Here is a 106,994-nt window from a genome sequence, read left to right on the forward strand (position 1 = left end):
GGCGGTCGTCGCATGGGCGGCGGCGTCATCGGCGCGGGGGCAGGAGGGCCGGTGGGCACACATGGCGCACCTCCACAGGGGTGGAGCGACCCGGACGGTCCGTGTGCACCGACCGTGCCCGGGCCGCGCATGCGGCGGAACCGCCCGCCGGGAAACGTGACGGCCCCCGGACGGTCCCGGGACGTTCTCCCGGCGGCCGGGGCCGACTCGCCACCGAAGGGGTGACGATGACTGGCTCCGGACCCCCGCGCCGGGTACTGGTGGAATCCCTCATTCCGCTCATTTCGGGAGGTTCCCCATGTCCGTACGCCCCGTCCTCGGCGCCGCGGCCGGTTCCGCGCTGCTGTTGCTCGGCCTCACCGCGGCGGCCCCCGCGCCCGCGTCGGCCGCCCCCGCCGCATCCGCGCCCGCATCCGCGCCCGCATCGGTCGCCCCCGCGGAGTCCGTGACGGTGGACGGGGAGGGCCGGATGGCCGACGGCTCCGTCACCCTCTCCGGTACTTACCGCTGCCTCGGCGGCGTCGGACCGGTCTTCGTCAGCTCCTCGGTCAGCCGGCCCTCGTCCGACGTCCGCTACTCCGTCGGCGGCACCCGCGCGGTGTGCGACGGCAAGGAGCACCGCTGGCAGAACAGCGGGACCGTGCCGGCCGGTGCCCTCGAGGCGGGCCGGGCCCACGTCGAGGCCGCCCTCTTCGAGCTGCGCCCGGGCGGCCTGCTGCTGCTGCCCGTCTTCCACGCCGTCGAGCGCCGGGGCATCACCCTGGTCCAGGGCTGACCCGGGCGGCCCCGCTCACAGCTCACCGCCGGGCCAGTCCAGCAGGCGGGCGCCGATCACCGCCGTCTGGAGCACGTAACGGTGGGAGGGGTCCGACGGGTCGGCGCCGGTGAGCTTGCGGATGCGCTCCAGGCGGTAGGTCAGCGCGCGCACGCTCAGCGAGAGCCGCCGGGCCGCCTCCGCGGCGACGCAGCCGGAGTCGAAGTACGCGGTGAGCGTGTCCAGCAGGGGCGCGGCGCCGCCGCGGGCCGTGGTCAGCGGTCCCAGGGTGTTGCGCACCAGGTCGGCCATGGCCTGGCGGTCGCGTGCCAGTACGGGATAGACGAGCAGGTCGGAGGCGTGCAGCACCGGATCGTCGAACCCCAGCCGCTCGGCCATCTCCAGTGAGCTGAGCGCCTCCTCGTAGGACTGGACGACACCGCCGGGACCCGGCTGCGGGCGGCCGATGGCGACCTGGCCGCCGTCGGTGGCGGCGTGTGCCTGCTTGGCGAAGTACGTGAGCACCTCCCTCTGGTGCCCGGGCGCGATGCACAGCAGCCGTCCGTCCTTGGTGGTGAGCAGGATGCTGCGGTCACCGAACCGGGAGATCAGGGCGCGCTCCACCTGCTGCGGCACCGGATCGCCCTCGTCGTAGGCGGCCACGCCCTGGGCGACGGCGACCGCGTGCTCGTGGGACAGCCGCAGCCCGAAGCGCTCGGCGCGTTCCGCCAGCCGCCCCAGGTCGCTGCGGCCGTAGAGCAGGTCGTCGATGAACTCCCTTCGTGTCGCCTCCTCCTGACGCACCGCCATCCGCTGCGCCCGCTCGTACCCCTCGGCGAACGCGTCCACGACCTGCTGTACGGCCGAGAGTGCCCCGTCGGCCGAGTCCGCCCCGCGCGGCCACGCCCCGCGGGCGCCGGACAGGTGCGCGCTGACGAGGGAGCGCAGACCGAAGCCCGCCTCCGCGGCCCGTTCCCCCAGGGCCCGCCGGGAGGTGATCTCGTCCCGGGTGAGGCGCCTGCCGGTGGCCGCGACCTCGGCCAGAATGCGGGCATAACCTTCCAGGTACTGCTCCGGGATCTCCCGTTCGGTCATGTCTTTCCCCTGGTTCCTGACGCTTCCCTGATGCGTCGGTTGTGCCGCACCGGCATCAAGACCCTAATGAATATTGCCGGGTTCCGGCAATGCGCGAGAGCGTCCCGAGCGGGCAGCATGGGCTGCGGGGAGCACCGCGGATGGTTCCGGTGCCGGGCACCGGCAGGCGCCCGGCACCGGCACCCGGAGGGGAGCGGTGTCACCCCCTCGACGTGAACGGTGGGCAGGGGGCGTACCGGGTGCGGACGGACACCGTCCGCACCCGGGGCGGAACCGCGGCGCCGACCGCGCCGTCCCCTCCTCCACCGGACCCTCGTCCGCCTCGCCAACGAGGCGCCGTTCCACCCGACTTCTGCCCGCATTCCAGCCCAGGAGGACGTGTCCCATGGATGCCGCCACCGTGGGCATCGCCGTACTCGTCGGCGTCGCCCTGCTGTTCGTGCTCATCGGCCTGCTCGTCGTCTCGAAACTGTTCCGCAAGGTGGAGCAGGGCAAGGCGCTGATCGTCTCCAAGGTCCGCAGGGTCGACGTGACCTTCACCGGGTCGGTCGTGCTGCCGGTGCTGCACAAGGCCGAGGTGATGGACATCTCGGTGAAGACCATCGAGATCACCCGGGCCGGCAAGGAGGGCCTGATCTGCCGGGACAACATCCGGGCGGACATCCGCATCACCTTCTTCGTCAAGGTCAACAAGACCGTCGACGACGTCATCAAGGTCGCCCAGGCCGTCGGCACCGCGCGGGCCAGCGACCGCAACACGCTCCAGGAGCTGTTCCACGCCAAGTTCTCCGAGGCGCTGAAGACCGTCGGCAAGCAGATGGACTTCACCGACCTCTACACCAAGCGCGAGGAACTGCGGTACCGCATCATCGAGGTCATCGGGGTCGACCTCAGCGGCTACCACCTCGAGGACGCCGCGATCGACTACCTGGAGCAGACGCCGCTGGCCCAGCTCGACCCGGGCAACGTCCTCGACGCGCAGGGCATCCGCAAGATCACCGAGCTGACGGCCGTGGAGCACGTCCACACCAACGAGGCGCAGCGCAACGAGCAGAAGGAGATCACCCGGCAGGACGTCGACGCGCGCGAGGCGATCCTGGAGCTGGAGCGCCGGCAGGCCGACGCCGAGATCAAGCAGAGGCGCGAGATCGAGACCGTACGGGCCCGCGAGGAGGCCGAGACCGCGCGGGTGGTGGAGGAGGAGCGGCTGCGCGCACAGAGCGCCTTCCTGCGCACCGAGGAGCAGCTCGGCGTGCAGCGCGAGAACCAGGCCCGCGAGGTGGCCGTCGCCGCCAAGAACCGCGAGCGGGTGATCGCCGTGGAGAGCGAGCGCATCGAGAAGGACCGCCTCCTCGAGGTCATCGCCCGCGAGCGGGAGACCCAGCTGACCAGGATCGCCGCCGACAAGGAGGTCGAGGCGGAGAAGCGGGAGATCGCCGAGGTCGTCCGGGAGCGGGTCGCGGTGGACCGTACGGTCGCCGAGCAGGAGGAGTCCATCAAGAAGCTGCGGGCCGTCGAGGAGGCCGAGCGGCAGCGCCAGGCGGTGATCATCGCCGCGGAGGCCGAGGCGCAGGAGCAGCTGGTCAAGGACATCAAGGCCGCGGAGGCCGCCGAGCAGGCCGCCACGCACCGCGCTGCCGAGGAACTCACCCTCGCCGAGGCCCGGTTGAAGACCGCAGACCTCGACGCACGGGCCAAGCTGCGGCTGGCCGAGGGCGTCCAGGCGGAGTCCGCGGCCGAGGGGCTGGCCCTCGTCCAGGTCCGCGACAAGGAGGCCGAGGTCATCGAGAAGGCGGGCCGCGCCGAGGCCGAGGCCACCCAGGCCCGGCTGCGCGCGGAGGCCGAGGGGGCACGGGCCCAGGCGCTCGCCGACGCGGAGGCCATCAGCGGCAGGCTCCGTGCGGAGGCGGCCGGCCTCACCGAGAAGGCGGCGGCGATGGCCGCCCTCGACGAGGCGTCCCGCGGCCACGAGGAGTACCGGCTGCGGCTGGAGGCCGAGAAGGACATCCGGCTCGCCGGACTGGAGGTGCAGCGGCAGGTCGCCGAGGCGCAGGCCACGGTCCTCGCCACCGGACTGGAGAACGCGGACATCAACATCGTCGGCGGGGAGTCGGTGTTCCTCGACCGCCTCGTCTCCTCGATCGCGCTCGGCAAGGGCGTGGACGGCTTCGTCCAGCACTCCGAGACCGCGCAGGCCCTCGCCGGGCCGTGGCTGGACGGCTCCGCGAGCTTCACCGACGACCTGAGCCGCCTCCTGGGCTCCGTCTCCACCGCCGACGTGCAGAACCTCACGGTCTCCGCGCTGCTGATGCGCCTGATGCAGCAGGGCGGTGAGAACACCGGACGGTTCAAGGAACTGATCGAGAAAGCCGGTGAGCTGGGCCTGTCGGACACACCGCTGGCCGTGTCGAACGGCCGTGCCAGGGCCTGACCACCCTCCGGTCGGGAGCCGCCGCACAGGGGACGGCGGCCCCCGACCGCACCATCCGAGAGGCAGCCATGACCACCGGCACCCACGAGCCCGTGAACCCGGCCCCGAGCGAGACGCCGGGCCCGGGCGCCCACGGAACCAGCACCGCTTCCGGCCGTTCCGGGGCCGGCGCCCGCCGCGGTGCGCCCGGAGCGGGCGGGGCCGGGCCGGCGGCCGACGGCGGCGCCTACCAGGTGCTGCGCGACCGCCTCGCCACCCAGGCAGCCGAACTCGCCCGCCGCGCCCAGGCGTTGAACCACCGCCGGGCCGAGGAGTTCGGCGCCCCCGAACTGCGCCTCACCGGCACCGAGCGGCTGCGCACCGACCGCACCGCCGTGCCCCGCGACATCGTCGCCGTCGGCGACGTGCTGCTCTTCGGCTACGACACCCGGCCCCGCCCGGAGGCCGACACCACGGTCGGCGACGTCCTCGCCCCGCACGACCGCGACCTGGGCCGCCTCCCCGACGACGCCGTCCCCGGGCTCCTCGACGACCCCGGCTTCGTCCGCGAGTTCGCCGCCCTGCACCGCTACTACCGCCAGGCGCGCCTGCTGCGGCTGCGCCGGGTCGACGGCAGGCTGCTCGCCGTCTTCCAGACGGGCGAGAAGGCCGGCGACATCCGCGTCCTGCGCTGGGCGATCCCGGAGGACGGCCGCTCGGCGGTCTTCCTGGACGCGCGCGGCGACCGCGACCACGCCCGCATCCCGCCCGCCGACGTCGACTGGACGCCCACCACCCGCGAGGACCACGTCCTCGGCCGTCACCCCCACGTCTCCGTCCAGGGCGAGGTGTTCGTCGACACCCTCGGCGGCACCCTCACCGTCAAGACCGAGAACGACACCGACACCCCCGACGGCGTCCACAGCGAACCGGTCGACGAGCCCCTGCAGTCCCTCGCCGACGCCGAGATCGCCCACGCCCGCGTCGGCCCCCTGATCCTGCTGCGGATCCTCCCCTACAAGGAGACCGTCCACCGCCACCTGGTCTTCAACACCCTCACCCGCTCCGTCGTCCGCCTCGACGGCATCGGACAGGGATGCCGCCGCCTCCCCGACGACCAGGGCATCGTCTTCCCCGGCGGCTACTGCCTGGCCGCCGGCCCCCACAAGACGTACGAACTCGACACCAGCGGCATGGAGTTCGCACACGAGGTGCGCTCCCCGTACGGCGAGGACGTGCTGTACGCCTTCCACGCGCCCGGACGCGGACGCGCGCTGCTGCTGTCGTACAACCTCATCCGCGAGGCGGTCGCCACCCCGATGGCCTGCCACGGCTGGGCGCTGTTCGACGACGGGCTCCTCGCCCTGCTGCGCCCCGACGGCGACGATCCCGCCCGCGTCCACCCCGTGCAGCTGTGGCACTCGCCCTACGTCTCCGACACCCACGCCGCCGCACAGCCCGTCGGCGAGGGCCCGCTGGCCCGCGTCGGCAACGCCGACCTGGTGCGCGGCGTATCCGACTGCCTGTCCCTGGCCCGCTCCGTCGCCGAGACCACCCCCACCACCGAGGTGTACACGGCCCTGGTGGCCGCCTGTGTGCGCGCCCTGGACACCCACCACTGGCTGGGTGACACCGGACTGGGCGACCTGCGCACGCCGTTGGAGCAGATGCGGGCCACCTCCGACCAGGTGCTGGCCGAGTTCGAGACCGTACGCGACCTCACCGGGCGGGCCGCCGACGCGCTCGACGAGGCGGCGGACCGGATCGCCTCGGTGGTGCGCCGGCTGCGCGGCGAGCAGCCCCGCGAGGCCGCCGCCTGGGTCACCGGACTGACCGAACTCCGCCACGCCCAGGGCCGTCTGCTGACCCTGAAGGAGATGCGGTACGCGGACCGGGCCCGCATCGACGCGCTCGCCGAGGGGGCCGAGGCCGACCTCGCCTCCTTCGGGCAGCGCGCGATCGCCTTCCTGGCCCGCGAGGACGCCTTCGCCGCCCACCACGCGGACGTCGAACGGCTGGTCGCCGACGCGGAAGCGGTCACCACCACCGCCGAGGCCGCCCCGGTCGCCGCCCGCCTGGACGAACTCGCCGACGGACTGGGCACGGTGACCGAGGTGGTCACCGGGCTCGACATCGCCGACGCCACCGTCCGCACGGCCGTCCTGGAGCGGATCGCCGAGGCGACGGGCGGGGTCAACCGCGCCCGCGCCACCCTCGAGGCCCGCCGCCGGTCCCTCCTCGACCGGGAGACGCGCGCCGGTTTCACCGCCGAACTCGCCCTGCTCGGCCAGACGGTCACCGGCGCCCTCGCGGCGGCGCACACCCCGGAGGCCTGCGACGAGCAGCTGACCCGGGTGCTGGCGCAACTGGAGTCCCTGGAATCCCGGTTCGCCGAGTTCGACGACGTCCTCGGTGAGCTCGCCGACCGGCGCACCGAGATCCACGAGGCGTTCTCCGCCCGCAAACAGAGCCTCTCCGACGCCCGCGCCCGCCGCGCCGAACAGCTCGCCTCCGCCGCCGACCGCGTCCTGGAGACGGTCGCCCGGCGCTGTGCCGCGCTCCCCGACGCGGACGCGGTCAGCACCTACTTCGCCTCCGACCCGCTCGTCGCCAAGGTCCGCCGCACCGCCGGCGAACTGCGCGGACTCGGCGACCGGGTCCGGGCGGAGGAGCTCGAGGGCCGGCTGCGCTCCGCCCGGCAGGAGGCCGCCCGTGCCCTGCGCGACCGCACCGACCTCTACGCGGACGGCGGACGCGCCATCCGCCTGGGCGGCCACCGGTTCGCCGTCTCCACCCAGCCGCTCGACCTCACCGTCGTCCCGCACGGCGACGGTCTCGCGCTCGCCCTCACCGGCACCGACTACCGCGCCCCCGTCACCGACCCCGCGCTTCTCGCCGACCGCCCGCTCTGGAACCGGCACCTGCCGTCCGAGTCGCCCGAGGTCTACCGCGCCGAACACCTCGCCGCCCGTCTGCTGCACGAGAACGGCTCCGCCGCCCTGACCGGCGCCGACGACCTCGCCGCCCTGGTCCGCCGGGCCGCAGAGGAGGCGTACGACGAGGGGTACGAACGGGGCGTCCACGACCACGACGCCACCGCGATCCTCACCGCCGTCCTGCCCCTGTACGACGGCGCGGGCCTGCTGCGCCACGAACCCGCCGCCCGCGCCCACGCCCTGCTGTACTGGGCGCACGGCACCACGGACGGGGAACGCGCCGACCTCACCCGCCGCGCCCGCTCCCTGGCCCGCGTCCGGGACGCCTTCGGGCCCCCGCCCGCCCTCGGCGCGCTGCAAACGGAGCTCGCCGGGGCCGTACGCGACTGGGACGCCGCCGCCCCCGTCCGCCCGGAGGCCTGCGCCGCGTACCTCTTCGACGAACTGACCAGCGGCCCCGACGGATTCGTCATCGGCGCCCGCATCCGCACGCTCCTGGACACCTTCCGCCGCGAGGTCACCACCGAGGCCTACGACGACGACCTCCCCGCCCTCACCGACCTCCCCGCCCGCCGCCAGCTGGTCGAGGCCTGGCTGACCGCGTACGCCGCGTCCACCGGGGAACGGCTGACCGCCGGCGACCTCGCGGAGGCGGTGGCAGCCGAACTCTGCCCCGACGTCCCCCGCCACACGTGCGACGCACCCCTGACCGTCACGGTGGAGGGCCTGCTCGGCACCCACCCCCGGATCACCGACCGCCGCCTCCCCCTCCGCCTGGACGAATTCCTCGCCCGCACCGAGGAGTTCAGGGAGCGCCACGTACCGGCCTTCCGCGCCTTCCAGCGCCGCCGCACCGCCCTGGTGACCGCCGAGCGCACCCGGCTGCGCCTGGACGACCACCGGCCGCGCGTGATGTCGTCGTTCGTCCGCAACCGTCTGGTCGACGAGGTCTACCTCCCGCTGGTCGGCGACAGCCTCGCCAAGCAGCTCGGCACCACGGGGGAGTCGGGCCGCACCGGCGCCGGCGGCCTGCTGCTGCTGGTCTCCCCGCCCGGCTACGGCAAGACGACCCTCATGGAGTACGTCGCCGACCGCCTGGGCCTGGTCCTGGTGAAGGTCAGCGGCCCCGCGCTCGGCCACGCGGTCACCTCGCTCGACCCGGCCGAGGCGCCGAACGCCACCGCCCGCCAGGAGATCGAGAAGATCAACTTCGCGCTGGCCGCCGGCAACAACACCCTCCTTTACCTCGACGACATCCAGCACACCTCGCCCGGACTGCTGCAGAAGTTCATCCCGCTGTGCGACGCCACGCGCCGGATGGAGGGCGTGTGGGAGGGCGAGCCGCGCACCTACGACCTGCGCGGGAAACGGTTCGCCGTCTGCATGGCCGGCAACCCCTACACCGAGTCCGGCGAGACCTTCCGGGTCCCCGACATGCTGGCCAACCGCGCCGACGTGTGGAACCTCGGCGACGTCCTCACCGGCAAGGAGGACGTCTTCGCGCTCAGCTTCGTGGAGAACGCCCTCACCGCCAACCCGGTGCTCGCCCCGCTCGCCGGCCGCGACCGCGCCGACCTGGACCTGCTGATCCGCCTCGCCGAGAACGACCCCACCGCCCGCGCCGACCGCCTCGTCCACCCCTACGCCCCCACCGAACTGGACCGCGTCCTTGCGGTGCTGCGCCACCTGCTCACCGCCCGCCGCACGGTCCTCGCCGTCAACGCCGCCTACATCGCCTCCGCCGCCCAGTCCGACGAGGCCCGCACCGAGCCGCCGTTCCGGCTCCAGGGCTCCTACCGCAACATGAACAAGATCGCCCAGCGGATCCAGCCCGTCATGAACGCCGCCGAGCTGTCCGCCGTCATCGACGACCACTACACGGCCGAGGCCCAGACCCTCACCACCGGAGCCGAGGCGAGCCTGCTCAAACTCGCCGAACTGCGCGGCACCCTCACCCCCGACCAGGCGGTCCGCTGGACCGGGCTGAAGGCGGCCCACGTCCGCACCGTGGCCCTGGGCGGCCCCGACGAGGACGCCCTGGCCCGCGCGGTCGCCGCCCTTTCCCTCCTCGGCGACCGCATCGCCGCCGTCGAGTCGGCCATCACCCGGGCCACCGACCTACGACAGCTCACGGCCGACCCGGGGGACAGGGCCTGAGGCCGCCGCGGTCGGCCCCTCACAGCACCTGCAGCGCCGCCAGCTCCTCCGGCGTACGCGGATTGGCGGCGCCGCCCGCCAGCAGCCCCCGGGCCCGCAGCAGCCTCCCGACCGCCACTCCCCACGGCAGCCGCAGCCCCGCCGTCGTGAGGAGGTCCGTGCGGGCCAGCATGTCGGCCGCGGGTCCGGTGTGCGCGCCGGACGGGGTGAGCAGGGCCGCGTCATCGGCCCAGCGCAGGGCCAGGTCCACGTCGTGGGTGGCCATGACGACCGTCGTACCGTTCTCGCGCAGGCCGTCGAGGGTCGCCAGAAGGCGTTCCTGGCCGTCGGGGTCCAGGCCCGCCGTCGGTTCGTCGAGGACCAGGACACGGGGCCGCATCGCGACCGCGCCCGCGATCGCCGTCCGCTTGCGCTGCCCGTAGGACAGCAGGTGTGTGGGACGGTCGGCGAGGGCGGCGATGTCCAGCGCGGCCAGCGCCTCCGCCACCCGGGCGCGCACCTCCGCGTCGGGCAGGCCGAGGTTCAGCGGGCCGAAGGACACGTCCTGTCCGACGGACGCGGCGAACAACTGGTCGTCGGGGTCCTGCACCACCAGCTGCACGGTGGTGCGCAGCGCCGTCAGGCCCTTGCGGTGGTAGCGGACCGGTCGCCCCTCGACGGTCAACTCGCCTCCGTCCGGACGCAGTCCCCCGCTCAGCAGCCGCATCAGCGTCGTCTTGCCGCTGCCGTTGCGTCCCAGCAGCGCCAGCGCGCGCCCCTCGCGCACCTCGAAGTCCAGGCCGCTGAGCACGGGCGGGCCGTCCTCGTACGCGAACGACGCGCCCCGCAGGGCCACCAGGACGGTCCCGCTCACGACAACGGCCTTTCCAGTAGGAGGGCGAGGGCGGCCAGCGCCGCCAGCAGCGCCACGCTCAGCGCCGTGAACCGGACGGAGACGCGGACTTCGGGCACCAGCACGCGCAGGGTGCCGTCGTAGCCGCGCCCGGCGAGCCCGGCCTGCAGCCGCGCCGCCCGGTCGAAGGACCGGACGAACGCGGTCGCGCCGAGCCCGCCCAGCGAACGCCACGCCGCCGCCCGGGTGGTGTGCCCGAGCCGGGCCGCCTGCGCCTCCCGGACGCGGCGCACCGAGTCCAGCAGCAGGAAGCTCATCCGGTACGTCACCAGCGCCACGTCCACGAGCGGGGCCGGTACCCCGGCCCGCACCAGGCGCGGCAGCAGGTCGGACATCGGTGTGGTGAAGGCGAACAGCAGGACGCCCAGCGAGGCCGCCGACGTGCGCAGCAGCACCTCCCCGGCGCGTGGCGGCCCGTCCTCGGCCCAGGACACGAACCCGCCCGGCCCGCCCACCCGCACCAGCAGCGTCAGCGCTCCGGTGACGCAGAAACCCAGCGGCACCCGGTACGCCCGCCACAGCCGCCGGCCCGGCACCCCGGCCGGGCCGAGCAGCACCGCGAGCGCCGTCACCAGTACCAGGGCGGCGCCCGGCCACGGCGGCAGCGAGATCGCCAGCACGGTGAGGCCCAGTCCCAGCACCGCCTTGTCCACGGGATGACGGCGGCGCCAGCGGCTGCTGTGCGCCGCCGCGTCGATCGGCAGCACGTGGTGTCAGTCCCGCCGCCGGGGCGCGGCCCCGCCGCCCGGACCGGGGCCGGCCCCGGTCCGGAATCCGTCACCGGCCGCGGGGCCGTCGCCGTCCTGTGCGGTGGCCGGTCCGCCGACGGCGTCCCGTCCCGTCGCGCCGCCCGGCCGGCTGTCGGCAGTGGCGGCGTCCGCACCGGCACCCGGTCCCGGGCCGGTCTCCGCCGCGGCGAGCGCCCGCGCCTCCCCCTGCCGCCGCCCGCGCCGCACCCCGAAGCAGTACCCGAGGACGCCCGCGCCGAGCGCGGCCTGGAGGGCGAACAGTGCCGACTCGATCTCGCCGGACGGCGGTTCGTACAGCGGCGAGAACCAGGGCTCGTAGTCCGGGTCGATCTCGGTGATCGCGGTCTCCGCCTCGGCGTCCGCGCCCGCGAACGGCTCCTCCTTGTGGTCGCCGAGCCCGAACACCAGCGGGATCACGGCGAGCGCGGCCACGAGCACCAGCAGCAGCGTGTTGATCCTGGCGTTGCGGCTCATCGGGCCGCCTCCGCCGAGTCCGCCGCCTCCGCCGGGTTCGCGGTCCCCCGTCCGGCCACCGAGGCGACCAGCACCCCGAGCCGCGTCAGCTCCGCCTTGCCCGACTGCACCAGCATGCGCATCACCAGCACGGTCAGCAGCCCCTCGCTCACCGCGAGCGGGATCTGCGTCACGGCGAAGACGGAGCCGAACTTGCCCAGCGCTCCCAGGAACCCGCTGCCGGGGTCGGGGAAGGCGAGCGCCAGCTGCACGCTCGTCACGCAGTACGTCGACAGGTCGGCGACGAACGCGCCGAAGAACACCGCCACCATCAGCGGCACGTCGCAGCGGCGCAGCAGCCGGTAGACCCCGTACCCGGCCCAGGGGCCGACGACCGCCATCGAGAAGACGTTGGCGCCCAGGGTGGTCAGCCCGCCGTGGGCGAGCAGCAGCGCCTGGAACAGCAGGGTGATGGTGCCCAGCACCGCCATCACCGGCGGCCGGAACAGGATTGCGCCCAGACCCGTGCCGGTGGGGTGGGAGCAACTCCCGGTGACCGACGGCAGTTTCAGCGCGGACAGCACGAACGTGAACGCTCCCGACGCGCCCAGCAGCAGTGTGCTCTCGGGATGTTCCCTGACGTCACGGACGAGCGACCGGGCTCCGTGGACGAGGAACGGCGCCGACGCGACGCCCCAGGCGGCCGCGTGCGCCGGAGGCAGGAAACCCTCGGCGATGTGCATGGCTCAGCAGACCCTCTCCAGCACCTCGTGGATGGTTGACGCGCCTTGGCCGGTCTCCTGGCTGACGGGTACCACCGTCCGTGCCCCGCCTTCCCGGGCCCCGAGGGACCCAGTGGCCGTCCGTGAGGACTGGAGCCGGACTTCCCGATCACAGTGGCGAGGGCCGCACCGGTATCGCACCGATTTCCCGTCACCAAGGCGTGGTGACAGTAGTGCCCGTTCCGGTCCGGTGACAAGCGGCCGTCGGGGGCGCGCGGACGGCGCCCGGCGGCTCGCGACCGGGCGCACACCTGCGTGCCCGACAGGAGCGGAGCTTCCCGCAAAGGCGGGGAGTGAGGGGCCGCCGTTCTGGGCAGCACCTTGCTGCAATTAATATGCAACAACGGTTTCCGGGCAACATGGAGTGAGGTTCGATGACGACCCGACGAATACGGGGGGCCGCCGCCGCGGTCGCGATGGCCGGTGCGGTCGCCGCCTGCTCGGCGCCGGGCGACGGCGGCGCGGGCGGCGGGGCGTCCGCCGACTCCGTCGTGATCGGGGTCCCGTCCGAACCGGACACCCTCAGCCCCCTGCTCGGCTACGGCAAGGACGGCAACTCCAAGATCTTCGACGGGCTCCTCGCCCGCGGCGCGGACATGGAGCTGAAGCCCGCGCTGGCGAAGGCCCTCCCCGAGGTCACCGACGGCGGCCGTACCTATACGTACACCCTGCGCGACGGCGTGAAGTTCAGCGACGGCGAGCCGCTGACCGCCGACGACGTGGTCTTCACGTACGAGACCGTGCTGGACGACAGGACCAACAACACCGCCAGGAGCGAACTGGACGCGATCAAAGAGGTCGAGGCGGACGGCGACGACAAGGTCGTCTTCACCCTCGACTACCCCTACGCGGCCTTCGCCGCCCGCACGGTGCTGCCCGTCGTCCCCGAGCACGTCGCGGGCGGGCAGGACCCCAACACCGGCTCCTTCAACACGAAGCCGGTCGGCACCGGACCGTACGTCCTCACCGACTGGAGCAAGGGCGAGAAGCTCACCTTCAAGGCCAATCCGCACTACTGGGGCGGCGCCCCGGAGGTGGAGAAGCTCACCATGGCGATCATCGCCGACGACGACGTCCGCGCCACCCGGCTGCGCTCGGGCGACCTCGACGGCGCGACCCTCCCGCCCAACCTCGCCGCCACCTTCAAGAGCGACGACGGCAAGAAGACGTACCGGGCGACGTCGTACGACTTCCGCGCCGTCACCCTCCCCACCGGCAACCCGGTCGCCGGCGACACCGCGATCCGCCGCGCCCTGGACCTCGCCGTGGACCGCGAGGCCATGGTCGACAAGATCCTCGACGGCGCCGGCCGCCCCGCCTACGGCCCGCTGCCCGTCGACGACCCCTGGTACGCCAAGGGCATCGACCGCCCCCAGGACCTCGACGAGGCCGGGAGCATCCTCGACGAGGCCGGCTGGAGGACCGGTGAGGACGGCATCCGCGCCAAGGACGGCCGCCCCGCCCGCTTCACCCTCTACTACCCCTCCGGCGACAAGGTCCGCCAGGACCACGCCCTCGCCTACGCCTCCGACGCCAAGAAGGCCGGCATCGACGTCCAGGTGGAGAGCGCCACCTGGGAGGTCATCGAACCCCGGATGAAGCACGACGCCGTCCTCGCCGGCTTCGGCAGCACCGGCGATCCCGACTTCGGCCTCTACACGCTCCTGCACTCCTCGCTCGCCGGCGACGGCTTCAACAACATGGCCCTCTACGACAACCCGGCCGTCGACGAGGCCCTCGACACCGGCCGCCGCGGCCAGGACCCCGAGGACCGCAAGGACGCCTACGACACCCTCCAGCGCGAACTGGTGAAGGACCCCGGCTACACCTTCCTCACCCACATCGACCACATGTACGTCCTCGCCGACCGCTGGAAGGACCTGACCACCCAGGTCGAACCGCACGAGCACGGCTTCGCCAGCGGCCCCTGGTGGAACGTCGAGGACTGGCAGCCCAAGGCATGACGACCCTCCCCTGGGGAGAGATGACCCGGCTCACGGCACGGCGGGCCCTGTCCGCCGTGCCCGTGCTGCTCGTCGTCACCTTCGGCGTGTTCGCCGTCGCCGCCGCCTCCCCCTTCGACCCCGTCAAGGCGTACGCCGGCACCGCCGCGCTCGGCGCCGACCAGGAGACTTTGGACCGGCTGCGGGAGAACCTCGGCGTGGACCGGCCCTTCACCGTCCGCTGGTGGGACTGGCTGACCTCCGCGCTCGGCGGTGACCTCGGGCAGTCCAGCGTCATGCGCCAGCCCGTGGCCGAGGTGATCGGCGAACGCATGGTCTGGTCGGCCCTGCTGTGCGCCGTCGCGTTCGCCCTCGCCGTCCTGCTCGGCACCGTGCTCGGCGTCCTCGCCGCCCGCCGCCCCGGCTCGCTCCTCGACCGTACGGTCACCTCCCTCGCGTACGCCCTGGAGGCCGCCCCGGTCTTCTGGACCGCCCTGCTCGCCGTCTGGCTGTTCGCCCTCGAGCTGGGCGTCCTGCCGGCCGGCGGTCTCACCGACACGGGCAGCGACCGGGTCACCTTCGGCCAGGTCGCCGGCCACCTGGTCCTGCCCGCCGGCGTCCTCGCCGTCTCCCAGCTGCCCTGGTTCACGCTCTACGTCCGTCAGGGCGTCGGCGACGCCCTCGCGGAGGACCCCGTACGCGGCGCCAGGGCCCGCGGCCTGAGCGAACGCACCGTCCTGCTCGGCCACGCCCTGCGCTCCGGACTGCTGCCCGTGCTCACCCTGATCGGCTCCCGCGTCCCCGAACTCATCACCGGCGCCCTGTTGGTGGAGACCGTGTTCAGCTGGCCGGGCATCGCCGCGGCCACCGTGGAGGCGGCCACCTCCGTCGACTTCCCGCTGCTGGCCGCGCTGACCACCCTCGCCACCGCCGCCGTCCTCGCCGGAAACCTCCTCGCCGACCTGCTCTACGGACTGATCGACCCGAGGGTGAAGCTGAATGAGATGTGACCACCATGGCTGACACCACCGCCGTGACGAGGACGAGGACGGGGACGGGGACGGGGACGGCGTGGCGCGCGCACGGCGCCGCCCGCCGCTCCACCCACACCCTCCGCCTGCGGGTCTCCGCGACCCTGGTCGCCGTGACGGTCCTCGCGGTGCTCCTCGTACCGCCGCTGGTCCGGCTCGACCAGCAGGCCGTCGACCTCGCCGCCAAACTCCTGCCGCCGTCCTGGGCCCATCCCTTCGGCACCGACGACGTGGGTCGCGACCTGCTGCTGCGCTGCGTCTACGGGCTCAGGGTGTCGTTGTTGGTGGGCGTGGTGGCCGCGCTCGCCGCCACCGTGATCGGCACCGCCGTCGGCGCCACCGCCGGCGCGCTCGGCGGCCGGGTCGACCGCGTGGTCATGCGCCTGGTCGACACCTTCTCCTCCGTACCGCACCTGCTGCTCGGCGTCTTCATCGTCGCCATGTTCCGGCCGGGCGTCTGGCCGGTGGTGATCTCCGTCGGCCTCACCCACTGGCTGTCCACCGCCCGCATCGTGCGCGCCGAGGTCCTCTCGATGCGCTCCCGCCCGTACATCGACGCGGCCGTCTCCGGCGGTGCCTCCCGGTGGCGGGTCGTCGTACGGCACCTGCTGCCCGGAGTGCTGCCCCAGGCCGGCCTCGCCGCCGTCCTGATGGTGCCGCACGCCATGTGGCACGAGTCGGCCCTGTCCTTCCTCGGCCTCGGCCTGCCCGCCCACACCGCCAGCCTCGGCACCCTCATCCAGGACGCCCGTGGCTCCCTGCTCGCCGGGCAGTGGTGGCCGACCCTCTTTCCCGGCCTGTTCCTGATCGTCCCCACCCTCGCCGTCGCCGGCCTCGCCGGTGTCTGGCGGGAGCGGATCAACCCCCGCCGCCGATCGGAGCTGGCCCTGTGACCGAGCGATCCCCCGTACTGTCGGTGCGCGGCCTGTCCGTACGCTTCCTGCTGCCGGGCGGCCGCCGGGTCGCCGCCGTCACCGACGCCCGCTTCGACGTGGCGCCCGGTGAATGCCTCGCCCTGATCGGTGAGAGCGGCTGCGGCAAGTCCGTCCTCGCCTCCGCCCTGCTCGGTCTGCTCCCCGCCAACGCGCGGACAGCGGGCCACGCCCACCTCGGCGACCTGGACCTGCTGACCGCCGACGAACGCACCCTCGCCCGCGCCGTGCGGGGCCGTCGCATCGGCCTCATCCCGCAGAGCCCCGCCGCCCACCTCACCCCGGTGCGCACCATCCGCTCCCAGACGGAGGAGACGGTCGCCCAGCTCACCGGCGTCCGGGGCCGTACGGCCCTGCGCGCAGCGGCCGAGCGGGCCGCCGAGCGGGCCGGGTTCCCGCCGGACCACCTCGACCGCCACCCCCACGAACTCTCCGGCGGCCTGGCCCAGCGCGCCGCCACCGCCCTCGCCCTGATCGGCGACGCGCCCCTGCTGCTCGCCGACGAACCCACCACAGGCCTGGACCGTGACCTGGTGGACCGCACCGCCGACGAACTGCGCCGCCACGTCGACGCCGACGGCGACCGGGCCCTGCTGATGATCACCCACGACCTTGCGGCGGCGGAACGCGTCGCCGACCGGGTGGCGGTCATGTACGCGGGCCGCATCGTCGAACTCACCGACGCGAAAGCCTTCTTCGGCGCCCCCGGCCCACGGCACCCCTACAGCCGGGGCCTCCTGGACGCCCTCCCCGACCGGGCCTTCACCCCCATTCCCGGCATGCCCCCCGAACTCGGCGACCTCCCCGACGGCTGCGCCTTCGCCGCCCGCTGCGACCGGGCCACCGACGCCTGCACGGTCCTCCCGCCCTTCACCGGGTCGATCGCCTGCCACCACCCGGCCCCGGCATCCGCCCCGGAGGACATCCGTGCTTGAACTGCGCGCCATCACCGCCGGTTACGACCGTCGCGCCCCCGTCGTCCGGGACGCGACCCTCACCGTCGCTCCGGGCGAGTCCGTCGGCCTGCTCGGTCCCAGCGGCTGCGGCAAGTCCACCCTGGCGCGGGTCGCCGCCCTCCTGCACCGTCCGGACTCCGGGGAAGTCGTCCTCGACGGCACCCCCGTACGCCACTGGCGCCACCGTGCCCCGCGCGAGCTGCGCACCGCTGTCGGCGTCGTCTTCCAGCAGCCCCGCCTCTCCGCCGACCCCCGCCTGCGCCTCACCGACCTGATCGCGGAACCCCTGCGCGCCACGGGCCGCCGTTCGTCCGTCCCCGACCGGGTGGCCGAACTCGCCGGAACCGTCGGCCTGACCTCCGACCTGCTCACCCGCCGCCCCCACGAGGTCAGCGACGGTCAGCTCCAACGCGCGTGCGTGGCCCGTGCGCTGGTGCTCCGCCCCCGCTGGCTGATCTGCGACGAGATGACCGCGATGCTGGACGCGTCGACCACGGCCGCGCTGGTCGGGGTCGTCGAGGACTACCGCGCCTCGACGGGGGCGGGCCTGCTGGCCGTGGGCCACGACCGGACCCTCCTGAACCGCTGGTGCGACCGCACGGCCGACTGGGAGGAGGTGGTGACGCCACCCGCGATCACCCCGTCTCCGCGTGCGAGGCGCGCGGTGGGTCGGGGCGCCCCGGCGCGGAGTTGAACCGGTAGGCGCCGTCGAGCCCGTGGAGAACCGCCATGACCGGCGCTCCGTCGAGGAGACCGACGGCACCCGCGAGCGGAGGGGCCGGCTCCGTACCCCAGAGCACCCGTCGGCGCGAGGCCGAACGTTCCGGCCACGGCGTTGCGCAGCGGGTCGTTGCCCCACACGTTCGGGAACTCCTCGACGGTCACGCCCTTGACGAAGTGCGGAACCGCGTTCGGGCCCATGAACCCGGCGAGCGCGGACAGGAGGAACGCGTGCCACATGACGAGCCACCCCCGTTCAGTCAGCGTTCGTGGACTGAGAGCGGTGGGCGGGTGCGGCGGGTTCGGTCAACGGACGCAGACTGGGATCATGACGCCCCGCCCCACCGGCCGAGCCGAGCGGTGTCGGCGCACCGAGACCCGCATCCCGGACGCCGTGCGACGACTGTTCGCCGAGGTCGGTTACGGCCGGACCACCGTCCGGGCCGTCGCGGCAGCGGCGGACACCGATCCAGGGCTGGTGATGCGTTGCTTCGGGTCGAAGGACAAGTTGTTCGCCCGGGTGTCGGGGTTCGAGCGGGAGGAGTCGGTGACCGGCCCTCCGGAGCGGGCCGCCGAACAGTTGCTGGCGGCGCTCGAACGGAAGCTCGCCGAGGAACCCACCGACGCGCCGGCCGCCATCCGGTCGATGTTCGCCCATCCCGACTCGGCCGGTGACGTCCGTGCCGTCGTGGTGTCCCGGCAGCGGCAGGCCGCACGGCATCTCGTCGACGGCGAGGCGGAGCTACGTGCCGGACTCATCGGCGCGCTCGCCCTCGGCACCGTGATCGGACGTCACCTGCTCCACCTGGCCGGCCTGCGCGACGCTCCCCCCTCGAGCGCGTCACCGCGCTGCTGCGCCGCGCCTTCCACGACATCGCCTGCGGTCCGGTTCAGCCGGACGTGGGGCGCAGCACCAGACAGACGAAACCGAGAACGTCCCGGTAGACGCGCAGCCAGCCGTCGCGGTGGGCGGAGGCCGTCGTCAGGGCCTGCGCGCTGCCCGGATCGTCCGGGTGGTCCAGGGCCCACGAGGCCAGCGATCCCGTCCACGCCCATTCGTAGTCGTCGAGTTCCCGGCGTGAGCTGATGTGCCCGTGGACCGGGGTCCAGCCATCGGCGACGACGCGGTCCACGGTGGTCGGCAGATCACTGAGGTCGCCGAGCATCTCGACGGCCTCGGAAGAGGGCTCCCGCGCCCAGAACCCGTCACCGACCAGGATGCGTCCGCCGGGAGCCAGGTGTGCGCGAGCCGCCGCGAGGGTGGCGAGCAGACCGCCGAAGGCGTGCGTGGCCCCGACGCTGAGCACCAGATCGAACGCGTGGGAGGCCGCGAGGTCCCCGGCGTCCCCGTGATGGAGCACGAGGCGCTCCTCGACCCCGCGCACACGCGCCGCCTCCCGGGCGCGCTCCAGGGAGTCCGCGGAGATGTCGACGCCCTCGGCCCGCAGTCCCGGATGCCCGGCCAGCGCGCGCAGCAGCCACTCCCCGCCGCCGCAGCCGAGGTCGAGCACCCGCGCGCCGTCGCGCGGGACACCACGTTCCAGCAGCCGCCGCACCGAGTCGTCGTCGAGCGGAGCCGCAATCGGATGATCGGCATGGGCGAGCAGGGAGATCCGTTCACGACGCACCGCCGGATCCTGACACGGACGGAGTCGGCCCGCACGTCCTTTTCCGCCGGACGGCCGGTACAGGCGGCCGGAACCGCCGGTACCGGGTGGGGTCAGCCCCGGATGTCCTCCATCATGAACTCCTCCTCGTCGAGGGCCCCCGCCTCGTCGAGGGCCCCCGCCGCGAAGCCGCCGAAGATGTCCTCCATGATCTCGTCGACGCGCACCTCGGTGGCGTTCGCCGGGGCCGTGGCCTTCTCGCCCTTGCCCAGGCGCAGGACCAGCGCGAACTTCTTGACCTTGGCCTTCTCCGCCAGTTCGGCCAGGTCCACGGAGACCTCGGTCAGTTCGCCGTTCTTCAGCGTGAAGTCGGCCGTGACCTTCTCGTTCGGCGCGTCCTTGAAGTCCTTGGCCGTCGGCATCCCGGTGCCCACCGGCAGCTGCTCCGTCAGCGGGCCGAGTTCGTCGAACAGCTCGGTCATCAGCGTGCGGAAGGGGGCCGTGGCCGTGATGTGCTCGGTGCCGTCCGACCCGTCGGAGGCCTTGAAGTCGACCTGCTGGGCGATGACCTGACGCAGCGCCTTGGTGAGCTTCTTCTGCGTCCTGGCGTCGAGCGTGGGCTCCGCCGAGGGCTCCCCGGCCTCGGCGTCCTCCGCTCCCGACATCTGTCCGCGAGCCTCCTCGACCTCCTTCGTGGAGATCTTGAGCCACTCACCGGCGAGGAGCTTCTTGAACGCCCCCGCGCTGTCGGGAAGTTCGTCGGCCGACGGCATGGGGCCGCCGCTCATCCGCCCGATCGCGTCCAGGTCGGCACGGACGTAGGTGTAGTCGCCCACCAGCCGGTACTCGAGCAGGTCGCCGTCCGGGCCGCTGAACTTCAGCGCCATGGCGGTGAAGTCCTTCTCGTCGGACTCCTCGATCGGCTTCCTGGACTGCACGGAGACGGAGATCCGCGCGTCGCTGAGCAGTTCGGCGACCTCCTCGGGCATCTCCTCGCCGGGCGCCGCCCCGGAGTCCAGCGCCTTCAGCGACGCGGCGTCGGTGTCCAGGCCCAGTTCGAAGGAGAACGAACGCTCCTTGCCGAGCTTCTCGACGGCCTGGTCGAGCTTCTGCCCCGCGGACAGGTTCTCCACGGTGCCGCAGGCGGCGGCGCCGGTCAGGACCACGGTGGCGACGGCGGTGGCGGTCAGGGTCTTGCGTATGGCGGTAATGACGGTCTCCTCGTGCGTACGACCGGAGTGGTCGATGTGAAGACAGATCATCACCCCGAACGGTTGCACACCGCAGCCGAGTTTCCGGGGACGACCGCTCGCCAACTGTTCGAGTGCGGAACACCATCGGCTGTTCGTTTGCCGTTCAGCAATGCTCCATAGCGTCGCCGTAATGTCAGAAGCATCCACTTCCGCGATGCCGTCAGCTGTGCCGCGGCCCCGGGAGAGACCCGAGGGAACCACACTGGTCAGCTACGTGCTGCCGGTGTTCAACGAGCAGGACGGCATCCGGCGCTTCCACGACGAACTCGTGGAGGCGATCCGTACCCGCCCGGAGTTCTCCTTCGAATTGGTGTACGTCAACGACGGTTCGTCCGACGCCTCCCTGGCGATCCTCTGTGACCTGGCGAAGAACGACCGGCGGGTGCGCGTAGTCGACTTCGCGCGCAACTTCGGGCACCAGATGGCGATCACGGCCGGCCTGGACGAGGCCCGCGGTGACGCGGTGATCGTGATGGACACCGATCTGCAGGACCCGCCGCGGGTGAGTCTCGAACTCGTCGACGCCTGGCGGGACGGCGCGGAGATCGTGCACGCGCGGCGCCGGTCCCGGCGGGACGGGTTGTTCAAGAGGGTGACGGCCGCCGCGTACTACCGGGTGCTGCGGGCGTGCACGGAGGTCGACATCCCCCTGGACACCGGGGACTTCCGGCTGTTGGACCGGCGGGTCGCCGACGAACTGCGGCGCTACCGGGAGCGCAGCCGGTTCGTGCGGGGCATCGTCGCCTCGATGGGCTTCGTCCAGACCGAGGTGCACTTCGACCGTGACGAGCGGTTCGCCGGCGAGACCAAGTACCCGCTGCGGAGGATGGCACGGCTGGCGATCGACGGGGTGACCGGCTTCTCCACGGTGCCGCTGAAACTGATCACACGCCTCGGGTTCGTGGTGCTGACGCTGTCCTTCGCGGGCATCCTCTACGCGCTGGCGATGAAGGTGTTCCGGCCCGACATCACGGTGTCCGGCTGGACCATGCTCATGGTCGTCGTACTGTTCCTGGGCGGGGTGCAGATGCTCTCGCTCGGGGTGCTCGGTTCGTACATCGGGCGGACGTACAACGAGGCGCAGGGACGGCCGCTGTACATCGTCCGGCAGGTGGTCCGGCATGACGGTGACTGACGCGCCCGCCCGTGCCGAGCGACCTCCCGGGAAATTTCGGCAGCTCATCAGCTACACGCTCGTCGGCGGCAGCGGTGTCGTCCTGGACCTGGCCGCGTTCGCACTGCTCTACAACGTCCTCGGATGGCACGAGCAAGTCGCCAACGGCGTCAGCACCACCCTCGGCATCACGAACAACTTCGTTCTCAACGCGGTGTTCACCTTCGGCAAGCGCGACCGGCTGGCGCTGCGCTTCGTGCGCTTCTACGCCGTGGGGGTGTGCGGCATCGCGCTCACCTTCGGGCTGCTGTGGCTCTTCGCCGGCCGGCTCGGGACCGACCCGAACCTGGTCAAGGCCGCCTCCCTGCCGCTGGTCCTGGCGGTGCAATTCCTGCTCAACCGGAAGTGGAGCTTCGCGTGAACCTGGGCATCATCGGTGCCGGCGCCACCGGACTGACCGCCGCCTACGACGCGGTCAAGGCCGGACACATGGTCACGGTGCTGGAAGCGGCCGACGAACTGGGCGGCCTGGCCGCGTCACTGACCGTGCAGGGCACGCCGCTGGAGCGCTACTACCACCACATCTTCCGCTCCGACCACGCCATGATCGAGCTGATCGAGGAGCTGGGCCTGGGCCCGTCCCTGCGCTTCCACAAGCCCACCACCGGCATCTACCGCGCCGGACGCCTGCGCCCCTTCAGCACCCCGCTGCAGATGCTGCGCTTCCTCCCGCCGCTTCCGGCACTGCGCTTCGCGCTCTCCTCCGCCGCGCTGAAGGCCGTACGCAAGGGCGAGCGCTTCAACGACCGCATGGCGCTGAGCTGGCTGCGCCGCTGGGCCGGACGGCGCGCCACGGAGGAGATCTGGGAGCCGCTGCTGCGCGGCAAGTTCGGGGAGCGCGCCGAGGAGGTGTCCATGGCCTGGCTGTGGGCCCGGGTGCACTGCCGCACCTTCGAACTGGGCTACGTGCACGGCGGGTTCGACAAGGTGTACGCGGCGCTGGCGGACGCGGTCGCCTCGCGCGGCGGGAAGATCGAGTTCGGCAAGCGGCTGACGCGGATCCGGCAGGACGGCGACACGGTGACGGTCGACACCGAGGACGGGTCGTCGTACGGCTTCGACCACGTCGTCGTCACCACCCCGCAGCCCGCCTTCGCCCGGGCCGCGGGACTGCCGTCCGACGACATGACGTGGCGCAACCAGTACCTCGGCGCGACCTGTCTCGTGCTGGAACTGGACCGCAGCCTCATTCCGTACTACTGGCTCAACGTCAACGACACCGACTTCCCGTTCCTGGCCGTCGTCGAGCACACCCGGATGGTGGACCCGGCGGAGTACGGCGGCAAGCACGTCGTGTACGTCGGGAACTACGTGCCGCGGGACGACTGGCGCTTCACCTCCGATCCGGAGGACCTGCTGGAGGCGTACATGCCCTGGCTGCAACGCCTGAACCCGGACTTCGACCGCTCCTGGATCTCCCGTCGGCACTTCTCCCGCGCCCCCTTCGCGCAGCCCGTCGTCACCCCGGAGTACCGGGAGCTCATCCCGCCGCACGAGACGGCGATGAGCCGGGTCACGCTGGCCACGATGGCGCAGGTCTACCCGCAGGACCGGGGACAGAACTACGCCGTGGCGATGGCGCACCGGGTCACGGAGCTGATCGGCGCCCGGTGAGCCGCGGCACGGCGACGGCCACCGCCCCGGACGGGGGCGGTGGCCGTCGCCGTGCGGACGCGTCGGCCCGCGATCACCGCAGCCGGCACACCACGAACTCCTCCGCAGGCGCCTGCGGACAGTCGTAGCGTGCCTCGATCCGCCGCGCCAGCGCCGGGTCGATCCTCCCCGGCGGGAACCAGCCGCGGTCCAGCACCGCGTACCGCGGCGGGTGCTCGTCCAGACAACGGGCGTTCTCGGCGTACGAGTCGAGGGTGCGGACGTCCGGCAGGTAGCGAGTGCGCTGCAGGAACGTCGGGATCGGGTAGCGGCAGGGCGAAGGGTGCCCGATGTAGTACGCCTCGTGGCCGAAGGCCAGGTACTGCACGAGCGCCCCGTCCGGCAACTGCCGCCGCGTCTCGGCCGCCGCGTCGGCCCTCCTCTCCGAGTCCCGCAGGTACGCGGCGTTGGTCTCGCGCACCTCGCCGCGGTTCATGAGATTGGGGGAGGACGGCCAGACGGCCACCGCGACCAGTCCGACCCCCACCACGGCAGCCGGCACCCGGAACCCGGAGCCGCCCCCGGCGGGGTGCCGCACGTCGAGGAACGCGGTGCCGAGCGCGACGACCCCCGCCCCCCATACGACCGCCGACCGCTGCAGCCCCTGCGGGGCGGTGGAGTACAACGGCGCCAGGACGGCGACCACGCCGCTGACCGCCAGGAGGCCCAGCGGCACCCGCCCCCGCACCCCGTACCACCGTGCCACCGCGAGTCCCCACAGCGCGGCGGCGCCCACCGGCAGCGCGGCGGCGTGGTACGCGAACCAGTTGCCCTGCACCACGACCGCGCCCAGCCCCACGGCGGCCCCCGCCGCGGCGAGCACCGCCCACTCGGTGCGCCGGCGCCGGTCGTCCTGGCAGGCGAGCAGCAGGAGCAGCGCCGCGGGCAGCAGGAGCAGTACGGGGCTCAGCACGGCCCGGTCCGCGAGGAAGTCGACCGACCGGGCGAAGAGTTCCCCGGGCCGCACGCCCTGCCGGGACAGCGAGCCCTGGTTGATCTGCGGCATGTCCCGGACCCACTGCCACTCCCGCGATCCCGACCAGAGGCTGAAGCCCAACAGCAGCACGCTCGACACGGCCGTCGCGGCGGCGAGGAGCAGCGCGCGCATCCGGTCGGCGGCGAAGACGGCCAGCAGCGCGACGAGGGCGATGGCGGCGGTGGAGTACTTCATCATCACCGCGAGCCCCAGCGGCACGGCCGCGAGCGCCGCGGCGGGCAGGGGCCGTACGCCGGCGAGCACGACGGCCACCGCGAACACCGACAGCAGCGCCGCCGTCCACTCAGGCTGCAGGAAGTCGGTGCGTGGCGCCAGCGCGAGCACCAGCGCCACCGCGCCGGCGGCCAGATCCGCCTCCCGCCCCGGCAACCGCCGCCGCAGCGCCGTGCGCAGAGCGAGCCCGGCCGCGAGGCACAACAGCACACCGGCGCCACGCAGGACCGCCTCGCGCACCGCGGTGGGCCCGGTGCTCAGCTGATCCAGGCAGTACAGGAACCACCGGTAGAAATACGGCCGGTGGGTAAAGGTGTCCGACGGCGAAATGCCGACCGCCTCACCACTCCGCAGACACGCCAGTACATATCGAATGTCTCCGTGCAGTTGGGCCGTCACCACGGAGTACACCAGCATGGCTCCCGTCACGAGCCCGACGACCAGCCGCGCCACGCGCGGTCGTTGTCCGGTCGGCGGCTGTGTACGGGTCTGCGATATCAGCAAGGTGGTCACGACGCGGGACATTAACAGTGTTCCGCACGTTCTCTCGGAGAGGATTCAGCGCACCGGTCCGTTCATTCCTCGGCCATCTCTGATTTTCTGTCAATCCGCGAAGAGTCCCTGTGGTCGCCGTGCGGAAACCCGGCGTGACGCGTGAGGGCGACGACGGCACACGCACCCGGTGTTGCCGTTGCTCATGGGCGATTTCAGGCAATTGGTGAAGGTCCATGAGCGGCGTGGGACCCAGTCCGAGCCGTGTACGCAGAGCCGCTGCGGCGGGTCCGCCCCTCATGCTCCGCGTCGGTGACGGGGCCGTGCGAAGCGCCCCGCGAGCGCGGTGCGGTCACCGCGAGGAGCCGGGCGGGACGCGCCGCGCCGCGTCGGCTGACCCGCCGCCCACGGCCCACTCGTGCGGCACCGTCCGGCCACCGCCGGAGCCAGTCCGGAGCTGCGCGGGCGGGGGCGCGGCGGGTGGGCGTCGCGGTCGGTCGAGCGTGGACGCCGATCGAGGTGGCGGGGGACTGTCGGTGGCCGGTGGCAGGATCACCGGCATGGTTTTCGTACGGACTACTCCGCCGCGGCCTGTCGAGGTGACCGCGGTCTTTCCCGAACTGGCTCCGCTGGCGCGTCCTGCGCTTCGGCTGCATCCCCGCCCGGGATCGCCTTCGGTCAGGGACAGCTCGGTCGGGGGCCCGCTGCTGTGGCCGGCCGACGAACCCTGGCCGCACTGCGAAGACTCGCACCTGCACGGTGACAGCGGGTTCCGCCAGTCGCCGGCAGAAGTGCGGCTCGACAGGCACAGCCGGGCCCAGCGGCGTGAGGACCCCTATGGTCCCTCGTTCACGCCCGAAGAGGAGGCGGCCATGGAACAGAAGGCCGCGAGGCTCGCGGAGCGACTCGAGGCCGGCCCTCCCTGGCCCGCGGAGTGCCCGGTCCCCCTGTTGCCCGTGGCCCAGCTGTACCTGCGCGACGTGCCCCTGCTGCGGCCGCCCGGAGGGGCCGATCTGCTCCAGGTCCTCTGGTGTCCCTACGACCACGAGCCTAACTGGAAGCCCGCGACCGCGGTGTTCTGGCGGTCCGCCGCCTCGGTCGTCGAGGTCCTCGCCACACCACCGGAACCGTGTGAGGCCAACTACTCGGGCTACGTGCCGGAGCCGTGCCTGCTGGCACCGGAAGCGATCACCGAGTATCCCAACAGCTTCGATCTGAGCCCGGAGTTGAGGCGGATGGTGGGGGACTGGAGCAGATGGCAGGCAGCCGGTGCGGACGTGGACAGCTCGTACGCGGATTATCCGACGGAGTTCTACGACGACAATCTGGCCGATGCTCCCGGCTGGAAGGTCGGTGGCTGGCCCCCGTGGGGCCGCACCGACCCGTACCGCCGGTACTGCACCGTCTGTGACGCCCAGATGGTCCCGCTGCTGACCATCGCTTCCTTCGAATGGGACAGTAGTACGCACGGCTGGGTGCCGTACGAGGACCGGGCCGCCTACGCCGCCGGTCGCCCCGCCGGCCTGTCCCCCGCGCAGCCGACGAGGGTGGAAGTGGGCAGCACGGACAACATGCAGCTCTACGTCTGCCCGACCTCTCCCGAGCACCCGCACACCGACCTGATCCAATGAGCTGCCGGGCCTGTCGTGCCCTCCCGTGCGCCCGCCGCCCGGCGGCCCCTCGGTTCCCGGCTCGGCTCGCTCACCGAAGCCGAGGCGCCCGCGCGGTACGGGAAGACACCGGCCGACTACGCGCACGGGCAGGGAAGTTCGGGAACCGTGCGGTTCGGGGAGCACGTGACCACGGCCAGGATGAGGTACGAGGGGCGTTCGAGGTAGCAGCCGTACGACACGTCGGCCCCGGCGTGCAGGCGTTCGGCGGCGGCGTCCACCAGCCGGGCCAGGCGCGCGGTGTCCCGGTCGCCCTCCGCCGCGAACCGGGGCGCGTACTCGGCCAGTCGCTCGCCGAGCCAGGCCGCCGCCTCCTTCGTCTCGTCCCAGGTGCCCCGCACCAGGGAGCGGGGTTTGACGAGCCAGTACGCCGTCTCCAGGGGCGGGAGGCCCGACGTCCCGAACTCCGCGGCCACCTGGCGGTAGCGCTCGATCAGTTCCGGCCTGCTCCCGACCGGGGGTGGATCGGGGTGCGGGGGCCGCCGCAGAGCCTCGTCGTCGAAGCATGCCTTCGGGCCGGTCCAGAGGTAGGCGTGGTGGTGCATGGGCTGTTCCCGCTTCGAGAAGCGCCGGCCGGGCGCGGGAGGGTCCGGTCCGGCCGACGGTGGGGAAGGGAGGGGAGGGCCAGGCGCCGAGGCCGAAGCGCGCCGGGTCGATGCCGGCGGCGTCCAGCTCCTCGGTGGTGAACCGCAGTGGCTGCGCGTCCGGTCGCCTGCTGTCGCCGAGGGCCCAGGTGTCCTTGCCGATCCGGGCCAGGCTCACGCACCCCTTGATGCAGGGGCCGCCGCACGCCTTCGTGAACGAGGCCCGCTGATATCGAGCGCGTAGAGGTCGGTTCCGTTCTGCATGACTGCACCTTCCAGCTCGTCCGAACGCGGCCGGGTCCGGCCGCCGCCGCCCGTGGTGGGCGGGAGTGCCGGGAGGGGAGACGGCCGCCCGGGTTTTTCCGCAGGTGAGCGGCGGACGCGGACGGTTCCTCCCGGCTCTTCGTGACCTCAGGGTGGCGGTCGGACAGGTCGGGGACGAGTGTGGCACCCCGTGCGCCGAGTCAGCGTACGGACACGAAGGGTGGACGGTACGTCTGATGATCCGTCAGGGGGGAGGCGAACGCGGGCGGCGTGACGAGCCGCCGTGGTGCGCGGTACGGAGGAGAGGAAAGGGGCGGCGGCTGGCCGTGGCCGGGGTCGAGGGGGGGAGGCGGCCGGGAGTGCCGTCGGTGCGCGGGCGGTTCCGGTGGGAGAGTGGGAGCGGGAGCCGCATCCGTCGGACAGCCTGCGGACGTTCGGCGCCGTCGTCCAGGCGCTGCGCCAGCACGCGGGGCTGACTGATCATTTCAGAATGAAGTTCGGAGTCGTCCCCAGCAGATGATGCTGCAGGCGAGTTGGAACAGGCTGAGGTGGATGTCCGCGCATACGGATGACGCTCGCTCGCGCCGTGCCCGCGCTGATCGACCGCGACGACCCGATACCGGGCAATCAACCGCGGGGCCACCACCTCCCACTCACCCGCATGACCGGCCAAGCCGCGCAGCGGCACGACCGGCTCCCCCGGCCCGTCCTGGTCCCGGCAGACAAGCCGAACCCCGTCGCGCACCACCACACGCTCGGACGCACCATGATCGCCCGCCCCAGGAATCGTTTCGCTCCGACCATGCCCCGACAGCCACGAGCCGCGCTCAGGGCCGCCCTTCTGGAGGACACGCCGCCATGAGACATCGGCCACGTCCGCGGCGACGGTGTCCTGCGACCGCAGCGGGGCAACCGCCACTGTCAGACCCAGGTGGCAGCATTACCGAAGTGAACGCCCTGACGCGGCCTCAATTCACTTACACAGCCCACGAAGAGGAGTATTCCCCTTGCGACTGCATCGCGTAGCGCCCGGCATCGCCGCGGGCATCCTCGCCCCGGCCCTCCTGCTCGCCACCCCCTCCTTCGCCGCCACGGCGGCACCGACCGCGGTGACGGCGCCCGCGGTGTCCTCGTCCACGGACGAGCCGGACGCCGACGACCTGAGGGTGGCCATAGTCCGGATCCTCGCCGACCCCGACAGCGGCCGGCGCGTCATCGCCGAGGTCAACGCCCTCCTGGACGCCAACGACCCGGACGCGATGCGCGCCTGGCTGGAGACCGGCTACCGGATCGCCCAGGCCGAGGACGACCGTGTCGCCATAGCCCGCATCCTCGCCGACCCCGACAGCGGCCGGCGCGTCATCGCCGAGGTCAATGCCCTCCTGGACGCCAACGACCCGGACGCGATGCGCGCCTGGCTGGAGACCGGCTACCGGATCGCCCAGGCCGAGGACGACCGTGTCGCCATAGCCCGCATCCTCGCCGACCCGTCCATCAGCCCGGCCCTGCGCGCGGCAGCCAACGCCGCCCTCGACGACAACACACCCGAAGCGCTGCGCCACTTCCTGGAAGTCGGCAGATACCAGGTCGCCTGACCGGCTCGGCGCCGCACCACAGCGCGTCGCCCGGGTGACACCCCCTGCCGCACGCCCGGTCGCCGGAACGCCGAGAATCCCTGGCGGGGCCACCTGCACCTCTGTGTGCCGGCGGCCCCGCCCGGCAGGCCCTGTGTCGGCTCGGCGCCCTCCGCAGAGCTCTGTGGTCCCGCCGTCCGGTGCGGCATGGGCCACTGACACCTCCGACAGCAGAAAGCGCATCCTTCGATGACCACACAACCCCTGCGCACCGAGCGCAGCGGTCCGCAGACCGCTTACGTCGTGACCGACCTGCCGTTCAAGCCTCAGCTCGTCAAAGCGGTGTTCAGGGACGTGACCTCGTTGCACGTTTCCCGGCCGGCCGCGTGGGCCGCCGCGTCGGTGACGCGGACCGTGCTGACGGAGATCATCGACGGCGCGAGAAGCGCGGCGGCCGAGGAGGCCAGGAAGAGGCTGATTCCCAGGGACCTCATCTCGGCAATCGACCGGAATGTCGAGGTGGAGGTGGGATCGGAGTGGTACCTGCACAGCCCGACCTTCCACGGCCTGATGGGCGAGTTGCATAACGCCGATGGTGCGCTCGTGTCTCTTCGTGAGCGCCGCGGGGCGCGTACACCGAGTGGTGTGGCTGGCGCCCACCGGTTCGAGGCCGGGGTGAGAAGGCTGCTGGGGAGCCGGGGGGTGAGGGCGGTCCCGGCGATGGTCCGCGACCTGGACGGAATCGCGAGCGTGTTCCTGACGGCCCTGGCCCGGGACGCGGCCAGGGTTGTCCGCGAGGGCGGGGTCAAGCGGTTCGGGACGGTCAGCATGGTGGTGCCGGGCGAGCCAGCCCCGGCCCCGCTGCTCAAGGACCCCCTCCTCGCCCTGTCCACCCGCCGCGGGGACGGGCGGACTGTTGGCGGGGACGATGTCCTGGCCGCCGTCACGATGCAACTGTTCGGCGATCTCAGACAACGCGCCATCACCGAGGCAGCCGAGCTGACACGGAACACGTCGGCCAACTGACCGGGTCCGCCCCTGCGCTCTGCCCACTACGACGCGATTCTGCACGCGATCGTCGAGGAACCGAGCAACGGGCTGATCGAGTCCACCAACACCAAGACCCGGCTGATCATCCGCCGCGGCTTCGGCTTTCGCACCGCCGATGCGGTCATCGCTCTCGTCATGCTCTGCCTCGGCGGCAACCGACCAGTCCTCCCACGGCGTCAACTCGCATGATCACACCCACAGGTCCAGCACAAGAGCCGAAAAAAGGGAGTGCGAGTGAATCGTTCTGCCGTGTACTCTTCCGCGGTGGATACGACTGGAAAGCCGCTTTTTTGTGACATCGATCTGGCCAAGCGGATCGAGCGGGCCGAAGTGCAGCTCATCACGAATGGGAGCGTGGCTGCACATCGCCGCAATGGAGAGGGTACGGGTTTCCTGAAACCCGTCATGGAAGGTGTGGCCTCTTTCGCCGAGAAGGCGTCACCACTCAATAAGGTCGCCGGGCTCGGTTTCGGCGGTGTACCGGACGACGTCCTGCTCGATGAAATCGAGCAGGCATACGCCGACCGGGGTGCGCCCGTTCAGGTGGAGTTGGCCCATTTGGCTGATCCAGATGTCGGCGCCGTGCTGACGGAGCGGGGGTACCAGCTCACGTCCTATGAAAACGTGCTCGGCTTCCCGCTGTCCGGAAAGCATGGACGCCTCGTACCCGAAGGAATCGGGATCAGGCCCAGTGGTGAAGAGGAACTCGAGCGCTGGATCGAGGTCATCGCGGACGGCTTCGCACACCCAGACACACAAGGTGTCCCCTCTCAGGAGGAGTTCCCGCGCGAGGTGATCGCTGCGGCGGTCCGCGACCTGGTGGGTGCCGCTGGCATGAGACGGTACAGCGCAGTGTGCGACGGTGCGGTGGTGGGAGGGGCCAGTGTCCGCATGACCGACGGGATCGCTCAGCTGACGGGCGCGGCTACCGCGCCGGCTCACAGACGCCGAGGCGTTCAGACCGCCCTTCTGGCGGCCCGGCTCGCCGACGCCGCCGCCGTCGGGTGTGACATCGCCGTCGTCACCACGCAGCCGGGCTCGAAATCCCAGGAGAACGCACAACGCCAGGGATTCCACCTTCTCTACACCCGCGCCATACTCGTGAAACAGACGTGAGCCCACAAACAATGCCCGCAATCGGTAATTGGCGTTGACGGTTTGATCTGGGTTCTGGCACAAGTTCCGTGAGTCAGTCACCCCATGTAGTTGTTGATCTCTCTTCGCAAGTCCGGAACTCACCTCGAAATCGCTCCTCGTGCGGGTGGTGCAGCTGACATTCGGTTGCCGTGAACGAGGTGTTGTCCAAGCTGTGCGAGCTGCTGTTCCCGTCGGTCCCCGGCGTCGCGGTCATGGCCGTGAGTACAGACACGGCAGCTGTAGTTCCTGCGTGGCTGCTGGTCAGGGGTGGGTGCGGGCATGGGTACGGCCACCGTGATCGTGAACGTTTGTGAGGACGTATCAAGAGACGGTGGCCGTGGAGGCCACGATAGCCGAGCAGGCATGGGGCCGGGTCTTCGGGGCGGCGATGGAGTCGGTCGCGGACTGCTTCGCACGGCGTGAAATCCGCCGCACAGCCGCTGAGTTGACGGCCGGGCTGCTGCTGGAGCTGGACAGTCGCAACTGCTGGACACTGGCCGAGGCACTCGGGCATCCGGGTCCGCACCGGCTGCAGCACCTGCTCTCCCGCGCCCGGTTCGATCACGAGCAGGCCCGCGAGGAGATCACCCGCCTGGTGATCGATGAACTCGCCGGCCAGGAGGCGGTGCTGGTGGTGGACGAGACCGGGGACGCGAAGTCCTCCACCGACTGCGTGGGGGCCGGCCGCCAGTACTCCGGCGCGCTCGGCGGCGTGGGCCTGTGCCAGATGGCCGTCCACCTCGCGGCCGTCACCGCCACCACCCGCGTGATCACCGACCGGGCCCTGTACCTCCCGGCGGACTGGGCGGCGGACGAGGAACGCCGCATGCTGGCAGGAGTGCCCGAAGAGACCGGGTTCGCGACCAAACCGCAGCAGGCGGCAGCGATGGTCACCCAGGCGCTCGCGGCGGGGACACACACCCGCTGGTTCGCCGCCGACGAGGTGCACTGCGGGCGCGAACCGCGCCGGGACATCCGCGCCCTGAACCTGGGCTACACCGTCCCGTAATCCATTCGGTGACTGCGGTGAGCGATCGCGCTCCGGCCAGGGCGCTCGCGGCCGCGGCGGCCAGCAGCGCCGGCAGGGGCCAGCGGCGTCCGCGACGATCACGAGGACCGGGCGGATTCGCGAGGAACGGCAGCGCGGCCACAGCGCCGGGAACCGGCGCCAGGCCGACGGTGGGAGGGCCAGTTGGTCCAGGGCGGAGAGCATGGGGGAAGATACGGAGGCAGGCACGGACTCGCTCGGTGTTCATGGGACGTAGACACTCACATGATCACCGCGACCGTGCCTGCACTGCTTCCCGCCCCACCCCCGCAGACCGAACGAAACCCCGCATCACGTCGACACCCGGCGATACCGGACCGATCGCGATCTTGCGAAGGACCCTGCGGTCCGGCCGGCGTCCAGTCGCGTGTGAACGTCGAGCGGTACGTCCTCCCGGACGTCGAGAAGGTGCTTTTCCCGGCACTGTGCCCGGCTGCACACGCGACTCCGTGTTTCACTTCCGACCCGCCGAGATCTGGTCAGTATTAATCATTTGTAGATCGAATGTAAATCGGAATCTATGAGGATGCCTGTGGCCGTCTGATCACAGACGGCCACGACAGGAGGAAAGGCAGACTCATGAGACACAGCAGAACCAGCCTGTGGGCTGCGGGTTCGGCCCTGACCGCGGCGATGGCGCTCGTCGGCGCCCTCGCCTCGGGCGCCAGCGCCGAGCAGCAGCGAGACGGTGACACGGAGAAGAGCGTCCCGATCTCACAGGCCGTCGGCGCCGACCACCTGCGGAAGATGAACGAGCAGCGCCCCCTCGTCGCCGCTGCGAGCATCCTGGCCAAGGCCCAGGAGCGGGGCCACTACGAGGGCTACACCGGCATCGGCCTCCAGGAGGACCACGTCACCCTGTGGTGGAAGGGCGACCTGCCCGAGCCCGTACAGCGGGCCGCGGAGCGGGCCCGCAGGACCGCCCCGGTGCACATCGTCGCCGCGGACCACTCGCTGGCCGAACTCAAGGAGGCCTCCGAGCTGTTACAGGCCCGGCTGGAGAAGGATCCCTCGCTCGGCCACAGCGTCAAGATCCCCACTGACGGCAGCGGACTGGTACTGGCACAGGACACCACCCGCGCGGCACGCACCGCCTCCGCCGCGCAGGACCACGGCACGGTCGGCCCGATCGACGGCGTGCCCGTGAGGACGGTCAGTGAGGAGCCCCTCCAGGAACGTTCCCGTGTGAACGACGGCGCGCCGTGGTCGGGCGGAGCACAGATAAGCTTCGGCAACTCCTGGTGCACGGCCGGGTTCGGTGTGCGTGACGGAAGCGGCGCGACCTACCTGCTCACCGCTGAGCACTGCGGTCGGAGCGGTCAGCGGTTCACCAACCCGCAGGGCACCTACATCGGCACCTCCACCAAGTCCCACGACGCGCACGACGTGATGCTCATCCCCACGAACTCCGACAACTTCATGTACACCGGGGGACCCGACAGCGAGGCGGGCGTGCGGGTCGACGGCTGGGACCACGTCTTCCCGGGTGAGTACCTGTGCCAGTCCGGAGTCACCAGCGCCCGGGCCACCGGCGGCCCGGTCTGCAACATCAAGGTCCTCTTCTTCTACAACGACTCCGAGGACCTGGTGGAGGCGGAGCAGATGAACGGCCAGGACGTGGCCCGTGGCGGCGACAGCGGCGGCCCGGTCTACACCGCCTCGGCCGGCGGCGGCGCGATCGCCAAGGGCACGGTGACCCGCAGTGCGGGGTCGCGCCTGGGCTTCCAGGACTTCTACACGGCCACGCGGGACTTCGGCATCTGGATCAACAGGTAGATCCGTCCTCGCGGCCCGTGCCAGGGCCGTCCGGCGTCCTCCCGGCCCTCACGGCCGGGAGGACGCCGGCTTCCGCCGCTTGCGGCCCCGGCGGCCGCTGTTCGCTCGTGGACCGCTTCGGTGGGGCGAGTCCCCGCGACCGGTGCTGCGGTGACGGGCGTGAGGGGAGACGCGGCCGGGGCCGCGCCGGGCGGCGTGCGTCTTCGCCACAGCCGCCGCACGGAGTGGACCGTGGCGTACGCGTAGGCCTCGGCCTCCCACCGCGATCGCCGCGGGAGGCCGAGGTCGCCCGGGCGGTGAGGGCCGGCCGCACGCCGGACCTGCCGGGCTTCGCCGAGGCGTTCCACCTCGCAACAGGCCCCGGACACGGGCGTCGGGCCTCACTCGTTGTGCAGCACCTGCGCGATCGTCAGCCGCGCCGCGCGTCGCGCCGGGACGAAGGCGCCCAGGACGGCGATGGCCAGGCCGGCCAGTGCCAGGCCGGCCAGGGCCGGCGCCCGCCAGACGTCCATCATGTACGGGGGAAGGGTGATGTCCACGGCGTCGGCCATCCTGGGGACGACCACATGGTGGCCCGCCATCCCCAGCGGGATGCCGGCCAGGGAGCCGGCCGCGCCGAGCACCGCCATCGACGTCACCGTCATGGTCGTCACCTGCCGTGGCGTCATGCCGATGGACTTGAGCACGCCCAGATCCCGGCGGCGGTCACGGGTGTTGAGAACGGCCGTGTTGAAGACGCCGAGTGCGGCGACCACGGCGAGCATCAGGGTGAGGACCGAGGCGGAGCCGACGATGGTCCGGGTGACGTTGTTCGGGCCGACCGGCACCGGATCGACGCCCGGTGCGGCGGCCCGGGCGGCGCGCGCGTACGTGGCCGGGTCCGCGCCGTCACGGAGCTTGACGTGGTAGGCGATCGGCTCCTCCCGCGGAGCGAACCGTGTCAGCGTCGCCCAGTCGGTGACGACGGTCTCGGCGTTGTCGTTCATGAGCGCGCCCACGACGGTGAACGCCTGCCGCCGGCCGTCCTTCTCCAGCCGGACGCGGTCACCGATCCCCAGGTCGTGCCGGTTCAGGAAGGCCGACGTGGCCACGACCTCGCCGGTGCGGTGTACCCAGCGGCCGTCGGTGAGGACGTCGCCCAGACGGGGCCGGTCACCGCGGCGGCCCTCCAGCCACACCCGCTGGGCGGTGCCGGCGAGGCGCGTCTCGGCGTCCGCCCGCGCGGTGACCTCGTTCGCGCCGGGCAAGGACCCGAGCAGGGCGTGGAGTTCGCGGTCCTCGTGGCTCGGTCGGATCTTCTTCCCGTTCTGGTACTCGGTCGCGTAGACGGTGACGTCGTGGGCGTCCCGGCCCGCGTCGCCGAACCGGGTCATCGTGGTGGCCAGCCCGGTCGCGAACGTCACGGTGGTCACGCCCAGGACCACGGCGGCCAGCGTGAGCGCGCTGCGGCCCGGCCGGGCGAACGGCAGCCCGGCCCCCAGGCTCACCGACCGCGGCAGCCGGCTGCCGGCCAGGTACCGTTGCACGCCGAGCGCGCGTCCGGCGCGCGGGGCGCCGCCCGTGCTGATCGCGCGTACCGCGGAGAGCCGGCGGGCGCGCAGCCCCGGAGCGAGTGCGGCCAGGACGCAGACGAGCGGCATGCCGAGCAGGGTGAGCACGTTCACCCAGGGGGCGACGCCGACCTCGCCGTGGAACACCCCCGACGCGGGCCCCGTGAACACGGCGTCGAAGAACGGCCGCGCCACCGTGTTGCCGAGCACGGTGCCCAGCGCGCAGCCGAGGACCGCGGGGACGCCGATCATCGTGAGGTAGACGGCGAGCACCTGCCCCGGTGTGAACCCCAGGGACTTGAGGACGCCGATGTGCCGGAAACCCGAAATGACGGCACCGCTGACCACATTGGCGACGATGAGCACCGCCACCGCGATGCCGAGGACGCCGAACGCCATCAGATAGGGGGTGTACGCCCGCGCCGAACTGCCGATCCGGTCCTTGAGGGTGAGATACGACTGCGAACCGGTCAGGGCGTCCTTTGGCAGCCCGTCGGTCACGGCGGCCAGCCGCTCCCGCAGCCGGTCGGCCGACGAGGCGTCCTCGAAGCGGAGGAGCATCTGCGTGGCCGTCGGGCGCAGGGCCGCGATCTGGCCGGGGGCGACCCAGGCGTTCGCCGTGCCGCTGAGGTCGAAGGCGAACCCGACGATGGTGAGGTCGGTACCGGACCGCAGCTCGATCCGCCTGCCCAGGTCGTCGGCGCTCCAGTCCGACTGCCGGTTGACGACGACCTCGCCCGGCCGGGTCGCCCAGCGTCCGGCCCAGAGGTCCACCCGCCCCACCGGGCCGCCGGGGCCGGGACGGCCCACCACGGTGATCGTGGAGCCCAGGCCGTAGTCCGTGGAGCCGGCCCGCAGTTCGGCCGTCGCCTGGTGGAACGGCCCGGCGACGGCCTCGACGCCCGGCTGCCGGGCCGCCCGCGCCAACCGGGCGTCCGAGACCTCGTCGGAGGCGAACGAGGCGACGACGTGCGGGCCGCGCTGCTCGGCGAAAGCCCTGTCGAAGGGTGCGGAGGCCGCGTCGACCAGACCGAGCGCGATGACCGTCGCCCCGGTGGACACCAGCGTGACCAGTCCGATGACCAGGGTCTGCAGCCGCCGTCGCCGCACGGCCGCGCGGGCGGCCCGCCACACCGCCCTCATGCGGCCGGCTCCAGCGTGTGCTCACCGGTCACCCGGCCGTCGGCCAGCAGTACGAGCCGGCTGGCGCAGCGCCGGGCCAGGCGCTCGTCGTGCGTCACGAGGACCAGCGTCTGGCCGATCTGGTTGAGGTCGAGCAGCAGGTCCATCACCTGCTCGCCGGTACGGCTGTCCAGCGCGCCGGTCGGTTCGTCGGCCAGCAGCAGGGCGGGGCGGTTCATCAGCGCACGGGCCACCGCGACCCGCTGCCGCTCGCCACCGCTGAGCACCGCCGGGTAGGCACGGGCGCGGTCGGCTGTCTCGAGCTCGTCGAACAGCTCCAGCGCGCGGCGGCGGGCCTGACGGGCGGGGGTTCCGGTCAGCTGCGCGGCCAGGGCCACGTTGTCGAGTGCCGACAGGTCGTCGATGAGGTTGAAGAACTGGAAGACCATCCCGATGTGCCGCCGCCGGTACAGGGCGAGTACCCTCTCGCCGAGTTCCCCCACGTTCTCGCCGCGCACGACAACGCTGCCGGCCGTCGGACGGTCCAGTCCGGCGATCATGTTGAGCAGGGTGGACTTGCCGCACCCGGAAGGCCCCATCACCGCGACCGCCTCCCCGGCACGGATCTCCAGCGACACCCCGTCCAGTGCCGTCGTCCCGCCGTACTCCTTGCGTACGCCGTCGAGTCGTACGACGGCTTCTTCCCTGATGTCCTCGGTGACCATGCACAGGACGCTAGGCGAGGCGCGGACCGGCGGCATCCCTCCCCGGGTGGCACCTCGGCGCCCGTCTCATCCCGGGGATGCAGGGGTCCGGGCCCGTGGGCCGATGCGTCCCCGGCCTGCGGTCTGCGAGAGTGAACCCCGTGTGGGACGGGAAGCCCGACGGGCTGGTGACGTTATCGGGGGCGGCGTGTGCGGCCGTCGTATGGCTGGCGGTGGCACTGGCGCGGACGCGGCGCCGGTGGCAGGCGGCGGTGGGGGAGCGCGGCCGGCTGCTGGAGCGGGAGCGGGAGAGCGCCGCCCGGGCGGCCGTCGTCGCGGAACGCGACCGTATCGCCAGGGAGTTGCACGACATCGTCAGCCACAACGTCAGCCTCATGGTGGTGCAGGCATCGGCCGCCCGTGAGGTGCTGGGCACGATGCCGGACGAGGCCGCGAGCGCCCTGCGCGCCGTGGAGGACGCGGGCCGGGGCGCCATGACCGATCTCCGGCACCTGCTGGGAGTGCTGGCGCCGTCGCCGGACGGTGAGGACACCGGCCCGGAGCCGGGCGAGGCCGACGACGGCGACGCGGCCGAACTGGTGCCACAGCCCGGCCTCGACCGGCTGGGGTCCCTGGTGGACCGGATATCGTTCGCCGGGCTCCCCGTCGAGGTGCGGATCACCGGCGAACCGCGACCGCTGCCGCGGGGCGTCGAGGTGACCGCCTACCGCGTCATCCAGGAGGCCCTGACCAACGCGCTCCGGCACGGCGACGGCGCGGGAGCCGAGGTGACCGTGCGCTACGCCGACCACGCCCTGCGCGTGGAGGTGCTGAACACCGGCCCCAGCGTGCTGACCGGCGCCCCGCCCGCACCGCCGGCGCCGGCCCGCACGGCCGCCCTGCGGCGGCAGGGCGCCGGCCGCGGACTGCTGGGCCTGCGGGAACGGGTCGCGGTGTACGGAGGAGACCTGGACGCCCGGCGCCGCCTCGGCGGCGGTTACCGTGTCCGGGCCCGCATCCCCCTGGACCGCCCGTTGGACCGCCCGTTGGACCGCTCATGACACCGGGCACGGCCGGGCACGGGCCCCGCGTACTCGTCGCCGACGACCAGACACTGATCAGAACCGGCTTCCGGCTGATCCTCACCGCCCGCGGGATCGAGGTGGTGGGCGAGGCGGCCGACGGGGCGGAAGCGGTCGCGGCGGCACGCGAACTCCGGCCGGACGTCGTGCTGATGGACATCCGCATGCCGAACATGGACGGCCTGGAGGCCACCCGTCGCATCCTGGAGCACGCCCCGGACCGCAAGGTGATCATGCTGACCACCTTCGACCTGGACCGCTACGTGTACGGCGCGCTGTCGCTCGGGGCCAGCGGCTTCCTGCTCAAGGACGTCACCCCGGAGCACCTGGCGGCGGCCGTACGACTGGTCGGCACGGGCGACGCCCTGCTCGCCCCGTCCATCACCCGCCGCCTGGTGGAGCGCTACGCCGCCCAGTCCGCCCGCACACCCGTCGTGCACGCCGGCCTCTCGGCCCTGACCCCCCGCGAGACGGAGGTCCTGTCCCTGCTCGGCCGCGGCCTGTCCAACACCGAACTCGCCGCCGAACTGACCCTGAGCGAAGCCACGGTGAAGTCCCACGTGGCGCGGATCTTCGCCAAGCTGTCGCTCCGCGACCGGGCCCAGGCCGTCGTACTCGCCTATGAGACGGGACTGGTCAGGTCCGCCGAATCCGGCGGGCGCGGCCCCGTGGACCCGTGAGCCGGGCCGGGAAGGCCCCGAAGCCGGCGGAGCTCGGCCCGCGACCGGAGTGCCGGTCCCCCGGTGGTGCCGCTCGCCCGGCCCGCCGACGCCGGACCGACCGGTGATTTCACCGATTCGCCCCTCCCGGCCGCCCGCTTGACTCGGTGTGAGCCGGTCCCGGAAACGATCCGCGGGGACCGGAAGCAGGCACGACTCGCGCAACCGACAAGGACGCGCCGACGCAGTCGGCCGGCGCGGCCGGAAGGGATCCCGGACATGTCTCGTACCAGCGGGCGCCTGCGCTTACTCGGCGCCGTCGCCGTCGCCGTCGGTATCACGGCCGTGGGAACCACGGGCGTGGGGACCGCGGGCGTCGCGACGCCCCCCGCCTCCGCCGCCACGCCGGTCTACAGCGAGGACTTCTCCGACGGGCTCGGCACCTTCACCGCTTTTGGTCCCGTCAGGACCGGAACGTACGGCGCCCGGCTCAGCGGGTCGCTGTCCTCCGACCCGTCCATGGTGTCCGCGCCCGTCGACCTGACCGGGTACGACGACCTGACCCTGTCGTACACCCGGACGGCGTCGGGGCTGGACCTCGGCGAGACCTTCGCCGTGGCCTACTCGGTCGACGGCGGCCCGTTCACCACGCTGGAATCGGCGCGCACCGCCACGGGCGCGGTGTCGTTCCCCCTGCCGGACTCCGTCGAGGGCGGTGACCTGCGGCTGCGGTTCTCGCTGGACGCAAGCAGCCCCCTGGAGACGCTGACCGTCGACGACGTGCTGATCGAGGCCGACGGCGACGCGGGCCCGACCGACCCGCCGCCCGGTTCGCTGCCCCCCGTGGGCGACGTCACCGCACCCGGTCCGTACGCGGTGACCGTCGACGACTCCGCCGGCCCCGGCGGCGACGGCTGGCTGGTGTACCCCACCGACGCCGGCCGGAACGGTGTGGACCACCCGGTCCTCGTCTGGGGCCCGGGCGCGGGGTCCGACCCCGCCGACTACGAGGACATGCTGCGCCAGTGGGCCTCGCACGGGTTCGTCGTCTACAGCGAGGTCTCGTCCAGCAGCGGCGCCTACATGGTCGACGCCCTCGACTGGCTGGAGGACCGGAACGCCAGTCCGGGCAGCCCGCTGTACGGGGACCTCGACACCTCCGAGGTGGCCTTCGGCGGTCACTCCCGCGGGTCCCTCGGCACGTTCGACGTGGCCGACGAACCACGGCTGGAGACCACCGTCCACGTGGCCGGCGGCTCCTTCGACGGCAACGGTCCCGACAGCCTCCGCAACCCGGCCCTCTACATCGGCGGCGACGAGGACTTCGCCACCGCCAACATGGAACGCGACTACACCAGCACCGGTGTGCCGGTGTGGTTCAACGTCCTCGACGGCACCGACCACATCCTCGCCACCCGCAACGGGCAGCACATCATCACCGCCTGGCTCCGGTGGCACCTGGCCGACGAGGAGTTCCGCCGCACCCAGGACTTCCTGAGCTCCGGCTGCACCTTCTGCGGCCTCGGCGACGTCCGGTACAAGAACTGGTGACACCACGCCGCCCTGCCCGCGCCGCCCCGCCGTGCACACGTGCGGGGCGGCTCCGGGAGCCTCGGGGCCGCCGGGCCCTCCGTCCCGGGCGGCGCCCCTCACTCCCCGAGCGCGGCGACGGCCTCCTCGTGACCGCCCGTCGGCGGCGCGGTGTCGGGACCGTACACGAGGTTCAGCACGCCCGTCGTGAACGTCTCCGACTTCAGCAGCTTCAGCGGGATCGACGGCTCGCCCTCGTCGAACAGGCGCATGCCCTTGCGCACGGCGACGGGGTGGACGAGGAGGTGCAGTTCGTCGAGGAGGCCCGCGGCCAGCAGCTGCCGGACGACGGAGACCGAGCCGCTCAGCGAGACGTCACCGCCCGGCTCGCCCTTCAGCGCGGCGGCGACCTCGGCGACGTCCCCCTGCGCCTGCTCGGAGTTGCGCCACTCCAGATCGAGACGACTGCGTGAGAACACGATCTTCCGCATGTCGCCGAGCTGCTTGGCGAAGCCCGCGTCCTCGCCGCCCGCCGCCTCCCGCTCCGGCCAGGCGCCGGCGAAGCTGTCGTACGTCCTGCGGCCGAGGAGCAGGATCTCCGTGGTGCTCAGGCTCGCGCCGACGGCGGCCCCCATCGCGTCGTCGAAGTACGGGAAGTGCCACTGGTCGGGCGCCTCGACGACGCCGTCGAGCGAGATGAACAGACTGGCGGTGATCTTCCGCGGCATGGTGTCCTCCGTATCCGGTGCGTGTACCGGATACGACCGTGCCGCCCACCGGAACTCATCGGTGGGCGGCACGCCGACGGCTCAGACGGTCTCCGGTTCCCTGCGGTGCTCCGGACCCGGCGCACCGCCTCCCGCCCGGCGCGGATCCGTGACGCCGCCCAGCCGGCCCAGCAGGAACCCGGCCGGCACCGTCACCAGGCCCGGGATCGTCACGTCCCAGACCCCGAAGTCGTGCTCCGGGAGGACCGGCCCGGGTGCTCCGGACGCGTACGGCGACAGCGCGAGCGCCGCGACGCCCAGCACCGTGGCCCCCCACAGGCACCACAGCGCACCGCGGGCGGTGAACCCGGGCCAGTACAGGGCGTACAGCAGCACGGGCGCGAGGGCGGCGCCGCAGACGGCGAGCCAGAGCGTCGAGACGACCACCAGGTCCCAGTCGGCGACGACGACCGCCACGACCGAGGAGAGGGCCCCCGCCAGCGCCGCCGACCACCGCGACGTGGCACCGCCCGTCCTGCCGGACGGGCCCGGCACGTCCCGTCCCAGGGCGATGCCGGCGGCGAGGGCCACGTCCACCACGGCCGCGAGCGCGGTGAGGAAGAGGACGCAGGCCAGGGCCGCGACCAGGAAGCCGCCGCTGTCGAGCGCCCGCCCGAGCAGCAGCGGCGTGAGGACCTGCGCCGACGGACCGGCCTCGCGCAGCGCCTCGCCGACACCGACGACGAGCGCGCCGTAGAGCAGGACGAGTTCGCCGAGCATCCAGCGGCCGGCGGTCCGGGCGCCGCGCGGGCTCTTCGCCGAGATGGCCCGCATCAGCACGGCGGGCATCGCCAGCGTGGCCATCGACATGCCGAAGGTCTGCCCGATCCGGTTCACGGCCCCCGCCCACCCCTCGCCGGTGTAGCCGCCCGGACGCAGGTACGCCTCGCCCGTCCGCGAGCCGTGCGCGGCGGCGTCGAGCGGCCGTCCGGGGTCCCCGCCGAAGCGGTGGAGCACGAGCACGGCGGCGACCACCAGCACGGGCAGGGCGATCGCCGACTTCGCGATCACCACCACCCCCGTGCCCCGGATTCCGCCGCTGACGGCCAGCGCCGTCATCAGGGCCCGGCCGCGTGACGACGGGCCGCTCACCTCGCGAACCCCTGGCCCGCTGTCCGCCGCACGCTGTCCACCGGCACCCGCACCCAGTGGCTCCGGGCGGGAAACGTCCAGCACACGACACACGCCGCCCGGCCCCTGCCCGGTGCCTGAACCGGCCCCGGGTGGAAGGGGTCCCGGACACAGCCGGCCAGCGGCGCCTCGTCACCCACCGGGATCCGCCGGGCCGGGCCCCGCACCGTGCGGCGGCAGCTCCGTTCCCGCGGTGCGCCGGTGCGGTTCCGTCGAGGGGCCGGAGGAGCTGTCGGTCGCGGCCGTCGTGTTGGCGGCTTATTATTCCCCGATATGCGCTCCTTAATCCAGTGAATAGCAAGAAGCGACGGATCCGGATCGCGAATCCCGGAAAGAAATCCTCCATGTTCGGAATGTCGGATTCCGTATGGGTGGTCGCAATGTGACACCGGACACATGAGTAAAGTCTTGATCAAGCGGAGTCGATGGTTCGTATACTGAGGAAGCTCTTGGCGTCGCGGGTTGACCGACGCTTCACGAGGTCCCAGTCGAGGGGGAAGCTCATACCGCTGAGTGAGCTGGATCAGAACGCCATGGCCGCTTCGGCCCGCAGTTGATCGCCAAGGCAGTCGTTGCCGGTGGACGTTCGGCGGGCGTGAGTCATCTCCTTCCTCGAGTGTTCCAGTGCAGCGGAACCCGGCGCCCCACCGTCGGACGACCATGAGGTTGATAGGTGAATCGTCATACTTCCTTGAGGGAATCCCGCATCGGATTAGGGAACGATCACTTGAGAATCCTGCAACTCGTCTCCGAGGGCTGCACCATGGCGCAGGTGGCCCGCCGCATGGAGGTGAGCGACCGCACCCTGCGGCGCAAAGTGCGGTCGATATGCGAACGCGTCGACGTGGAGACCCCGATAGAGGCAGTGGTCTGGGCCGTGCGCCGACGCATCATCTGACCGGCGCGCGGGTTGGGGCAACGTCAGCGAGAGAGCGTGTACGGCGGCGGCCGTCGACGGGCAGGTGACCGTCGGCGGCCGCCGTCCCGTGCCCGGACCCGGTGCCGGTCGTGCCGTCGGCGGCCGTCCCGTACGGAACCCGGCGCATCCGCTTCTCCGGTGGCCGATCCCGGTCACTTCGCTGTCCTTCGGCGCCGCCCCGCGATAGAAATCGTCTGTGGCAGGCGAAACGATCACATACCCGCAGGGCCGGCCTTCCGCGTCGGCTGCCGACAGTCCCGCGGACGCGTCAGTCGAACAGCTTCTGGTGCGACTCCGGTTGGGTTCTCTGAGCACTTCGGAGGTCTATTCGTATCCCGGCCGGAACGAGAACTGGTCCGGTGTCACGGACGTCGGCCATTCGGTATTCGTGAAACGGCTCAAAGGGAGCCCTGAGGAATCCCGGAAGCGATACCGAAGGATCGTCACGTTCGAGAGCCTCGCCGGCAGGGGTGTCCGTCCCTTTCCCCGCCCGGAATTCCTCGGCGGGGACGAGGAACACCGACTGCTGGTGTTCCGGATGCTCGACGGCATCAGGTCCGGCAGCGAACTCGCCGCGGAAAAGGAGTTCACCGAGTCCATGTCGGCCCAGGCGGGCCGGACACTGGCCATGCTGCACCGACTCCCGTTCCGGGACGAGGAATTCCCCGAGCCGGACCCCCACCCGTTCCCGCCGATCGACGACCTGCGGTCGCTGCCGCTGGAGACGTACGTCCACGCCACCGGCGCCTTCGTTCAGGCATGGGGGCTGTTGCAGCGCGACACCGCACTGCTCGCGGCACTGGAGCGGCTGCGAGCGACCGAGGCCCAAGTCGCCCGCGTCCCCGTCCACGGTGACCTGAGGTTGGACCAGTTCCTGCTCGACGGGACCGTCTTGCACCTGAACGACTGGGAGGAGTTCCGGCTCGGGGACCCGGCACGCGATGTCGGGGCGTACGTCGGCGAATGGCTGCATCGAGCGGTGCTGCGGATTCCCGAGCAGGAGACGGACGACGCGTTCTCGGCCGTGCTCACCCATGAGGAGGTCGTCGCGCGCGGCAGCGAGGAACTGGCCCGCGTGCTGCCGCAGATCTCCGCGTTCCACCGCGGTTACCGCGAGGGCGGCGGCCCCGGCGACGACGGACTCGTGGTGCGCGCCACGTCCTATGCGGGCTGGCATCTGATCGACCGGCTGATCGCCTCGACCAGGGAGAGCGGCCGGTTGTCGGCCGTCGTCCGGGCGGCGGCAGGCATAGGCAGGACCGCGTTGCTCGACCCACGGAGCTTCGTCCGCACGGTCGGACTGGGGGAGGACGCATGAGCTCCCGCACCGAGGAGTCCGTCCCGTCCGAGGAGTGGGCGGTGGAGCGGGCCGCCGTGAACGGAGCTCCCTCACCGGTGCTGTCGGCCGGTCTCCGCCTCGCGCTGGAGACCGTATGCATCGCGCCGGACGGCCGGACGGCCCGGGTACAGGACGACGAGGTGACCGCCGGGTCCCCCACGGCGATGAGGTTCGCTCTCGCCCGCACCCTGTACGAGGTGCTGCACACCGGGCGCGGGGTCAAGGACCGTGAGGCACCGAGGACCCTGCGCGCGCCCGACTACGAGGCACGGCTGGCGAAGGCGACGCCGCATCAGGGGACGGTCGCCGCGGGAGTCCTCACCGACCGGCGCTCGTCCACCGGCCGGCGGGTCGTGGAGATCGACGGCCTGCGCGTGGGCGTCCCGGACTCGGTGATGTTGAGGGAGACCGGGCGCACCGCGGGCGACGCCGGCCGTCCGGTGGTGCTGATGAACCTCCCGTCGGCCCGCCCGCTCGTCTCGCCCGGCTTCTTCCTCGTCGACGGCGGCACCGGCCGCACCGGAGACGGCGATCTGCTGCGGCTCTATCTGCGGGTCGCGGACCCCGACGCGGCCCCCGGGCTGTGGCATGCCGTACTGAGCGCCCTGGAGAGCCGCTCCGCCGCCTACCGAGCGAAAATCATCTCCAATCCGGCAAGCCTGCCGCGCAACGACGGCATGGTCGTCTACCTGAGTCCGGACTCCTGGGACGCGGTCGGCGCGGTGACCGAGGAGGCTCTGACCACCGGCCTGCCGGAGGGACCCGCCCCCGCGTTCGCCCATGAGATCGCGCCCGGGGTGACGGCCGCCTGGGAGCCGAAGGACGGCCGCACGGGCATGCGCGGACTGAGTTTCGGCGAACACCGGGCGCATGTGGTCGCGCGGGCCTTCGTGGCCGCCGCGGAACAGCGGCGCGAGCGTCCGACGGCCGCCGAGCTCGCGGCGGCGTGCGTCGCGGCGAACGTGGACCCCGCCGATCCCGCCCGCAACCTCGACTCGGGCGACTGGCCGTGGCGCACGGCCCCCCGGCCGGCCTGAAGCGCCGGACACGCGCGAAGACGGTGGCCCGACCCGACCGCACCCTGCAGGAGGTCCAGCAGCATGGCCAGAGAAACACCCCCGGACAACACCGACGAACTACGTGTCTTCACCCAGCTGCTGGTGGGCCGGAAGGCCACGGTGACCGCCGCGGTGGTGCTGAGTCTGCTGTCCGCGGCCGCCACCCTCGTCCTTCCCCTCCAGGTCCGCGACCTGGTGATGGCGCTGGCCGAGGACGAACGTCCCGTCGGCCCGCTGCTGATGATGGCGGGCCTCGCGGTGGGCGCCGGAGTGGCGACGGCGCTCTCCTCCTACCTGCTCGCCCGTGCCGGTGAGGGTCTGGTCTCCGAGGCGCGCTTCCGCATCGTCTCGCACATCCTGACCCTGCCGCTGCGGTGGGTCCGGCGCGAAGGAGCCGGCAACCTGGTCGCGCGTGCCAACTCCGACAGCACGCAGCTGCGCTCCGTGGTGGACGTCGGGGTGGCGCAGATACCGTCCTCGCTCTTCCTGTCCGTCGGCACACTGATCGCCATGGGCGTGCTGGACTGGGTCCTGCTGCTCGTCGTGCTCGTCACCTTCTCCCTCTCCGGTGTCGGCATCTTCCTGTGCGTTCGCTCGATCCGCACCGGTGTGGTGCGTCAGCAGAACGCCATCGGGGCCATGTCGCAGCAGATGACGGCGGCCGTCCTCTCCCTGCCCACGGTCAAGGCGTTCCTCGCCGAACGCCAGGTGGCGTCCACACTGGGCCACAGCGTCGAGGACGCGCGCAGGGCCGCCGTGTCGGTCGCGCGGGTGACCGCCCTGGTCGGGCCCACGATGCAGTTCGGCCAGCAGCTCTCGATCATCGCGGTGATGGTCACCAGTGGTGCCCGGCTGACCTCCGGGGACCTGGGCATCGGCGAGTTCGCCGCCTTCATCGTCTACCTGCTGCAACTCGTCGCGCCGCTGACCCTGCTGGTCTCCGGAGTGGCCCGGATGCAGAGCGGCCTGGCCGCGCGCGGACGGCTCAACAGTGTGCTCACCGTCGCCTCGGAGAGCTCCGGGGCGACCTCTCCGGTCGAGCCGTCGCCGACCGCGCCCGCGGTGGAGTTCGACGGCGTCACCTACACGGACGGCGGACGCACCATCATCCACGAGGCCACCTTCGCGGCCCCCGCGCGGGGACTCACCGCCATCGTCGGGCCGTCAGGAGCGGGAAAGACGACACTGCTCGCGCTCACCGAGCGCTTCCTCCTGCCGGAGTCGGGCCGCATCTCCGTCTGCGGGCGGCCGGTCGAGCAGTGGCCCCTGCACCAGCTGCGCGGCGAGGTCAGCTACGTCGACCAGAGCTTCACCCTGGTGGAGGGCACGGTGCGGCAGAACCTCCAGCTGGGACAGGACCGGGACCTGCCGGACGCGGAGCTGTGGCGGGCGCTGGAGACGCTGGGGCTCCGCGGTGCGGTCGAGGCGCTGCCGGCCGGTCTCGACACCGAGCTGGGACGTGCCGAGGACCTGTCGGGGGGCCAGCGGCAGCGGCTGGCGGCCGCCCGCGTCCTGCTGAGAGACACCCGTGTCGTCATCTTCGACGAACCGACCTCACAGCTCGACAGCGAGAACGAGGAACGGCTGCGGGGGCTGATGCGCACTCTGGCCGCCGAGCGCGCGGTGATCGTGGTCGCGCACCGCATCTCCACGGTGCAGGACGCCGATCTGATCGTGGTCGTGGACGAGGGGTACACCGTCGACCGGGGCACGCACGAGGAGTTGCTGACGCGTTCCGGGCTCTACCAGGAACTGGTGCACGGGCAGTCGCTGCGCGACCCGGCGAGGCGGGCGGACGGAGCCGCCCCGGCGGCTCCCGGCGCCGCGCCGTCCGGCGGCCCGGTGCCGTCCGCCCCGATCGCCGGGGCGGTGGCCCGGTGACCGGGGCGGCGAGCGCGGGCGAACCGGTGGGGGTGCGCCGCCTGCTGGTGATCGGGACCGGGTCCGTGACCGCCGCGCACCTGCCCTTCTGGGCCGGCTGGCTGAAGGGGGGACACCCGGGGACGCAGGTGCGCTACGTGCTGACCGAGGCGGCCACCAGGTTCGTCACCCGGGAAGCGCTCACCGCCATCGGCGGGTGCGAGGTCCTGGCGGACCGGTGGCCCGACGAGCCCGAACCGACGGCCCGGCACGTCGACCTCGCCCAGTGGCCCGACGCGGTCGTGGTGCTGCCGGCGACGCTCGACTACCTGGCCAGGCTGGCCGCCGGACTGGGCGACTCGCCCTCCGTCCTCGCGCTTCAGTGCACGCGCGCGGCGATCGCGCTCGCGCCCGCGCTGCCGCCCGGTGGTGCGGAGAGCCCGGCGTACGCGGAGCACACCGCCCGGCTGCGGACGCGCCGCAACGTGGTCGTCGTCCCGCCCCACCCCGGCCGCAGTACGAGCAGCGGGAGGCTCGAGGCGTGGGCGCCCGCGTCCTTCCCCGAGGTCCTGGCCGCGGCCGACGGGCTGCGGGCGGCGCTCGGCGCACCGGGCCCCGACGGCCGGGCCGGTCCCGAGCAGGAACACGCATCCGCCCGACACCTCACGGAGGATCCATGAGCACCGGAACAACACGGCAGACCCGGCAGCGGGCGTCCGCCGAGGACAGCAGCGCGTACGGGGAGTCGCTGGCGGACGTCTACGACTCGCTCTACCCCTCCTCGGGGCCGGCCGTGGACTCCCTGGTCGCCTTCCTGCGGGAGCTGCGGCCCGCTCCCGCATCGCTGCTCGAACTCGGCGTCGGCACGGGCCGGCTGGCCATTCCGCTGGCCCGGCAGGGCTACCGGGTGCACGGCGTGGACGCGTCCCCCTCGATGCTGGCGAAACTGCACGAGAACGACCCCACGGGCGAGGTCACCACCTCGGTGGGCGACTTCGGCGCGCTGGCTGTCGAGGAGCGGTACGACATTGTCCTCACCGCGCTCAACACCTTCTTCATGCTCCCCACGCAGGAGCAGCAGATCAACTGCCTGCGCGGCATCCACGACGCGCTCGCGTACGGCGGGGCCGCGGTCTTCGAGACGTACAACCCGCAGGTCTACCACCGGCTCACCGAGGCGACGACCCAGGTGAGCCATCTGGCACCGGACGCGCTGCTGCTCGACACGGTCCAGGTGAACCAGTCGCTCCAGTCCGTCCTCGTCGTCCACACGATCATCGACTCCGGTCGACTGCGCAAGGTGCCGGAGGTCAGCCGCTACGCCTGGCCCGCCGAGTTCGACGTGATGGCCCGGCTCGCGGGACTACGTGTGACCGGCCGCTGGGCCGACTGGGACCGCAGCCCCGTCACGGACCGGGCGGAGAAACACGTCTATGTGGTGGAGCGCCAAGAAGTATGAGTAACTTGACGGCCTGTTGTGTTAACGCAATACTTCAGTGAGTCAACGCGTTGCTTCGGGAGGTGTGTGACATGGCTGGGCCGGTGCTGGAGGTCGACGGCGTACGGAAGAGCTACGGCAGACGCCGGGCCGTGGACGACATGTCCTTCGACATCCGCGCCGGTGAGCTGTTCGGCTTCGTGGGGAACAACGGCGCCGGCAAGACCACCACGATGCGGATCGTCCTCGGAGTCCTCACGCCCGACGCGGGAGAAGTGCGGTGGCGCGGCCGTCCGGTCGGCTTCGACGCCCGCAGGCAGTTCGGTTACATGCCGGAGGAGCGGGGTCTGTACCCCCGGATGAAGGTCGGGGAACACCTGCGCTACCTCGGGGAGCTGCACGGTCTGTCGTCTGCTGCCGCCCGGTCCGCGGCGGGCCGGTGGATCGAGCGGCTGGGGCTCGCCCATCACGCGTCGGAGGAGGTCCAGAACCTGAGCCTCGGCAACCAGCAGCGGGTGCAGCTGGCCGCCGCGCTGGTCCACGGACCGAGGGTGCTGGTGCTCGACGAACCGTTCTCCGGGCTCGACCCGGTGGCGGTGGACGTCATGAGCGACGTGCTCGCCGAGCGGGCCGCCGACGGAGTACCCGTCATGCTCTCCAGCCACCAGCTGTCCTTGGTCGAGCGGCTCTGCGACCGAGTGGGCATCGTCGGCGGCGGGCGGCTGATCGCCTGCGGAACGTACCGGGAGCTGAGCGAGAACGCCGGTCGCCGACTGCTGGTCGACGCCCCGGAGGCGGACGGGAACTGGGCCGCGGGGCTGGCGGGCGTGGAGGTCGTGAGCCGCGAGGGTACCCGTACGCGGCTTCGCCTGGCGAAGGGCGCGGACGACCAGCGGGTGCTGCACGCGGCACTGGCCACCGGGCCGGTCACCGCCTTCGTGTCGGAGAACCCGCCGCTGACCGAGCTGTACCGCGACCTGGTCACCGGGACGGACGACCGGACCGGAGGCGGCGAGCGATGAGCACGACGGCACGAGCCTCGGACCGGGCGACCGGCCACGACGGGCCGGGCGAGGAGCGGGATCGCGCGCCGGACCGGGGCACCGCGGGTTCCCAGGCCGGCCCCGGCGCACTACCGGCCCGCAGGGCGGTCGGCCTGGTCGCCCGGCGGGAGATCAGCAGCAGGATGCGGACGAGGTCCTTCGTCCTGAGCACCCTGGGGCTGCTGCTCGGGCTCGCCGCCTATGCCCTGATCGTCGTCGTTGCCCGGGACGGGCCCGCCAGGGTAGGTGTCGAACCGGAGGCCTCGGCGCTGCGCCCGGCGCTCGCCGCGGTGGCCGAGGAGGCGGACGGCTTCGAGTTCGTCTCCGTCGGTGGCGGCCGGACCGATCGGCTCCTGCGCGACGGCGAGTTCTCCGCCATGATCGGCGGCGGAGCCGGCGGGCGGTTCACCCTGTCCGTGGAACACGAGGCGGACGAGGATCTGCTCGCCGTGGTACGGGCCGCCGTCGCCGAGGAACGCACCACCAGGGAACTGGAACGCGCGGGCGTGGACCCCCTGGAGCTCAGGCAACGAGTGGCCTCGGCCACGGTGGAGGTCGACGCGCTGGACCCCTCGGGCAACAGCGCGGCCGAGCAGTTCGCGCTGATCCTCGCCTCCACCGGGCTTCTGTACTCCTTCTTCGTCCTCTACGGGATCATGCTGGCGCAGGGTGTGGTGGAGGAGAAGACCAGCCGAGTCGTGGAGTTGCTGCTCTCCACCATTCGCCCCTGGCAGCTCCTCGCCGGAAAGCTGATCGGGGTGGCCGTGGTCGGCCTGACCCAGCTCGTGCTGCTCGGCGGCGCGGCGGTGGCCCTCGCACAGGGCGCCGGCACCGTCACCCTGCCGACCGCCGTGGGCGGGACGCTGGTCACCCTGGGTGTCTGGTTCCTGCTCGGCTTCTTCCTCTTCGCCGCCATGCTGGCCGCGGCGGCCGCGCGCGTCTCACGGCAGGAGGACCTCCAAGGGGTGGCGCAACCGGTGATGCTGCTCATCACCACTCCGTTCGTGCTGGGCCTGGCCCTGCTGAGCAAGAACGCGCACGACCCGTTGATCGAGTGGTTGTCGCTCGTGCCGCCCCTCAGCCCCATCCTGATGCCGGCCCGCATGCTGCTCGGTACCGCACCCGTCTGGCAGATCATTCTCTCCCTGGCCCTGGCGGTCGCCGCGCTGGCGGCGACGACCCGGCTCGCCGGGCGGATGTACGCCAACAGCGTGTTGCGCAGCGGCTCCAGGGTTCCACTCGCCGAGGCACTGAGGCTGCGTTGAGGAAGCCGCCCCCGCCCGTCGCCCGTTGTCCGTCTCTCCCGTCCTGTCCGTCACCTCTGTTCCGTCCTTCGTCCCGCACACCCTGTCCGCGACACGTCCACCCGGCCCGCCGGGCCGTTCCACAACCGAGGAGTACCTCATGAGCACCGCCCTCTGGATCGTCATCGCCATCGCCCTCGTCGTCGCCGTGCTCGCGGGGATCAGGAAGAGCCGGGGCTGATCAGCCCCGGTTTCGGCACGGGTTCCCGAGGGGGCGGTGCTGCCGCGTGGACCACGCGGCAGCACCGCCCCCTCGATCCGTCAGAAGTCGAGTTCGCCGGTGCTGCCCCGGTGCAACGGTGCCACCGCCGTCTCGTCGGCGACGACCACGCCCGTGAAACCGGCGGGACGGAAGTGCTTTCGGGCCGCCTCGACGACCGCCTCGTGCGGTACGCCCCGCAGCAGCGGTCCCCAGTTGTGCAGCCAGTCCGAACCGGCACCGATGTGCACCAGGTTGGCCAGCCCGGACGCCAGTGCGTGCGGCGAGGACATCGCCGTGGCGGTGGAGCCGACCGCGTAGCTCCGGGCGGCGTCGACCTCCGCCGCCGACGGCGGCTCGGCCGCCATGCGCTCGAGCTCCGCCCTGATCACCGCGAGGGCCGGCACGGTGTGCTCGGCGGCGGTGTCGGCCTCGACCATCAACGTCGAGGCCCCCGGAACCGACTCCACGCCCGAACCGAGCTGATAGGCGTACCCCTTCTCCTCCCGCAGGCACGCCACCAGGCGGGAGGCGAAGGATCCGCCGAAGACCAACTGCGCCAGGTGCACAGCCGGGTAGCCCGGGTCGGTGCGGGGCAGCGCGGGGGCGGCGAGCCGGATCACGCTCTGGACGGCACCGGGCCGGTCCACCCGGAGCAGTGGTCCGCCCGCGAACCACGACGGCGCGCCGGGTCTGTCGTCCGCCGGCCCCGGTCCCCACGCTCCGAAGGCGTCGGTGACCGCGGCGACGGCGTCCTTCGGTCGCAGGTCACCGACCAGCACGAGCACCGCGCCCCGGGCGCCCAGATGCCGCGCGTGCAGTGCGGCCAGGTCGTCCGGTGTGCAGGCGGCTGCCGCTTCGGGTGCCGGTTGCCGCAGGGCGGCGGTCTCGTCGCCGTACCGCCGCCGCAGCAGCGCGTGCTGTGCCAGGGCCGCCGGCTGGTGGGTGGCCAGCCGGATACGGCGCACCAGCGCTTCGCGCTCGGGGCGGACGGCGTCCTCCGTCAGCCGCGGCTCGCGGACGGTCTCGGCCAGCAGGGCGAGCACGTCGGGCAGGGCGTCGGCCATGGTGTGCCCGGTGAAGGCGAACCGGTGTGCGTCCGCGGTGGCGTCCAGGGTGGCGCCGTGTGCGGCGAGAGCGGCGTCGTGAGCGTCCGCGTCCCGGTGCGCGGTACCTCGCAGCAGGGTCATGGCCAGCAACTGGCACCGGGTCACCTCACCGGGTTCCCTCGCGGCGTACGGGACGGTGAGGCGGATCTCCACGACGGGGACGACCGGGGCCGAACACACCACCAGGCGAAGCCCGTTGGCGAGGGTGGTGTCGACGTCGGGCAGTGGCAGACGCTCGTCCGCGGGGCCCGGACCCGAGTCCCCGGTCACGCCGCCGCCTTCTCGCGTACCCCGGCCGGTACGAAGCGCACGACCGCACGGTTCGAGGAGGTGAGCCGGGCAGCGGCCCGGCTCACCTGTTCCCCGGTCACTCCCGTCCGTACCAGCTCCGGCAGCGTCTGTGTCAACTCCGCCTCGCCGAAGAGGATCTCGCGCAGACCGAGCAGCTGGGCCCGGGTGCCCGGATCGGCGAGTCCGCGCAACGCCCCCGCCGCCCAGCGCGCGGTCGTGGCACGCAGCAGACCAGGGTCCACGCCGTCCTTCGCCAGCGTCTCCAGCGTGCTGTCCAGCGCGGCCAGGACGTCCTCGGGGCCGCCTTCGTGCAGGGCGAACAGCGTCAGCAGATCGGGTCCCGTCGTGTCCAGCGGCAGCCCGAAGAGGCCGCAGCCCGTCGAGAGGCCCGTCATCCGCGCGGCGGCCGGCCCGCGGCGCAGCAGGGCCTGTCTGCCCTGGCCGAGCAGTGCTGACAGGACCAGGTGCGCGAGGTAGTCGGCGCGCTCGGTCACCGGGTCCGGCATCCGGTAACCCACCGCCACGGCGGGCGTTCCGGCGTGCGGGTCGGCGACCGTCCGTCGCCGCTCCCGGTCCGGTGCCGGCTCGTACGTGTCCGGCGGGGCCGCCGTCGGACGCGCCGGCACGGATGCGAAGTGGCTGCGCACGAGACGTTCCACCGACCCCGGGTCGAACGCGCCGGTCAGTGTCACCACGGCGTTTCCGGGGCCGTAGTGGTCGGCGAAGAACCTTTCGCAGCGCGGAATGTCGAAGGTTGCGAGGTCGGCGGTTTCGCCGTACCCGTCCCTGGTGTTCTCCGCATGCGAGTTCAGGGTGCCCGGCAGCACCCAGGGGAATGCGCCGTAGGGACGATTGCGCACCATGAGGCGGATCTCCTCGTCGATCACCGCGGTCTGCGTGCGCAGGGTTCGCGCGGAAATGCAGGGGGCGTGCATGCGGTCCGCTTCGAGCGCGATCAGCATCTCCACGGCGGAGGCCGGAGCGGCGGCGTGGTAAACGGTCACGTCCTGGCGGGTTCTGGCGTCACCGGAACCGCCGGCGCGCTGGAGCCGGGGCAGGTACCCCTCGGGTGCGGCACCGCGACCGCCTTGGAAGACGAGGTGCTCGAAGAGGTGCGCGAGGCCCGTATGTCCCTTGGGCTCGGTCCGGAAACCGACACCGTAGTGCACCGCGAGGCCGACCGAGGCGCCGACGGGGTGCGGTGCCAGCAGCACCCGCAGACCATTTTCCAGATTCAGGCGGCGCAACTGGGTTCGAATCACCCGGGCGAGCATAGGCCGAGGCAACTGCCCGCTCAACCGGGAACGTTGACCGATATCGGCCACTGTCCGCATGCGGTCAACTCCGTTGCCTTCGCGGCACCGGCCGGGGAATGGTGCTGGCACGGCCGGAGAAGGCGAACGTCGATATCGCCGATCCGGTCACCACTCGATTCCGCTCACACCAATGGGAGTGAATATGAACACCGAGTCCCTCATCAGCGGTTACTCGGCCTACGCGGCCGCCGACGAGATCGTTCCCGCGGTCGAGGCTCCGGGCGCCACCACCACCATCACCACCTCGTCGCAGGCGTGCATCTCCGCCGTGTCCGCCGTCTCGGCGGTGTCGATCGACAACACCTTCGACCACTCCTGCTGAATCGTGTGACCCGCTGAGGGACGGGGCGGGTGCCCACCGCCGCAATCGGTGGGCACCCGCCCCGTCGTACGGTGGCGTGACGCCGGTTTCCGGGGGTCGGTTCACTCGTCCTGGGAGGGATCGGAGTCCTCGGCGCCCGTGTCGGACAGCCCCAGGACGATGGAGGGCAGCGCCGACGACGTCAGCATCAGCGTGGTCAGCAGCCCGGGCATCCGCTCGATCATCCCGGCGTCGCCCTGGAAGACGATCATGAGCAGGACGACGGCCATGCCGGAGGCGATCGCGCACTGGTACCCGATGAAGGCGACCCGGTCGCGCAGCCCGCGCTCGCGTTCGTCCAGTCCCGCTCCCGGCCGTTCGGCCACGCCCCGGGTCATCGAGCGGAGCACGCTCCACAGCAGCAGCCACAGGACGAAACCCACGAGCCACCACGAGTCGGAGAAGGCGTTGCCGTCCGAGATCAGTGACAGCACCACCATGGCGGCGCCCAGCGCGCAGAGCGCGAGTGCCACCGGACGCATGGGGCTGCGGACCGGACTCGTCGTCCCGTCGGGGCCTTCCCGGCTCACGTGCGTTCCTCCTTCTTGTACAGCTGGGCGGAGAGCGGGGCGAAGGGCTGACGACTGAAGATCGCTTCGACCGGAAGCTCGAACACGTCGCTGAAGCGGAAGGCCAGGTCGAGGCTCGGGAAGTAGTCGCCCCGCTCGATGGCGCCGATGGTCTGCGGGTGCACCTCCACCAGTTCGGCCAGCGCGACCCTGCTGAGACCGCGCTCGGCGCGCAGCACTCTCAGCTGGTTGTAGATCGGCATTCCCTCGCGACGGCTCACTGGACTCATGCCAGGAATGTAGTGCTAACACAACAGATCGTCAAGGAAAAGCTATGGGAAGGAAGGTCTGCCCGTGACCGACGTGCTCCCGAGCGTGCTCGTGCCGAACATGCCCGACACCCCGGACGCCCTGCGGCCCTTCGCCGAACTGGTGCGCGACACCGGCGCGCGGCGGTTGTGGACGGGGCAGTCGCTCCGGTTGGAGCCCCATCAGGCGTTCGCCCACCTCGCCGGCTCAGGGGTGTGCGTCCCCGTCGGCACCGGTGTGACCCTCATGCCGCTGCGCCACCCGTACGAGGCCGCCCTGCAGGCCCGTTCCCTCGCCCTGCTGACCGGGAGGACGGTGGTGGCCGGATACGGCGTCGGCGCACCGGCGTTCGTGCGCAGCCTCAACGGACGCACCTATCCCAGCCCGCGCACGATGGCCGCCGACTACCTGCGCACGGTCCGTGCACTGCTCGACGGGGAGGTCGTCGACCACGCGGGCGACTACCACGCGCTGCGGGGGCGGCTGATCCCCATGGACCACCCGGGCGTGGAGGTCGGCGTGGGAGTACTGCGCCCCAACATGGCACGCACCGCCGGCGGCGTCGCGGACGTCGCCATCACCTGGATGACCCCGCCCGGATACGTCGCCGAGACCCTGCTGCCCGCCCTGGTGGAAGGCGCCAAGGACCGGGACATCCGCTGCCGCGTCGCGACCGTCGTCCATGTCGCGGTGGAGCGAGGCGGCCGGGACCCGTACGTCCTCGCGCACACGGCCGCCTCCGGGCATCTGGCGGCCGACCACTACACCGACATGCTGCGCCGCGCCGGTGTGCGGGCCGAACCGTCCGACCCGAGGGCCGGTGCCGCCGCCCTGGTGGACAGCGGCACCTACGTGTTCGGCTCGGCGGACCACATCGCCTGCCGCCTCGACGACTACCGGGGCGCCGGAGTGGACGAGGTGATCCTCAACTGTGGCGGGGTGCTCTTCACCGAGGGGCCGGACGCGGCGTTGCGGGACGCCCGGGAGATCATCGAGGCGGTTCGGCGGCGGCACGGTGGCTGAGCCGGCCGCCCTCGGGGAGGCGGACCCGGTGACCGTGCGCGAGTACGGCACCCGCTATCTGCGGATCACCGTGCGACACCACGGGGGCACGGCCTTCAGCTGGCTGCGCGCGCCCGGACCGGCCCACTCCCGTCCGCAGCGCCTTCCCGCAGCGGCGGTCGAGGCGGCCCTGCGCCGGGCCGGCAACGCCGGCGGCGACCCGGTGGACGGCCGGCCCGGCGCCCGGCTCGCCCTGGGGGAGTGGGCGGGCGGCCCGGCGCCGGACGGCGCGGAACGGCAGGGCGTGCTGTACCGCGTGCAGGGGGCCGTCTCGGTGGCCCGGCTGCTGCCCTCCGGCGACAGCACCGCCGGCCGGCTCGCGGTGCGCGCGCTGGCAGACGTGGGCAGGACACTGCGGCGGCTGCACCGGGAGCCGTGGGACTTCCCGGAGCGGACGCCCCACCCCGGCCTGGGGCGGCTCCGCGCCTGGGCCGCCGGGGAGGAGGCCGCCCCGGGAGCCGTCCGGCTGCGCGCACTGGCCCGCGCCCGGCTCGGCCCCTCGCTGTGGGCCCGGCTGGCCGACTGGTCCGAGTCCGCGAACGAACCAGCCGGCGGGTCGGGCGCGGTCCTGTTGCACGGAGCGCCGAGCACCGGCTGGCTGGTCCCCTCCGCCGCCGGTGGCCGGGCCGCGCTGCTCACCGGCGAGGAGGTCACCGGTGGCGACCCGGCCCTCGACGTCGGCTGGATCCTCGGGGAACTGCACGAACTGCGCGCCGCCGCCGCACGCGGCCTCGGCGCCGCCGGGCAGGGGCCACCGGTCGACTACCCGGCGGCGGCGCACGCCCTGCTCTCCGGTTACACCGGTGGCACGGGCACCGCCGCCCTCCCGCCCGGCACCGAACGCGCCGCCACGCTCCGACTGGCCGTCCACATGCGGGACTTCGCGTCGTTCGTCGGCTGGCACGAGGACCTGCGCCGCTACTGCGACCTACTGGCGGAGACGCTCGCCGAGGACGGTGCCCCCGCTCTCCGGTGGGGCACGGCCCCCGGAAGCGTCAGTTCGTGGTGACCGACGTGATCACCGTCAACGCGATGATCGTCGTCAGCGCGTCCTCCGCGGCCTTCACGACGTGACGCACCGACGCCGCGGACCACTGGCCCCGGGAGACCGCCTCCATGGCCGCCTCCACCCGGCGCGGATCGGCGTCGGGGAAGGCCAGGCGGTGCAGTTTCGCTCCGTGCAGCAGGGCGACCAGGCTCGCCGTACGCTCGTCCGGCGCCGCGCCCTGCAGGACGACGGCGTGGAGGCGCTGCCGTACCGCCGCCTCCACCGAGCCGTCGGCCTCCGGGTAGCGGCGCACGGGGAAGAGGCCGAGCACCTTCTTCCTCTCCTCGCGGACCAGTCCCTTCTCGATCAGACCCGTGTTCGCGCGGGCCACGGCGTCCCTCTTCAGCCGGTTGATCCAGTCCTTGGTGCCGCTCGGCCTCTGCCTGGCGGCGACGGCGTCGAGCGCGGCGTCCAGGGCGGGCTCGCCCGGCGGCGTCGCGTCGACGACGGTGACCGTGTCGTCGGTGACGTCGATCCGGCCGGCCAGTGCGAGTTCCACCAGCTCGGCCGCGGCGATCGCCGGGGCGACCTTCGCCGACTCCCTGGCGGTGCCGGACGCGTCGTCCAGTGAGAGGAGGAGCAGTTGCTCGCCCAGGGTGGCCGCGGCCGCCTCGGAGCTCTGTGCGGTGCCTGCCGTGGGGGGTTCCATCGCTGTGTTCCTTCCTTCGGTGTCCGGGCGGGGCCGGTCGGCGGTGATCGAGGTCCTCACCCGGCTGCTCGGGCACGCCTACCCGAACCGCCGTTCCCGCACCGGACCGATCCCGGCCACCGGAGACATGCTGGAGGGGCCGGAAGCAGCCGGACCCCGGCCCGGGGCCCCAAGGTATCCCGGACGTGCCGCCGCACCCGCTCCTGGCCCCGTACAGGAAGGCCGGGCCGGGTGCGGTGGTACCCGTGGCTCAGATGTTCCGGGAGGGACCAGCCGACGCGGTGATCTGCCGCGATGGGGGAGGACTGGGGCGCCGACCCGCGCGAACGGTCCTTCAGCCGTCCCGTGCTCGTGCCGGCTGAGGAAGCCGGAAGTCCCGGAGGACTCCCACGACTGCCGGACACCCTTTCGGTTCTGCTCGACGCAGGGCGGCGCGGCGGTGCGCCGGAGGCCGGCCCCGTTCCTCCGCGGCTCCACGTCCTCCGGATCCGGCGCCCCGCCGAGCGGCTCGCCCGACCGCCGGGCGAGCGCGCCGCGGACCTCGGGATCGGCCACGTACCGGACCTGTCCCTCGAACCCTCCGGCCCGTCGGTGTTCGCGTCCTCCGGAGCCCTGTGCTCCCGGGGGCGCGACGTTCACGCGGACCGGCGCGGTCACGGAACGCCGGGTCGTCCTCCGGCCGGGGTGCCGGCGTCCTTCCCCGTTCGCCCGGCGGTCTCCGCCGCTCCGTAGCCTCCCGGACGCCGGCCCGGGAAACGCGCATCGATCAGGGAGTGACAATAGTGTGCGACGCACAGTATTGTGTGAGTCGTGTCCGTAGAAGAACTGACCCTGAGCCAGGCGCAGGAACTGCGCCGCGGGACGGTGGTGCTCGCCTGTCTGGCGCTGCTCCGGAAACCGCAGTACGGCTATGCGCTTCTGGAGACGCTCGACGACGCGGGGGTCACCGTCGACGGCAACACGCTCTATCCGCTGCTGCGGCGCCTGGAGAAACAGGGGCTGCTGATGAGCGAGTGGAACACCGACGAGTCCAGGCCGCGCAAGTTCTACCGCGTCAGTCCCGACGGATCCCGTGTCCGGGAGGGCCTGGTGCGTGAATGGCGGGATCTCGTCGCTTCGATCTCACAACTGACCAAGGAGAACGAATGAGTACGGGGCTGCTCACCGAACGCTATGTCCACGAGGTGGTCCGGCGGCTTCCGGCGGACCAGCGGGAGGACATGGCCCAGGAGCTCCGCGCCACCATCGCCGACACCATCGAGGGTCGGGGCGGTGACCTCCGGGCTGCCGAGCGGGAGGTGCTCAGCGAGCTGGGGGACCCGGTGCGGTACGCGGCCCGGTGCACCGAGCGGCCGCTGGCACTGATCGGCCCCGACCTGTATCCCGCCTACATACGGGTGCTGGGCACCCTGGCGGCCACCGTGCTGCCGGCGCTCTCCCTCGGCCTCGCGCTGCTGGAGGTGGCCGACGGCGGCGGCGTCGGCGCGGCCCTGCGTGTCGGTCTCGGCACGCTGATCGGCGTCGGCGCCCAGCTGGTCGCCGTGATCACGGTGGTGTTCGCCGTGACCGAGCGGGTCCGCCACCGCCGGGGCACCACGGGCGACCGCTGGACGCTGGACGAGCTGCCCGACGCCCCGAAGCAGGACGGGGGCGGCGTCGCGGCACTGGCCGCCGTGGCGTGGGACGTGCTGCTGTTCGCGCTGATCGTCTGGCAGCACACCGCCGAGCCGTACCGGACGGACGGCGGCGAGCACCTCGAGGTGCTGAACCCGGACCTGTGGTCCGGCTGGGTCTGGCCGGTACTCGCCGGTCTCGCCGGTCTCGCGGTGGTCGGGGTGGCACGGGTGGCCGGGCAGGGCTGGAACATCCGGCTGGCCGGCTGGTACGCGCTCGCCCACGCGGTGTTCACGCTGCCGCTGGCCTGGGTGCTGTACCGGCAGGAACTCTTCAACCCCGGCTTCCTCGCCGACGCCAGGACGCTCTGGGAATCCCAGGAGTCGGTCTACGGCGGTGCCGCGGTCGTCGTGCTCGCCATCGGCGCCACCTCGGTGTTCAAGGCCTTCCGTACGGCGCTCCGCTGACCTTGCGACGACACGGAGGGGGCTGCCCGGTCTCGACCGGGCAGCCCCCTCCGTCCTGGCGTCAGACCGTGTTCAGCGAGTCCCTGATCCGGTTGCGGTCGACCTTGCCCGTCGACGTTCTCGGCAACGGCTCGGACACCATCTCGAACACGCTCGGCACGGCCGCCCGCACCGCCCGCTCCGCACAGTACCGACGCAGCGCCAGCACGTTCACGGAGCCCGGCGCGGCGGGCCGCACGCGTGCGTGCAGACGGTGGCCGGCGACCGGGTCCGGGAGCGCGACGACGGCCGCCTCGGCGACCGCCGGGTGCTCCAGCAGGACGCTCTCGACGTGCTGGGTGCTGACCTGGGTGCCGCGCACCTTGACCATGTAGTCGGTCCGTCCGAGCACGCTCAGCGAGCCGTCCTCGTGCCGCTGCGCGACGTCGCCGCTGCGGTAATACACCACCCCGGGTACGCCGTCGGGGTGCGGCGCGAACTTCCCGGCGGCGGGCACATTGACGTAACCCACGCTCTGGAAGGGCGTGCTGACAAGCAGTTCGCCCCGGCCGGAACCGGTCAGGGCACGCCCGTCGTCCCCGGCGATCAGCCAGTGCACGCCGGGCAGCGGGCGGCCGATCGGCAGCGGCGTGGTGACCGGCGCGGTGCGGTCCACCTCGTGGAGGAAGCTGTTGTTCGTCTCGGTGCAGCCGTAGTTGTTGAACCAGCGGGCGTGCGGGAACGCCGGAGGCAGGCTTGCCAGCACCCGGGCCGGCATCGCCTCGCCCGCGAAGACCAGGTACTCCGGGGTGGTCAGCGGGCCGGCCTCGGCCGTGGCCCGGGCAAGCAGCTCGAACAGCAGGGGAACGCCCTGGACCAGCGTCACGCGGTGGCCCGTGACCAGGTCGTGCAGATAGCGCGCCGAGGTGCCCCGCTCCGGGTCGGCCAGCACCACGGTCCCGCCGTGCGCGAGGGTGCTCCACACGTCCAGCAGGCACAGGTCGAAGTTGAGCGGCGCGTAGTTGAGGACCCTGGCGCCCGGCCCGAGCGGGAAGGCGTCCGCCGCCCACGCGGTGAACCGGGCCACCGCCCCCTGCGAGAGCGGCACGATCTTCGGCAGGCCGGTGGAACCGGACGTGGTCAGCAGGAAGCCGGTGTCGTCGTCGGCGACCCCGGCGGGCGGACGCGTCCGCCCGGTGCCGTCGTCCGGTGCGGCGGCGGACGGGGCGACCACGACGTCCACCAGCGGATCGTCGGCCAGACCGAGCACCACCGCGCATCCGGCCTGCGCGTACAGCTCCTTGAGCGGCAGGTCGGGCAGTTCGTGGGAGGGCAGCAGGAAGCTGCGGCCCGCCATCAGACAGCCCAGGACGAGGGCCACCGAATCCGGCGACTTCCGCACCCGCAGGCCCACCGGGCGGCCGGGGTGCGGCGCGGCGGCCTCCACCTGGGTGCGGGCCGCGCAGGCCATGGCGTGCAGCTCGCCGTACCCGATCGTCCGGTCCTCCCAGACGAGTGCGGGGGCCGACGGCCGCTCGGCGGCCCGGGCGGCGAATGCCGCGGCGAGGGGCAGCGGGGCGGTCAAGAGAGCTCCTCCCCGGCCGTCGCCCGGCCGGCCGTGGTCCGGATGGCGCGCACGGTGCGGAAGTTGCGTGCGACGAGCTCCTCGTCGGGCAGCTCGACGCCGTGCTCGTCCGTCAGCCAGGCCGCGATGTGCAGGACCGCGAGACTGTCGATCACCGCAGTGGTGAGGAGGTCGTACTCCGGGTCCAGATCGCCGGCGTCGACGCCGGGCAGGAAACGCTCGACGACGAAGCCGGCGATGTCCGCCTCGGAGGGGGCGGGCGGAACCACCGGCGTGCTGGGAGGATCGGCGGCCATGTTCGGTACGTCCTTTCACAGGTGTTGGCATGCTGGGCGCGCCGCCTCACACTTCGACGACCGTGCAGAACCAGTGCATCCCCGGGGACGCGACGCCCGTGAGGACCACCAGGTCCCCGAGGACCAGTTCACCGGCCTCGATGTGCCGCCACAGGCAGACCAGTTGGTCGGCGGTGCCCATGTGGCCCAGGGAGCGGGCCAGTTCGGCGTTGGTGCGGGCGAGCGGGATGCCGACGGCGTCGGCCACCGCACGGAACGTCTGCCGGCTGTCGTTGATGTGGATCAGCCGGGCCACTTCGGACCGGTCCCGTCCCGCGCGGGACAGGGCCTCCTCGACGACGTCCGCGAGCCGCGCCGTGATCTCGTCCATGAACGCCTCGAAGCGCTTCGGGTCCCGGTCGAAGTGCCGGTAGACGGAGGCCATCGGGCTGACGTCCTTCAGCCCGCGCCCCGGCGGCGGCAGCGGCGCGGCGGCCCCGCCGTACTCGATGCGGAACAGGTCCGCGTAGTCGGGGTTGGTGAACTGCGCCGAGGACAGCCGACGCAACCGCGGATGCCCACGGCGGACGACGGCCGCGACGGCCCCGTCGCTGGCGACGCAGCCGTTGAAGTCCATCCGGTTGCCGTGGGCTTCGCTCATCACGTTCGCCAGGACCACCAGCACCGTCTCGACGCCGGGGGAGAGGGCCATCGCGCCGGCGGCGTGGTCCAGGGCGGGCGACCACGCCGCGCACGCCTGCGTGAACAGCACGGTGGGCGTGCCGTGCGCGCCCAGGGCCCGCGCCACGGCCGCCGAGGGGTCCCAGCCCAGGTAGTCCGGCACGTCGGAGTTGCCGACGACGACCAGGTCGACGTCCGCGACGGTGACGTCGGCGTTCTCCAGGGCTTCCCGCGCCGCCTCGGCGGCCAGGTCGACGGCGGTGACGCCGGGCGCGGCGCGGTGGTAGGTCTCGTAGCCGAGGGCCGTGACCGCCTCGGGATCGGGTACGTAGTCGGCCGCCGTGGCCGACACATCGCGCCGCTCGCCGAAGGCCATGCCCATGGCGACGATGCCCAACTCCGATGACGTGCTCATGCGTGGCCCTTCCCTGCCCGCCGGACGGATCAGCCCGTCCGGTCCTTCGACGACTGGATCAGAACGGCGTCGTCCTCGGCGGTCTCCGGGAGTCCGGCGGTCTCCGGGAGTCCGGCGTCGAGGGCGGGGAGTTCCTGGACCTCCTCCAGCGGAGTGTCCAGCAGGACGAGGTTGCGCCGGCCCAGGTGCAGGACGAGCGCCAGGACCGCCATGGCGGCGGCCAGGACCAGCACGGCCGACTCCACGCCCATCACGTCGGCGAGGACACCGGCCACCAGCGGACCGGTCCACTGAACGGCCTGGAAGCAGAACTGCCCCGTGGCGGCGACCCGCCCCAGATACGCGTCGGGGACCAGCCGGACCTCGTAGGACTCGGTGACGATGTTGATCGGGATCATGCTGGTCATGCCGATCATCAGCACCAGGCCGATCTGCCAGGGCTCCGGCGCGACCGCGACCGCGGCGAAGGAGGCCGTGAACAGCCAGGCGGACAGCAGCAGGACGCGGCGCGCGCCGATCTGCCGCATCAGCCGCGGACCCAGTACGGCGCCGATCACGCCGCCGGTGACCGCCATGGAGGTCACCACGCCGATCGTGTTCGGTCCGCCGCCCCGGTGCTGCACCACGACCACGAACAGCAGCATGAAGCCCTGCGCCACCGCGTTGAGCACGGCGCCCCAGGCGAGCGTGAACACCAGGTAGTCGCTGCGCCGGATCATGCGCAGCCCGTCCCTGACGTCCGCGGCCAGACCCTGCCGCTGCTCCCCGTCGTCCTGCCGGTCCGGGCCGAGGGGCCGGCGGATCAGGAGCGAGCCGAGGGTGATGAACAGGAAGGAGACGGCGTCGAACAGGAACGGCACCCAGCGCGCCGTCGAGTACAGCAGGCCGCCCAGCGGGGCGCCGAGGAGCTGGGCCAGCATGTCGCGGCCCATGCCCTGCGCCGTGGCGTCGGCGATCCGTTCCTTGGGCACGATCCGGCGCAGCACCGGCGAGGTCACGCCGGACCGCAGGCCGGCCCCGAGCCCGCTCGCCAGCGCCAGCGCGTCGAGTCCGAGGACCGCAGGGTCGCCCCGGTACACCAGCCAGGCCACGGCCCCCATCGACAGCGCCTCGACCAGCGCGGCCAGGCCCAGCAGAAGCCGTCGTGACACTCGGTCCGACAGGGCACCGCCGATCACCAGCGTGCCGAGCCGGCCCAGCATGTGCAGCACGGTGATGGTGCCCGCCTGGGCCGCCGACCCCGTCAGGTGGAGCATGAGCAGGGGGAAGGCGAGCGTCGAGACGCTGTTGCCGAGCGCCGACAGTCCCTCGCCGGACCACCAGACGGCATAGTCGCGATCCCGCCACAGCGACGGTGGCTTCCCGGTGTCCTCCGGACGTGACCGCACCATCGTCGTCCGTCTCCCGTCCGTTCGCGCGTCAACCGGTCCGGGCCGGTGCCGCGGATCCGACCAGCATGCTGGCCGAAGGGCCACCGGCCCGGCCAGGCAGTGCACCGGCAACTCCGGGGAAGGAAATGTTGCCGCCGGTGCCGCTGTCTCCGGCAGCCGTCAGATCCAGCCGCGTTTGGCCGCCTGGTACCCCGCCTCGAACCTGCTGGCCGCCCCCAGCCGTGCGCACAGTTCGGCGACGATCCTGCGCACGGTGCGCAGGGAGACGCCGAGACGCCGACGGATCGCCTCGTCGTTGAGGCCGCGTGCCATCAGGCGCAGCAGTTCCTTCTCGCGCGGACTGAGCCCGTGGTCGTCGAGCCCCGGACCGCTGGAACCGAGCGGTACCGCGTTCTCCCAGGCTCGCTCGAACAAGGATCTCACCGCCTCGACGGCCCCCGGCACGCTGATCTGCACGACCCTGTGCCACGGGTCACGCGGGTCCGAGGGCAGCAACGCCAGGGAGCGGTCGACGAGGAGCAGGTGCACGGGCAGCGACGGAACGGTACGCACCCTGCAGTTCGGCTCGTCCTCCCAGGCGGCGCGCAGGGCGAGGTGGGCGTCGCCGCGAATGCTGTCCGTGGTGACCACACGGTTCGCCACACCTCGGGCCATGACCTTGCGGTGCAGCTCCTGCGCGGGCTCCAGCCAGTTCGCCGAGGAGGGCCCGCCCGGCAGGAAGGCCAGCCACTCGGTCTCCGCCGAGCAGGACAGCTCGTGCAGCCGGTCGGTGACCGCCGCACGGCCGGCGACGCACTCGAAGCCGGGCTCCAGGCCGCCCGGCCGGGCTTCGGCGTACCGGTCGACAAGGGTCCTGACGGCGGCCCGGTCCTCCTCGAACTCCCGCAGCCGGTCCTCGATTCCGGACATCTGACGCAGCAGCAGGGCCTTGAGGGCGAGGCGGGGATCCACCAGCTCGCCGAGATCCTCGCCGGACGGCCGTAGCAGGTCCAGTTGTGTCAGCCGCTCCAGCGCAGCACGCACGTCCTCGACAGGAACGCCCAGTTGGGTGGCGATCTCGTCCGCCTTCCGGTACCGCCCCGCGAAGAGCTGCTTGTACACCGCATGAGTGAGTCGGTCCAGCCCTAGCCTCTGCAGCATGGAGTCACACCCCCGTGTCCCCGTCATCCGGCGATGCCCAGTTCGCCGGTCATTTTTACCCACCGCACACATGCGTGAGGGAGTATCTTCGGCGCCGATCGTACAAACAGACGATCTTTCCTGTGGGGGACTGTGGTGCTCGATCGCTTGGTTCCCGGCGGCGTCGAACTGTGCGAGGTGTACGGCGACGCGGGGCCCGAGGAGGTGGCCTGCCTGTTTCCCTCCGAACAGGCCGTGGTACGGGGCCTGTCGGGGGAGCGGCAGCGCGAGTTCGCCCTCGCGCGGGGCTGTGCGCACAGGGCGCTGGCCAGGTTGGGCGTCCCGCCGGAACCGCTTCTTCCGGATGTGTCGGGCGCCCCGCGATGGCCGCGTGCGGCGGTCGGCAGCCTGACCCACTGCCCCGGTTACCGGGCGGCGGTCGTGGCCCCGGCCGGTGAGTACGCCGCCCTCGGCATCGACGCCGAGCCTGCCGCGCCACTGCCCGCCGTCGTGGCCGCGCGACTCCTGGCGGACGCCGAACGGCGGTCGGCCGATGCCCTGGGTGCCGCCCTCGGGGTGCCGGCCGACCGGCTGGCGTTCTGCGCCAAGGAGGCGTCCTACAAGGCGTTCTCGCCCTGGCTGGGGCGCCGGTGGGGCGTCCGTGACTTCGCGGTGCGCCTGGCCGCCGATGGCTTGTTCCGGGGCGTGGCGCCCGAGGTCCGGCACGGGTTCGAGGGGCGGTGGGCGGTGCGTTCCGGATATCTCGTGACGGTCGTCTGTCTGACGGCCGCGGATTGGTCCGGACTGCTGACGGCAGGTGTTTCGCCCGGTAGCGGTTGGCAGTAAGCGGCCATGTGACGCTTTCCTGTCGGAAGGGGAACTCCCTTTCGTTGTTTTGGTCGAGTAGGGTCCGGTCTTGGCCAAAACATGAGTATGTTGCAGTTGACTTTGCGGGGACCTGGTCAACCGCCCTGAACTGGCACGCCGGGCGGAGCGGGGCACGGCACGCCGTCGTGCGCGATGTTCGTGGGACGGCTGCGGGAAGTCGCGCCAGTATGATTTCCAAGGGGGATTCTGTCAATGGTGATGCGCGCCGAGTTCGTTCCCTTCGGGAGAATGGACGTACACCAGCTACGTGAATTCCTGTTGAACCAGCGACGGGTTTCGGGCTGGACGCAGGAAGAGCTCGCGGAGCGTTCCGGTGTGAGTGTCCGCACGATCCGGAACCTGGAGACCGGATCCAACACCAACCCCCGCCGGAGCTCGGTCGAACTGCTGCTCAATGCCCTCGGCGGCGCCTCGGCGGCGCCCGACGGCCCGACGGTCTGGGATTCCGGGGACTGGTCCCTCATACCCGCGCAGCGGTCCCGGCCCGAGCAGGACCGGGCGGAGAACGCGCCCTGGCACGGACCCCGGCCCCTGGGCGATCCCCTGGTGGGCCGCGAGACCGACATGCGGCACATCCTGGCCTCCGCGCGGCGCAGCAGACTGATCGTCCTCACCGGACCCGGCGGTGTGGGCAAGACCCGGCTCGCTCTCGCGGCTGCGTACCGGCTGCGCCCGCTCTTCCCGGACGGCGTCGCGGTCGCCGAACTGCGCGACTGCACGCCGGAACATCTCGAGCCGGCGCGCGCCCACGCCGAACTGGTGCGTCTCACCGAGGACCTGGCCGGCGGAACCGGCGGCACCGGGCGTCGGCTGCTCGTCCTGGACGGCGCGGAACGCGTCGTCCGGCAGACCGCCCGTCGGGCCCGCCGGCTCCTCGACGAACACCCCGGGCTGCATCTGATCGTCACCTCGCGCCGGGCCCTGGCCGCGGGGGCGGCCGAGAGCTGGGAGGTCGAACCGCTGCGCGTGGACGGTCCCGGGGGTCGGGACGAGGAAGTGCCGAGCGCGGTGGAACTGTTGCTGCGAAGGGTGCGCTCCAGCCTGCCGACGCTGGACCTCGCCCCGCACATGGCGCAGGTCACCACGTTGTGCCGACTGCTGGACGGCGTGCCGCTGGCCATCGAGATCGCCGCTCAGCGCCTGCGGTCCCTGCCGCTCGGCTCGCTCCTGCGGGAGGGGGCCCTGTTCCAGCTGCTCGACCAGGTCGACGCGGGTGCGCTGAGCGCCCACCGCACCCTCTCCGACAGCGTCCGCTGGAGCTATGACCTGCTGCCCGCGCCCCACCGGGACCTGCTGCACGACCTGGTCGAGCTCCCGGCCCCCTTCGCGCTGGACGACGTCCTGGCCGGCCGCAGGGGCCCCACCGGGCCGGCGCCCCAGGTGGCTCACCGGCTGGCCGAACTCGTCGACACGTCACTGGTGCAGACGCTCCGCCAGGAGCAGTACCAGTACCGCGTCCACGCGCTGGTCCGGCACGTCGTGGCACGCGCGCGGCAGCAGTCCGTCGCCCCGTACGGACAGGACGTCGACGAGTACCACGCCCGTTCCGTGTCCGCGGTCGGCGCGACGCACTCCGCCGTCTGACGCCCCGTCCGCCGAGCGTCCCGCCCCGTGTCCTCGGAGGGGGGACGCCTGGCGGACCGCCGGGCCCGGCCTTCCGGGCGGGGGACGGACGCCGCCCCGGTGCAGCGGGCTTCGGCCGGCCGCTCCGCACATACCGGCCGGGGGCCCCGTCCGGGTCCGGCCGGAACCGTTTCTGCCCGGTCGCTGCGGGTCATGTTGTGCGGCAGGCCGACCGGATCGCCCGGACCGAGAAGTGCTCCGGTCCGTCCAGGCACGCGAGCATCAGCTCCTCGCCGGGGGCCCCGTCCGGGTCCGGCCGGAACCGTTTCTGCCCGGTCGCTGCGGGTCATGTTGTGCGGCAGGCCGACCGGATCGCCCGGACCGAGAAGTGCTCCGGTCCGTCCAGGCACGCGAGCATCAGCTCCTCGACCGGACCCAGCAGGGCCTCGTCCGGCTCCGTGGGCTGCCCCAGGCGGGACAGCAGCCGCTGCAGCACCAGCACCAGCCAGGCGGTACCGGCCGGCGTGGTGCGCTCCTCCTCGAAGGAGTACAGCCAGGTGTACAGGCAGGAGGCCGCCGCGTGGTACAGGCAGTGCTCGGCGGCGGCGTCCTGTGCCTCGGCCGTGGTCGCGTCCAGGCTGCCCGCGGCGATCCGGGCGTAGAACCCGCCCCGCAGCAGGGACAGCCGGTCCAGCACCTTGGTGAGGGCACCCGCTTCGGCCGGCGGCAGCTCGCGTCCGGCGATCAGCCGCGCCCGCGCCACGGCGGACTCCCAGCCGCGCGTGATCTCGTCCTCGGTGGCGTTGGTCAGCCGCAGCGCACGCCCCGAGGGCTGCCAGACGGGAGCCTCGCGGGCGTCGTCGAACAGGTCCCGCAGCACGGTGTTCCCGTCGCGCGCCGGGCGGTCGGCGACCTGCGCCACCGTGTGCAGCTGCGAGGCGATGCCGTGCAGGTTGACGTGTGTGGTGCCCTCGAAGATGCCCGCGATGGCGTGGTCGCGCTGGAGCTTCTGGAAGATGCCCGAGCCGACCTCCTCGCGCAGATAGCTCCGCGCGCCCAGCACCCGTCCGGTCTCCGCCACGACCTCTTCGCCGAGGGTCGGCACCAGGTACTTCACCACCGACGACCACAGACTCAGCCGGGAAGGCGCCACCGACAGCGAGCGCGTCACCGGCAGCGCCGTGCACTCGGCGATCAGCAGGTCCAGGTGGGCGCGGACCAGATGCCGGCGGATCACGGGGATCCGGTAGATCTCCTGACCGTACAGCACCCGCTCGCGGGCGTACCGCAGCGCGATCCGCACCACCGAGTCCATCGTGCCCACCGACAGCGCGCCGATCGCCGTCCGCGTGATCTGGAGCACCTGGAGGATCCCGGCCAGGCCACCGCCCGGACGGCCGAGCAGACAGCCGCCCGGAATCCGTGTCCGGTCGAAGGAGATGCCGCTGAGGTCGTGGCCCCGCAGCCCGACGGTGCGCACGAAGGGACGGTTGTCCCAGCTTCCTTCTTCGAGCTGCGACTTGTCGAGCAGCATCAGGGACGAGCCGGTGCCCTCGACGTTCGCGTAGACGGTCACGAAGCGGCCCCGGGTGGCATTGCCCACCGGCCACTTCTCTCCGGTGAGGAGGTATCCGTCGCCGTCCGGCACCGCGACCGTCTCGTTGGTGCCCAGGTCGCTGCCGTGGTCGGGCTCGGACACGGCGAAGCAGGCCAGGTCACCGTTGTCGAGCAGGCCCCGTGCGACCCGCTCCCGCTGCTCCTCGTCGCCCCACAGCCACACGGGGTTGACGCCGAGCAGCGCTGAACCGAACATCACCGACACGGTGAGGTTGCGCCGGGCCAGGACCCGGGTCAGCAGGAACAGCTGTTCCAGGTTGCGCAGCCCGCCGCCGAACGCCTCCGGCACCAGGTACCGGGCGAAGCCCCAGGAGCGCAGGAGCTCCACGGCCTCCGGCGGCAGTGCGTCGTGCTCCTCGTGGGCCACGATGTCCGCGAAGCTGAACGGGCCGCTCTCCGCGAGGGGATCGCCCAGGAACCGGTCCAGGTCCGCGGCGAGCGCGTGGGACGGCCGTTCCACGTCCTGGCCGGTCATGCCGTGGGGCCGCCGATGTCGTAACGGGCGAGAAGCAGCTCGACCTCGTCGTCGGTGGGCAGCGCGGCGCGGCCCGCCTCCACCTCGGTCACGACGAAGCCGACGACGTCGCCGACCCGCTCCAGCCTCATGGCCTCCTCGGGGGTCAGCGACCGCAGACCGTACAGGTCCTCCAGGTTGTAGCCGAGCTCGGCGAGGACCAGCGAGTGGAAGCCCAGGTCGCCGACCAGACGGTGGTCCGCGGTGACCTCGGGGAGCTTGCGCGGGGCGATCAGCCGGGTCATCCCGAGCACCACGGGGGCCACGGCTTCGGTGGCGCTTGCGGCAGGGGTGTGAGTCATGGCGGTGAGGTTAGGGCGGGCCCGGCGCCCCACCCCAGGTAACGGCCCCGGCAAGCTCTCGGCAACTCCCGTCGCGGTGGCCGACGTTGCTACCGCGCAAACTGCCGCCGTGCTGCCTGGCCGGGTGGTGGCGACGAGGGTAAGGCTGGTCCGCATGAGCACTCGTGACCCCGTGGCGCCGTCCGGGCCCTGGATCGTCGGGCGGCACGCCGTCGGGCGGCCCCGCCTCCGGCTGTTCTGCCTGCCGCCCGCCGGAGGCAGCGCGGCCTCCTTCAACGTCTGGCGTCCCTTCCTGCCGCGGGGCGTCGAGCTCGCCCCGGTGGAACTGCCGGGCCGCGGCTCGCGCATCGGCGAACCGGTGCCGTACGCCCTGGAGCCGCTGGCCGACGCCCTCCTCGAGGCGGTGCACGGCGAACTGGACCTGCCCTACGTGCTGTTCGGGCACAGCTTCGGCGCCGTCGTCGCCTACGAGCTGACGCGGCGCATCGAGCGACGGGAGGACCTGCGGGCCCCGTCCGCCCTGGTGGTGTCGGCCCACCGCGCCCCGCACGTACCCCTCGTACGGGAACGCCTCACCGGCAGCAGCGACCGGACGCTGGCCGCCTGGCTGCACCGGCACGGCGGACTGCCCGGAGAGCTGCTGGAGCACCCCGAGTTCCTGAGCGACCTGCTGTGCGCGGTGCGGGCCGACCTGGAGATCGCCGAACGCTACCTCCTGCCCGAACCGGCCCCGGTGCGCACCCCGCTCGTCGTCCTGGCCGGCGCCGCCGACGACGTCGCCGCCCCCGCCGTGGTCGAGCCCTGGGACGAGTACCACGAGGCGTCGCCCCGTGTGCGCCTGGTACCCGGCGGGCACTCCTACCCGCGGACGCATCCGGAGGCGACGCTGACGGCCGTCACCGGGGAACTGCGCGGTCTCGGCCTACAGGGTCTCGGCGTGGAAGGTGACCGGCAGGGCTGACAGACCGCTGAGGAAGTTGGAGTAGACGTACTCCGGCTCCCCGGCGGGCTCCGCCTCGGCCACCAGGTCCCGCAGGCTCTCCAGCAGGGCCGACAGTTCCGCGCGGGCCAGGAACGCGCCCAGGCAGAAGTGCGGTCCGTACGCGAAGGACAGGTGCTTGTTGGGGGACCGGGACAGGTCGAGGACGTCCGGCCGGTCGAAGACCCGCTCGTCCCGGTTGGCCGAGGCCATCCAGACGGTGACGATGTCGCCCTCCTCGACGAACCGGTCGCCCAGCAGCACGTCCTGCGCGGCGGTGCGCCCGCTGTGCAGCGCCGGGGTGGTCCAGCGCAGCACCTCCTCCACGGCCGACGACGTGCTCACGGCGCCGGACTTCAGCGCCCGCCACTGGCCCGGCCGTTCCATCAGGGCGTGCAGGCCGCCCACCATGGCGAAGCGCGTCGTCTCATGACCGCCCATGATGATGCTGTAGCAGTTGAAGACGATCTCCTCGTGCGTCAGCGGACGCCCGTCGACCTCCCGGTTGACCAGCAGGCTGACCACGTCGTCGTAGGGCTTCCTGCGCCGCTCGGCGGCCAGCTCCGAGAAGTACAGCAGCAGGCCGTTGCGCGAGGACCAGGTGGCCTCCTCGTCGGGCACGCCGTCCGCGGACGACAGCGCCGAGGAGGTCAGGGAGATGATGTGTCCCCGGTCGGCGGCCGGCACGCCCAGCAGGTCGCAGATCGCGGCCAGCGGGATGTGCGCGGCGACGTCGGCGGCGAAGTCCGCCGTGCCCCGCTCGACCGCCTCCGCGACCAGTCGGCGGGTGCCGCGCCGCACGCTGTCCACCACCACCTCCAGCGACCGCGGGGAGAACGGCTTGAGCAGCGCGCTGCGCAGCGCCTGGTGCGGGCGGCTGTCGGTGACGGCGAGCATCTTGCCGGCCGCGGAGTCGCCGCCTGCCAGCAGCGTGTCCAGCACGTTGCCCCGCTCGGAGGTGAACGTCTCGCTGTCGCCCAGCACGGCGGCGACGTCCGCGTAGCCGCTCACCACCCAGAAGCCCGGGCCGTGCCTGCCCTCCGGCTGCCAGTGCACCGGGTCCTCGGCGCGCAGTCGGCGCCACAGCGGGCCCAGGTCGTGACGGGCGTGCAGCAGCGGGTCGGCGAGGTCCACCTCGTCGAGCGCCACCGGGTCGGGCACGGGACGGGTCTTCATGGTCATCTTCCTGGACTCCTCGGCTTCCTCGGGCTCGGTCGGACGGCTTCCCGGCGGCGCCGGGTCAGCGCGGGGGCTCGGTCGGTCCGGGGAAGAACGCCGTGGTCGCCCCGGCGGTCTCCGCCCCGTCCACAGTGAACTGCTGACCCGACACGAAGGACGCCCCGGGGGAGGCGAGGAAGTGGAAGACCTCCGCGATCTCCTCGGGCAGCGCGTGCCGCCGGGCCGGGATGCGCGCGTTGACCTCGTCGAGCATGGCGTCGGTGTACTCGGCGCGCTGCATCGGCGTCAGCACCGCGCCCGGCGCCACGCACGCCGTGCGGATCAGCGGGGCCAGCTCGACCGCGAAGGTCTGGCACAGCGACGCCACGCCGGCCTTGCTGGCGTTGTAGTCGGCGTACAGCGGGTAGCCGCGGGAGCCGTTGACGGACGCCGTCGCCAGCAGCACCCCTTCGCCCTGGCGCAGCATGTGCGGCACCGCGTGCCGCCACAGCGCGAGGACGCCCATGAGGTTGACGTCGAGGGTGCGGCGGGCGTCGGCCTCGGTGATCTCCAGGATGCCGTGCCGGACGCTGATGCCGGCGTTGGCGACGACGACGTCCAGCCGCCCCCGCTCGGCGGCCACCTGGTCGACGGCGTCCCGGACGGCGTCCCAGTCGGCGACGTCCACCTCGACCCGGTGGACCTCGCCGCCGCCCTCCCGGGGCCCGTCCGGGCGGTCGGTCGTGGGGGGCTGCACATCCAGGTTGACGACGTGGTCGCCGGCCCGGGCGAAGCGTTCGGCGGTGGCCTGCCCGATGCCACTGGAGGCGCCGGACACGATGACGGTGCGCATGACGGTGCTGCCTTTCGCGTACGGGGGGAGCCGGCCGGGTCAGACGATGACGCGCGGGTGGTCGAGGGCGTAACCGCTCAGGTTGCGGCGCAGGTTGCGGCTGACGGTGAGCTTCTTCAGCCAGCGGTCGTTGCCGTCGTAGCGGGCGGTGAAGGGTCTGCGGCCGTGCACCGCACGGTAGTTGTCGACGATCAGCAGCGAGCCCGGGGCGACCGCGACATCCCGCTGGACACGGCTCAGTTCGGCCATCAGGCGGTCCAGCGCGGCCTCGGCCTGCGTGTCGCCGGGCAGTGTGTCCATGAACGGGCGGTCGATGCGCAGGTAGGGGCTCAGCCGGTCGCCGGACAGCACGGCCGTCGGCGCCGGGTCCGAGGCCATCGCGCGCAGCCGGGGGAGCGCCGGGTGGCCGGGCGCGTAGGTCTCCAGCTGCCGGATGTGCTCGGTGTCGGGGCGGATGAGGAACCGCTCCTCGGCGAGCACCGCCCGGTCGGCTCCGTCGAGCCGTACGTCGCGCACGGAGGCGACGATGGTCGGCACCGCGTCGGGGTTGCGCAGCCCCATCAACAGCAGGTAGTCGCAGCGGTTGGGGTGGAAGCCGTCCTCGGTGTGGAACTCCAGCAGCGCCCCGCTGCCGTGCCCGCTCTGCCGGTCCTCGTCACCGCGGATCGGCAGGATGTTCTGGATGATCCGCCCTTCCTGGAGGGTCGCCCAGCCGAACGGGTCGCCGAGCGCCAGGCCGCACAGCGCCAGCCACACCTCCTGGTCGCGGGCCGTGCGTCCGTGGATCGCCTCGCGCCAGTGACCGGGCGTGGAACCGAGCGCGTCGCCGTCCACCGGGAAGCCGTGCACCAGGCAGGCGGCGTTGCGCTCGCTGCGCCGGTACGACAGCAGGAACGTGCGCAGCCCCGCCGGCAGCAGCTCCTCGGCGGTGAGCGCGCGGTCGTAGAACTCGGGCAGGGCCGGCGAGCCGTACGCCTCGCCGAGCTTCTCGGCGGCGGTGCGCAGCTCGGCGACCTCGTCGGCGTCCAGGACGTACTCGACGGGGGTGTCCGGGCCGTCCGGGGCGACCGCGGTGCGGGCGGCGTCCCGGAGGGACGCGTCGACGGCCGGGTTCGTGATTGTCATTGCGGTGTCCTCACCGGGTTCGTGACCGCTCGGGTCGTCCGTCGTTCGGTCCTGTGCGGTCCGCGCCGCTTGGTGGCGGCCGGATCGCGTGGTGGAGCGCACCGGACCGGCCGAGCAGGGTCCCGGCCGTGTCGTGGTCCAGTGGTCGTGCGGTGGTGCTTCTCGGGTGGTGCCGTCGGGATGGTCCTGGCCGGGCGGAGCCGGGCGTGGGCCCTACTGCCAGTCCTGCGCGAACCCGTCCAGCTCCGCCTGGTCCAGCGTGATCAGCGGCTCCTCGTCGCCGGCCGCCTCGGTGGCGGCCGGCGACGAGGGCAGCTCCTTGACCGCGGCCGCGATCGCGGCCACGGTCTTGTGGGCGAACACGTCCCGCGGGGTGACGTCCAGATCCGCCTCGCGGGCCAGGGTGACCAGCTTGATCGAGACGATGGAGTCGCCGCCGAGGTCGAAGAAGCTGTCGTCGACCCCGACCCGCTCCACCCCGAGGGCCTCGGCGAAGAGGGAGCACAGCAGCTCCTCGCGCGGGGTGCTCGGCGCCCGCCCTTCCGCCCCGGCGGAGAACTCCGGCGCGGGCAGCGCGTTCGGGTCGAGCTTGCCGCTCGCGGTCGTCGGCAGCCGGTCCAGGACGACCACCGCCGCGGGCACCATGTGCTCGGGCAGCGCCTGCGCGGCCCGCCGGCGCAGCAGGACCGGGTCGGGCAGCGCACCGGCGGCCGGGGCGGCGTACGCCACCAGCTGTCGGTGACCGGGCCGGTCCTCGCGGACGACGACCACGGCCTGCGCCACCGCCGGGTCCTCGGCGAGCACGGCCTCGATCTCACCGGGCTCGATGCGGAACCCGCGCACCTTGACCTGGTGGTCGACCCGGCCGAGGAACTCCAGGGCCCCGTCGGCCCCCCGGCGGGCCAGGTCGCCGGTGCGGTACATGCGCGCCCCGGGCGGGCCGAACGGGTCGGCGACGAAACGCTCCGCGGTCGGAGCGGGGCGGCCCAGGTAACCGCGCGCCAGGCCCTCGCCGGCCACGTACAGCTCGCCGGGCACGCCCGCCGGCACCGGTTGCAACGCACCGTCCAGCAGGTACACGCGGGCCCCGGTGACGGGCTCGCCGAGCGGCGGGCGGACCCGGCCGCTCAGCGGGCGGCTCATCGTCGCCATGACGGTCGCCTCGGTCGGGCCGTAGGCGTTGACCATCCGGCGCCCCGTCGACCAGCGTTCCACCAGGTCGGGCGGGCAGGCCTCGGCTCCGACCACGAGGGTCGTGCCCGGCGGCAGCGCGTCCCCGGGCAGCGCGGCGAGGGAGGACGGCGGCAGCAGCAACGCCGTCACGCCGTACCGGGCCACCGTGGCAGCCAGCGCCGGGCCCGGCAGCAGCTCGTCCGCCGGCGCGGTGACCGCGCTCGCCCCGGTCAGCAGGGCCGTCGCCAGCTCCCACACCGAGGCGTCGAAGCTCGGCGAGGCGAACAGCAGCACCCGCTCGTCCGCGCGAAGCTCCAGACCGGCGCGCTGCTGGGCGACCAGGGCCGCGATCCCGAGGTGCGGCACCTGGACGCCCTTGGGGCGACCGGTCGACCCGGAGGTGTAGATCACGTACGCGGTGTGCGCGGGCCTGAGCGGCGCCACCCGGTCCGCATCCGTCAGGTCGGCGCCGGAGAGGCCGCCGCCCGCCGGTGCCGGGCCGAGGCAGCGCGTCCGCGCCGCGCCCGCCTCGGCGAGCAGCTCCGACGTCCCCGGGGCGGTCAGCACCAGTGCCGGCCGGGCGTCGCCGACGATGTGCCGCAGCCGTGCCGGTGGATAGCCCGGGTCCAGCGGCAGGTAGGCGGCGCCCGCCTTCAGCACGGCCAGGGTCGCGGTCACCGACTCCGCCGACTTCGGCAGCGCCACGCCCACGACGTCCTCCGGGCCGATGCCCTCGGCCACCAGCTCCCGCGCCAGCCGATTGGCCCGCTCGTTCAGTTCGCCGTACGACAGGGCGTGCTCCCCGTCGATCACGGCGACGGCGTCGGGCCGCTCCCGCACCCGCTCCTCGAACAGCGCCGGGAAGGTGCCCGGCCCCGGGTGGGCGGGCCCCTCCGCGGTGGCGCGCAGCGCGGTCCGCTCCTCGGCCGTGAGCAGGTCCAGCCGGCCCGACGGGGCCGACGGGTCGGCCAGGAAGCCGTCCAGGACCGCCCGGACCCGGGTGAGCAGGGCGGCGCTCTCCTCCGCAGTGAACAGGTCGTCCCGGTAGCTCAGTTCGAGGCTCAGCCGCTCGCCCGGCACCACCACCAGGTTCAGCGGGTAGTGGGAGGCGCCCGGCACGGGCTCCTCCTCCACCGTCATGCGCAGCCCCGGCACCTGCTCCTGGACGGCCTCGCCGTCGAACGGTGCGCTCGCGAAGTCGACGACCGTGTCGAAGAGCTCGCCCGTGCCGAGGAACCGCTGCACCTCGGTCAGCCCGAGGTGCTGGTACGGCCGCAGTCCGGCCTGCTGCTCCTGAAGGTCCGCCAGCAGCGCGCCCAACGGCCGGTCCGGGGCGACGCGGACGCGCACCGGGACGGTGTTCATCAGCAGGCCCACGATCTCCTCCGACCCGGGCAGTTCCGCCGGGCGGGCGGCGGTGGTGGCGCCGAACACGATGTCGTCGCGGCCCAGCAGCCGCCCCAGGACGACCGCCCAGGCGCCCTGCACCAGGGTGTTGAGGGTCAGTCCCGCGCCACGGGCGCCGGCGACGAGCGCCGCGGTCCGTCCGGCGTCGACGGTATGCGTCACCAGGTGCGGCACACCGGCCGTGGCGGCCTCCGCGTCCGGGGCCACCAGCGTGGGCTCGTCGAACCCGGCCAGCGCCTCGGCCCAGGCCCGGACCGCCGCATCGCCGTCCTGCCCGCCGAGCCAGCGCACGAAGTCGGTGAACTGCGCCGGCGCCGGGGCCGGGTGGGCGCCGCCGCGGGCGTAGGCGGCGAACAGGTCACGGAAGAACAGGGGCAGGGACCAGCCGTCGAGCAGCGCGTGGTGGTGCGACACCACCAGCAGGTGGTCGTCGTCCGAGAACCTGACCAGCGTGACCCGCAGCAGCGGGGATTCGGCCAGGTCGAAGCGGCGCGTCCGCTCGTCGGCCAGCAGCTCGGCGACCCGGGCCCGCCGCTCCTTTCCGGCCGGGCCGGTCAGGTCGACCTCGCGCCAGGGCGTTTGGACGTCCTCGTGCACCAGCTGCACCAGGCGGCCCGAGCCGAGCAGCCGGAAGGAGACCCGCAGCGCGGTGTGCCGGGCCAGGACCGCGTCGAAGGCCGCGCGCAGCACCGCCGGGGAGAGGGCGCCGGTGAGCCGTACGGACGCCTGAGCGGTGTAGACGTCGATGCCGTCCGCGGCCAGCATGGCGTGGAAGTGCATGCCCTGCTGGAGCGGCGTCGGCGGCAGCACCTCGGCGTACGGCCGCTCCAGCGCCTCCAGTTCGGCCACTTCGGCCTCGGTGAGGGTGATCGGCGGCCCGGCCGGGACGGCCGGCCCGTCCGGTTCGGGACCGGCCTCCCCGGCCGCCTCCGCCAGGCGGGCCACGGTCCTGTGGACGAACACGTCCCGGGCGTTGACCGCGAGCCCGGCCCGGTGCGCGCGGGCGGCGAGCTGCATGGCGGTGATGGAGTCGCCGCCGAGGTCGAAGAAGCTGTCGTCGACGCCGACCCGCTCCCGGCCCAGCACCCCGGCGAACACGTCGTGCAGGAGCCGCTCCCGCTCCGTGGACGGCGCCCGGTGGGCCTGAGCCGCCTCGAACCGCGGCTCGGGCAGCGCCCGCCGGTCCACCTTGCCGTTGGGCGTGAGCGGGAAGGCGTCGACGGTCATCACCACTGCCGGGACCATGTACGCGGGCAGCCGTTTCGCGACGGCCGCGCGCAGCACGCCGGGACGGACCTCGGCGCCGGGCGCGGGCCGTACGTAGCCCACGATCCGCCGCGCCCCGGCCGCGTCCTCGGACACCGCCGCCACCGCCCGGTCCACCGACGCGTCGGCCGCGAGGGCGGCCTCGATCTCGCCGAGTTCGACGCGGTGTCCGCGGATCTTCACCTGGAAGTCGGACCGGCCGCGGTACTCCACCACTCCGTCCGGGCGGCGCAGCCCCAGGTCACCGGTGCGGTACATGCGCGCACCCGGCTCCCCGAAGACGTCGGCGACGAAGCGCTCCGCCGTCGTCGCAGGGCGGCCCAGGTAGCCGCGGGCCACCCCGCCGCCGGCGATGTACAGCTCGCCGACCACCCCGTCCGGGACCGGACGCAGGAAGGAGTCCAGGACGTAGACGCGCGTGTTGTCGGCCGGGGTGCCGATGGCCGGTCCGGCCGCGGCGCCACCGTGCCACAGCATGGCGTCCACGGTGCACTCGGCGGGGCCGTACAGGTTGTAGACCGACAGGTCCGGCACCGCGTGCAGGGCCTCCCACAGGTCGGCGCCGGCCTCCTCGCCGCCGAGGGCCAGGACGCCCACCCGGTGCCCCTGCCCGGACGCCTCGAACATGCCGGCCGCGAGCAGCTGCCGGGCCACCGACGGCGTGGTGTCGACGACGTCGACGGCCGCGCGGGCCGCGAGACCGGTCAGGGCGACGGCGTCCTTGCGCACGTCGTCGTCGACCAGCAGCAGCTCGTGCCCGCCGACCATCCACAGCAGCTGACTCCAGGAGGCGTCGAAGCCCAGGGAGTTGGTCAGGGCCGCGCGCAACGTCCGGCCCCCGGCACGCTCCCGCTCCGGCTCGAAGAAGTTCGCCCGGTGGCTGTGGAACATGTTGACCAGGTTGCGGTGCTCGACGGCGACCCCCTTGGGCCGGCCGGTCGAGCCCGAGGTGTGGACCACGTACGCCAGATGCTCCGGCCGCAGCGGCCGCCTGCGGTCGGCGTCCGCGAGGTCCGAGGCGTCCTCGGGCACCACGGCCGCGTCGGTGTCCAGCGTTCGGCCGGGCACCGGCGGCGCCGCCGCGTCGGTCAGGACCAGCACCGGCCGGGCCTGCGCGCAGATCGCCGCGATCCGCTCGGCCGGGTGGCCGGTGTCGATCGGCAGATAGCCGGCGCCCGACTTCAGTACCGCCAGGATCGCCACCACGGCCTTCACGGTGCGGGGCAGCGCCACGCCGACCAGCCCGCCGGGGCCCGCGCCCTCGGCGACCAGCAGCCGTGCCAGCCGGTTGGCGTCGGCGTTCAGCGCGGCGAAGGTCAGACTGGAGGCGCCGTCACCGACGGCCACCGCGTCCGGAGTGGCCCTGACCTGCTCCTCGAACACCTCGGGCAGCGTCCGTGCCGGGTGGGCCACGGTCCGTCCGGAGCACGCGCGCAGGAGTTCCTCGCGCCCGGCCGGCGAGCACAGCGGCAGCCGCCCCGCCGGAAGATCGGGTCCATCGGCGATGTCGCGCAGCAGCCCGCACAGCCGGTCCAGCAGCCCGGAAGCGGCGTGGGCGGTGTACACGTCCTCGCGGTGGTTGAGCTCCAGCCGCAGCCCCTCGCCGGGGTGCACGGCGAGGCTCAGCGGGTAGTGGGTGCCCTCGAAGGCGTCGTCGACGATGTCACGCAGCAGCGTCACGGAGAGGCCGGGCACCTCGGCGCCGCGGACCGCGCTGTCGACGGGTACGTTCTCGAAGGCGACGGTGGTGTCGAACAGTTCCGTCACGCCCGCGGCGCGGTGGATGTCGGCCAGGCCCAGGTACTCGTGCCGGGAGAGCGCCGACTGCTCGTCCTGGAGACGGGTGAGCAGCCCGGCCACCGGCTCGGCCGGGTCGATCCGCACCCGCGCGGGCACCGTGTTCATCGTCAGGCCCACCATCCGCTCACTGCCCGGCAGCTCGGGCGGGCGGCCGGCGACCGTACTGCCGTGGACCACGTCCTGGCTGCCCGTCAGCACCGACAGCAGCAGCGCCCAGGCACCCTGCACGACGGTGTTCACGGTGAGCCCGCGCGAGCGCGCGGTCCTTGCCAGCCGTGCCGTGTCCGCCGGGGACAGCTCCGCTGTGGCCCGCCGCTGGGCCCGGGCCGGACCGTCGTGCCCGGACGGGCCCGCGACCAGCGTCGGCCCCTCCAGCCCGGCCAGCGCCGACCGCCACGCCCGCTCGGCCTCCTCGCGGTCCTGTGCCGCGAGCCAGCCGAGGTAGTCCCCGAACGGCACGGCGGGCTCCAGCGCCTCGGCCGAGCCGCCGTCCCGGTAGATCCGGAACAGGTCGGCCAGCAGCAGCGGCAGCGACCAGCCGTCCAGCAGGATGTGGTGGTTGGTCAGCAGCAGGACGTGCCGGTCGGCGGCGAGCCGGACGAGGGTGAAGCGCAGCAGCGGCGGCCGGGCCATGTCGAAGCGCCGCGTCCGGTCGTCCGCCAGCAGCCCCGTCAGCCGCAGCCGCTGCTCGTCCGCGCCGAAGCCGGAGAAGTCGACCTCCTCCCACTCCGGTTCCGCGGACCGCGCGACGGCCTGCACGGCCTCGCCCGAGCGGCGCCGCAGGAATCCGGCCCGCAGGCTCGCGTGCCGGGCGGCCACGGCGGCGGTGGAGCGGCGCAACGCCGCGGTGTCGAGCGTGCCGGTCAGCTCCAGGGGCGTCTGCACGGTGTAGAAGTCGACGGAGGGCGCGGTGGCGTCCCCCTCGTCGAACAGGGCGTGGAAGAGCATGCCCTGCTGCAACGGGGTCAGCGGCAGCACCGCTTCCAGAGAAGTCTGCTTCACAGTGTCCCCCACTGGGCTTCGAGCTCGTCGAGTTCGTCCGCGTCGAGCCGCACCAGGCTCTCGGCACGCGGTGCCGCGGCCCCGGGACCGGTGTCCCGGGCCACCTCGGCGAGCCGCGCGATGGTCTTGTGACCGAAGATGTCCCTGGCGGTGAGGGTCAGTCCCGCCCGGTGGGCCCGGGCCGCCAGACGGGTGGCGGTGACGGAGTCGCCGCCGAGGTCGAAGAAGCTGTCGTCGACGCCGACCCGCTCCCGGCCCAGCACCTCGGTGAACACGTCGTGCAGGAGCCGCTCCCGCTCCGTGGACGGCGCCCGGTAGGCGCTCGTCGCCTCGAACCGCGGCTCGGGCAGCGCCCTGACGTCGACCTTGCCGCCGGGCGTGCGCGGGAAGGCGTCCAGCACCGTCACCGCCGCCGGGACCATGTACGCGGGCAGCCGCTCCCCGGCGTGGGCGCGCAACTCCGCCGCGTCCGGTCGCGTCGCCGCACCGGCCGCCGGCACCACGTACGCCACCAGCCGCCGTACCCCCGCCTCGGACTCGCGGACGACGACCACGGCCCCGCCGACGCCCGGGGCGCCGGTGAGGACGCCCTCCACCTCGCCGGGCTCGATACGGAAGCCGCGCACCTTCACCTGGCTGTCGGCGCGGCCCAGGTAGACCAGTTCACCGCCGGCCGCCCAGCGGGCCAGGTCGCCGGTGCGGTACATGCGGGTGCCGGGCGGCCCGAACGGGTCGGCGACGAAACGCTCCGCCGTCGTGCCGGGACGGGTCAGGTAGCCGCGGGCGAGACCGTCACCGCTCAGGTACACCTCGCCGGGGACCCCGGGCGGCGCCGGGCGCAGTGCGGCGTCCAGCACCCGCACCCGGGTGCCGGGCACCGGGCGGCCCATCGGCGGCACGGTCCGGCCGGAGAGCCGGCCCGTCTGCGTGGCGATGACCGTCGACTCGGTGGGGCCGTAGGCGTTGACCATGTGCCGGCCCGGCGACCAGCGGGCCACCAGCTCCGGGGAGCACGCCTCGGCGCCCACCACCAGGTCGGTGCCCTCGGGCAGCGCGTCCTGCGGGAGCGCGGACAGCACCGACGGCGCCAGCAGCAGGCAGGTCACGCCCAGTTCGGCCACCAGGTCCGCCAGCGGCGGCCCGGGCACGAGCCGCTCGCCCGGCGCGACCACGGCGGCCGCTCCGGTGAGCAGGGCCGTCGTCAGCTCCCACACCGAGGCGTCGAAGCTCGGCGAGGCGAACTGGAGCACCCTGGTGCCCGGACGCAGGCGCAGCCGCTCCCGCTGACCCTCGACCAGCGGGGCCAGGCCGGTGTGCGTGACCACGACGCCCTTGGGCCGGCCGGTCGAGCCGGAGGTGTAGATGACGTACGCCGGGTGCCCGGGGGTCAGCGGCGCACGGCGGTCCGCGTCGGTCAGGTCGGCGGCGGCCGGGTCCGCGTGCGGCGGGCCGTCGACGGCGCCGTCGTCCACGTACAGCCGGGGCACCCCGGACGCGAGCGTCGGGTCGTCCGCCTCGCGCGTGGTCAGCACCAGCAGCGGCCGGGTGTCGTCGAGCATCGCGGTCGTGCGGGCCCGCGGATAACCGGGATCGACCGGCAGGTAGGCCGCGCCCGACTTCAGCACCGCCACCACCGCGGTCAGGGCGTCGGCGCCGCGCGGCACGGCCACCGCCACCAGGTCCTCGGGCCCCGCCCCGCGCGCCACCAGCGCCCGGGCCAGCCGGTTGGCGCGGGCGCTGAGCCCGGCGTAGTCCAGCGAGCCGGTGGGGGAGAGGACCGCGAGGGCGTCCGGGGCGCGGCGGACCTGCTCCTCGAACAGCTCCGGGAAGGTGCGTGACGGCACGCTCCCGGCTCCTTCCCCGGCGGCGAGCACCGTGGTCCGCTCGGCCTCGGTCAGTACCTCGGTCCGGGCCAGCGGGAGGTTCTCCGGGGCCGTCAGGAACCGGGACAGGAACGCGGTGAACCGGAGCCGGTGCGCCTCCAGTTCGGCAGGTGAGTAGCGGTCGGGGTTCGCCTCGAGGGACACCCGGGCGCCGGTGCCGTCCGGATCCGGATGGCAGGTGATGTTCAGGTCGGTGACCGGCCCGCCGGACAGCGTGGTCAGCGTCGCCTCGCGGCCCGTGAAGGCCGTCTCCGAGCCGGCGGGCATGATGTTGACGAGTACCCCGTACAACTGCTCTCCGCTGCCCAGCAGTTTCAGGTCGCGACGCAAGTCGTCGTAGGGGTAGCGCTGGTGCGTCAGCAGCTCGCCGAGGCGGCGGGCGACCTGACGGACCAGGGCGGTGCGGCCCTCGTCCGGACGGACGGTCAGACGCAGCGGCAGCGTATTCGACAGCATGCCGGGCGCGTTGCGCGACCGGAGGCCCAGCCGCGCGGTGACCGGTACGCCGATCGTCAGGTCCTCGGCCCCCGTCACCCCGTGGAGGTAGGCGGCGACCGCCGACAGCAGCGCCACCGTCCACGGCGCGCGGGCCGCCCGGCCGGCCGCGTGCAGCTCCGCCAGCTCGGCCGGCGACAGCTCCGCCGAGGCGGCCAGGGCGCGTGGCGCGGCGCCCGTGGGCACGCCGGGGGCGGGGCTCGCGGTCTCCGGTCGGTCGGCGAACGCGTCGTTCCAGTACCGCCGGTCGGCCGTGTACTCCTGTGAGCCGCGGTAGTCCGCCTCCTCCGAGAGCAGCGCCCGCAGCGTGTCCAGCGGCTCGCCGGCCGGATCCGCGCCCGAGGCCAGTGCCTCGTAGTGCGCGGCGATGCGGCGCGAGTGCAGCACCGACCCGAACGCGTCGGACAGGACGTGGTGGCTGCGCTGATACCACAGGTGGTGGTCGGGGCCCACTCGCATCAGCACGTGGGCGGACAGGGCGTCCTTCGTCAGGTCCAGCGCGGTGGACCGGTCGTCGTCCACCAGCGCCCGTGCCACCGCGAACGGGTCCGGCTCACCGGTGAGGTCGAGCTCGCGCCAGGTGGAGCAGCCCGGCGCCACCGGGCGCTGGAACACGCCGTCCGGGCGCTCGACGAACTCCACGTCGAAGGTGCCGCTCTCCGCCTCCGACCGGCGGACCGCGCGTCGCAGCAGATCCCCCTCCAGCGGCCCGCGGACCTCCATGACGGCCACGGTGTTGTAGGCCGGGTTGCCGGGATCGAGCCCCTGGGCGTGGAAGACCCCCGACTGGGCCGCGGTGAGCGGGAGCAGGCCGGGGTCGGCGGGCAGGTCGCCGTCGCGTGGTGTCATCTGGTTCGTCACCGCTCTCGTGGACTTCCGGGAACCGTCGGGCGCCGCCTGCGGTGTTCCGGGCCTTTCGGAGGATGCCGGTAGGCGGTGCGGCGCCCCCGCGCGAGCGCCCCTCTCGTCGCTGCGCAGGTGGGCCCCGGCATCCTGCTCGATGCTGCACGGGCCGTACGCCGGTCGCCAGGCAACCGACCGGCAATCGCTGTTGCTGGTGTAACTGCCGCCCCACCCCCATGAGTTACCGGGCCCCTGCCTGGCCCTGCCGCCCGGGGGCGGTGAGGCTGGCGGTCGCCGGGCGCGGCGCCCGCCCCCGGGTGAGCCGTCCGCGTCACGGGCATCCCGTGTCAGCACGACATCCCGGAGAGGACGAGCACGTTGGGAATCGGGGACCGAGGTCTGCTCGACTGGCTGGACGACCCGTCCGCTGAACGCGGCCTGTACTACGCGAACCGCGGCGACGGCTGGGACTTCTGGTCCTACCGTGATCTGCGGGACCTGGTGCTGCGCACCGCCGCGGCCCTGCGGGCCCGGGAGGTCGGAGCCGGTGACGTGGTGGCGCTGGTGCAGCGCTCCGGTCCCGGCTTCGTCGCGACCTTCTTCGGCGCGCTGGCCGCGGGCGCCACGCCCTGCACCATCGCCCCGCCGTTCGCCTTCCAGCGGGCCGACGACTACGAGCGGCACGCCGCGCACCTGCTCACCACCGTCGGGCCCCGGATCACCGTCTGCGACGAGGAGTCGCAGGAGCGCCTCCGCAGGATCGCCGCCGTGACCGACCTGCCGGAACCGGCGGTCTTCGGCGAACTCGTGGCCGACGCGGAACCGTCGGACGGCCCGCTGTCCCTGCCGGAGACCGCGCTGGTGCAGTTCACCTCCGGTTCCAGCGGTTTCTCCCGGGGCGTGCGGATCTCCGCCGAGGCCCTGCGCACCAACCTCGCGGGGATGGGCCGCTGGCTGGGCTGCGCCCCGGAGCGTCCGGCGATCAGCTGGCTGCCGGTCCACCACGACATGGGCCTGGTCGGCTTCCTGCTCAACGTCGTCGTCACCGGCTTCGACGGACACATGCTCCAGCCGGACGACTTCATCCGCTCCCCGCAGCGCTATCTGCGGCGGATCAGCGAGCAGCGGATCGTCATGACGGCCATGCCCAACTTCGGCCTCTCCTACATCCTGCGCCGCGTCCGCCCGGCCGACCTCGAGGGCCTGCGGTTCGACTCGCTGCGCTGCGTCATCATCGGCGCCGAACGCATCGACCCGCGTGTGCTGGACGACTTCCACGCCCTGCTCGGCCCGTACGGCCTCGATCGCGGCGCCCTGCTGCCCGCGTACGGCAGCGCGGAGGCGACCCTCGCCGTGACCGGGCTGGCACCCGGTGAGGGCTGGTCGACGCGAGAGCCGGACGAGGGCGACGCCGGCTCACTCGCCGGCACGGTGGTGGTCGGCTGCGGCCGGCCGCTCGAGGACCGTACGGTGACCATCGTCTCCGACGACGGGGACGAGGTGCCGGACGGGCAGGTCGGCGAGATCGTCGTCAGTGGCGTGTCCATCGCCGACGGTTACGTCGGTGACGCCGGCACCGCCTCGGGCACCAGCATCGGCGACCGGCTGCGGACCGGCGACGCGGGATTCCTGCGCGACGGGCAGCTGTTCGTGATCGGCCGGCTCGGTGACGGGCTGAAGGTCAGCGGCAAGATGGTGTTCGCCGAGAGCCTGGAGACGCTGCTGCACCAGCGCGGCATCCCCGAGCGCCGGATCGCGGTGCTGCTCGGGGTCCGCGACGGCACGCCGACCGGCGTGGCCGTCTTCGCGGGCGCCCGGGACGGCTGGCGGAGCGCCGCCCACGAGGTGCTGTCCGAGTGGCTGGGCGACGCCGAACTCCTCGCCGTCGAGGTACCGCGCGGCGGCATCGCCGTCACCTCCAGCGGCAAGCCCAGGCGCCGGGTGATCTGGAAGGCGCTGTGCGGCGGGGCGTACGAGGACACCGTCCGGCCGCTGACGGCCGAGGACGACTGACGCGGGGAGACGGCGGGCGGGGGGCGGCGGGGCGGACGATCCGTCCGCCGCCGCGTCCGCGCTCGCCGTGCCGGCCGGTCCGCCGGTGTCCGGGCGCGGGCCGGGGCCGGACGGTTCGTCCGTGGGACACGGCCGGCGCTCCGCGTGACGGCCGGCCCGCCGGTACGGCCCTCGCCGGGGCACGGGCTCGCGGTGGGCCACGGAACACGCCTGGCGACACGACCGCCCGCCCCGGACCGTGCCGGGGGTGTTCCGGCGTGGCGGCCGGCGGCTCAGCGGACCGCGGCCATCGTCTCCGCCCGCACCAGGTTCTCCGCGATCAGCAGTTCCTTCACCTTGTCCGACAGCATGCCCAGCTGCCGCAGCACGTGGATGACCTGCTGGAACAGCAGCTGCCGGTACGTGGCCATCATCGGGTTGGCCCGCGCGAACCGCACGCCCGCCTCCACGTCCAGGTCCATGCGCTCCCACAGCTCCCGCAGCATGAACCGGCGCGACATCAACCGGATCGCCTCCAGCAGGAAGTCCTCCCGGTCACGCAGTTCCGCCGCGGTCACCTGCGCGTACATGCCGTTGAGCGCGGTGACGCCGAAGGCGATGTGCCGGGCCTCGTCGGCCGCGACCATCCGCGTGATCTGCCGGATCAGCGGGTCGCCGAAGCCGCTGCTGGCCAGCCGCAGCCCGGTGATGGCCAGGCCCTCCATGACCACCTGCATGCCGAGGTAGACGATGTCCCAGCGGGACTCCGACAGCACGTCGTGCAGCAGGGTCCCGAGGCCCGGGTTGACCGGGTACACCACGCCCAGCTTCTCGTCCATGTAGCGCGCGAACGCCTCCACGTGCCGCGCCTCGTCGGCGACCTGGGAGGCGGCGTAGGTCTTGGCGTCCATGTCGGGCACGGTCTCGACGAGCCGGGCCGTGGTCACCAGCGCACCCTGCTCCCCGTGGAGGAACTGGCTGCACATCCAGGCCTGGTACTCCCACCGGAACTGCGTGAGCAGCTCCGGTGGCACCGGGCTGCCCTCGCCGATCACGAACGACGCGAGCCTCGCGCCGTTCTCCTCGGTGAGCTCGGAACCGAAGCGGACGTCGTGGTCCCAGTCGATGTCGGTGGTGGCGTTCCACTGGGAGGCCTTGTTCTTCTCGTACAGGCTCCACACACGGCTGTCACGCTTGCCGTAGTCCCAGTTCAGACAGGCCCGGGTGAGGTTCTCCACCTCCATCAGGTCCGCCTTGACGGATTCCAGGGTGAAGAACGTCGGGTCGGCTGCCTCGTCAGGAAGGGCGGTCATCGTGAAGGAGATCCCCTCGGGGCACAAGAGCAGGAGTGTTCCGACGATCCTCGTCACCGGATGTCCCGCGGGCCAGGCAGACGCCGGGCAACTGGGCGGCAGAGGTGTTGCCGGTCGGTGTGCCTGGCACCGTTGCCGTCGGCCGCCCCACCATCGTCCCCGCGGGCCACGCCCCGGAGAACGCCGGCCGACGAAGGAGCGGGATGCGAACCGATGCCGCTGCACGACCCTCCCCTCCCGCGCGCACCCCGACGCGCGGTGCGGGCAGTCCGTGGATCGTCGGCCGGGTGACGGCACCCGACGCCCGCCTGAGGCTGATCTGTCTGCCGCAGGCCGGGGGAAGCGCCGCGTCGTTCGCGCCCTGGCGGCTCGCCCCGCCGCCGGGCGTGGAGCTGGCCACGGTGGAACTGCCCGGCCGGGGCGTCCGCAGCGCCGAGCCGCTCCCCGACACCCTGGAGGAGCTGGCCGACGCCGTGCTCGACGGCATGGCCGGTGAGCTCCGCGCCCCGTACGCCTTCTTCGGCCACAGCTTCGGCGCGCTGATCGGCTACGAACTCGCCGTCCGCGTCCGCCGCAGCGGCCTCACCCCGCCCGCCGCGCTGCTGGTCTCCGCCTCCCGCGCCCCCCACGCCCGGGTGCTCCGGCGGGTCACCGACCGCGACGACGAGGGACTGCTCAGCTGGCTGGAGGGGTTCGGCGGCTTCCCGCCCGAACTGCACCGCTACCCGGCGTACCTGCGGTACGCCGTGCGTACGGTCCGCCGCGACCTGGCGCTGGCCGAGGCGTACACGGCCGCCGGCCCCGCGCCGGTCGGCTGCCCCCTGCACGTGTTCGGCGGCGCGGACGACCCCCTGGTGAGCCGGCAACGGCTGGAGGGCTGGCGGGAGTGCGCCGACGACGGGTTCACGCTCCGGCTGCTGCCCGGCGGCCACGACTACCTGTTCACCCACGCCGGACCCACGCTCGACGCCCTCGGGCGGACGCTCGGCCGGCTCGCCCGGTCGGCTCCCCTTTCCTGACCCACCGGCCAGACCCCGCCCGGGCGAGCGCCTCGCCGTGCGCGCCGCCGACCGCTTCCGGGAAGACCTCACAGTGAAGACCAACGCCGCCCCGCAGGACCGTCGGCCGTCGCAGCCCTTGCAGCCGACGCCATCCTCGCAGCCGACGCCATCCTCGCAGCCGACGCAGCCGACGCAGCCGACGCAGCCGACGCAGCCGTCGCCGTCCTCGCAGCCGTCGCAGCCGACGCCGCAGAGCACCGTCCCGTCCCCGATCGAGGCCGTGCTGCCGCTCACCTCGCTGCAGGAAGGCATGCTCTTCCACGCCCTGTACGACCCGGAGGGCGCGGACGTCTACACCGTCCAGGCGCCCTTCGAACTGACCGGACCTCTGGACGCCGACGCGCTCAGGGCCGCGTCCGCGGACACGCTCGCCCGGCACATCGCGCTGCGGGCCGGTTTCCGCGAGCGCGCCGGCGGACAGCCCGTGCAGCTGATCCGCCGCACCGCGACCCTGTCCTGGACCTCGCTCGACCTCGCGGGCGAAGAGGACTCCGTCCGCGTCGAGAAGCTGGTCGCCTTCCTGGAGGACGAGCGGCGCCGGCGCTTCGACATGGCGGACCCGCCACTGATCCGCTTCGCGCTCGTCCGGCTCGCCGCGGACCGGCACGCGTTCGTCCTGACGTACCACCACATCCTGCTCGACGGCTGGTCGGTGCCGCTGGTACTGGAGGACCTGTTCACCCGGTACCACCACCACGCCGCGGGCGACGGCACCATCACCGGCGCCCCCTTCACCCCCCTCACCGACTACCTGCGCTGGCTGTCCCGGCAGGACCGTGCCGCCGCCGAGCGGGCCTGGAGCGAGGCGCTGGCCGGACTGGCCGAACCGACGCTCGTCGCGCCCGTCGCCGGCGAGGCCGGCGACGGAACGCTGCCCGGACTGGTCCGCCTCACCCTGCCCGAGGACACCAGCCGCGCGCTGGAGCAGGCCGCGCGCCGGCACGGCCTCACCCTCAACTCCGTCGTCCAGGGCGCCTGGGCGCTGCTGCTGGCGCTGCTCACCGGGCGCGACGACGTGGTGTTCGGGCAGACCGTGCACGGCCGCCCGGCCGGCCTGCCCGGCGCCGACCGGATCGTGGGCCTTCTGATGAACACCGTGCCCGTGCGGGTGCGGATCGACCCCTCGGAACCGCTGGCCACGCTCTTCGCGCGGATCCAGGACGAGCAGCTCGCCCTCGCCCCGCACCAGCACCTCGGACTGACCGAGGTGCGGCGTCTGGCGGGCCTCGGCCCGCTGTTCGACACCGCGGCCGGCTTCGGCGACGCCCCCCTGGGCTGGGACACCCTGCGCGACGCCGTCCCCGGCCTGCGCGTCGCCCCCCTGCTGGAGGCCGAGGGGGAGACCCCGGACACCGGAGCCGACACCGACGCCCCCGGCGGGCAGGAGATCACCGGCACCACGCACTACCCGCTCAGCGTCGTCGCCCTCGCCGGCCCCCGGCTGACCCTCCACCTCAGCCACCGCCGGGACCTGTTCGACGACGACCGCATGGAACTGGTCGGCTCCCGGCTGCGGCTGCTGCTCGACGGCTTCGCACAGGACCCCTCGACCCCCGTCGCCCGTCTGCCCCTGCTGACCGACCAGGAACACCGGAAGGTGCTCGACGGGTGGGGCCGCGGATCCGGGGCGGTCCCCGAGCCGGCCCCGCTGACCCGGCGGTTCGCGGAGCAGGTGCGCACCACCCCCGACGCCCAGGCCGTCACCGACGCCGGACGCACCCTCACCTACCGTGAACTGGACGACTCGGCCGGCCGGCTGGCCCGGCTCCTGACCGAACGGGGCGTCACCCGCGGCGACCTGGTGGCCGTCGTCCTGCCGCGCGGCACCGAACTGATCGTGGCACTGCTCGCCGCGCTGAAGGCCGGCGCCGGATACGTACCGATCGACCCCGGCCACCCGGCGGAGCGCATCGCCTTCCTGCTCGACGACTCCGCACCCGCCGCCGTGGTCTGCGCCGACGCCGGTCACCCCGCCCTCGCCGGCCGTCCCTCGACGGTCCCGCTCGAAGACCCGGCCGTCCGGACGGCCCTGGCCGCGTTCGACGGGCCCGCCCCCGACGCCGAAGTGCGGCCCGAGGACACGGCCTACGTCATCTACACCTCCGGCTCGACCGGCCGCCCCAAGGGCGTGGTCGTCGAGCACCGCACGGTCGACGGCTACCTCGCCTTCGCCCGCGCCGCCTACCCCGGACTGGCCGACCGGGCGCTGGTGCACTCGCCGCCGTCGTTCGACCTCACGGTCACCGGCATTCTCGGCCCCCTGACCGCGGGCGGCCTGGTCCACGTCGCCGACCTGACCGACGTCGACGCCCCGGCCGGCGCCGGGACCCGGCCGCCCGCATTCGTCAAGGCCACCCCCAGTCACCTGCCGGTGCTCGTGGCGTCCTCCGACGCCCACTCGCCCACCGGGCAACTCGTCCTCGGCGGCGAGCAGCTGACCGGCGAGGCACTGGCCGAGTGGCGCGCGGGCCACCCCGACGTGACGGTCGTCAACGAGTACGGTCCCACCGAGGCGACCGTCGGCTGCATGGAGTACCGCCTGGCGCCCGGCGACCCGCTGCCCCGGGGCGCGGTGCCCATCGGCGGTCCCGTGCCCGCCGCACGGCTCTACGTCCTCGATCCCTGGCTGCGCCCGGTCCCGCCGGGGGTGCCCGGCGAGCTGTACATCGGCGGCGAGGTCCTGGCCCGGGGCTACGCCCGCCGCCCCGGCCTCACCGCCGCCCGCTTCGTCGCCGACCCGTTCGGTCAGCCGGGCGCCCGGATGTACCGCACCGGCGACCTCGCGTGGTGGCGACCCGACGGCGCCATGGTCTACGCCGGACGCACCGACGACCAGGTCAAGATCCGCGGCCACCGGATCGAACTCGGCGAGGTCGAGGCCGTGATCGGCGCCGACCCCGCGGTCGCCCGAGTGGCCGCGGCCGTGCGCGAGGACCGGCGCGGCACCCCCCGCCTGGTCGCGTACGTGGTGCCCGGCTCCGGGGGCGACCTGACCGGCCTGGCCGACCGCGTCGCCGAACGGCTGCCCGCCTACATGGTGCCCTCGTCCTTCGTCCCGATGACCGAGCTCCCGCTCACCCCCAATGAGAAGGTCGATCGCGCCGCACTGCCCGCACCCGGGCACGCCCCGAAGCCCGAGCGGCCCGCGCCCGCGAAGGCGGAGCCGGCGTCCGTCGCGGGTTCCGTGCCGGGCGGTGACGGGCCCGCGTCATTGTTCGCGGGTCTGTTCGGTCAGGTGCTGGGGCTGGAGGCGGTGGGGGTCGAGGACGACTTCTTCGGTCTCGGCGGTGATTCGATCACGGTGATCCAGTTGGTGGCGAGGGCGCGTGAGGCGGGCGTGCGGCTGACGCCGAAGCAGGTGTTCACGCACCGCACGGCCGCCGCCCTGGCCGCCTTCCTGGCGGACGCCGCGCCCGCGAGGACCGAACCGGAGCGCACGGCCGCCGGCCCGCGCCCCGTCCCGGCCACCCCCGTCCCGGCCACCCCCGTCCCGGTCGCCACCGGCGCGTGGCCCGACGCCGCCACCGTCGTCCCCGCCACGCCCCTGATGCGACGCCTGCGCGAACACGGCGGCGGCTACGACGCCTTCCACCAGTCCACTCTGCTGAGCGTCCCGCCCGACCTCGGCACCGACCGGCTGCGCACCGCCGTGGCCGCCGTCCTGGCCCGCCACCAGGCACTGCGCGGACGGCTGAGCGAGGACGGCTCCCTCGCTGTGCACCCCGCCCCGGACACCGCGCCCCCGGGCACCGTACGGCGGGTCGACGTCTCCACCCGGGCGGACTCCGACGAGGAACTGCGCGGCCGGATCGTCGCCTGCGCCGCCGAGGACGCCGACGCCCTCGCCCCGCGCGACGGCGCCATGCTGCGGGCCACCTGGTTCGACGCGGGCCGGGCGAGACCGGGACGGCTGCTCGTCACCGTCCACCACCTCGCCGTCGACGCGGTGTCCTGGCACATCGTGCTCATGGACCTCTACACCGCCTGGAACGCCGCCGCGTCCGGCGCCCCCGTGCGGCTCGACCCCGTGCCGCTGCCGCTCGCCGAGTGGAGCGGCACGCTGCACCGGGCGGCGCACGGAGCGGACGTCCTCGCCGAGCTCCCGTACTGGCAGCGGACCCTGGACTCCGACGGCCTCGTCCTGACCGACGCGCGCCTGTCGCCCTCCCGGGACATCCAGGCCACCGCCGGCGAGCTGCGCCGTACCCTGCCCGAGGACCTGACCGGACAACTGCTCGCCACGGTGCCCACCGCGCTCGGCGCCCGCACCAACGAGGTGCTGCTCACCGGCCTCGCCCTCGCCGTGGCCGCCCGGCACCGCTCGGGCCCCGGCGGCAGCTCCGTCGTGATCGATGTCGAGGGCCACGGCCGCGAGCCGCTCGAGCAGGACGCCGACCTGTCGGAGACCGTCGGCTGGCTCACCTCCCTGTACCCCGTCCGCCTCGACCCGGGCATCCCCGGCTGGAGCCCCGACGGCGCCGACCCCGCGTCCGACGACCGCCTCGCCGAGGCCGTGCGCCGGGTCGCGGCCCAGCTCGGCCGGGTGCCGCGGCACGGCCTCGGCTACGGCCTGCTGCGCCACCTCAACCCCGGTACGGCGGCCGGCCTGACCGGCCTCCCGACGCCCCAGCTGTGCTTCAACTACCTGGGCCGGCAGAACGGTCCGGCGTCCGGGGACGAGGACTGGAGCGTCGCGCCCGAGTCCGGCGCCCTGCCGCTCGGCGCCGACCCGCGGATGCCGCTGACCCACGTCGTCGAGGTCGACGCCGCGGTCGAGGAGGGACCGGACGGGCCCCGGCTCGTCGCCCACTGGCGATGGGCCCGGCGCCTGCTGACCGACTCCGAGGCGGCGGAACTGGCGGACCTGTGGTTCGCGGCCCTGCGCGCCCTCGGCGTCCACGCCACCGCGCGGCCGGCCCGGACCGCACGGGACGACGCCGCCGAGCGGTCCAGGCTGGCCGCCCGCACCGGCGGCCCCGTCGAGGAACTCCTGCCGATGACGCCCACCCAGGAGGGCCTGCTCTTCCACGCCCGCTACGCCGCCGAGGACCTCGACGCCTACACCGTGCAGATCGCGATGGAGACCGAGGGCCCGCTGGACGTCGAACGGTTCCGGCAGGCGTGCGACGCCCTGCTGCGCCGCCACCCGATGCTCCGTGCCGCCTTCCTCCAGCGGCGCTCGGGCGAGCCGGTGCAGGCCGTGGCGGAACACGTCCGGATGCCGTGGCGGGTCCACGACCTGACCGGACTGGGCGGCCCGGAGCAGGACGCCCGCCGCGCCGGGCTGCTGGACGCCGACCGGCACCACCGCTTCGACCCCGCCGTACCGCCGCTGATGCGCTGCACCGTGCTCACGCTCGCCGAGGACCGGCACGAACTGGTCCTGAGCATGCACCACCTGCTCGCCGACGGCTGGTCCACGTCCCTGCTGCTGCGCGACCTCCTGGCGCTCTTCGACGGCAACGGCGACGCCGGGGACCTGCCCGCTCCCGGACGCTACCGCGACCACCTGAACTGGCTCGCCGCACAGGACCGGGACGAGGCGCGCACCGCCTGGGCCGAGGCCCTGGCCGGCCTTCCCGGGCCCACCCTGGTGAGCCCCGGCCGCGACACCGCCCGCGTGCGGAGCCTGCCGAGGACCCTCACCGTCGAGCTGTCCGAGGCGGACACCGCCGCACTGCTGGACGCGGCCCGCGGCCACGGAGTCACCCCCAACACCCTGCTCCGTGCGGTGTGGGCGCTGTGTCTGCACGACCTGACCGGGCGGCGGGACCTGGTCTTCGGCGCCGTGGTCTCCGGCCGGGAGGCCGATCTGCCGGACGTCGCCGAGACGGTCGGCATGTTCGTCAACACCGTGCCGGTCCGGGTCCGCCTGGACGTCGACGAACCGGTGACGGACCTGCTGCGCCGCCTGCAGGGCGAGCAGGCCGTACTGCTGCCCCACCAGCACCTCGCCCTGGCCGAGGTGCAGCGGGCCGTGGGACGGGGGCCGCTGTTCGACAGCTGCGTGGTCTTCGAGAACTTCCCGCTGGCCCAGGCCCTCCCGAGCCCCGACGACGGTCTGCGCCTGACCGGGCTGGCGGGCCACGACCCGTACCACTACCCGCTGAAGCTCATGGTCGCGCCCGGCAGCCGGCTCCGGCTGGAGATCGGCCACCGCGCCGACCTCCTCGACGAGGGGACCGGCGAGCGGACCGCCGCCCGGCTGCGCGAGCTGCTGACCACCCTGCCGTCGGCGCTCTCCGCACCGACCGGGTGCTTTCTCCACCCCGGTGCCCCCTCCGCCGCCTCGCCCCACGCCGACCTGCAGCTCCTGTGCGAGCTGGCCGCCGGCGTCCTCGGGCGCACGGCCGTCGGCGCCGACGACGACGTGTTCGACCTCGGCTGCGACTCGCTGACCGCGCTGCGCCTGGTCGGCCGCGTCGAGGCCGAACTGGACGTGGCCCTCGACGTCTCGGCCGTCTTCCGCCACCGCACACCCAGGGCCCTCGCCGTCCTGCTCGCCGCACGGCGGGCCGGCGCCGGGACCGCACCACCGACCGGGAGAACGACATGACCAACCCCTTCGACAACGAGGACGGCGCGTTCCACGTGCTCGTCAACGGCGAACGCCAGCACTGCATCTGGCCCGCCTTCGCCCTGGTGCCGCCCGGCTGGGACGTCGTCCTGGCCGACAGCGACCGGCAGACCTGCCTGGACCACATCGAGCAGAACTGGACCGACATGCGTCCGGCGAGCCTCGCCGACGCGTGACCCGCCCGCCGACGTGCACACCGCCACGCCCCTCCCTCACAGACAGGTGACCGCACCCATGCAGAACGACTCCATGGTCGTCAACTCCTGGAACGAATGGGACCCGCTCGAGGAGATGGTCGTCGGCTCGGCCGACAACGCCTGCTTCGAGCCCACCGAGCCGGCCAGCCGGCCCGCTGTCCGCAACGCCCCCGGCACGCCCTTCCCGACCGGTCCGAAGCCCAAGGAGGCGATCGACCTGGCCAACGAGGAACTCGAAGGGCTCGCCCGCCTGCTGGAGTCCCAGGGCGTCACGGTCCGCCGCCCCGCCCCGCACGACTTCTCCCGCCCGGTCACCACCCCCGACTTCGAGGCCGGGAACCAGTACTGCTCGGTCTGCCCGCGGGACGTGATGATCACCTTCGGCAACGAGATCGTCGAGGCCACGATGTCGCGCCGGGCCCGCTACTTCGAGTACCAGCCGTACCGCAAACTGGTCTACGAGTACTGGAACGCAGACCCGCGCGTGCGGTGGACCGCCGCTCCCAAGCCCTCGATGGCGGACGGCATGTACCGCGAGGCCTTCTGGGACTGGCCGCTCGAGGAGCGGCACGAGCGCATGCACGCCTTCGAGTTCTGCGTCACCCAGGACGAGGTCGTCTTCGACGCCGCCGACATGAGCCGGCTCGGCCGGGACATCCTCGTGCAGGAGTCGATGACCACCAACCGGGCGGGCATCCGCTGGCTCAGGCAGCACCTGGAGCCGCGCGGCTTCCGCGTCCACACCGTGCACTTCCCGCTGGACTTCTTCCCCTCCCACATCGACTGCACTTTCGTGCCGCTGCGTCCCGGCCTGATCCTGACCAACCCCGAGCGCCCGCTGCGCGACGGCGAGGAGAAGATGTTCCTCGCCAACGGCTGGGAACTCGTCGAGGCCCCGCAGCCGGTGCTGACCAACGACGAGATGCCGCAGTACTGCCAGTCCTCCAAGTGGCTGTCGATGAACGTGCTCAGCATCTCCCCGACGAAGGTCGTCTGCGAGGAGAACGAGAAACCCCTCCAGGACCTGCTGTCCGGCCTCGGCTTCGAGGTCTTCACGGTGCCCTTCCGGCACGTCTTCGAGTACGGCGGCTCCCTGCACTGCGCCACCTGGGACGTCCGCCGCACGGGCACCCGCGAGGACTACTTCCCGAACCTCGACTACACCCCCCTGGTCTGACACGCGGCCACGGGCCCCGCCCGCGGCGGCGGGCGGGACCCGTGGTGCGGGGGGAGCGGGGCCACGCTCTCGCGCGGACGCGCCCCGGGCGGAAAGCGGGGACGAGGAAGAGGACGCCGCCGAGGAAGGCGCAGCCGGCCGGGCTGCTCTCGGTGCTCCGCCCGGACCGCCCCGCCATGGGACCGGGTCCGATGTCCTGGGTCCTGGGCAGCGCGGGCCTTCTTCATCCAGCCCCGCAGGGACTTTGAACCGGCCCCGGGTTCCCGGGCGATTCCTGTCACCGTCCGGCCCGACGGCCGCACGAGCTCGATCGCGTCCCGCTTGTACTCATCCGGGTACCGCTTCGTGTACTTGCTTCCCACCCGGCACTGCTTCCTCCAGGCTCTCCCGTCCCAGTCGCCAGGTGTCCAGGACCAAGGGGAAGCTTCAATGTCGATCCCCTCAACTTCTCAAGACGTCGCAGATGTTCGGCGCGCGGCCCACGGCCGGGGAAGGACTCGCGGCAAGGCGCTGGAACACCGCCTCGGACCCGCCGCGTCCGCCGCCGGACAGAGGGGTGCCCCGCACTGCTGGGCCCTGCTCCGCACGAGATCGGCGAACGGGTCTCCTTCGCCTGCATGGAGTTCCCCTGGCGAACTCGGTGACGAGGTGCGCACACGACCCCACGGCCTCGGCGGAATTGACCTTGGTGAACGCGGAGGGGAACTGCATGAGCCAGGCCTCCGTCTCGCCGGAGAGGTGCCGCTTGATCTCCTCCACCGCGTGGGCCCCCGACGGCTGGGCGGGTCCCAGGCCGGGCTCCGTAGAGCCCGGCCGCCCTGTGCGTGGCTCAGTCGAACAGCGGTGCCAGCGCAGGTTCGCCCGCCAGGATGCGCCAGGCGGGAACCCGCACCGTCCGGCTCACCGGGCAGGGCTTGGCGCCGTGGCCCCCGGAGGGCAGGCCGGTGAGCAGGTCGCCTCGCGCGTGGAGGAGCCGGAGGTGCCGGGCGGGGTCCGTGCCGGGCTCCGGTCCGGGGTCGATGAGTACCGCCGTGTTCTCGCCCGCGTCGGTGAACAGCAGATCCACCGGGCGTCCGCCCACCTGCAGGGCCCGCTCCAGATCGGTGATCCCCCGTCCGGTCAGGTACCGCTGCAGGCGGTCGGCGAGGTCCTCGCGGGCCTCGGCCGCCGGGCCCGGTGCGCCCGCTTCGGCCGGAGCGCCGTCGTCGCCCGCTCCCAGTGGCGTCGAGCGCGCGGCGAGGAGGGCCGGCAGGCCGCTCTGCCCCTGCCAGAAGGCGAGGTCGCCCACCGTGATCAGCTGCGACTTGGCCCGGGTGACTGCCACGTTCCACAGGTTGACCTGGCTCGCGACCCAGTGCGTGGTCCGGGGCGGGGTGTTGGACGCCGCCACCGGGCTGAGCACCATCACGTCGCGCTGTCCGCCCTGGAAGGTGTGGACGGTGCCGACCCTGACCCGGTCGTCGTCCCGCCACATCCGGGCCAGTGCCTCCTTCTGCGCCCGGAACGGCGTGACCACTCCCACCGTCGCGTCCGGCGGAAGCCCCGCCAGCAGTCCGTCGACCACGCGCCGCACAGCCTCCGCCTCCGCCGCGGTGCGCCAGGACCGCCCGTCGCCGCCGCGTGCCGAGCCCCCGGAGGGTACGTCCACCCAGCCGAGCACCGGTGCCGGGTCGGCCGCTCCCACCGGGTCGTGCGCCGGTACCTGCCGCCGCACGTCGGTCAGCACCCGCAGCCGGCCGCCGTAGCAGTGCCCGTTGACCACGTCCGCGATCCGCGGGTGGCAGCGGTAGTGCTCGTCGAGGAGCAGCGCGCCCTCGCCGTGCTGTTCGGCCGCGTGGTACGAGGAGTGCACGTGGTAGGTGAGGCGGTGGTGCTCCAGTTGGGCGGCGCTCAGGCCGGCCCGCGTCCGTGCCTGCCGCTCCTGCTGCGGTGACACGCCGGGGATGTGCCCGAGCTGCATGGGGTCACCGATGATCAGCGCCCGGCGGGCCCGGAAGAGCAGCGGCAGCACCGAGGGGATGGAGCACTGGCTGGCCTCGTCGATGACGACGAGGTCGAACAGTTTCGGGGTGAGTTCCAGCTGCCGCACCGAGTGGGTGCTGACGGCCCACCCCTTGACGTGCGCCATCAGGTTCTTCTGGCTGCGCTGGTAGCCGGAGCGGCGGCGCAGTGCCTGGAGCCGCTGGTTCATGAGTCCGGCCGCCCGGCCGAGGGCCTCGGCGGACAGGGCGCGGGACAGCTCCGCCGACAGACCGGTCAGGACCTGAGACGTCGCCAGCCGGGACGCCTTGAGCCCGTCCTCGTCCCACTCCCCGTGCGCGCGGACGAGTTCCCGCAGTTCCCGCTCCACGGACACGACCTCGGCCAGCGACTCCAGCAGTTCGGTCGGCACCGGTCGTCCCGTGGCCCAGGCCGGCCACGCCGTTCCCGGCTCCTCGGACCACCCCGCCCCTGCCGAGACCAGCGCGGCGAGTGCCCGCCCGCGCCGCCACGCCCCGAGCTGCCACCAGCGGGCCGCGGCCGTCCTCCGTGCCCGGTCCGCCCACCGGTCCAGCGGGGCAGGGCCGTCCGGATCAGCCGCCCAGGCCCCTTCGAGGAGGGGCAGGGGCAGCTCCAGGGCGGCGGCGCGCTCCTCCCGGTCGCGGAGCAGTTCCAGCAGCCGCGTCTCCTCACCGACGCGCCGCGCAGCCTCCTCCCGCAGCCGGTCGGCCGCTTTCCGGGTGTTGCGCAGCTCGCCGCCCACGGTGGCCGATCCGCGCCGCGGCGCTCCGACCGGTTCGGCGAGCAGCCGTTCCAGTTTGGCCGCCTCCCGCTCCAGCGCCTCCGCGTTGCCCGTCCGCATCAGCAGGCCGGGCGCGATGTCGTCGCAGCGCTCGGCGACGACGTTCACGGCCTCGTTGTTCGTGGAGGCGACCAGCACCGACTGACCCGCGGCGACACAGGTGGTGACGACCGCCGTGACGACCTCGCTCTTGCCCGTGCCGGGCGGCCCGGTCGCCACCGTCAGCGGCCGGGTCATCGCCGAGGAGATCACCTGTTCCTGGCTCTCGTTGCACGGCCCCGGGGCGACGGGGGTCACCGCGTCCGCCGGTGCCGAGGTCGTGTCCGGCGCCTGGCGTGCCCCGCCGTCCAGCAGCGCGCCCAGGGCGGTGCCCGTGATCTGCGCGGTCCGCGTGGAGATCTCCAGCAGGTTGTCCACCAGCGCCTGGGTGGCCATGGCCTCCGCACCCGAGGGCACCAGCAGGACGGCCGCGTTGTGCGCGCCGGGCCGCAGTGCCTGCATGACCGTGCGGCCGCTGAGCGCGGACGGGTCCAGGGGTTCGAGTTCCGGCAGGCCCAGCTCCTCCAGCAGCTCCCGCACGGCGCGGAGCATCTGGGCGTCGTTGCCCTCCTGCCAGGCCGGCTGCCAGCGGGCGACCAGGTCGGCGGCGTCGCCCGCGTCGAGGAGTTCCGATACGACGCCGCTGTGCAGGGACGGCACGCCGCTGGGCCGGAGCACGTCCCGGCCGTCCTCGTCCGGCGCCAGTTCCATCTGCTGGACGAGCAGCGGCGCCAGCTCCACCGTCGCGCGCCGTCCCCGGCCGCCGTCCCGCGCGGGCAGCGTGATCGCCGGGTAGCCGTACCAGTACTCCTGCCGCGTCCCCGTCCCGCTGTCCGACCCGGTGCGCCCGTCCTGGGGCCGGGGCAGTGGGCCGGGCGCGACGATGTGCGGTCCGCGGCCCGACTGGACGGTCTCCTCGCCCTGGGCCAGCAGGAAGTACTTCGTGTTCCGGCCGGCGTCCCGGTCCGGCCGCATCCCGGCCGCCGCCTGCGCGGTGAGGCAGTCCGCGTAGTAGCGCAGCAGCCGCTGCGGGTCGACGCCGTCCCGTTCGTCCGCCTCGGCCGCCTCCCGCGCCTTCAGCAGCGCGGGGGAGCGCCGGGCGGCCCCGGTGGCGTCGTGGGGGAGCACGGGAAGCCGCACGGGTCGTGCCACCGACCGGGCGAAGGGCAGGCTCCGGGTGGCCCTGATGGTGGACTTGGTGGGCCGCTGCCCCTCCGGCACCCCGTCGCGGGTCATCTGGGCGGTCAGGTAGTCGAAGAGGTCGTCCGGGGTGATCCAGCCGCCGTCCTTGATCCGCCCGTTGCGCAGGCCCTCGACGATCTCCCCGGTGAACCGGGAGGTGCCGAGGTCCGACCCCTGCGGCGCCATCGCGGAGGCGGCCTGGAGGGCGTCGGACGCGGTGATGAAGTACACGCCGGTCGGCCGCAGCAGGGTGCTCGGCGCGGGCCGCTCCGGCTGTCCCGCCGGGCCCTTGGCGGTCCAGCCCTGGACGACGGAACCGCTGGAGCAGCAGTCCAGCAGGACCAGCTTGGAGGCCGCCCGGCAGGACTGGAGCATCCGCTCCAGGAACTCCGCCGGCACGGCCGTGCCCGGCAGGTCGGCGGGGTCGGTGTCCCGGGTCAGGAAGTACAACTGGCCGTCCTGCTCGCAGTACTCGCCGTGCCCGCTGAAGTAGAGCAGCGCGGTCTCGCTGGCCTGCCGGGCCTCCAGGAACGTCTCGACGGCGTGCAGCATCTCCGCGCGCGTCGGCTCGGCGGCCACCGCGCACTCGTTGTACATGCCGATCTCGGTGTTCTCCAGCACCGCCCGCATGTAGTGCAGGTCGGCCCGCACGGCCGAGAGGTCCCGGTAGGCCCCGTTGTCGTACGTGGAGACACCGACGAGCAGCGCGTGGCGGTCGTTGTCGGTCATCGCCGTTCAGCCCGCCGTCGTGCCGTCGCCGTCGTCCGCGAGGAACCGCTCGATCAGCGTGTCGTCCTCGCGGGCCTCCTTGCCGGTGACGCGCAGGACCGCCCCGTCGGGCCGCTTGACCACGATGGTGCGCTGCGGGATCCGCGCCAGCCACACCTGCACGAGGGCGGCGACGAACGCCCCGGCGCTCAGCAGCAGCTCGACGGTCTCGGCGGACGGGCCGCCCTTGTCGAAGGCTCCCGACGGGCCGCCGGGTGCGGGCAGGTCCAGCCTGGCGGCGGGGTCCGCCTCGGCGAGCGTGGCGAGCAGTTCGCGGGTGTCCTTGCGGGCGCGCAGCGGGTCCTCGTCGACGACGGAGATCCGGTATCCGGTGTGGTTCTCGGGCATGGCGGTTCGTGCTCCCCCTGGTTCACCGGCTCCTTGCCGGGCGAACGACACTAGCGCCCGGCACTGACAGTGACGGTCCAACGAGGTGCGTACGCACGACCGTTGGCGTGAACACGGTGGCCGGTGGCCGAGTCCCGCACGTCTCAGGCGAGGTCGAGTTCCGCCCAGACCGTCTTGCCCGGCGCGCCCTCGCGCGGGGCGACCGCCCACCGCGTCGCCAGCCCCGCGACGATCAGCAGACCCCGGCCGGACTCCGCGTCGCCGGGCGGTTCCGCTTCGGAGAGCAGGGGGACGCGTTCGGTCCGGGTGTCGGTGACCTCGACGCGCACGGTGCCGGCGCCGTGCACGAGCCGGACGTGGAAGTCCCGTCCGGCGACGTGCCCGTGCCGTACGGCGTTGGCGGCCAGCTCGGCGGTGATCAGGGTGAGGGCGTCGTTGACCCGGCCGTCGTACGGGTGCCCCCACGCGTCGAGCCGGTGCGAGACCAGCCTGCGGGCGAGGCGCGCGCCGCGCGGGGAGGAGGTGAAGGCCATCGCGAACTCGTGGCGGGGGCCGGCGGTCCCGGCCTCGGCGCCGGGGGCGTGCACCCGTGGGGTGGAGAGGGGGCTGTTCATGTGGCTCACGGTGCCGTCGTCGTCCTAGCGTGACCAGATACGGCGCGCACACGGAGGGTCGCTGTAAGTGGCCGGTGCGCGGGTGTCGGCGGGACGGAGCGTGACGGCCGGCGCGGGGGCCGCGTTGGCCGTGGGAGGTGGTACAGGGATGAGTGAACCGACGGGACTGGTGGACGAGCGGTCCGCGAGCGGCGGCGACAGTGACGGCGAACGGCAGCCCGAACCGGAGGCCGGATCCGGTGTCCTGCGCGTCTTCGGAAGGCAGTTGAAGCGGTTCCGGCTGCGGGCGGGCATGGATCGGCCCGAGTTCGGCTCACTGACGGGGTATTCGGTCTCCACCATCGCCGCGTACGAGCAGGGACGCCGGGTGCCGCCGCCGAGGTTCATCGACCAGGCGGACGAGGCGCTGGACGCGGGCGGGGTCCTCCAGGAGATGAAGGAGGAGGTGGCCCGGGCGCAGTATCCGGTGTTCTTCCGGGACGCGGCGCGGTTGGAGGGGGAGGCGGTTGAGCTGCATGTGTACGCCAATCAAGGAATGCCGGGGCTGTTGCAGACAGAGGAGTATGCGCGGGCGGTGTTCGGAATGTGGCGGCCGCTGCTGGACGAAGAGACGATCGCCCAGCGCGTGACTGCTCGACTCGCTCGCCAGGACATCTTCGCTCGGAGGCCGATGCCCACCATCAGCTTCGTCATCGAGGAGGCGACGCTGCGGCGCCCACTGGGAGGTGAAAGCGTCTTGCGCGGGCAGTTGGAGCAGGTGCTTCTTGTGGGGCAGCAGCGCAACGTCGAGTTGCAGGTGATGCCGACCCAGCGTGAGGAGCATGCAGCGCTCGGCGGACCATTCACCTTGATCGAGACGCGGGAAGGGCGCAGGATCGCGTACGTGGAAGCACACAAGGAGAGCCGCCTTCACACGGAGCGCGGCTCAGTGCGTGAGTTCGAGGAGCAGTATGGAATCCTGCGCGCTCAAGGACTCACTCCACGGGAATCGCTCGCTTTCGTTGAGAAGCTGCTGGGAGAGAGATGACCATGAAGCCTGACCACTCCGAATCCGGCCTTACGTGGTTCAAGAGCAGCTACAGCAGTGGGGCGGGCGGCGAGTGCGTGGAGGTCGCCGCCTGCTCCGAGGCCGTCCACGTTCGTGACTCCAAGGACACAAGCCGGCCTTCCCTCTCGATCGCTGCCTCCGTCTGGGCGGCGTTCGTCGGCTTCGCTGCTCAGTAGGCGACTGGCCTGCCCCCGGTAGTGCACCGGGGGCAGACCTGTGCCAGGCCGCGTCGGCCGACTACGCGTTCGCCTTCTCGCGAACGGGCGGAGTCCAGCGCCCGGCGGCGATCTCGGCGTCCAGCCGCGCCTGGAAGTGCGCGTGCGCCGCCCGCATCTCGGCCTCGCGGTCGGCCTTGTAGAAGGGGGCCTGGTAACCCCGGCGGTGGGGGCGTACGTAGGTCACGGGCGCTCCTCCGCAGTGAAGGGGGCAGTGCCCCGCGGACGGGGCCGGCGGTTCCTCGGCTCGGCTTCGACGGTAGCGGCGGGCACTGACAATTCAGAGCGTCACATCCGGGGACACGTACGCCCGGTGGGCAGCCGCAGGCGGTTTTCGGACAGGGGGTCGTGACGCCTGGTCCGCTGTCGGTGACAGGTGCTCTCATGGAAGCGGCGAGGAACTGCGCATGAGGGGGGCCGTGTCCAGGAGCAGGGGATACGACGGCACCGATCGCACCGGCCGGAGCGCGCGCGGGACACCGTGCCCCGAGGCGGCGGGAGCGGACGCATGAGCCCGCGTCGCCGGCGGCGCAGGAGCCGTGGGGAGATGCTCGCGGCCATGGGCGTGACGGCCCTCGCCGTCCGGGTGCTGGTCGAGGTCGGACAGTGGATGCGGGCGCACTGGTGGGTCCTGATCGTGCTCGGCCTGTCGGCGTCGGTCGCGCTCGCGGGGTGGACCCACCGGCGGGTCGGCCGGATGCGGTCGGCGCGGTTGCGGGTCGAGGCCCTGACCTACTCGCTCGGCCAGCTCGACGCCATGCACCACAGTGCCTTCGAGGTCGCGGTGCGCGATCTGCTCGCCCGGGACGGCTCACGCGACGTGCTGCGCTGTGGTGGCCGGGGCGACCTCGGGGCCGACGTGAAGGGGCACGATCCCCTCGGTCGCTTCTGGGTGATCCAGTGCAAGCACCGCCGCAAGGGGCTCGACGGTGCGGCTGTCGGGACACCGGAGCTGCAGACCCTCAACGGCACCGGTCGGCCGGTGCACGGCGGCGACGTCGTCGTCATGGTGACCAACGGGAGGATCTCCGGGCCTGCCCGTGACTTCGCCCGGCAGCAGCGCCTGCACCTGGTCGACCGGCACCTGCTGGAGCAGTGGGCCCGCGACGGGCGACCCCTGTGGGAGATCCTTCCGGCGGTACCGCCACCCCGCAGGCCGCCGGGCCTTCGACGCGCTCCATGACACTGCCGGGCGGGGCAGGACGGGCCTCGACCGTCGGCGAGTCGCGTACCCGGCAAGGTGAATCCCGGCTCGGAGACACCCGTCCCGGCCCGGCGCCCCGTTCCACGCCCGCGGCCCGGGGACGATCGACCGGCAGGGAACCGACGCACGCCGGATCCCGACGGGACACATCTTCCTCACGCCCATCTACGTGCCGAAGTACTCCCACTACGATGCGACTTGGGGGATCTCGGCGTCTCGGAGCATGCGCCGGAAGCCGGAAGCCGGAAGCCGGAAGCCGGAAGCCGGAAGCCGGAAGCCGGAAGCCGGAAGCCGGCATGCCGTGAGAGTTTCCTCCGCGTCACGCGAACCGCCGCGAGGTCTTCGCGTACGCGTGCCGGCTCCCGGTCCAGCGGCATGTTCGCCTCGTCACCGGCTCCGTCCAGGGCGCCGGGAGCGTCCTGGTCCGGTGCCGCGAACAGGGGGCCCAGGTCCTCCGTGGCGGGGCCGTTCTCGGCGACGAGTTCGAAGGTCCGTCCTGTCGCCTGCGGCGAGGTCAGGGCCTCCACGAGAACCTGTGCGATCTCCTGGCGTGCGGTGACGCCGTCGGCCGGGGGTGCCGGTTCGCCGGGTGTCACCCTGCAGGAAGACGGGCCGATGCTCGCCCGGGCCGTTCATGCCGAACCAGCCGGGCCGCACGATCGTGCAGGGAAGTCCACTGGCGCGGACCAGACGCTCGGAGCGGCGCTTCCCGTCCAGAAGGTGGTGGCAGGCGGGTGAGCGGGAGGTGACCCCGATGGACGTCATCGGCACGATCCGGGGAGTGCGGCCGTCCGGAGCGGTCAGGATGTTGCGGACTCCGGCGTGGTCGACGTCCTCCGGAGAGGAGTGGGCGCCGCCGTCGGAACCGAGGGTCAGCACGATGGCGTCGACGTCGGCGACGGCGGCCGCTGGGGTGTCGGGGCGCGTCACGTCGCCGACGACGAGTCCGGTCCCGCGGGCGGCAGCGGTTTCGCCCTTGGGGTGTGTCCAGTAGACGGCTGATCCAGTTTTGTTCGGGGTCAGGTGGCGGCCGGGGCGGGACGGTCTTCGAAGGCGATTCGGAAGGCGTTCGGGGGCGCCTTGCAGCGCATGGTCCGGTCACGCTGTTCGCAGGCATGCACGACGCGGGCCGCTGCCTGCGAGGGCGTTGACCCGCGTCCTGCTCCGACTCGGGCGCAAGGTCCCAGAGAAGTCCCACGTTGTGTCGTCACACCTCCGGCGGCGTGTACTGCCGCAGGTCAGAGAGGTTTCGCCGGCCATCACCCGACGGTCTTTCAGATGTCCCGGAAGAAACCAGCCAGCGCGGTGACCTGCGATGATGAGGGGTCTTTGGCCACTGAACTGCGTGAATGGCCTTTCAGTTGTTTCATGCTCGTGCCGGTTGATGGAGGCGGAAGTCCCAGAAAAGTCCCGGAGGACCCC

General features: G+C 73.0%; 83 protein-coding genes, 5 pseudogenes and 1 riboswitch. Of the genes and pseudogenes, 49 read left to right on the forward strand and 39 right to left on the reverse strand.

Features of this window, described 5'->3' with window-relative positions:
- Positions 1 to 298: 298 nt before the first annotated feature.
- Positions 299 to 775: a DUF6299 family protein gene (locus tag KYY02_RS22035; RefSeq protein WP_371240458.1), complete on the forward strand. Its 477-nt coding sequence runs from the start codon at positions 299 to 301 to the stop codon at positions 773 to 775.
- 15 nt (positions 776 to 790) lie between these two features.
- On the opposite strand, the gene KYY02_RS22040 is transcribed toward KYY02_RS22035, so the two are convergent.
- The gene (locus KYY02_RS22040) at positions 791 to 1,849 is read right to left on the reverse strand and encodes a PucR family transcriptional regulator (RefSeq protein WP_371240460.1); all 1,059 of its coding nucleotides are present in this window, start codon (positions 1,847 to 1,849) and stop codon (positions 791 to 793) included.
- Positions 1,850 to 2,234: 385 nt separating this feature from the next.
- On the opposite strand from KYY02_RS22040, the gene KYY02_RS22045 reads away from it, so the two are divergent.
- Together KYY02_RS22045 and KYY02_RS22050 are read left to right on the forward strand one after the other, a co-directional pair.
- Positions 2,235 to 4,280: an SPFH domain-containing protein gene (locus KYY02_RS22045; protein ID WP_371240462.1), complete on the forward strand. Its 2,046-nt coding sequence runs from the start codon at positions 2,235 to 2,237 to the stop codon at positions 4,278 to 4,280.
- A gap of 68 nt (positions 4,281 to 4,348) precedes the next feature.
- Complete coding sequence (locus tag KYY02_RS22050; protein ID WP_371240464.1) at positions 4,349 to 9,352, forward strand: DNA repair ATPase; 5,004 nt, start codon at positions 4,349 to 4,351, stop codon at positions 9,350 to 9,352.
- A gap of 19 nt (positions 9,353 to 9,371) precedes the next feature.
- Here the strand turns inward: KYY02_RS22050 and KYY02_RS22055 are convergent, their stop codons facing one another.
- From KYY02_RS22055 to KYY02_RS22070, 4 genes are read right to left on the reverse strand one after another with little or no spacing between them, the layout of a single operon-like run.
- Positions 9,372 to 10,205 (reverse strand): energy-coupling factor ABC transporter ATP-binding protein, encoded by an 834-nt coding sequence (locus tag KYY02_RS22055; RefSeq protein WP_371240466.1) that lies wholly within the window; start codon positions 10,203 to 10,205, stop codon positions 9,372 to 9,374.
- A complete protein-coding gene (gene cbiQ, locus KYY02_RS22060) occupies positions 10,202 to 10,951 on the reverse strand; it encodes a cobalt ECF transporter T component CbiQ (protein ID WP_371240468.1) in 750 nt (249 codons plus the stop codon). The genes KYY02_RS22055 and cbiQ overlap by 4 nt, the downstream gene beginning before the upstream one ends.
- Positions 10,952 to 10,957: 6 nt before the next feature.
- Positions 10,958 to 11,467 carry an energy-coupling factor ABC transporter substrate-binding protein gene (locus tag KYY02_RS22065; protein ID WP_371240470.1) on the reverse strand — a complete coding sequence of 170 codons (510 nt, stop codon included), beginning with the start codon at positions 11,465 to 11,467 and terminating at the stop codon, positions 10,958 to 10,960.
- On the reverse strand, positions 11,464 to 12,189 hold the full coding sequence (locus KYY02_RS22070; protein ID WP_371240472.1) for an energy-coupling factor ABC transporter permease: 726 nt from the start codon (positions 12,187 to 12,189) through the stop codon (positions 11,464 to 11,466). Before KYY02_RS22070 ends, KYY02_RS22065 begins: the two co-directional genes overlap by 4 nt.
- 30 nt (positions 12,190 to 12,219) lie before the next feature.
- A riboswitch (cobalamin riboswitch) is annotated at positions 12,220 to 12,402 on the reverse strand.
- 200 nt (positions 12,403 to 12,602) lie between these two features.
- Here KYY02_RS22070 and KYY02_RS22075 point away from each other — a divergent pair.
- The 6 genes and pseudogenes from KYY02_RS22075 to KYY02_RS22100 form a co-directional block, all read left to right on the forward strand.
- Positions 12,603 to 14,192, forward strand: a complete 1,590-nt coding sequence (locus KYY02_RS22075; RefSeq protein ID WP_371240474.1) for an ABC transporter substrate-binding protein — start codon at positions 12,603 to 12,605, stop codon at positions 14,190 to 14,192.
- Positions 14,193 to 14,212: 20 nt separating this feature from the next.
- A complete protein-coding gene (locus KYY02_RS22080; protein WP_371240613.1) occupies positions 14,213 to 15,181 on the forward strand; it encodes an ABC transporter permease in 969 nt (322 codons plus the stop codon).
- A 5-nt stretch (positions 15,182 to 15,186) separates the two neighbouring features.
- The gene (locus tag KYY02_RS22085; protein ID WP_371240476.1) at positions 15,187 to 16,095 is read left to right on the forward strand and encodes an ABC transporter permease; all 909 of its coding nucleotides are present in this window, start codon (positions 15,187 to 15,189) and stop codon (positions 16,093 to 16,095) included.
- Positions 16,092 to 17,069, forward strand: a complete 978-nt coding sequence (locus KYY02_RS22090; RefSeq protein WP_371240478.1) for an ABC transporter ATP-binding protein — start codon at positions 16,092 to 16,094, stop codon at positions 17,067 to 17,069. Before KYY02_RS22085 ends, KYY02_RS22090 begins: the two co-directional genes overlap by 4 nt.
- Positions 17,062 to 17,784, forward strand: a complete 723-nt coding sequence (locus KYY02_RS22095) for an ABC transporter ATP-binding protein (RefSeq protein ID WP_371240480.1) — start codon at positions 17,062 to 17,064, stop codon at positions 17,782 to 17,784. Before KYY02_RS22090 ends, KYY02_RS22095 begins: the two co-directional genes overlap by 8 nt.
- Before the next feature lie 354 nt (positions 17,785 to 18,138).
- A pseudogene (locus tag KYY02_RS22100) lies at positions 18,139 to 18,582 on the forward strand (TetR family transcriptional regulator); the annotation flags it as partial.
- Between the two features lie 118 nt (positions 18,583 to 18,700).
- Here the strand turns inward: KYY02_RS22100 and KYY02_RS22105 are convergent.
- Together KYY02_RS22105 and KYY02_RS22110 are read right to left on the reverse strand one after the other, a co-directional pair.
- Positions 18,701 to 19,438: an SAM-dependent methyltransferase gene (locus tag KYY02_RS22105; RefSeq protein ID WP_371240482.1), complete on the reverse strand. Its 738-nt coding sequence runs from the start codon at positions 19,436 to 19,438 to the stop codon at positions 18,701 to 18,703.
- A gap of 92 nt (positions 19,439 to 19,530) precedes the next feature.
- Entirely contained in the window at positions 19,531 to 20,679 is a 1,149-nt protein-coding gene (locus KYY02_RS22110) for a hypothetical protein (protein ID WP_371240484.1), read from the reverse strand.
- A gap of 145 nt (positions 20,680 to 20,824) precedes the next feature.
- Between KYY02_RS22110 and KYY02_RS22115 the strand changes: the two genes are divergently transcribed.
- From KYY02_RS22115 to KYY02_RS22125, 3 genes are read left to right on the forward strand one after another with little or no spacing between them, the layout of a single operon-like run.
- A complete protein-coding gene (locus tag KYY02_RS22115; RefSeq protein WP_371240486.1) occupies positions 20,825 to 21,805 on the forward strand; it encodes a glycosyltransferase family 2 protein in 981 nt (326 codons plus the stop codon).
- Positions 21,792 to 22,205: a GtrA family protein gene (locus tag KYY02_RS22120; RefSeq protein ID WP_371240487.1), complete on the forward strand. Its 414-nt coding sequence runs from the start codon at positions 21,792 to 21,794 to the stop codon at positions 22,203 to 22,205. The genes KYY02_RS22115 and KYY02_RS22120 overlap by 14 nt, the downstream gene beginning before the upstream one ends.
- Positions 22,202 to 23,458 (forward strand): NAD(P)/FAD-dependent oxidoreductase, encoded by a 1,257-nt coding sequence (locus KYY02_RS22125; protein ID WP_371240489.1) that lies wholly within the window; start codon positions 22,202 to 22,204, stop codon positions 23,456 to 23,458. The genes KYY02_RS22120 and KYY02_RS22125 overlap by 4 nt, the downstream gene beginning before the upstream one ends.
- 73 nt (positions 23,459 to 23,531) lie before the next feature.
- Here the strand turns inward: KYY02_RS22125 and KYY02_RS22130 are convergent, their stop codons facing one another.
- A complete protein-coding gene (locus KYY02_RS22130; protein ID WP_371240491.1) occupies positions 23,532 to 25,220 on the reverse strand; it encodes a hypothetical protein in 1,689 nt (562 codons plus the stop codon).
- A gap of 539 nt (positions 25,221 to 25,759) precedes the next feature.
- Here KYY02_RS22130 and KYY02_RS22135 point away from each other — a divergent pair.
- The gene (locus KYY02_RS22135) at positions 25,760 to 26,830 is read left to right on the forward strand and encodes a hypothetical protein (RefSeq protein WP_371240493.1); all 1,071 of its coding nucleotides are present in this window, start codon (positions 25,760 to 25,762) and stop codon (positions 26,828 to 26,830) included.
- A gap of 116 nt (positions 26,831 to 26,946) precedes the next feature.
- Here the strand turns inward: KYY02_RS22135 and KYY02_RS22140 are convergent, their stop codons facing one another.
- Complete coding sequence (locus KYY02_RS22140) at positions 26,947 to 27,414, reverse strand: hypothetical protein (RefSeq protein WP_371240495.1); 468 nt, start codon at positions 27,412 to 27,414, stop codon at positions 26,947 to 26,949.
- 88 nt (positions 27,415 to 27,502) lie between these two features.
- Positions 27,503 to 27,717: pseudogene (locus KYY02_RS22145) on the reverse strand (DUF397 domain-containing protein); the annotation flags it as partial.
- A gap of 286 nt (positions 27,718 to 28,003) precedes the next feature.
- On the opposite strand from KYY02_RS22145, the pseudogene KYY02_RS22150 reads away from it, so the two are divergent.
- Positions 28,004 to 28,195 (forward strand): annotated as a pseudogene (locus tag KYY02_RS22150) (hypothetical protein); the annotation flags it as partial.
- An 87-nt stretch (positions 28,196 to 28,282) separates the two neighbouring features.
- Here the strand turns inward: KYY02_RS22150 and KYY02_RS22155 are convergent.
- Positions 28,283 to 28,465, reverse strand: a pseudogene (locus KYY02_RS22155) (alpha/beta fold hydrolase); the annotation flags it as partial.
- Between KYY02_RS22155 and KYY02_RS22160 the strand changes: the two are divergent.
- The 7 genes and pseudogenes from KYY02_RS22160 (at position 28,379) to KYY02_RS22190 (ending at position 34,302) form a co-directional block, all read left to right on the forward strand.
- Positions 28,379 to 28,579: a hypothetical protein gene (locus tag KYY02_RS22160; protein ID WP_371240497.1), complete on the forward strand. Its 201-nt coding sequence runs from the start codon at positions 28,379 to 28,381 to the stop codon at positions 28,577 to 28,579. The pseudogene KYY02_RS22155 and the gene KYY02_RS22160 sit on opposite strands and share 87 nt — an antisense overlap.
- 145 nt (positions 28,580 to 28,724) lie before the next feature.
- Positions 28,725 to 29,312: a hypothetical protein gene (locus KYY02_RS22165; protein WP_371240499.1), complete on the forward strand. Its 588-nt coding sequence runs from the start codon at positions 28,725 to 28,727 to the stop codon at positions 29,310 to 29,312.
- A 228-nt stretch (positions 29,313 to 29,540) separates the two neighbouring features.
- Positions 29,541 to 30,317, forward strand: a complete 777-nt coding sequence (locus KYY02_RS22170) for a hypothetical protein (RefSeq protein WP_371240501.1) — start codon at positions 29,541 to 29,543, stop codon at positions 30,315 to 30,317.
- Between the two features lie 12 nt (positions 30,318 to 30,329).
- Positions 30,330 to 30,530, forward strand: a complete 201-nt coding sequence (locus KYY02_RS22175; RefSeq protein WP_371240615.1) for a transposase — start codon at positions 30,330 to 30,332, stop codon at positions 30,528 to 30,530.
- Positions 30,531 to 30,605: 75 nt separating this feature from the next.
- Positions 30,606 to 31,457: a GNAT family N-acetyltransferase gene (locus KYY02_RS22180; RefSeq protein WP_371240503.1), complete on the forward strand. Its 852-nt coding sequence runs from the start codon at positions 30,606 to 30,608 to the stop codon at positions 31,455 to 31,457.
- Between the two features lie 331 nt (positions 31,458 to 31,788).
- Positions 31,789 to 32,481, forward strand: a pseudogene (locus KYY02_RS22185) (IS701 family transposase); the annotation flags it as partial.
- 624 nt (positions 32,482 to 33,105) lie between these two features.
- Positions 33,106 to 34,302 carry a trypsin-like serine protease gene (locus tag KYY02_RS22190; RefSeq protein WP_371240507.1) on the forward strand — a complete coding sequence of 399 codons (1,197 nt, stop codon included), beginning with the start codon at positions 33,106 to 33,108 and terminating at the stop codon, positions 34,300 to 34,302.
- Between the two features lie 380 nt (positions 34,303 to 34,682).
- On the opposite strand, the gene KYY02_RS22195 is transcribed toward KYY02_RS22190, so the two are convergent.
- On the reverse strand, positions 34,683 to 36,995 hold the full coding sequence (locus tag KYY02_RS22195; protein ID WP_371240509.1) for an ABC transporter permease: 2,313 nt from the start codon (positions 36,993 to 36,995) through the stop codon (positions 34,683 to 34,685).
- A complete protein-coding gene (locus KYY02_RS22200; RefSeq protein WP_371240511.1) occupies positions 36,992 to 37,699 on the reverse strand; it encodes an ABC transporter ATP-binding protein in 708 nt (235 codons plus the stop codon). Before KYY02_RS22200 ends, KYY02_RS22195 begins: the two co-directional genes overlap by 4 nt.
- A gap of 167 nt (positions 37,700 to 37,866) precedes the next feature.
- Here KYY02_RS22200 and KYY02_RS22205 point away from each other — a divergent pair, with 167 nt between their 5' ends.
- The 3 genes from KYY02_RS22205 to KYY02_RS22215 all read left to right on the forward strand — a co-directional run bounded on the left by KYY02_RS22205 (position 37,867) and on the right by KYY02_RS22215 (position 40,970).
- Entirely contained in the window at positions 37,867 to 38,739 is an 873-nt protein-coding gene (locus tag KYY02_RS22205) for a sensor histidine kinase (protein ID WP_371240513.1), read from the forward strand.
- On the forward strand, positions 38,736 to 39,440 hold the full coding sequence (locus KYY02_RS22210) for a response regulator (RefSeq protein WP_371240515.1): 705 nt from the start codon (positions 38,736 to 38,738) through the stop codon (positions 39,438 to 39,440). The genes KYY02_RS22205 and KYY02_RS22210 overlap by 4 nt, the downstream gene beginning before the upstream one ends.
- 258 nt (positions 39,441 to 39,698) lie before the next feature.
- Positions 39,699 to 40,970 (forward strand): poly(ethylene terephthalate) hydrolase family protein, encoded by a 1,272-nt coding sequence (locus KYY02_RS22215; protein WP_371240517.1) that lies wholly within the window; start codon positions 39,699 to 39,701, stop codon positions 40,968 to 40,970.
- Between the two features lie 98 nt (positions 40,971 to 41,068).
- Here KYY02_RS22215 and KYY02_RS22220 read toward each other — a convergent pair whose 3' ends face one another.
- Together KYY02_RS22220 and KYY02_RS22225 are read right to left on the reverse strand one after the other, a co-directional pair.
- Positions 41,069 to 41,677 (reverse strand): dihydrofolate reductase family protein, encoded by a 609-nt coding sequence (locus KYY02_RS22220; protein WP_371240519.1) that lies wholly within the window; start codon positions 41,675 to 41,677, stop codon positions 41,069 to 41,071.
- 81 nt (positions 41,678 to 41,758) lie between these two features.
- The gene (locus KYY02_RS22225) at positions 41,759 to 42,808 is read right to left on the reverse strand and encodes a sodium:solute symporter family transporter (protein WP_371240520.1); all 1,050 of its coding nucleotides are present in this window, start codon (positions 42,806 to 42,808) and stop codon (positions 41,759 to 41,761) included.
- 766 nt (positions 42,809 to 43,574) lie between these two features.
- Here KYY02_RS22225 and KYY02_RS22230 point away from each other — a divergent pair.
- The 9 genes from KYY02_RS22230 (at position 43,575) to KYY02_RS22270 (ending at position 51,989) form a co-directional block, all read left to right on the forward strand.
- Positions 43,575 to 43,745, forward strand: a complete 171-nt coding sequence (locus KYY02_RS22230; RefSeq protein ID WP_371240522.1) for a helix-turn-helix domain-containing protein — start codon at positions 43,575 to 43,577, stop codon at positions 43,743 to 43,745.
- Between the two features lie 217 nt (positions 43,746 to 43,962).
- Complete coding sequence (gene lxmK / locus KYY02_RS22235) at positions 43,963 to 45,084, forward strand: class V lanthionine synthetase subunit LxmK (RefSeq protein ID WP_371240524.1); 1,122 nt, start codon at positions 43,963 to 43,965, stop codon at positions 45,082 to 45,084.
- On the forward strand, positions 45,081 to 46,142 hold the full coding sequence (locus KYY02_RS22240; RefSeq protein ID WP_371240526.1) for a T3SS effector HopA1 family protein: 1,062 nt from the start codon (positions 45,081 to 45,083) through the stop codon (positions 46,140 to 46,142). The genes lxmK and KYY02_RS22240 overlap by 4 nt, the downstream gene beginning before the upstream one ends.
- Positions 46,143 to 46,205: 63 nt before the next feature.
- On the forward strand, positions 46,206 to 48,044 hold the full coding sequence (locus tag KYY02_RS22245) for an ABC transporter ATP-binding protein (RefSeq protein WP_371240528.1): 1,839 nt from the start codon (positions 46,206 to 46,208) through the stop codon (positions 48,042 to 48,044).
- Positions 48,041 to 48,703, forward strand: coding sequence for a flavoprotein (locus tag KYY02_RS22250; RefSeq protein ID WP_371240530.1), 663 nt, complete (start codon positions 48,041 to 48,043; stop codon positions 48,701 to 48,703). The genes KYY02_RS22245 and KYY02_RS22250 overlap by 4 nt, the downstream gene beginning before the upstream one ends.
- Positions 48,700 to 49,482 carry a class I SAM-dependent methyltransferase gene (locus tag KYY02_RS22255; RefSeq protein WP_371240532.1) on the forward strand — a complete coding sequence of 261 codons (783 nt, stop codon included), beginning with the start codon at positions 48,700 to 48,702 and terminating at the stop codon, positions 49,480 to 49,482. Before KYY02_RS22250 ends, KYY02_RS22255 begins: the two co-directional genes overlap by 4 nt.
- A gap of 71 nt (positions 49,483 to 49,553) precedes the next feature.
- Positions 49,554 to 50,483, forward strand: coding sequence for an ABC transporter ATP-binding protein (locus KYY02_RS22260; protein WP_371240534.1), 930 nt, complete (start codon positions 49,554 to 49,556; stop codon positions 50,481 to 50,483).
- Positions 50,480 to 51,769, forward strand: a complete 1,290-nt coding sequence (locus KYY02_RS22265; RefSeq protein WP_371240536.1) for an ABC transporter permease — start codon at positions 50,480 to 50,482, stop codon at positions 51,767 to 51,769. Before KYY02_RS22260 ends, KYY02_RS22265 begins: the two co-directional genes overlap by 4 nt.
- Positions 51,770 to 51,794: 25 nt before the next feature.
- Complete coding sequence (locus KYY02_RS22270; protein ID WP_371240538.1) at positions 51,795 to 51,989, forward strand: hypothetical protein; 195 nt, start codon at positions 51,795 to 51,797, stop codon at positions 51,987 to 51,989.
- 80 nt (positions 51,990 to 52,069) lie between these two features.
- Here the strand turns inward: KYY02_RS22270 and KYY02_RS22275 are convergent, their stop codons facing one another.
- On the reverse strand, positions 52,070 to 53,386 hold the full coding sequence (locus KYY02_RS22275) for a M16 family metallopeptidase (protein WP_371240540.1): 1,317 nt from the start codon (positions 53,384 to 53,386) through the stop codon (positions 52,070 to 52,072).
- The gene (locus tag KYY02_RS22280) at positions 53,383 to 54,669 is read right to left on the reverse strand and encodes a M16 family metallopeptidase (protein ID WP_371240542.1); all 1,287 of its coding nucleotides are present in this window, start codon (positions 54,667 to 54,669) and stop codon (positions 53,383 to 53,385) included. Before KYY02_RS22280 ends, KYY02_RS22275 begins: the two co-directional genes overlap by 4 nt.
- A gap of 196 nt (positions 54,670 to 54,865) precedes the next feature.
- Between KYY02_RS22280 and KYY02_RS22285 the strand changes: the two genes are divergently transcribed.
- Positions 54,866 to 55,045, forward strand: a complete 180-nt coding sequence (locus KYY02_RS22285) for a hypothetical protein (protein WP_371240544.1) — start codon at positions 54,866 to 54,868, stop codon at positions 55,043 to 55,045.
- A gap of 101 nt (positions 55,046 to 55,146) precedes the next feature.
- Here KYY02_RS22285 and KYY02_RS22290 read toward each other — a convergent pair whose 3' ends face one another.
- Together KYY02_RS22290 and KYY02_RS22295 are read right to left on the reverse strand one after the other, a co-directional pair.
- A complete protein-coding gene (locus KYY02_RS22290; RefSeq protein WP_371240546.1) occupies positions 55,147 to 55,614 on the reverse strand; it encodes a hypothetical protein in 468 nt (155 codons plus the stop codon).
- On the reverse strand, positions 55,611 to 55,883 hold the full coding sequence (locus tag KYY02_RS22295) for a helix-turn-helix transcriptional regulator (protein WP_371240548.1): 273 nt from the start codon (positions 55,881 to 55,883) through the stop codon (positions 55,611 to 55,613). Before KYY02_RS22295 ends, KYY02_RS22290 begins: the two co-directional genes overlap by 4 nt.
- A 64-nt stretch (positions 55,884 to 55,947) precedes the next feature.
- Here KYY02_RS22295 and KYY02_RS22300 point away from each other — a divergent pair, with 64 nt between their 5' ends.
- Both KYY02_RS22300 and KYY02_RS22305 read left to right on the forward strand, forming a co-directional pair.
- Positions 55,948 to 56,925 carry an LLM class flavin-dependent oxidoreductase gene (locus tag KYY02_RS22300; protein ID WP_371240551.1) on the forward strand — a complete coding sequence of 326 codons (978 nt, stop codon included), beginning with the start codon at positions 55,948 to 55,950 and terminating at the stop codon, positions 56,923 to 56,925.
- A complete protein-coding gene (locus KYY02_RS22305) occupies positions 56,918 to 57,973 on the forward strand; it encodes a phosphotransferase family protein (protein WP_371240553.1) in 1,056 nt (351 codons plus the stop codon). Before KYY02_RS22300 ends, KYY02_RS22305 begins: the two co-directional genes overlap by 8 nt.
- Here KYY02_RS22305 and KYY02_RS22310 read toward each other — a convergent pair.
- Complete coding sequence (locus KYY02_RS22310) at positions 57,960 to 58,661, reverse strand: GOLPH3/VPS74 family protein (RefSeq protein WP_371240555.1); 702 nt, start codon at positions 58,659 to 58,661, stop codon at positions 57,960 to 57,962. The genes KYY02_RS22305 and KYY02_RS22310 overlap by 14 nt on opposite strands.
- An 810-nt stretch (positions 58,662 to 59,471) precedes the next feature.
- On the opposite strand from KYY02_RS22310, the gene KYY02_RS22315 reads away from it, so the two are divergent.
- Together KYY02_RS22315 and KYY02_RS22320 are read left to right on the forward strand one after the other, a co-directional pair.
- Complete coding sequence (locus tag KYY02_RS22315) at positions 59,472 to 59,810, forward strand: PadR family transcriptional regulator (RefSeq protein ID WP_366060732.1); 339 nt, start codon at positions 59,472 to 59,474, stop codon at positions 59,808 to 59,810.
- Positions 59,807 to 60,742 (forward strand): HAAS signaling domain-containing protein, encoded by a 936-nt coding sequence (locus tag KYY02_RS22320; RefSeq protein WP_371240558.1) that lies wholly within the window; start codon positions 59,807 to 59,809, stop codon positions 60,740 to 60,742. The genes KYY02_RS22315 and KYY02_RS22320 overlap by 4 nt, the downstream gene beginning before the upstream one ends.
- Positions 60,743 to 60,803: 61 nt before the next feature.
- On the opposite strand, the gene KYY02_RS22325 is transcribed toward KYY02_RS22320, so the two are convergent.
- From KYY02_RS22325 to KYY02_RS22345, 5 genes are all read right to left on the reverse strand, one after another.
- A complete protein-coding gene (locus tag KYY02_RS22325) occupies positions 60,804 to 62,306 on the reverse strand; it encodes an AMP-binding protein (protein ID WP_371240560.1) in 1,503 nt (500 codons plus the stop codon).
- Positions 62,303 to 62,602 carry an acyl carrier protein gene (locus tag KYY02_RS22330; RefSeq protein WP_371240562.1) on the reverse strand — a complete coding sequence of 100 codons (300 nt, stop codon included), beginning with the start codon at positions 62,600 to 62,602 and terminating at the stop codon, positions 62,303 to 62,305. The genes KYY02_RS22325 and KYY02_RS22330 overlap by 4 nt, the downstream gene beginning before the upstream one ends.
- 46 nt (positions 62,603 to 62,648) lie before the next feature.
- Positions 62,649 to 63,677, reverse strand: a complete 1,029-nt coding sequence (locus KYY02_RS22335; protein WP_371240564.1) for a 3-oxoacyl-ACP synthase III family protein — start codon at positions 63,675 to 63,677, stop codon at positions 62,649 to 62,651.
- Positions 63,678 to 63,706: 29 nt separating this feature from the next.
- Positions 63,707 to 65,068 (reverse strand): MFS transporter, encoded by a 1,362-nt coding sequence (locus KYY02_RS22340; protein ID WP_371240566.1) that lies wholly within the window; start codon positions 65,066 to 65,068, stop codon positions 63,707 to 63,709.
- Positions 65,069 to 65,227: 159 nt separating this feature from the next.
- On the reverse strand, positions 65,228 to 66,208 hold the full coding sequence (locus KYY02_RS22345; protein WP_371240568.1) for a helix-turn-helix transcriptional regulator: 981 nt from the start codon (positions 66,206 to 66,208) through the stop codon (positions 65,228 to 65,230).
- 135 nt (positions 66,209 to 66,343) lie between these two features.
- On the opposite strand from KYY02_RS22345, the gene KYY02_RS22350 reads away from it, so the two are divergent.
- Both KYY02_RS22350 and KYY02_RS22355 read left to right on the forward strand, forming a co-directional pair.
- Complete coding sequence (locus KYY02_RS22350; protein ID WP_371240570.1) at positions 66,344 to 67,033, forward strand: 4'-phosphopantetheinyl transferase family protein; 690 nt, start codon at positions 66,344 to 66,346, stop codon at positions 67,031 to 67,033.
- 270 nt (positions 67,034 to 67,303) lie between these two features.
- Complete coding sequence (locus KYY02_RS22355) at positions 67,304 to 68,659, forward strand: ATP-binding protein (protein WP_371240572.1); 1,356 nt, start codon at positions 67,304 to 67,306, stop codon at positions 68,657 to 68,659.
- Positions 68,660 to 68,984: 325 nt separating this feature from the next.
- On the opposite strand, the gene KYY02_RS22360 is transcribed toward KYY02_RS22355, so the two are convergent.
- On the reverse strand, positions 68,985 to 70,730 hold the full coding sequence (locus tag KYY02_RS22360; RefSeq protein WP_371240574.1) for an acyl-CoA dehydrogenase family protein: 1,746 nt from the start codon (positions 70,728 to 70,730) through the stop codon (positions 68,985 to 68,987).
- Positions 70,727 to 71,071 (reverse strand): acyl carrier protein, encoded by a 345-nt coding sequence (locus tag KYY02_RS22365; RefSeq protein ID WP_371240576.1) that lies wholly within the window; start codon positions 71,069 to 71,071, stop codon positions 70,727 to 70,729. Before KYY02_RS22365 ends, KYY02_RS22360 begins: the two co-directional genes overlap by 4 nt.
- 154 nt (positions 71,072 to 71,225) lie before the next feature.
- Between KYY02_RS22365 and KYY02_RS22370 the strand changes: the two genes are divergently transcribed.
- Positions 71,226 to 72,032, forward strand: coding sequence for a thioesterase II family protein (locus KYY02_RS22370; RefSeq protein ID WP_371240578.1), 807 nt, complete (start codon positions 71,226 to 71,228; stop codon positions 72,030 to 72,032).
- On the opposite strand, the gene KYY02_RS22375 is transcribed toward KYY02_RS22370, so the two are convergent.
- The 5 genes from KYY02_RS22375 to KYY02_RS22395 form a co-directional block, all read right to left on the reverse strand.
- On the reverse strand, positions 71,994 to 73,226 hold the full coding sequence (locus KYY02_RS22375) for a cytochrome P450 (RefSeq protein ID WP_371240617.1): 1,233 nt from the start codon (positions 73,224 to 73,226) through the stop codon (positions 71,994 to 71,996). The two genes, KYY02_RS22370 and KYY02_RS22375, sit on opposite strands and share 39 nt — an antisense overlap.
- A gap of 64 nt (positions 73,227 to 73,290) precedes the next feature.
- Positions 73,291 to 74,061: an SDR family NAD(P)-dependent oxidoreductase gene (locus KYY02_RS22380; protein ID WP_371240580.1), complete on the reverse strand. Its 771-nt coding sequence runs from the start codon at positions 74,059 to 74,061 to the stop codon at positions 73,291 to 73,293.
- 39 nt (positions 74,062 to 74,100) lie between these two features.
- Positions 74,101 to 75,186 (reverse strand): guanitoxin biosynthesis L-enduracididine beta-hydroxylase GntD, encoded by a 1,086-nt coding sequence (gntD, locus tag KYY02_RS22385; RefSeq protein ID WP_371240582.1) that lies wholly within the window; start codon positions 75,184 to 75,186, stop codon positions 74,101 to 74,103.
- Between the two features lie 213 nt (positions 75,187 to 75,399).
- Positions 75,400 to 81,834, reverse strand: coding sequence for a non-ribosomal peptide synthetase (locus KYY02_RS22390; protein WP_371240584.1), 6,435 nt, complete (start codon positions 81,832 to 81,834; stop codon positions 75,400 to 75,402).
- On the reverse strand, positions 81,831 to 85,061 hold the full coding sequence (locus tag KYY02_RS22395) for a non-ribosomal peptide synthetase (RefSeq protein WP_371240586.1): 3,231 nt from the start codon (positions 85,059 to 85,061) through the stop codon (positions 81,831 to 81,833). The genes KYY02_RS22390 and KYY02_RS22395 overlap by 4 nt, the downstream gene beginning before the upstream one ends.
- A 372-nt stretch (positions 85,062 to 85,433) precedes the next feature.
- Between KYY02_RS22395 and KYY02_RS22400 the strand changes: the two genes are divergently transcribed.
- The gene (locus KYY02_RS22400) at positions 85,434 to 87,068 is read left to right on the forward strand and encodes an AMP-binding protein (protein ID WP_371240588.1); all 1,635 of its coding nucleotides are present in this window, start codon (positions 85,434 to 85,436) and stop codon (positions 87,066 to 87,068) included.
- 272 nt (positions 87,069 to 87,340) lie between these two features.
- On the opposite strand, the gene KYY02_RS22405 is transcribed toward KYY02_RS22400, so the two are convergent.
- Positions 87,341 to 88,360, reverse strand: coding sequence for a diiron oxygenase (locus tag KYY02_RS22405; RefSeq protein WP_371240590.1), 1,020 nt, complete (start codon positions 88,358 to 88,360; stop codon positions 87,341 to 87,343).
- Positions 88,361 to 88,647: 287 nt separating this feature from the next.
- On the opposite strand from KYY02_RS22405, the gene KYY02_RS22410 reads away from it, so the two are divergent.
- The 4 genes from KYY02_RS22410 (at position 88,648) to KYY02_RS22425 (ending at position 97,372) form a co-directional block, all read left to right on the forward strand.
- Positions 88,648 to 89,379: a thioesterase II family protein gene (locus KYY02_RS22410; RefSeq protein WP_371240592.1), complete on the forward strand. Its 732-nt coding sequence runs from the start codon at positions 88,648 to 88,650 to the stop codon at positions 89,377 to 89,379.
- A 262-nt stretch (positions 89,380 to 89,641) separates the two neighbouring features.
- A complete protein-coding gene (locus KYY02_RS22415) occupies positions 89,642 to 95,977 on the forward strand; it encodes a non-ribosomal peptide synthetase (protein WP_371240594.1) in 6,336 nt (2,111 codons plus the stop codon).
- Complete coding sequence (locus tag KYY02_RS22420) at positions 95,974 to 96,174, forward strand: MbtH family protein (RefSeq protein WP_362279556.1); 201 nt, start codon at positions 95,974 to 95,976, stop codon at positions 96,172 to 96,174. Before KYY02_RS22415 ends, KYY02_RS22420 begins: the two co-directional genes overlap by 4 nt.
- A gap of 58 nt (positions 96,175 to 96,232) precedes the next feature.
- Positions 96,233 to 97,372, forward strand: a complete 1,140-nt coding sequence (locus tag KYY02_RS22425; RefSeq protein ID WP_371240596.1) for a glycine amidinotransferase — start codon at positions 96,233 to 96,235, stop codon at positions 97,370 to 97,372.
- Here the strand turns inward: KYY02_RS22425 and KYY02_RS22430 are convergent.
- The 4 genes from KYY02_RS22430 to KYY02_RS22445 all read right to left on the reverse strand — a co-directional run bounded on the left by KYY02_RS22430 (position 97,354) and on the right by KYY02_RS22445 (position 103,105).
- The gene (locus KYY02_RS22430; protein WP_371240598.1) at positions 97,354 to 97,734 is read right to left on the reverse strand and encodes a transposase; all 381 of its coding nucleotides are present in this window, start codon (positions 97,732 to 97,734) and stop codon (positions 97,354 to 97,356) included. The genes KYY02_RS22425 and KYY02_RS22430 overlap by 19 nt on opposite strands.
- Before the next feature lie 467 nt (positions 97,735 to 98,201).
- Positions 98,202 to 102,104: a caspase, EACC1-associated type gene (locus KYY02_RS22435; RefSeq protein WP_371240600.1), complete on the reverse strand. Its 3,903-nt coding sequence runs from the start codon at positions 102,102 to 102,104 to the stop codon at positions 98,202 to 98,204.
- 6 nt (positions 102,105 to 102,110) lie between these two features.
- Complete coding sequence (locus tag KYY02_RS22440) at positions 102,111 to 102,491, reverse strand: effector-associated constant component EACC1 (RefSeq protein WP_371240602.1); 381 nt, start codon at positions 102,489 to 102,491, stop codon at positions 102,111 to 102,113.
- A gap of 143 nt (positions 102,492 to 102,634) precedes the next feature.
- A complete protein-coding gene (locus KYY02_RS22445) occupies positions 102,635 to 103,105 on the reverse strand; it encodes an ATP-binding protein (protein ID WP_371240604.1) in 471 nt (156 codons plus the stop codon).
- A gap of 148 nt (positions 103,106 to 103,253) precedes the next feature.
- On the opposite strand from KYY02_RS22445, the gene KYY02_RS22450 reads away from it, so the two are divergent.
- Complete coding sequence (locus KYY02_RS22450; protein WP_371240606.1) at positions 103,254 to 104,132, forward strand: helix-turn-helix domain-containing protein; 879 nt, start codon at positions 103,254 to 103,256, stop codon at positions 104,130 to 104,132.
- The gene (locus KYY02_RS22455) at positions 104,129 to 104,329 is read left to right on the forward strand and encodes a DUF397 domain-containing protein (protein WP_371240608.1); all 201 of its coding nucleotides are present in this window, start codon (positions 104,129 to 104,131) and stop codon (positions 104,327 to 104,329) included. The genes KYY02_RS22450 and KYY02_RS22455 overlap by 4 nt, the downstream gene beginning before the upstream one ends.
- Before the next feature lie 61 nt (positions 104,330 to 104,390).
- On the opposite strand, the gene KYY02_RS22460 is transcribed toward KYY02_RS22455, so the two are convergent.
- The gene (locus KYY02_RS22460; RefSeq protein ID WP_371240609.1) at positions 104,391 to 104,555 is read right to left on the reverse strand and encodes a hypothetical protein; all 165 of its coding nucleotides are present in this window, start codon (positions 104,553 to 104,555) and stop codon (positions 104,391 to 104,393) included.
- A gap of 321 nt (positions 104,556 to 104,876) precedes the next feature.
- Here KYY02_RS22460 and KYY02_RS22465 point away from each other — a divergent pair, with 321 nt between their 5' ends.
- Positions 104,877 to 105,551 (forward strand): restriction endonuclease, encoded by a 675-nt coding sequence (locus tag KYY02_RS22465; protein ID WP_371240611.1) that lies wholly within the window; start codon positions 104,877 to 104,879, stop codon positions 105,549 to 105,551.
- Positions 105,552 to 105,959: 408 nt separating this feature from the next.
- Here the strand turns inward: KYY02_RS22465 and KYY02_RS22470 are convergent, their stop codons facing one another.
- A complete protein-coding gene (locus KYY02_RS22470) occupies positions 105,960 to 106,658 on the reverse strand; it encodes an NAD(P)H-binding protein (RefSeq protein ID WP_371240619.1) in 699 nt (232 codons plus the stop codon).
- Positions 106,659 to 106,994: the final 336 nt, after the last annotated feature.

The organism is Streptomyces pimonensis (assembly GCF_041380215.1).
GTDB lineage: Bacteria > Actinomycetota > Actinomycetes > Streptomycetales > Streptomycetaceae > Streptomyces > Streptomyces pimonensis.

What these genes read in the sequence shown, in the direction of transcription:
- KYY02_RS22035 (WP_371240458.1), top strand. Translation starts at nt 299, where the DNA reads ATGTCCGTACGCCCCGTCCTCGGCGCCGCGGCCGGTTCCGCGCTGCTG.
- KYY02_RS22040 (WP_371240460.1), bottom strand. Translation starts at nt 1,849, where the DNA reads ATGACCGAACGGGAGATCCCGGAGCAGTACCTGGAAGGTTATGCCCGC.
- KYY02_RS22045 (WP_371240462.1), top strand. Translation starts at nt 2,235, where the DNA reads ATGGATGCCGCCACCGTGGGCATCGCCGTACTCGTCGGCGTCGCCCTG.
- KYY02_RS22050 (WP_371240464.1), top strand. Translation starts at nt 4,349, where the DNA reads ATGACCACCGGCACCCACGAGCCCGTGAACCCGGCCCCGAGCGAGACG.
- KYY02_RS22065 (WP_371240470.1), bottom strand. Translation starts at nt 11,467, where the DNA reads ATGAGCCGCAACGCCAGGATCAACACGCTGCTGCTGGTGCTCGTGGCC.
- KYY02_RS22070 (WP_371240472.1), bottom strand. Translation starts at nt 12,189, where the DNA reads ATGCACATCGCCGAGGGTTTCCTGCCTCCGGCGCACGCGGCCGCCTGG.
- KYY02_RS22075 (WP_371240474.1), top strand. Translation starts at nt 12,603, where the DNA reads ATGACGACCCGACGAATACGGGGGGCCGCCGCCGCGGTCGCGATGGCC.
- KYY02_RS22080 (WP_371240613.1), top strand. Translation starts at nt 14,213, where the DNA reads ATGACCCGGCTCACGGCACGGCGGGCCCTGTCCGCCGTGCCCGTGCTG.
- KYY02_RS22085 (WP_371240476.1), top strand. Translation starts at nt 15,187, where the DNA reads ATGGCTGACACCACCGCCGTGACGAGGACGAGGACGGGGACGGGGACG.
- KYY02_RS22110 (WP_371240484.1), bottom strand. Translation starts at nt 20,679, where the DNA reads ATGATCTGTCTTCACATCGACCACTCCGGTCGTACGCACGAGGAGACC.
- KYY02_RS22115 (WP_371240486.1), top strand. Translation starts at nt 20,825, where the DNA reads ATGCCGTCAGCTGTGCCGCGGCCCCGGGAGAGACCCGAGGGAACCACA.
- KYY02_RS22120 (WP_371240487.1), top strand. Translation starts at nt 21,792, where the DNA reads ATGACGGTGACTGACGCGCCCGCCCGTGCCGAGCGACCTCCCGGGAAA.
- KYY02_RS22135 (WP_371240493.1), top strand. Translation starts at nt 25,760, where the DNA reads ATGGTTTTCGTACGGACTACTCCGCCGCGGCCTGTCGAGGTGACCGCG.
- KYY02_RS22140 (WP_371240495.1), bottom strand. Translation starts at nt 27,414, where the DNA reads ATGCACCACCACGCCTACCTCTGGACCGGCCCGAAGGCATGCTTCGAC.
- KYY02_RS22160 (WP_371240497.1), top strand. Translation starts at nt 28,379, where the DNA reads ATGACCGGCCAAGCCGCGCAGCGGCACGACCGGCTCCCCCGGCCCGTC.
- KYY02_RS22170 (WP_371240501.1), top strand. Translation starts at nt 29,541, where the DNA reads ATGACCACACAACCCCTGCGCACCGAGCGCAGCGGTCCGCAGACCGCT.
- KYY02_RS22190 (WP_371240507.1), top strand. Translation starts at nt 33,106, where the DNA reads ATGAGACACAGCAGAACCAGCCTGTGGGCTGCGGGTTCGGCCCTGACC.
- KYY02_RS22195 (WP_371240509.1), bottom strand. Translation starts at nt 36,995, where the DNA reads ATGAGGGCGGTGTGGCGGGCCGCCCGCGCGGCCGTGCGGCGACGGCGG.
- KYY02_RS22200 (WP_371240511.1), bottom strand. Translation starts at nt 37,699, where the DNA reads ATGGTCACCGAGGACATCAGGGAAGAAGCCGTCGTACGACTCGACGGC.
- KYY02_RS22210 (WP_371240515.1), top strand. Translation starts at nt 38,736, where the DNA reads ATGACACCGGGCACGGCCGGGCACGGGCCCCGCGTACTCGTCGCCGAC.
- KYY02_RS22215 (WP_371240517.1), top strand. Translation starts at nt 39,699, where the DNA reads ATGTCTCGTACCAGCGGGCGCCTGCGCTTACTCGGCGCCGTCGCCGTC.
- KYY02_RS22220 (WP_371240519.1), bottom strand. Translation starts at nt 41,677, where the DNA reads ATGCCGCGGAAGATCACCGCCAGTCTGTTCATCTCGCTCGACGGCGTC.
- KYY02_RS22240 (WP_371240526.1), top strand. Translation starts at nt 45,081, where the DNA reads ATGAGCTCCCGCACCGAGGAGTCCGTCCCGTCCGAGGAGTGGGCGGTG.
- KYY02_RS22245 (WP_371240528.1), top strand. Translation starts at nt 46,206, where the DNA reads ATGGCCAGAGAAACACCCCCGGACAACACCGACGAACTACGTGTCTTC.
- KYY02_RS22255 (WP_371240532.1), top strand. Translation starts at nt 48,700, where the DNA reads ATGAGCACCGGAACAACACGGCAGACCCGGCAGCGGGCGTCCGCCGAG.
- KYY02_RS22260 (WP_371240534.1), top strand. Translation starts at nt 49,554, where the DNA reads ATGGCTGGGCCGGTGCTGGAGGTCGACGGCGTACGGAAGAGCTACGGC.
- KYY02_RS22265 (WP_371240536.1), top strand. Translation starts at nt 50,480, where the DNA reads ATGAGCACGACGGCACGAGCCTCGGACCGGGCGACCGGCCACGACGGG.
- KYY02_RS22285 (WP_371240544.1), top strand. Translation starts at nt 54,866, where the DNA reads ATGAACACCGAGTCCCTCATCAGCGGTTACTCGGCCTACGCGGCCGCC.
- KYY02_RS22295 (WP_371240548.1), bottom strand. Translation starts at nt 55,883, where the DNA reads ATGAGTCCAGTGAGCCGTCGCGAGGGAATGCCGATCTACAACCAGCTG.
- KYY02_RS22310 (WP_371240555.1), bottom strand. Translation starts at nt 58,661, where the DNA reads ATGGAACCCCCCACGGCAGGCACCGCACAGAGCTCCGAGGCGGCCGCG.
- KYY02_RS22320 (WP_371240558.1), top strand. Translation starts at nt 59,807, where the DNA reads ATGAGTACGGGGCTGCTCACCGAACGCTATGTCCACGAGGTGGTCCGG.
- KYY02_RS22330 (WP_371240562.1), bottom strand. Translation starts at nt 62,602, where the DNA reads ATGGCCGCCGATCCTCCCAGCACGCCGGTGGTTCCGCCCGCCCCCTCC.
- KYY02_RS22335 (WP_371240564.1), bottom strand. Translation starts at nt 63,677, where the DNA reads ATGAGCACGTCATCGGAGTTGGGCATCGTCGCCATGGGCATGGCCTTC.
- KYY02_RS22340 (WP_371240566.1), bottom strand. Translation starts at nt 65,068, where the DNA reads ATGGTGCGGTCACGTCCGGAGGACACCGGGAAGCCACCGTCGCTGTGG.
- KYY02_RS22345 (WP_371240568.1), bottom strand. Translation starts at nt 66,208, where the DNA reads ATGCTGCAGAGGCTAGGGCTGGACCGACTCACTCATGCGGTGTACAAG.
- KYY02_RS22355 (WP_371240572.1), top strand. Translation starts at nt 67,304, where the DNA reads ATGGACGTACACCAGCTACGTGAATTCCTGTTGAACCAGCGACGGGTT.
- KYY02_RS22360 (WP_371240574.1), bottom strand. Translation starts at nt 70,730, where the DNA reads ATGACCGGCCAGGACGTGGAACGGCCGTCCCACGCGCTCGCCGCGGAC.
- KYY02_RS22365 (WP_371240576.1), bottom strand. Translation starts at nt 71,071, where the DNA reads ATGACTCACACCCCTGCCGCAAGCGCCACCGAAGCCGTGGCCCCCGTG.
- KYY02_RS22370 (WP_371240578.1), top strand. Translation starts at nt 71,226, where the DNA reads ATGAGCACTCGTGACCCCGTGGCGCCGTCCGGGCCCTGGATCGTCGGG.
- KYY02_RS22375 (WP_371240617.1), bottom strand. Translation starts at nt 73,226, where the DNA reads ATGAAGACCCGTCCCGTGCCCGACCCGGTGGCGCTCGACGAGGTGGAC.
- KYY02_RS22380 (WP_371240580.1), bottom strand. Translation starts at nt 74,061, where the DNA reads ATGCGCACCGTCATCGTGTCCGGCGCCTCCAGTGGCATCGGGCAGGCC.
- gntD (WP_371240582.1), bottom strand. Translation starts at nt 75,186, where the DNA reads ATGACAATCACGAACCCGGCCGTCGACGCGTCCCTCCGGGACGCCGCC.
- KYY02_RS22395 (WP_371240586.1), bottom strand. Translation starts at nt 85,061, where the DNA reads ATGACACCACGCGACGGCGACCTGCCCGCCGACCCCGGCCTGCTCCCG.
- KYY02_RS22405 (WP_371240590.1), bottom strand. Translation starts at nt 88,360, where the DNA reads ATGACCGCCCTTCCTGACGAGGCAGCCGACCCGACGTTCTTCACCCTG.
- KYY02_RS22420 (WP_362279556.1), top strand. Translation starts at nt 95,974, where the DNA reads ATGACCAACCCCTTCGACAACGAGGACGGCGCGTTCCACGTGCTCGTC.
- KYY02_RS22425 (WP_371240596.1), top strand. Translation starts at nt 96,233, where the DNA reads ATGCAGAACGACTCCATGGTCGTCAACTCCTGGAACGAATGGGACCCG.
- KYY02_RS22435 (WP_371240600.1), bottom strand. Translation starts at nt 102,104, where the DNA reads ATGACCGACAACGACCGCCACGCGCTGCTCGTCGGTGTCTCCACGTAC.
- KYY02_RS22440 (WP_371240602.1), bottom strand. Translation starts at nt 102,491, where the DNA reads ATGCCCGAGAACCACACCGGATACCGGATCTCCGTCGTCGACGAGGAC.
- KYY02_RS22445 (WP_371240604.1), bottom strand. Translation starts at nt 103,105, where the DNA reads ATGAACAGCCCCCTCTCCACCCCACGGGTGCACGCCCCCGGCGCCGAG.
- KYY02_RS22450 (WP_371240606.1), top strand. Translation starts at nt 103,254, where the DNA reads ATGAGTGAACCGACGGGACTGGTGGACGAGCGGTCCGCGAGCGGCGGC.
- KYY02_RS22455 (WP_371240608.1), top strand. Translation starts at nt 104,129, where the DNA reads ATGACCATGAAGCCTGACCACTCCGAATCCGGCCTTACGTGGTTCAAG.
- KYY02_RS22465 (WP_371240611.1), top strand. Translation starts at nt 104,877, where the DNA reads ATGAGCCCGCGTCGCCGGCGGCGCAGGAGCCGTGGGGAGATGCTCGCG.